This window comes from Caballeronia sp. KNU42 (assembly GCF_053760385.1).
In genome coordinates, this window is sequence record NZ_CM132388.1 from 3379220 (window position 1) to 3493551 (window position 114332).

101 protein-coding genes and 1 other RNA gene (2 of these 102 running past the window's edge) are annotated in these 114332 nt (G+C 60.3%); 52 read left to right on the forward strand and 50 right to left on the reverse strand.

The annotated features are described in order from the left end of the window. Nucleotides 1-1635 carry the 3' portion of an aspartate--tRNA ligase gene (aspS, locus tag ACSOSP_RS15280; protein WP_455307950.1) on the forward strand. 168 nt of this gene lie to the left of the window's left edge, so 1635 of the gene's 1803 nt are visible here — the last part of the coding sequence; its start codon lies beyond the left edge, outside the window; its stop codon occupies nucleotides 1633-1635. A 56-nt stretch (nucleotides 1636-1691) separates the two neighbouring features. Here aspS and ACSOSP_RS15285 read toward each other — a convergent pair whose 3' ends face one another. Continuing rightward, complete coding sequence (locus tag ACSOSP_RS15285; protein ID WP_455307952.1) at nucleotides 1692-1862, reverse strand: hypothetical protein; 171 nt, start codon at nucleotides 1860-1862, stop codon at nucleotides 1692-1694. Nucleotides 1863-2139: 277 nt separating this feature from the next. Between ACSOSP_RS15285 and nudB the strand changes: the two genes are divergently transcribed. From nudB to ACSOSP_RS15320, 7 genes are all read left to right on the forward strand, one after another. Further along, nucleotides 2140-2616: a dihydroneopterin triphosphate diphosphatase gene (gene nudB / locus ACSOSP_RS15290; protein ID WP_455307954.1), complete on the forward strand. Its 477-nt coding sequence runs from the start codon at nucleotides 2140-2142 to the stop codon at nucleotides 2614-2616. Next, nucleotides 2613-3893, forward strand: coding sequence for a cardiolipin synthase ClsB (clsB, locus tag ACSOSP_RS15295; RefSeq protein ID WP_455307956.1), 1281 nt, complete (start codon nucleotides 2613-2615; stop codon nucleotides 3891-3893). The genes nudB and clsB overlap by 4 nt, the downstream gene beginning before the upstream one ends. 204 nt (nucleotides 3894-4097) lie before the next feature. Further along, complete coding sequence (locus ACSOSP_RS15300; RefSeq protein WP_455307958.1) at nucleotides 4098-4697, forward strand: TetR/AcrR family transcriptional regulator; 600 nt, start codon at nucleotides 4098-4100, stop codon at nucleotides 4695-4697. An 87-nt stretch (nucleotides 4698-4784) separates the two neighbouring features. After that, nucleotides 4785-6572: an acyl-CoA dehydrogenase C-terminal domain-containing protein gene (locus ACSOSP_RS15305; protein WP_455307960.1), complete on the forward strand. Its 1788-nt coding sequence runs from the start codon at nucleotides 4785-4787 to the stop codon at nucleotides 6570-6572. 76 nt (nucleotides 6573-6648) lie between these two features. After that, on the forward strand, nucleotides 6649-9084 hold the full coding sequence (locus ACSOSP_RS15310) for a 3-hydroxyacyl-CoA dehydrogenase/enoyl-CoA hydratase family protein (protein ID WP_455307962.1): 2436 nt from the start codon (nucleotides 6649-6651) through the stop codon (nucleotides 9082-9084). Nucleotides 9085-9112: 28 nt separating this feature from the next. Beyond that, nucleotides 9113-10312 (forward strand): acetyl-CoA C-acyltransferase, encoded by a 1200-nt coding sequence (locus ACSOSP_RS15315; RefSeq protein WP_455307964.1) that lies wholly within the window; start codon nucleotides 9113-9115, stop codon nucleotides 10310-10312. 79 nt (nucleotides 10313-10391) lie between these two features. After that, nucleotides 10392-11156, forward strand: a complete 765-nt coding sequence (locus tag ACSOSP_RS15320) for an enoyl-CoA hydratase (protein WP_455307966.1) — start codon at nucleotides 10392-10394, stop codon at nucleotides 11154-11156. Nucleotides 11157-11207: 51 nt separating this feature from the next. Here ACSOSP_RS15320 and fdhD read toward each other — a convergent pair whose 3' ends face one another. Next, nucleotides 11208-12056, reverse strand: coding sequence for a formate dehydrogenase accessory sulfurtransferase FdhD (gene fdhD, locus ACSOSP_RS15325; protein ID WP_455307968.1), 849 nt, complete (start codon nucleotides 12054-12056; stop codon nucleotides 11208-11210). A gap of 194 nt (nucleotides 12057-12250) precedes the next feature. On the opposite strand from fdhD, the gene ACSOSP_RS15330 reads away from it, so the two are divergent. Both ACSOSP_RS15330 and ACSOSP_RS15335 read left to right on the forward strand, forming a co-directional pair. Beyond that, on the forward strand, nucleotides 12251-12727 hold the full coding sequence (locus ACSOSP_RS15330; protein WP_455307970.1) for a nitrate reductase associated protein: 477 nt from the start codon (nucleotides 12251-12253) through the stop codon (nucleotides 12725-12727). Between the two features lie 355 nt (nucleotides 12728-13082). Continuing rightward, nucleotides 13083-16274, forward strand: coding sequence for a sensor domain-containing protein (locus tag ACSOSP_RS15335; RefSeq protein ID WP_455307972.1), 3192 nt, complete (start codon nucleotides 13083-13085; stop codon nucleotides 16272-16274). Here ACSOSP_RS15335 and ACSOSP_RS15340 read toward each other — a convergent pair. Continuing rightward, on the reverse strand, nucleotides 16220-16630 hold the full coding sequence (locus tag ACSOSP_RS15340; RefSeq protein ID WP_455307974.1) for an acyl-CoA thioesterase: 411 nt from the start codon (nucleotides 16628-16630) through the stop codon (nucleotides 16220-16222). The genes ACSOSP_RS15335 and ACSOSP_RS15340 overlap by 55 nt on opposite strands. 282 nt (nucleotides 16631-16912) lie before the next feature. Between ACSOSP_RS15340 and ACSOSP_RS15345 the strand changes: the two genes are divergently transcribed. Beyond that, complete coding sequence (locus ACSOSP_RS15345) at nucleotides 16913-18808, forward strand: ABCB family ABC transporter ATP-binding protein/permease (protein ID WP_455307976.1); 1896 nt, start codon at nucleotides 16913-16915, stop codon at nucleotides 18806-18808. Between the two features lie 10 nt (nucleotides 18809-18818). On the opposite strand, the gene ACSOSP_RS15350 is transcribed toward ACSOSP_RS15345, so the two are convergent. The 3 genes from ACSOSP_RS15350 to ACSOSP_RS15360 all read right to left on the reverse strand — a co-directional run bounded on the left by ACSOSP_RS15350 (nucleotide 18819) and on the right by ACSOSP_RS15360 (nucleotide 21625). After that, complete coding sequence (locus tag ACSOSP_RS15350; RefSeq protein WP_455307978.1) at nucleotides 18819-19310, reverse strand: type II toxin-antitoxin system VapC family toxin; 492 nt, start codon at nucleotides 19308-19310, stop codon at nucleotides 18819-18821. After that, entirely contained in the window at nucleotides 19307-20044 is a 738-nt protein-coding gene (locus ACSOSP_RS15355; protein WP_455307980.1) for a hypothetical protein, read from the reverse strand. The genes ACSOSP_RS15350 and ACSOSP_RS15355 overlap by 4 nt, the downstream gene beginning before the upstream one ends. A gap of 189 nt (nucleotides 20045-20233) precedes the next feature. Further along, on the reverse strand, nucleotides 20234-21625 hold the full coding sequence (locus ACSOSP_RS15360) for an MFS transporter (RefSeq protein WP_455307982.1): 1392 nt from the start codon (nucleotides 21623-21625) through the stop codon (nucleotides 20234-20236). Between the two features lie 384 nt (nucleotides 21626-22009). On the opposite strand from ACSOSP_RS15360, the gene ACSOSP_RS15365 reads away from it, so the two are divergent. The 6 genes from ACSOSP_RS15365 to ACSOSP_RS15390 all read left to right on the forward strand — a co-directional run bounded on the left by ACSOSP_RS15365 (nucleotide 22010) and on the right by ACSOSP_RS15390 (nucleotide 27796). After that, nucleotides 22010-22978 carry a LysR family transcriptional regulator gene (locus ACSOSP_RS15365; RefSeq protein WP_455307984.1) on the forward strand — a complete coding sequence of 323 codons (969 nt, stop codon included), beginning with the start codon at nucleotides 22010-22012 and terminating at the stop codon, nucleotides 22976-22978. A 109-nt stretch (nucleotides 22979-23087) separates the two neighbouring features. Next, on the forward strand, nucleotides 23088-24410 hold the full coding sequence (locus ACSOSP_RS15370; protein ID WP_455307986.1) for a Glu/Leu/Phe/Val family dehydrogenase: 1323 nt from the start codon (nucleotides 23088-23090) through the stop codon (nucleotides 24408-24410). Nucleotides 24411-24693: 283 nt separating this feature from the next. After that, on the forward strand, nucleotides 24694-25587 hold the full coding sequence (locus ACSOSP_RS15375) for a glutamate/aspartate ABC transporter substrate-binding protein (RefSeq protein ID WP_455307988.1): 894 nt from the start codon (nucleotides 24694-24696) through the stop codon (nucleotides 25585-25587). 69 nt (nucleotides 25588-25656) lie between these two features. Then, the gene (locus tag ACSOSP_RS15380; RefSeq protein WP_455307990.1) at nucleotides 25657-26397 is read left to right on the forward strand and encodes an amino acid ABC transporter permease; all 741 of its coding nucleotides are present in this window, start codon (nucleotides 25657-25659) and stop codon (nucleotides 26395-26397) included. Next, nucleotides 26397-27074 (forward strand): glutamate/aspartate ABC transporter permease GltK, encoded by a 678-nt coding sequence (gltK, locus tag ACSOSP_RS15385; RefSeq protein ID WP_455307992.1) that lies wholly within the window; start codon nucleotides 26397-26399, stop codon nucleotides 27072-27074. Before ACSOSP_RS15380 ends, gltK begins: the two co-directional genes overlap by 1 nt. Next, nucleotides 27071-27796, forward strand: coding sequence for an amino acid ABC transporter ATP-binding protein (locus tag ACSOSP_RS15390; RefSeq protein ID WP_031357531.1), 726 nt, complete (start codon nucleotides 27071-27073; stop codon nucleotides 27794-27796). Before gltK ends, ACSOSP_RS15390 begins: the two co-directional genes overlap by 4 nt. Nucleotides 27797-27898: 102 nt before the next feature. Here the strand turns inward: ACSOSP_RS15390 and ACSOSP_RS15395 are convergent, their stop codons facing one another. Both ACSOSP_RS15395 and ACSOSP_RS15400 read right to left on the reverse strand, forming a co-directional pair. Further along, a complete protein-coding gene (locus ACSOSP_RS15395) occupies nucleotides 27899-28252 on the reverse strand; it encodes a YegP family protein (protein WP_455307994.1) in 354 nt (117 codons plus the stop codon). Nucleotides 28253-28323: 71 nt separating this feature from the next. Continuing rightward, entirely contained in the window at nucleotides 28324-29226 is a 903-nt protein-coding gene (locus tag ACSOSP_RS15400) for a class II glutamine amidotransferase (protein ID WP_455307996.1), read from the reverse strand. Between the two features lie 349 nt (nucleotides 29227-29575). Between ACSOSP_RS15400 and pyrC the strand changes: the two genes are divergently transcribed. The 3 genes from pyrC (at nucleotide 29576) to rnpB (ending at nucleotide 32082) form a co-directional block, all read left to right on the forward strand. Next, complete coding sequence (pyrC, locus tag ACSOSP_RS15405; RefSeq protein WP_455307998.1) at nucleotides 29576-30661, forward strand: dihydroorotase; 1086 nt, start codon at nucleotides 29576-29578, stop codon at nucleotides 30659-30661. A 150-nt stretch (nucleotides 30662-30811) separates the two neighbouring features. After that, the gene (locus ACSOSP_RS15410) at nucleotides 30812-31606 is read left to right on the forward strand and encodes a DUF3025 domain-containing protein (RefSeq protein ID WP_455310985.1); all 795 of its coding nucleotides are present in this window, start codon (nucleotides 30812-30814) and stop codon (nucleotides 31604-31606) included. Nucleotides 31607-31664: 58 nt separating this feature from the next. Then, nucleotides 31665-32082: RNase P RNA component class A (gene rnpB, locus ACSOSP_RS15415), an RNA gene on the forward strand. A gap of 75 nt (nucleotides 32083-32157) precedes the next feature. Here the strand turns inward: rnpB and ACSOSP_RS15420 are convergent. Beyond that, on the reverse strand, nucleotides 32158-32580 hold the full coding sequence (locus ACSOSP_RS15420) for an OsmC family protein (protein WP_031357526.1): 423 nt from the start codon (nucleotides 32578-32580) through the stop codon (nucleotides 32158-32160). 667 nt (nucleotides 32581-33247) lie between these two features. Between ACSOSP_RS15420 and rplM the strand changes: the two genes are divergently transcribed. From rplM to erpA, 3 genes are all read left to right on the forward strand, one after another. Beyond that, entirely contained in the window at nucleotides 33248-33676 is a 429-nt protein-coding gene (rplM, locus tag ACSOSP_RS15425) for a 50S ribosomal protein L13 (protein WP_031357525.1), read from the forward strand. A gap of 11 nt (nucleotides 33677-33687) precedes the next feature. Further along, nucleotides 33688-34080, forward strand: a complete 393-nt coding sequence (gene rpsI / locus ACSOSP_RS15430) for a 30S ribosomal protein S9 (RefSeq protein WP_031357524.1) — start codon at nucleotides 33688-33690, stop codon at nucleotides 34078-34080. A gap of 242 nt (nucleotides 34081-34322) precedes the next feature. Continuing rightward, nucleotides 34323-34688 carry an iron-sulfur cluster insertion protein ErpA gene (gene erpA / locus ACSOSP_RS15435; RefSeq protein WP_031357523.1) on the forward strand — a complete coding sequence of 122 codons (366 nt, stop codon included), beginning with the start codon at nucleotides 34323-34325 and terminating at the stop codon, nucleotides 34686-34688. Nucleotides 34689-34918: 230 nt separating this feature from the next. Here erpA and ACSOSP_RS15440 read toward each other — a convergent pair whose 3' ends face one another. Then, nucleotides 34919-36073 (reverse strand): anhydro-N-acetylmuramic acid kinase, encoded by a 1155-nt coding sequence (locus tag ACSOSP_RS15440; protein WP_455308001.1) that lies wholly within the window; start codon nucleotides 36071-36073, stop codon nucleotides 34919-34921. A gap of 396 nt (nucleotides 36074-36469) precedes the next feature. On the opposite strand from ACSOSP_RS15440, the gene tyrS reads away from it, so the two are divergent. From tyrS to ACSOSP_RS15455, 3 genes are all read left to right on the forward strand, one after another. Beyond that, nucleotides 36470-37726, forward strand: coding sequence for a tyrosine--tRNA ligase (gene tyrS, locus ACSOSP_RS15445; RefSeq protein WP_455308002.1), 1257 nt, complete (start codon nucleotides 36470-36472; stop codon nucleotides 37724-37726). Between the two features lie 4 nt (nucleotides 37727-37730). Continuing rightward, nucleotides 37731-38189, forward strand: a complete 459-nt coding sequence (gene dtd / locus ACSOSP_RS15450; RefSeq protein WP_455308004.1) for a D-aminoacyl-tRNA deacylase — start codon at nucleotides 37731-37733, stop codon at nucleotides 38187-38189. A gap of 65 nt (nucleotides 38190-38254) precedes the next feature. Beyond that, nucleotides 38255-38917, forward strand: coding sequence for a histidine phosphatase family protein (locus tag ACSOSP_RS15455; RefSeq protein ID WP_455308006.1), 663 nt, complete (start codon nucleotides 38255-38257; stop codon nucleotides 38915-38917). On the opposite strand, the gene ACSOSP_RS15460 is transcribed toward ACSOSP_RS15455, so the two are convergent. From ACSOSP_RS15460 to ACSOSP_RS15530, 15 genes are all read right to left on the reverse strand, one after another. Next, nucleotides 38914-39849 carry an oxygenase MpaB family protein gene (locus ACSOSP_RS15460; RefSeq protein WP_455308008.1) on the reverse strand — a complete coding sequence of 312 codons (936 nt, stop codon included), beginning with the start codon at nucleotides 39847-39849 and terminating at the stop codon, nucleotides 38914-38916. The genes ACSOSP_RS15455 and ACSOSP_RS15460 overlap by 4 nt on opposite strands. Before the next feature lie 31 nt (nucleotides 39850-39880). Further along, complete coding sequence (gene ruvB / locus ACSOSP_RS15465) at nucleotides 39881-40945, reverse strand: Holliday junction branch migration DNA helicase RuvB (RefSeq protein WP_455308010.1); 1065 nt, start codon at nucleotides 40943-40945, stop codon at nucleotides 39881-39883. An 88-nt stretch (nucleotides 40946-41033) separates the two neighbouring features. After that, nucleotides 41034-41615 carry a Holliday junction branch migration protein RuvA gene (gene ruvA / locus ACSOSP_RS15470; protein WP_455308012.1) on the reverse strand — a complete coding sequence of 194 codons (582 nt, stop codon included), beginning with the start codon at nucleotides 41613-41615 and terminating at the stop codon, nucleotides 41034-41036. A gap of 21 nt (nucleotides 41616-41636) precedes the next feature. Further along, nucleotides 41637-42179, reverse strand: coding sequence for a crossover junction endodeoxyribonuclease RuvC (gene ruvC / locus ACSOSP_RS15475; RefSeq protein WP_455308014.1), 543 nt, complete (start codon nucleotides 42177-42179; stop codon nucleotides 41637-41639). 105 nt (nucleotides 42180-42284) lie between these two features. After that, nucleotides 42285-43850 (reverse strand): bifunctional phosphoribosylaminoimidazolecarboxamide formyltransferase/IMP cyclohydrolase, encoded by a 1566-nt coding sequence (gene purH / locus ACSOSP_RS15480; RefSeq protein WP_455308016.1) that lies wholly within the window; start codon nucleotides 43848-43850, stop codon nucleotides 42285-42287. A gap of 96 nt (nucleotides 43851-43946) precedes the next feature. After that, nucleotides 43947-44180 (reverse strand): Fis family transcriptional regulator, encoded by a 234-nt coding sequence (locus tag ACSOSP_RS15485; RefSeq protein ID WP_031357513.1) that lies wholly within the window; start codon nucleotides 44178-44180, stop codon nucleotides 43947-43949. After that, complete coding sequence (gene dusB / locus ACSOSP_RS15490) at nucleotides 44177-45289, reverse strand: tRNA dihydrouridine synthase DusB (RefSeq protein WP_455308018.1); 1113 nt, start codon at nucleotides 45287-45289, stop codon at nucleotides 44177-44179. The genes ACSOSP_RS15485 and dusB overlap by 4 nt, the downstream gene beginning before the upstream one ends. Before the next feature lie 399 nt (nucleotides 45290-45688). Further along, entirely contained in the window at nucleotides 45689-46915 is a 1227-nt protein-coding gene (locus ACSOSP_RS15495; RefSeq protein ID WP_455308020.1) for a UbiH/UbiF/VisC/COQ6 family ubiquinone biosynthesis hydroxylase, read from the reverse strand. Further along, nucleotides 46905-48311 carry an aminopeptidase P N-terminal domain-containing protein gene (locus ACSOSP_RS15500; protein WP_455308022.1) on the reverse strand — a complete coding sequence of 469 codons (1407 nt, stop codon included), beginning with the start codon at nucleotides 48309-48311 and terminating at the stop codon, nucleotides 46905-46907. Before ACSOSP_RS15500 ends, ACSOSP_RS15495 begins: the two co-directional genes overlap by 11 nt. A 31-nt stretch (nucleotides 48312-48342) precedes the next feature. Continuing rightward, complete coding sequence (locus tag ACSOSP_RS15505) at nucleotides 48343-49671, reverse strand: THUMP domain-containing class I SAM-dependent RNA methyltransferase (RefSeq protein WP_455308024.1); 1329 nt, start codon at nucleotides 49669-49671, stop codon at nucleotides 48343-48345. Nucleotides 49672-49837: 166 nt separating this feature from the next. Beyond that, nucleotides 49838-50128, reverse strand: coding sequence for a type II toxin-antitoxin system RelE family toxin (locus ACSOSP_RS15510; protein WP_455308026.1), 291 nt, complete (start codon nucleotides 50126-50128; stop codon nucleotides 49838-49840). After that, complete coding sequence (locus ACSOSP_RS15515; RefSeq protein ID WP_455308028.1) at nucleotides 50128-50415, reverse strand: type II toxin-antitoxin system Phd/YefM family antitoxin; 288 nt, start codon at nucleotides 50413-50415, stop codon at nucleotides 50128-50130. Before ACSOSP_RS15515 ends, ACSOSP_RS15510 begins: the two co-directional genes overlap by 1 nt. A 129-nt stretch (nucleotides 50416-50544) precedes the next feature. After that, nucleotides 50545-51987, reverse strand: a complete 1443-nt coding sequence (locus ACSOSP_RS15520) for an NAD(P)(+) transhydrogenase (Re/Si-specific) subunit beta (RefSeq protein ID WP_455308030.1) — start codon at nucleotides 51985-51987, stop codon at nucleotides 50545-50547. Next, entirely contained in the window at nucleotides 51984-52313 is a 330-nt protein-coding gene (locus ACSOSP_RS15525) for an NAD(P) transhydrogenase subunit alpha (RefSeq protein ID WP_031357506.1), read from the reverse strand. Before ACSOSP_RS15525 ends, ACSOSP_RS15520 begins: the two co-directional genes overlap by 4 nt. Nucleotide 52314: 1 nt before the next feature. Further along, entirely contained in the window at nucleotides 52315-53466 is a 1152-nt protein-coding gene (locus ACSOSP_RS15530) for a Re/Si-specific NAD(P)(+) transhydrogenase subunit alpha (protein WP_455308032.1), read from the reverse strand. Between the two features lie 236 nt (nucleotides 53467-53702). Between ACSOSP_RS15530 and ACSOSP_RS15535 the strand changes: the two genes are divergently transcribed. From ACSOSP_RS15535 to ACSOSP_RS15550, 4 genes are all read left to right on the forward strand, one after another. Then, a complete protein-coding gene (locus tag ACSOSP_RS15535; RefSeq protein ID WP_455308034.1) occupies nucleotides 53703-54182 on the forward strand; it encodes an NUDIX hydrolase in 480 nt (159 codons plus the stop codon). 56 nt (nucleotides 54183-54238) lie between these two features. Then, on the forward strand, nucleotides 54239-55390 hold the full coding sequence (gene mnmA, locus ACSOSP_RS15540) for a tRNA 2-thiouridine(34) synthase MnmA (protein WP_455308036.1): 1152 nt from the start codon (nucleotides 54239-54241) through the stop codon (nucleotides 55388-55390). 435 nt (nucleotides 55391-55825) lie between these two features. Further along, nucleotides 55826-56401, forward strand: coding sequence for a TetR/AcrR family transcriptional regulator (locus tag ACSOSP_RS15545; RefSeq protein WP_455308038.1), 576 nt, complete (start codon nucleotides 55826-55828; stop codon nucleotides 56399-56401). A gap of 656 nt (nucleotides 56402-57057) precedes the next feature. Further along, nucleotides 57058-58083 carry an alpha/beta hydrolase fold domain-containing protein gene (locus tag ACSOSP_RS15550; RefSeq protein ID WP_455308040.1) on the forward strand — a complete coding sequence of 342 codons (1026 nt, stop codon included), beginning with the start codon at nucleotides 57058-57060 and terminating at the stop codon, nucleotides 58081-58083. Between the two features lie 86 nt (nucleotides 58084-58169). On the opposite strand, the gene ACSOSP_RS15555 is transcribed toward ACSOSP_RS15550, so the two are convergent. From ACSOSP_RS15555 to ACSOSP_RS15575, 5 genes are all read right to left on the reverse strand, one after another. Further along, the gene (locus ACSOSP_RS15555; RefSeq protein WP_455308041.1) at nucleotides 58170-58790 is read right to left on the reverse strand and encodes a glutathione S-transferase C-terminal domain-containing protein; all 621 of its coding nucleotides are present in this window, start codon (nucleotides 58788-58790) and stop codon (nucleotides 58170-58172) included. A 231-nt stretch (nucleotides 58791-59021) separates the two neighbouring features. Next, nucleotides 59022-59741, reverse strand: coding sequence for a PqiC family protein (locus tag ACSOSP_RS15560; protein ID WP_455308043.1), 720 nt, complete (start codon nucleotides 59739-59741; stop codon nucleotides 59022-59024). After that, a complete protein-coding gene (locus ACSOSP_RS15565; RefSeq protein ID WP_455308045.1) occupies nucleotides 59738-61411 on the reverse strand; it encodes a PqiB family protein in 1674 nt (557 codons plus the stop codon). The genes ACSOSP_RS15560 and ACSOSP_RS15565 overlap by 4 nt, the downstream gene beginning before the upstream one ends. After that, the gene (locus tag ACSOSP_RS15570) at nucleotides 61404-62093 is read right to left on the reverse strand and encodes a paraquat-inducible protein A (RefSeq protein ID WP_455308047.1); all 690 of its coding nucleotides are present in this window, start codon (nucleotides 62091-62093) and stop codon (nucleotides 61404-61406) included. The genes ACSOSP_RS15565 and ACSOSP_RS15570 overlap by 8 nt, the downstream gene beginning before the upstream one ends. Then, on the reverse strand, nucleotides 62090-62857 hold the full coding sequence (locus ACSOSP_RS15575) for a paraquat-inducible protein A (protein WP_455308049.1): 768 nt from the start codon (nucleotides 62855-62857) through the stop codon (nucleotides 62090-62092). The genes ACSOSP_RS15570 and ACSOSP_RS15575 overlap by 4 nt, the downstream gene beginning before the upstream one ends. Before the next feature lie 490 nt (nucleotides 62858-63347). Between ACSOSP_RS15575 and ACSOSP_RS15580 the strand changes: the two genes are divergently transcribed. The 4 genes from ACSOSP_RS15580 to ACSOSP_RS15595 all read left to right on the forward strand — a co-directional run bounded on the left by ACSOSP_RS15580 (nucleotide 63348) and on the right by ACSOSP_RS15595 (nucleotide 66718). Further along, entirely contained in the window at nucleotides 63348-63908 is a 561-nt protein-coding gene (locus tag ACSOSP_RS15580; protein ID WP_455308050.1) for a cytochrome b, read from the forward strand. Between the two features lie 157 nt (nucleotides 63909-64065). Beyond that, complete coding sequence (locus tag ACSOSP_RS15585) at nucleotides 64066-64638, forward strand: YceI family protein (protein ID WP_455308052.1); 573 nt, start codon at nucleotides 64066-64068, stop codon at nucleotides 64636-64638. Between the two features lie 60 nt (nucleotides 64639-64698). Then, nucleotides 64699-65283: a YceI family protein gene (locus tag ACSOSP_RS15590; RefSeq protein WP_455308054.1), complete on the forward strand. Its 585-nt coding sequence runs from the start codon at nucleotides 64699-64701 to the stop codon at nucleotides 65281-65283. A 160-nt stretch (nucleotides 65284-65443) separates the two neighbouring features. After that, entirely contained in the window at nucleotides 65444-66718 is a 1275-nt protein-coding gene (locus ACSOSP_RS15595; RefSeq protein WP_455308056.1) for an MFS transporter, read from the forward strand. 121 nt (nucleotides 66719-66839) lie between these two features. Here ACSOSP_RS15595 and secF read toward each other — a convergent pair whose 3' ends face one another. From secF to queA, 5 genes are all read right to left on the reverse strand, one after another. Next, nucleotides 66840-67790, reverse strand: a complete 951-nt coding sequence (gene secF, locus ACSOSP_RS15600) for a protein translocase subunit SecF (protein WP_455308058.1) — start codon at nucleotides 67788-67790, stop codon at nucleotides 66840-66842. Between the two features lie 17 nt (nucleotides 67791-67807). Then, nucleotides 67808-69877 carry a protein translocase subunit SecD gene (gene secD, locus ACSOSP_RS15605; protein WP_455308060.1) on the reverse strand — a complete coding sequence of 690 codons (2070 nt, stop codon included), beginning with the start codon at nucleotides 69875-69877 and terminating at the stop codon, nucleotides 67808-67810. Nucleotides 69878-69982: 105 nt separating this feature from the next. Beyond that, entirely contained in the window at nucleotides 69983-70306 is a 324-nt protein-coding gene (gene yajC, locus ACSOSP_RS15610) for a preprotein translocase subunit YajC (protein WP_062091715.1), read from the reverse strand. Between the two features lie 171 nt (nucleotides 70307-70477). Further along, nucleotides 70478-71665: a tRNA guanosine(34) transglycosylase Tgt gene (gene tgt / locus ACSOSP_RS15615; RefSeq protein WP_455308062.1), complete on the reverse strand. Its 1188-nt coding sequence runs from the start codon at nucleotides 71663-71665 to the stop codon at nucleotides 70478-70480. Nucleotides 71666-71907: 242 nt separating this feature from the next. Beyond that, nucleotides 71908-72960: a tRNA preQ1(34) S-adenosylmethionine ribosyltransferase-isomerase QueA gene (gene queA, locus ACSOSP_RS15620; protein ID WP_455308064.1), complete on the reverse strand. Its 1053-nt coding sequence runs from the start codon at nucleotides 72958-72960 to the stop codon at nucleotides 71908-71910. Nucleotides 72961-73306: 346 nt separating this feature from the next. On the opposite strand from queA, the gene recG reads away from it, so the two are divergent. The 7 genes from recG to ACSOSP_RS15655 all read left to right on the forward strand — a co-directional run bounded on the left by recG (nucleotide 73307) and on the right by ACSOSP_RS15655 (nucleotide 82859). Then, on the forward strand, nucleotides 73307-75547 hold the full coding sequence (gene recG / locus ACSOSP_RS15625) for an ATP-dependent DNA helicase RecG (protein ID WP_455308065.1): 2241 nt from the start codon (nucleotides 73307-73309) through the stop codon (nucleotides 75545-75547). A gap of 191 nt (nucleotides 75548-75738) precedes the next feature. Continuing rightward, nucleotides 75739-76698: a hydrogen peroxide-inducible genes activator gene (locus ACSOSP_RS15630; RefSeq protein WP_455308067.1), complete on the forward strand. Its 960-nt coding sequence runs from the start codon at nucleotides 75739-75741 to the stop codon at nucleotides 76696-76698. A gap of 359 nt (nucleotides 76699-77057) precedes the next feature. Beyond that, the gene (locus ACSOSP_RS15635) at nucleotides 77058-78542 is read left to right on the forward strand and encodes a catalase (RefSeq protein ID WP_455308069.1); all 1485 of its coding nucleotides are present in this window, start codon (nucleotides 77058-77060) and stop codon (nucleotides 78540-78542) included. A gap of 70 nt (nucleotides 78543-78612) precedes the next feature. Further along, complete coding sequence (locus tag ACSOSP_RS15640) at nucleotides 78613-78774, forward strand: hypothetical protein (protein ID WP_160172434.1); 162 nt, start codon at nucleotides 78613-78615, stop codon at nucleotides 78772-78774. A gap of 165 nt (nucleotides 78775-78939) precedes the next feature. Further along, nucleotides 78940-79431 (forward strand): Dps family protein, encoded by a 492-nt coding sequence (locus ACSOSP_RS15645; protein WP_455308071.1) that lies wholly within the window; start codon nucleotides 78940-78942, stop codon nucleotides 79429-79431. Between the two features lie 184 nt (nucleotides 79432-79615). Further along, nucleotides 79616-80476 (forward strand): 4-hydroxybenzoate octaprenyltransferase, encoded by an 861-nt coding sequence (ubiA, locus tag ACSOSP_RS15650; RefSeq protein ID WP_455308073.1) that lies wholly within the window; start codon nucleotides 79616-79618, stop codon nucleotides 80474-80476. Between the two features lie 187 nt (nucleotides 80477-80663). Then, nucleotides 80664-82859, forward strand: a complete 2196-nt coding sequence (locus ACSOSP_RS15655; RefSeq protein WP_455308075.1) for an Ig-like domain-containing protein — start codon at nucleotides 80664-80666, stop codon at nucleotides 82857-82859. A gap of 112 nt (nucleotides 82860-82971) precedes the next feature. Here the strand turns inward: ACSOSP_RS15655 and proC are convergent, their stop codons facing one another. The 6 genes from proC to ACSOSP_RS15685 form a co-directional block, all read right to left on the reverse strand. Beyond that, nucleotides 82972-83784 carry a pyrroline-5-carboxylate reductase gene (proC, locus tag ACSOSP_RS15660; protein WP_455308076.1) on the reverse strand — a complete coding sequence of 271 codons (813 nt, stop codon included), beginning with the start codon at nucleotides 83782-83784 and terminating at the stop codon, nucleotides 82972-82974. A gap of 20 nt (nucleotides 83785-83804) precedes the next feature. Further along, nucleotides 83805-84509, reverse strand: a complete 705-nt coding sequence (locus ACSOSP_RS15665) for a YggS family pyridoxal phosphate-dependent enzyme (protein ID WP_455308078.1) — start codon at nucleotides 84507-84509, stop codon at nucleotides 83805-83807. A gap of 81 nt (nucleotides 84510-84590) precedes the next feature. Beyond that, on the reverse strand, nucleotides 84591-85817 hold the full coding sequence (glcF, locus tag ACSOSP_RS15670) for a glycolate oxidase subunit GlcF (protein ID WP_455308080.1): 1227 nt from the start codon (nucleotides 85815-85817) through the stop codon (nucleotides 84591-84593). A 17-nt stretch (nucleotides 85818-85834) separates the two neighbouring features. Further along, complete coding sequence (glcE, locus tag ACSOSP_RS15675) at nucleotides 85835-86923, reverse strand: glycolate oxidase subunit GlcE (RefSeq protein WP_455308082.1); 1089 nt, start codon at nucleotides 86921-86923, stop codon at nucleotides 85835-85837. Nucleotides 86924-87127: 204 nt separating this feature from the next. Then, complete coding sequence (locus ACSOSP_RS15680; protein WP_455308083.1) at nucleotides 87128-88621, reverse strand: FAD-linked oxidase C-terminal domain-containing protein; 1494 nt, start codon at nucleotides 88619-88621, stop codon at nucleotides 87128-87130. Nucleotides 88622-88789: 168 nt separating this feature from the next. Further along, nucleotides 88790-90205 carry an FAD-binding oxidoreductase gene (locus ACSOSP_RS15685; protein WP_455308085.1) on the reverse strand — a complete coding sequence of 472 codons (1416 nt, stop codon included), beginning with the start codon at nucleotides 90203-90205 and terminating at the stop codon, nucleotides 88790-88792. A gap of 182 nt (nucleotides 90206-90387) precedes the next feature. On the opposite strand from ACSOSP_RS15685, the gene ACSOSP_RS15690 reads away from it, so the two are divergent. After that, nucleotides 90388-90939, forward strand: a complete 552-nt coding sequence (locus ACSOSP_RS15690; protein ID WP_455310986.1) for a cob(I)yrinic acid a,c-diamide adenosyltransferase — start codon at nucleotides 90388-90390, stop codon at nucleotides 90937-90939. 125 nt (nucleotides 90940-91064) lie between these two features. After that, on the forward strand, nucleotides 91065-92267 hold the full coding sequence (gene hmpA, locus ACSOSP_RS15695; RefSeq protein ID WP_455308087.1) for an NO-inducible flavohemoprotein: 1203 nt from the start codon (nucleotides 91065-91067) through the stop codon (nucleotides 92265-92267). 70 nt (nucleotides 92268-92337) lie between these two features. On the opposite strand, the gene aroG is transcribed toward hmpA, so the two are convergent. Next, nucleotides 92338-93411, reverse strand: a complete 1074-nt coding sequence (gene aroG, locus ACSOSP_RS15700; protein WP_455308089.1) for a 3-deoxy-7-phosphoheptulonate synthase AroG — start codon at nucleotides 93409-93411, stop codon at nucleotides 92338-92340. A gap of 47 nt (nucleotides 93412-93458) precedes the next feature. Between aroG and ACSOSP_RS15705 the strand changes: the two genes are divergently transcribed. Next, nucleotides 93459-93680 carry a hypothetical protein gene (locus ACSOSP_RS15705; protein ID WP_455308091.1) on the forward strand — a complete coding sequence of 74 codons (222 nt, stop codon included), beginning with the start codon at nucleotides 93459-93461 and terminating at the stop codon, nucleotides 93678-93680. Nucleotides 93681-93843: 163 nt separating this feature from the next. Here ACSOSP_RS15705 and tldD read toward each other — a convergent pair whose 3' ends face one another. From tldD to ACSOSP_RS15720, 3 genes are all read right to left on the reverse strand, one after another. Continuing rightward, entirely contained in the window at nucleotides 93844-95310 is a 1467-nt protein-coding gene (gene tldD / locus ACSOSP_RS15710) for a metalloprotease TldD (RefSeq protein WP_455308093.1), read from the reverse strand. Between the two features lie 103 nt (nucleotides 95311-95413). Beyond that, nucleotides 95414-96247, reverse strand: coding sequence for a carbon-nitrogen hydrolase family protein (locus tag ACSOSP_RS15715; protein ID WP_455308094.1), 834 nt, complete (start codon nucleotides 96245-96247; stop codon nucleotides 95414-95416). A gap of 98 nt (nucleotides 96248-96345) precedes the next feature. After that, nucleotides 96346-100539, reverse strand: coding sequence for a YhdP family phospholipid transporter (locus ACSOSP_RS15720; protein ID WP_455308096.1), 4194 nt, complete (start codon nucleotides 100537-100539; stop codon nucleotides 96346-96348). A 206-nt stretch (nucleotides 100540-100745) separates the two neighbouring features. Between ACSOSP_RS15720 and glnE the strand changes: the two genes are divergently transcribed. Further along, on the forward strand, nucleotides 100746-103541 hold the full coding sequence (gene glnE, locus ACSOSP_RS15725; protein WP_455308098.1) for a bifunctional [glutamate--ammonia ligase]-adenylyl-L-tyrosine phosphorylase/[glutamate--ammonia-ligase] adenylyltransferase: 2796 nt from the start codon (nucleotides 100746-100748) through the stop codon (nucleotides 103539-103541). A 92-nt stretch (nucleotides 103542-103633) separates the two neighbouring features. Here the strand turns inward: glnE and ACSOSP_RS15730 are convergent, their stop codons facing one another. The 4 genes from ACSOSP_RS15730 to ACSOSP_RS15745 all read right to left on the reverse strand — a co-directional run bounded on the left by ACSOSP_RS15730 (nucleotide 103634) and on the right by ACSOSP_RS15745 (nucleotide 107080). Then, a complete protein-coding gene (locus tag ACSOSP_RS15730) occupies nucleotides 103634-104044 on the reverse strand; it encodes a type II toxin-antitoxin system VapC family toxin (RefSeq protein WP_455308100.1) in 411 nt (136 codons plus the stop codon). Next, entirely contained in the window at nucleotides 104041-104298 is a 258-nt protein-coding gene (locus ACSOSP_RS15735; RefSeq protein WP_455308102.1) for a type II toxin-antitoxin system Phd/YefM family antitoxin, read from the reverse strand. Before ACSOSP_RS15735 ends, ACSOSP_RS15730 begins: the two co-directional genes overlap by 4 nt. Nucleotides 104299-104514: 216 nt before the next feature. Beyond that, entirely contained in the window at nucleotides 104515-106170 is a 1656-nt protein-coding gene (recN, locus tag ACSOSP_RS15740) for a DNA repair protein RecN (protein WP_455308104.1), read from the reverse strand. A gap of 7 nt (nucleotides 106171-106177) precedes the next feature. Beyond that, nucleotides 106178-107080: an NAD kinase gene (locus ACSOSP_RS15745; RefSeq protein ID WP_455308106.1), complete on the reverse strand. Its 903-nt coding sequence runs from the start codon at nucleotides 107078-107080 to the stop codon at nucleotides 106178-106180. 221 nt (nucleotides 107081-107301) lie between these two features. Between ACSOSP_RS15745 and hrcA the strand changes: the two genes are divergently transcribed. The 3 genes from hrcA (at nucleotide 107302) to ACSOSP_RS15760 (ending at nucleotide 109996) form a co-directional block, all read left to right on the forward strand. Beyond that, nucleotides 107302-108321, forward strand: a complete 1020-nt coding sequence (gene hrcA / locus ACSOSP_RS15750) for a heat-inducible transcriptional repressor HrcA (RefSeq protein ID WP_299713102.1) — start codon at nucleotides 107302-107304, stop codon at nucleotides 108319-108321. 190 nt (nucleotides 108322-108511) lie between these two features. Further along, entirely contained in the window at nucleotides 108512-109579 is a 1068-nt protein-coding gene (gene hemH, locus ACSOSP_RS15755) for a ferrochelatase (RefSeq protein ID WP_455308109.1), read from the forward strand. 9 nt (nucleotides 109580-109588) lie between these two features. Then, nucleotides 109589-109996, forward strand: a complete 408-nt coding sequence (locus ACSOSP_RS15760) for an RNA-binding S4 domain-containing protein (RefSeq protein ID WP_455308111.1) — start codon at nucleotides 109589-109591, stop codon at nucleotides 109994-109996. Here the strand turns inward: ACSOSP_RS15760 and ACSOSP_RS15765 are convergent. Then, nucleotides 109968-110129: a hypothetical protein gene (locus ACSOSP_RS15765; RefSeq protein WP_174254665.1), complete on the reverse strand. Its 162-nt coding sequence runs from the start codon at nucleotides 110127-110129 to the stop codon at nucleotides 109968-109970. The two genes, ACSOSP_RS15760 and ACSOSP_RS15765, sit on opposite strands and share 29 nt — an antisense overlap. A 468-nt stretch (nucleotides 110130-110597) precedes the next feature. Here ACSOSP_RS15765 and grpE point away from each other — a divergent pair, with 468 nt between their 5' ends. The 4 genes from grpE to dnaJ all read left to right on the forward strand — a co-directional run. Continuing rightward, nucleotides 110598-111179 carry a nucleotide exchange factor GrpE gene (gene grpE / locus ACSOSP_RS15770; RefSeq protein WP_455308113.1) on the forward strand — a complete coding sequence of 194 codons (582 nt, stop codon included), beginning with the start codon at nucleotides 110598-110600 and terminating at the stop codon, nucleotides 111177-111179. Nucleotides 111180-111250: 71 nt separating this feature from the next. Next, entirely contained in the window at nucleotides 111251-111601 is a 351-nt protein-coding gene (locus ACSOSP_RS15775) for a thioredoxin family protein (RefSeq protein ID WP_455310987.1), read from the forward strand. 199 nt (nucleotides 111602-111800) lie between these two features. Beyond that, complete coding sequence (gene dnaK, locus ACSOSP_RS15780) at nucleotides 111801-113768, forward strand: molecular chaperone DnaK (protein WP_455308115.1); 1968 nt, start codon at nucleotides 111801-111803, stop codon at nucleotides 113766-113768. A 338-nt stretch (nucleotides 113769-114106) separates the two neighbouring features. Continuing rightward, on the forward strand, nucleotides 114107-114332 hold the 5' portion of the coding sequence (dnaJ, locus tag ACSOSP_RS15785) for a molecular chaperone DnaJ (protein WP_031357458.1). The gene runs 917 nt beyond the window's last position; only the first 226 of its 1143 coding nucleotides appear in the window; its start codon is at nucleotides 114107-114109; its stop codon lies beyond the right edge, outside the window.

Consider the following 114332-nt stretch of genomic DNA (forward strand, 5'->3'; position numbering starts at 1 on the left):
GAAATGTTCAAGATCGCCGAAGGCGTGCGCGGCGAGTTTTGCGTACAGGTGAAGGGCCTGGTGCGTGGTCGCCCGGAAGGCACGGCGAACGCCGGGCTGACGAGCGGCAAGATTGAAGTGCTGTGCCATGAGATCAATGTGCTGAACCCGTCGGTGACGCCGCCGTTCCAGCTCGACGACGACAACCTCTCCGAAACCACGCGCCTCACGCATCGCGTGCTCGACCTGCGCCGTCCGCAGATGCAGCAGAACCTGCGGTTGCGTTACCGCGTGGCTATCGAAGTGCGCAAGTACCTGGACGCGCAGGGTTTTATCGATATTGAAACGCCGATGCTCACCAAGAGCACGCCGGAAGGTGCGCGCGATTACCTGGTGCCGTCGCGCACGAACCCGGGTCAGTTCTTCGCGCTGCCGCAGTCGCCGCAATTGTTCAAACAATTGCTGATGGTGGCGAACTTTGATCGCTACTACCAGATCGTGAAATGTTTCCGCGACGAAGACCTGCGCGCCGATCGTCAGCCGGAATTCACGCAGATCGACTGTGAAACGTCGTTTTTGACGGAACAGGAAATCCGCGATCTGTTCGAAGCGATGATTCGTCACGTCTTCAAGGAGACCATCAGCGTCTCGCTGGACGAGAAATTCCCGGTCATGCTGTATTCGGAAGCCATGCGCCGTTTCGGCTCGGACAAGCCGGATTTGCGCGTGAAGCTGGAATTCACGGACCTGACGGACGCGGTTCGCGACGTCGATTTCAAGGTCTTCAGCACGCCGGCCAATTCGAAGGACGGCCGCGTGGCGGCGATCCGCGTGCCGCGTGGCGGCGAGATGTCGCGTAGCGAGATCGACAGCTACACGGAATTCGTGCGCATCTACGGCGCGAAGGGCCTGGCCTGGATCAAGGTGAATGACATCGCGAAGGGCCGCGACGGCTTGCAAAGCCCGATCGTGAAGAACCTGCACGATGCATCGATCACCGCGATCATCGAGCGCACCGGCGCGCAGAACGGCGACATCATTTTCTTCGCGGCGGATCGTTCGAAAGTGGTGAACGACAGCCTGGGCGCGTTGCGTCTGAAGATCGGTCATTCGGAATTCGGCCGCGCGAATGGCTTGTTCGAAGCGGGCTGGAAGCCGCTGTGGGTGACTGACTTCCCCATGTTCGAATTCGATGAGGAAGACAACCGCTACGTGGCCGCGCATCACCCGTTCACGAGCCCGAAGGACGAGCATCTGGAATATCTGGAAACCGACCCGGGCCGCTGCCTCGCGAAGGCATACGACATGGTGCTGAACGGCTGGGAAATCGGTGGCGGATCGGTGCGGATTTATCAGGAAGAAGTGCAGAGCAAGGTGTTCCGCGCGCTCAAGATCGGCGCTGAGGAAGCGCGTATCAAGTTCGGCTTCCTGCTCGACGCACTGCAGTACGGCGCGCCGCCGCACGGTGGCATTGCGTTTGGGCTGGACCGGATCGTCACAATGATGGCGGGCGCCGATTCCATCCGCGACGTGATCGCGTTCCCGAAGACGCAGCGCGCGACGGATTTGCTGACGCAAGCGCCGAGCGAAGTGGACGAAAAGCAGTTGAAAGAACTGCATATTCGTTTGCGTGCGCCGGAACCGAAGCCGCAGTAAGCGTAACCAGTAACAACGTGTGAAACGAAAAAGGCGCCGCAGGCGCCTTTTTCGTTTTATGGGGTATCTGAGATGAACGCTTCGGTTTGAGCGCTGATCTCCTCGGCCGAAACACCCGCTACCGACAGAACGTCCGTCTCGACTTTGCGCACCGGTACCTCAGCTTCGCGCTGAACAACTAACCTGGTGACTCCTTCCATCAATTCCGCGAATAGATTGCGTTTCATTTCTCGTCCCTCAGTTCGGCTGGGAGTACCGAATAAAGCTCAAAACGATAACGCCGCGGCCTCGAAAAGCGGGCTTCGCGACAATTTTTGACGGAAGCAGCAATTTATCTAAAACGGCATCGAACCGATGGGCCGGTAGCGTCCTGATCAAGGCCACGCCCTCCGACCCGTGACCCATTTGCAACATCCGAAACGAAACCGCCGCCGAGTGCGCCTTTCGCCGTTTTTAGGTTACATTCTTCGGCCAGCCTCTTCGAAAGGCCGCAACGTTTCCACCATGTCCAAACCGCCGAAAATTCCCGAGTCTGTCCTGGTTGTCATCCATACGCCTGAAATGGAGGTGCTTGTCATCGAGCGCTTCGACCGGCCGGGTTTCTGGCAATCCGTGACGGGCTCGAAAGATCACATCGATGAACCGCTGGCCCTGACGGCGGCGCGCGAAGTTGCCGAGGAAACCGGCATCGTGGTCGGCAGTCCAGGCGTACCGGAACGCTCGCTGCTCGACTGGCATCACCAGATTGAATACGACATCTATCCCGAATGGCGGCATCGCTATGCAGAAGGCATCGTGCGCAACGTCGAGCATCAGTTCAGCCTGCTCGTTCCGCATTGCGCGGAGGTGAAGCTCGCGCCTCGCGAGCACACCGCGTTTCTCTGGCTGCCGCTCCGTGAGGCGGCGGCAAAGTGTTTTTCATCGTCGAATCGTGAGGCGATCCTGCAATTGCCCGAGCGTCTCGCGGAGCACAACCGGTGATCGGTTTCGGCACGCCCAAACGGCGGTTCGCCCGACTCAAGCTAGCCCTGTTTGCCGGACGTCGCCCGGTACGGCTGTGCTTCACCATCAACAACACGGTGCAGCTGTTCAAATCCGGCGTGGAATATTTCCCGGCGCTGATTGAACGCATCGACGCGGCGAAGCACGACGTCTCGCTCGAGACCTACATCTTCTGCGACGATGCCGCCGGCCGCGCCCTTTCCACCGCGCTGATGAACGCGGCCCGGCGCGGCGTGCACGTACGCGTGATCACGGACGGCATAGGCACCGCAAAACTGCCCCTCTTCGATGAATGGGCTCAGGCGAACGTCGAACATCGCGTGTACAACCCGCATCTGTTCGGACAGCTTGGATTTTCGCGGACGCATCGTAAGCTGGTGGTCATCGATCACCACATTGCGTTCTGCGGGGGCATCAATATTGTCGATGACTTCGAGCAGAACGGCGTCCATCTCGATCACCCGCGCTGGGACTTTGCGCTGGAAGCGCAAGGGCCGGTGGTCAAGGACGTGCGCGAAGCCTTCGATCTCCAGTGGCAACGGATTCGCCTCGGCGTGAAGCCGTTGCCGCCGCGGCCACAGGATCAGCAACCTGCGCCGGGTGCATCGGTGAGAACGAACCGGCGCGCATTGCGGGCACGCCTGCGAGCGCGGCGGGGCCTGATCCACGCTGTCGATCAGCCGTGCGTGGCGTTTGTCGCCCGTGACAACCTGCTTAACCGGCGAGCAATCGAGAAGGCGTATCTCGCCGCGATTTCGCACGCAGAAGAAGAGGTGATGCTGGCGAATCCGTATTTCATGCCGGGGCGCAAGCTGCGCCGCGCGCTGGCGCGCGCAGCGCAGCGTGGCGTGCGCGTCACACTGGTGATCGGGAGAAAGGAGTTTGTCGCGCTCGATTACGCCACGCCGTTCCTGTATCACAATCTTCTGAAGTACGGCGTGCGGATTGCGGAATACGAGAAAACCATCCTGCACGGCAAGGTGGCCGTGGTGGACGAGAATTGGGCTACGGTTGGATCGTCGAATCTGGACGCATTGAGCCTCGTGCTGAACAATGAGGCGAACATGGTGCTGGTGAATCACGAAAACGAGATCGTGAAGCTGCGGGACGCAATCCTGGCCGCCTTCCACGACGGCCGCCCGATTACCATCGAGCAATACGCGGCGCGTCCCGTTGGTGAGCGTCTGCTTAACTGGCTCGCGTACAACGCGTATCGCACGATGATGAAAATGCTCACCATCGGTCGCTACGATTGAGGTGGTGAAAACGCCGCGCGGTCAAACCCGGGCAGGCCCGACTGGCTGTCCGCCCACAAACCGGGACAAACTAGGACTCGGCCGATGGCTGTGGCCAGAAGTTAGACCCGGTTTTCTAAAAAAAAGCTTGTTTCATGAACGGCTAGCTATAACAATAGTACGGCCGTTCGATTTTATTTCGATTCAATGAAAACGGTAAAGATCATGCGAAAAGGCGAACAGACACGCGTCGCGATCCTCGATGCTGCGCTGGACCTGGCAAGCCGCGACGGACTTGAGGGTTTGACGATCGGCTTGCTGGCCGAACGAATGCAAATGAGCAAGAGCGGTGTGTTTGCGCATTTCGGCTCGCGCGAGGATCTGCAAGTGGAGGTGGTGAAGGAATACCACCGTCGCTTTGAAGATGAAGTGTTCTATCCGAGCCTGCGCGAAGCGCGCGGGTTGCCGCGCTTGCGCGCAATGCTGGCGCGCTGGATGGAAAAGCGCATCGAGGAAGTGACAACGGGCTGTATCTACATCAGCGGCGCGGTGGAGTACGACGATCGCGCCGACAGTGCGGTCCGCGAGCAACTTGTACATAGCGTGACCACCTGGCGAGCGGCGCTCACGCGTGCGATCAAACAGGCGCAAGACGAAGGGCATTTGCGGGCAGACACAGATCCCGCATTGATGCTGTTTGAACTCTACAGCTTCACGCTCGGCCTGCATCATGACGCGCGTTTCCTGCACTTGCCGGAGGCGGTGCAACTGACACGGGACGCGCTGGAAAAAACGATTGTTTCGTATCAAAGCAACGGCCAATAGGCGTCGGGCGGATCAGCGGAAGGCATGCTGTAAAGCAGATTCGGCGGCGACCAAGGCCCAAGCTTCCTGGACACTTGGAGAAGAAAAATGGGACAGTACACAGCGCCGCTGCGTGACATGCAATTTGTCTTGCACGAATTGCTCAATGTGGAAGCCGAGGTCAAGAACATGCCGAAGCATGCCGACCTCGACGCCGATACCATCAATCAGGTTCTCGAAGAAGCCGGCAAGTTTTGCGCCGAGGTGCTTTTTCCGCTGAACCAGATTGGCGACAGCGAAGGCTGCACGTATGAAGGCGATGGCGTCGTGCGCACGCCGGCAGGATTCAAGGAAGCCTACAAGCAATACGTGGAAGCGGGCTGGCCGGCATTGGGTTGCGATCCGGAATACGGCGGTCAGGGCTTGCCCGCGTTCGTGAACAACGCACTGTTCGAAATGCTGAATTCGGCGAACCAGGCCTGGACGATGTACCCCGGCTTGTCGCATGGCGCGTACGAATGCGTTCACGCGCATGGCGCGCCCGAGTTGCAGAAGACGTACTTGCCTAAACTCGTGGACGGCACCTGGACCGGCACCATGTGCCTGACCGAGCCGCATTGCGGCACGGACCTGGGAATGCTGCGCACGAAGGCCGAACCGAACAGCGATGGTTCGTACGCCATCAGCGGCACGAAGATCTTCATCTCCAGCGGCGAACATGACATGGCCGAGAACATCGTCCATCTCGTGTTGGCTCGTCTGCCAGGTGCGCCGATCGGCACGAAGGGCATCTCGCTCTTCATCGTGCCGAAGTTCATTCCGACTGACGCAGGCGCTCCTGGTGAACGCAATGGCGTGAAGTGCGGTTCCATCGAACACAAGATGGGCATTCACGGTAACTCCACGTGCGTGATCAATCTGGACTCGGCACAGGGCTGGCTTGTCGGTGAGCCGAACAAGGGCTTGAACGCCATGTTCGTGATGATGAACGCAGCGCGTCTGGGCGTTGGCATGCAAGGGCTGGGACTGACGGAAATCGCGTATCAGAACTCGCTCGTGTACGCGAAGGAACGCCTGCAAATGCGTTCGCTGACCGGGCCGAAAGCGCCGGAGAAAGCGGCTGATCCGATCATCGTGCATCCGGATGTTCGCCGCATGTTGCTCACGCAAAAGGCCTACGCGGAAGCGGGCCGCGCGTTCACGTACTGGGCTGCGCTGAACATCGATAAAGAACTGTCCCACGCCGATGAAGCCGCGCGCAAAGACGCCGCCGATCTCGTCGCGCTGCTCACACCGGTGATCAAGGCGTTCCTGACGGACAACGCGTTCGAAGGCACCAACATGGGTATGCAGATCTACGGCGGCCATGGTTTCATCGCCGAGTGGGGCATGGAGCAATACGTGCGCGATGCCCGCATCAACATGATCTATGAAGGCACGAATTCGATTCAGGCTCTGGACCTGCTCGGCCGCAAGATTCTCGGCGACATGGGCGCGAAGCTGAAGAAGTTCGGCAAGCTCGTGACCGACTTCGTGGAAGAAGAAGGCGTGAAGCCGGAGATGCAGGAGTTCGTCAACCCGCTCGCCGACATTGGCGACAAGGTGCAGAAGCTGACCATGGAAATCGGCATGAAGGCGATGCAGAATCCGGACGAAGTCGGCGCCGCTGCCGTGCCTTATATGCGTACTGTCGGGCATCTGGTGTTCTCGTACTTCTGGGCGCGCATGGCACGTATCGCGCTGGACAAGGAAGCCGCAGGCGATCCGTTCTACAAAGCGAAGCTCGCCACCGCGCGGTTCTACTTCGCCAAATTGCTGGCTGAAACGGCATCGACGATTCGCGCCGCGCGCGCCGGATCGAAGACACTGATGGACTACGACGAAGCCTTGTTCTAGGCCTCCTTTGCACTGCGCTACGTCTTTGAAAGACGTAGCGCATCGTCTTTTCGAATACCTCTCCCGGAGACACAACGTGAGCAATCTGAACATACGCAAGGTGGCCGTACTTGGCGCCGGCGTGATGGGCGCGCAGATCGCTGCGCACCTGATCAACGCCCAGGTGCCAGTCCTGCTGTTCGACCTGCCGGCTAAAGAAGGTCCGAAGAACGGCATCGCGTTGAAAGCGATCGAGAATTTGAAGAAGCTGTCGCCCGCGCCGTTCGGCGTGAAGGACGACGCGCAATACATCCAGCCCGCGAATTACGACGACGACATCGAGAAGCTAAAGGAATGCGATCTCGTGATCGAAGCGATTGCCGAGCGCATGGACTGGAAGCACGATCTTTATAAGAAGGTGTCGCCGTATATCGGTGAGAAGGCGATTTTCGCGACGAATACGTCGGGACTGTCGATCACGGAGTTGTCGAAGGGTTTTTCGGACGAACTCAAAGCGCGTTTCTGCGGCGTGCACTTTTTCAATCCGCCGCGCTACATGCATCTGGTCGAACTGATCCCGACCGATACCACGCAACCCCAAATCCTCGACCAGCTCGAAACGTTCCTGACGAGCGTGGTGGGCAAGGGCGTCGTGCGGGCAAAGGACACGCCGAATTTCATCGCGAATCGTGTGGGCGTGTTTTCGATTCTCGCGGTGATTGCCGAAGCCGAGAAGTTCGGACTGCGTTTCGATGAAGTCGATGACCTCACCGGCGCACGTCTGGGCCGCGCGAAATCAGCGACGTTCCGCACGGCCGATGTTGTCGGTCTCGACACCATGGCGCACGTCATCAAGACGATGCAGGACAACCTGCCTGACGATCCTTTCTTCGCGCTGTACGAAACGCCGGCTGTGCTCGCCGGCCTGGTGAAGAACGGTGCGTTGGGACAAAAGTCGGGCGCCGGCTTCTACAAGAAAGAAGGCAAGGCAATCAAGGTGCTGGACCCGAAGACGGGAACGTACGTCGATGGCGGCGGCAAGGCGGATGAACTCGTCGGCCGCATCCTGAAGCGTCCGCCGGCAGAACGCCTGAAGCTGCTGCGCGAATCGCAGCACCCGCAAGCGCAATTCCTGTGGTCGATTTTCCGCGATGTGTTCCATTACATCGGCGTGCATCTTGAGTCCGTTGCGGACAATGCGCGCGATATCGATCTCGCCATCCGTTGGGGTTTCGGCTGGAACGAAGGCCCGTTCGAAGGCTGGCAAGCGGCTGGCTGGACGCAAGTGGCGCAGTGGGTGAAGGAAGATATCGATGCAGGCAAGGCGTTGTCGAACGCGCCGCTGCCTTCGTGGGTCTTCGACGGTCCCGTGGCCGAGAAAGGCGGCGTGCATACGGCTGAAGGATCGTGGTCGGCTGCAGCGGCGAAGTTCAGCCCGCGTTCATCGCTCGACGTCTACAAGAAGCAGGTTTTCCGCGCACCGCTGATCGGTGAGGCGGGTGTCGATCCGAAAACTTACGGCAAGACGCTGTTCGAAACCGATGCCGTGCGCGCCTGGGTCGATGACCGCGCGGGCGAAGACGATGTCGTGATCGTGTCGTTCAAAAGCAAGATGAACACGATTGGACCGTCGGTGATCGAAGGCCTGACAAAAGCGATCGAACTCGCCGAAGCCGATTACAAGGGCGTCGTGATCTGGCAAACGTCCGCATTGAAACTCGGCAATCCGGGCGGCGCGTTCTCGGCCGGCGCGAACCTTGAAGAGGCGATGCCCGCGTTCATGATGGGCGGTGCTAAGGGTATCGAACCGTTCGTGAAGGGCTTCCAGCAAGGCATGTTGCGCGTGAAGTATGCAAGCGTACCGGTCGTTGCTGCTGTGTCCGGCATTGCGCTCGGCGGCGGTTGCGAACTCGCGCTGCATTCGGCCAAGCGTGTTGCCCATATCGAAAGCTATATGGGGCTGGTGGAAGTCGGCGTGGGTCTCGTGCCTGCGGGCGGTGGCTTGAAGGAAGCGGCGTTGCGCGCAGCGTCAGCGGCCAGCGCCGTGAACGCCAGCAGCGATCTGTTGAAATTCGTGCAGAAGTCGTTTGAAAACGCCGCGATGGCAAAGGTGTCCGCATCGGCGTTGGAAGCACGTTCGATGGGATATCTCAAACCGTCCGACACGATCGTTTTCAACGTGCACGAATTGCTCGATATCGCGAAGAAGGAAGCGCGGGCTCTCTCGGCGGCGGGTTATCGCCCACCGTTGCGTGCGACGCAAATTCCCGTTGCCGGACGCTCGGCGATCTCGACGATCAAGGCGTCGCTCGTGAATATGCGCGACGGCCGTTTCATCAGCGACCACGATTTCCTGATTGCGGGCCGTATCGCGGAAGCGGTGTGCGGCGGCGATGTGGAAGCAGGCAGTCTCGTCGATGAAGAATGGCTGCTGGCGCTCGAGCGTCGCGCGTTTGTTGATCTTCTCGGCACTGCAAAGACGCAGGAACGGATCATGGGCATGTTGCAGACCGGCAAGCCGGTTCGTAACTAAGGCGCGTACGGGACACAGGAGCTGCAAAATGAGCAAACAAGTGCAGGACGCATATATTGTCGCCGCGAGCCGGACGCCTATCGGCAAGGCGCCGCGTGGCATCTTCAAGAACACACGCCCGGATGAGCTGCTGGTTCACGCGATCCGTTCAGCGGTCGCGCAAGTGCCGGGTCTGGATACGAAGCTGATCGAAGACGCGATCATCGGTTGCGCGATTCCCGAAGGCGAGCAAGGCTTGAACGTGGCGCGTATCGGCGCGCTGCTGGCCGGCTTGCCGAACACCGTTGGTGGCGTGACCGTGAACCGGTTTTGCGCCTCGGGCGTGACTGCGTTGGCGATGGCTGCAGACCGGATTCGCGTCGGTGAATCGGATGTGATGATCGCAGGCGGATGCGAATCGATGAGCATGGTGCCCATGATGGGCAACAAGCCGTCGTTGTCGCCGCATATCTTCGATCGTGACGAGAACATCGGCATTGCTTACGGCATGGGCTTGACGGCCGAACGCGTGGCCGAGCGCTGGAAGATCAGCCGCGAAGCGCAGGACGCGTTCTCGGTGGAATCGCATCGACGCGCGTTGGAAGCGCAACGCACCGGCGAGTTCAACGATGAAATCGCCGCTTTCACGCTGAACGAACGTTTCCCGGATCTGGCTTCGGGTGAGATTCGCGTGAACTCACGCGAGATCGGCAACGACGAAGGCCCGCGCGAGGGCACGACCATGGAAGGGCTCGCAAAGTTGCGTCCCGTCTTCGCTGCAAAGGGTTCGGTCACGGCGGGCAACAGCTCGCAGACATCGGACGGCGCGGGCGCGTTGATCGTCGTCAGCGAGAAGATCCTCAAGCAATTCAACCTGACGCCGCTCGCGCGTTTCGTGAGCTTCGCAGTGCGTGGCGTGCCGCCGGAAATCATGGGTATCGGGCCGAAGGAAGCGATTCCCGCAGCGTTGAAAGCGGCGGGTTTGACCCAGGACGATATCGACTGGATCGAACTGAACGAAGCGTTCGCGGCGCAATCGCTGGCGGTGATCCAGGATCTGGGACTCGATCCGTCGAAGATCAATCCGCTTGGCGGCGCGATTGCGTTGGGTCATCCGCTTGGCGCAACCGGCGCCATTCGTGCCGCTACGGTCGTGCACGGTTTGCGTCGACGCAACCTGAAGTACGGCATGGTGACCATGTGCGTGGGAACAGGCATGGGCGCGGCGGGCATTATCGAACGGATGTGAACGCGACTCGATAAAACGTAAAACGACGGTTCGCGCGCCATCCGGTCCGCGAACCGTTTCTTCATTCAGGAGATCGAGAATGGACATCATCACCGAACACGTCGATGGCGTGCTTTGCATCACCATCAACCGTCCGGCCCGCAAGAACGCGCTGACGGCCGCGATGTACCAGGACATGGCCGACGCGTTCTTCGACGCCGAAAACGATCCGGCCGTGCGTGTGGTGCTGATTCGCGCGGTGGGCGATACGTTCAGCGCGGGCAATGATCTCGAGGACTTCATGAAGGCGCCGCCCGCGAACCAGGACGCGCCCGTGTTCCAGTTCCTGCGTCGCATCAGCACTGCGCAGAAACCGGTGGTGGCGGTGGTGACGGGCGGGGCCGTAGGGATCGGCACGACGATGCTGCTCCATTGCGACCTGGTCTACGCCGCGTCCACGGCGAAATTTGCGCTGCCGTTCGTGCAGCTCGGGTTGTGTCCGGAGGCGGCGTCGAGCTTGCTGCTGCCGCGCATTGCGGGTTATCAGCGGGCGGCGGAGAAGCTGCTGCTGGGCGAACCGTTCGATGCGAACGAAGCCGCGAATATGGGTATCGTGAACCGGGTTTTATCGACGGAAGAAGTGGGCGATTTCGCTTTGAAACAGGCGAAGAAACTCGCGGCGTTGCCGCCGGCATCGCTGAAGGCGACCAAGGGGTTGATGAAGGGCGCTCAGGCGACCGAGGTCAGCGCGCAGATGGCGGCGGAGGCGGAACACTTCGCCCACATGCTGACCGCGCCCGAAGCGAAGGAGGCGTTCACGGCGTTCTTCGAGAAGCGCAAGCCGGACTTCAGCCGGTTTAATTGAGGATCGGCGCGGGGCTTGTGGTCTGCTCCCGTGGACGGTGAAGCGCTTCGCTCAACGCGCCGCGCCGTCCATCCGCCCATACTCCACAAACCCATTCTCCCGTGCAAAACTCACCAGCCGCAGTCCGGCTTTTTCCGCGATGGAAATCGCCAGCGACGTAGGCGCGGAAATGGTGACGAGCATCGGCACGCCGACCCGCGCCGACTTGCGCACGAGTTCATAGCTTGCCCGGCTCGAAAGGAAGACGAAACCTTGCGTGGTATCCACGCGTTGCAGCACCAGATGCCCGATCAGTTTATCGAGCGCGTTATGGCGTCCCACGTCTTCGAACGCGTATTTGACCGCGCCGCTTTCGTCGCACCACGCAGCCGCGTGCAATCCCCCGGTCAGCTTCGATAACTGCTGATGCGCGGGCAATTCATGCGCGGCATGAGCAATGGCGTCATCCGCAAGCCGGCCGAGGAAGCCCGTATCGGGCACGCGCTCGGGTTGCAGATCCAGCAAGTCGATACTCTCTATCCCGCACACGCCGCAGCCGGTGCGCCCGGCCAGCGCCCGGCGCTTCTGCTTAAGCGCCACAAACGCCTGCTGCACCACCTGCAGATGCACCTCAGCGTGCGGCTGGGTATCGCCGGCGGGGGTATCGTGGAAAAATACCTCGATGTCGTGAATGTCGCTGCCGCGCTCGACAATGCCTTCCGTCAGCGAAAAGCCCACCGCAAACGCCTCCAGGTCGCGCGGCGTGCACATCATGACCGCGTGCGAAATGCCGTTGTACACGAGCGCGACCGGCCATTCCTGGCCGACGTCATCGGCGGCGTCGCGGATTTCGCCTAGCCTGTGGCGCCGCACTGGACGCTGTACGTAGCCGGGTTGATCATCGATGTCTGTGTCATTCATTGCATGGCTCACTTGCTGATTGCTTTCGATGTCGCGTTTTTGCCGCGTTCCAATAGCATCGAGGAGATGAATTCGGGCATAACGCTTGCTGCTTTATGGGGCAGCAGACACACTACAAGACGTTCAAGGCCCTACGATAACCTACCGCGGCATCACTCGCTTTCCTTGTCCATCACGCCTACGAGGCACTTGCCATGGCACTTTACGACGCTCCGCGCCTGTTCGGATTCGAACGGGAGTCGACGGAGAATCTGAGCTTCATTCCGCTCGTCGTGCGCTTTAACCTGGACCGCTTCGGCCAGATCATTTCGCTCGATCAGTGGAGAAGACTGCCGCACAGCGACCGCGAACTGCTCGCGCGCTTTCCAGTTGAAAACGACGCCGCGATCGAACCTAATTTCGACCGCGCGCTCGCCGAGATGCTTCGAACCCACGCCGACGCGGCGCCGGAGACATTCGCACCCGATACCGATCCAATCTGGGCGCACACCGACGTCGTGCCGGAAACCGTGATTCGCCAGAGCAGTTTGTGCGGGATCAGCTCGCCGAGTCTGGGCCGATGGTCGGAGCTTTCACCGTTCCAGCGTTATGCCCTGGCGAAGTTGTCGCGCAAGGCCGACGTCAACCACGACTTTGTTCCGGCGATGCGGGAGTTCGGTCTGGCCGATTAAGTCTGACTTGCGCCCTTCCGCGGGGCGGCTGGCGGGCACGGACGCAGGCAAGGGCGGGTGTCTGCGTGCACAACCCGGGCGGGAGCGAACCCGCGCTGGGTGGAAACCGTTAAGCGAGCTCAAATTCGCCGCCGGGAAACCGCAGTGCGCCAGTCGCACCCGCCCGATGCTGCGGCTTGCAGCAGACCGCTGCATGCCCTGCTTGCCCACGCACGAGCCCCCTCAAGGCGTCTTTTAAGCGCCTACCCTAAATTCCCCCGATCGCCTGCCGATAACTAGCTATCGATACACGAAAATCGATGCGAAGACGCTCGCCCAGTCTTCCCAGCCCCCGTCCCGGACGGCGATCGAACCCATGAACTCATTTTTTTCCCGCCGCCTGCTGGTGAACCTGGCTGTCGTATTGATCGCCATGGGGGCGAACGCGTTCGTCGCGTACCAGCAAATCGACCGTCAAGGCGATGCCGACGCGCGCACGCGGCGCTCTCTCAGCCTGATGCGCGACCTCGACGCGTATCGCAGCGCTCTGGGCGAAATCCTCCCGGAAATCAGCTGGTACGAGGCAAGCGGCATCCTTACGCCGCCCAAGGTTCGCGAGGCGCGTGCTGCGCATATCGACGCGCTGGAAAGCGGCCTGAGGGCTCAGTTCGATTACGAACCCGACATGAAAGGCGCGTTCTACCTGCTCGGCGAAAGCGCACGGATTGCGAAGCGCGACGCTCAATCTGCGTTCGAACGCGCCGACGCGGACGCACCGGGCGCGTCCCGTGACTGGACCCGGCACGCAGTTCGTCGACTCGCGGAAGACCAGCAATCTCTCGATATCGAACTGGCAGTGCTGCGCGCGAGGGAAGCCGATTCGCTCGGGGCCGCGCTCAATGAGTCCGCACTGGCGTCCAGCCGCGCTGTCATCCTGCTGATCCTCACGATGCTCGCCGGCGGCGGCGCACTGATCTACACCTTCGCGCGCCATGAGAAGTCCGCGCGCGACAAGCTGCGCATTGCGCGGGCAATGCAGCGCAGCAACGAGCGTTTCCGCGATCTGTTCGATGCGCATCCGGTACCCATGTGGATTGTCGATGCCAGGACGTATCGCTTCGTTGCGGTGAATCCGGCGGCGCTTACGCATTACGGCTACAACGAACTTGAATTCCTGTCGATGAGCGTAGGCGACCTGCACGCCGACAACGACTTCAACCTGTTTGCCACACTGCTCGCGCGCCACACGGGCAAGCAGCCGCGCCAGACGGGCGCGCAACAGCCGGCAGGCGTCTGGCGCCACAAGCGTCGCGACGGGGCGCTTGTGAGCGCTGACATCTCATCGCACGCGCTGACCTACTCGGGGCATCCTGGCATTTTCATGCTCGCCAACGATGTCACCGACCGCATCAATGCCGAGACCGAGGCGCGGCGCTCCAAGCAGATGCTGGAATCGCTTATCGACAATATTCCGCAGCGGATCTTCTGGAAGGACCGCGACTCGCGTTATCTGGGCTGCAATTCCGCCTTTGCCCGCGATGCCGGTCTCGCGAGTAAAGAAGAGGTGGTCGGCATGACCGATGCCGAGTTGCCCTGGTGGCGCACAGCCGTGCAACTTCGTGAGGATGACTGCCGGGTCATGGCGACTGGCGAGCCGCTGATGAACCTGGAGTGCGACGTCGAGCGCGATGATGGAGTGCGCGCGTCGATCACCAGCAAGATGCCGTTACTCGACGGGGCGGGGCGCATTATCGGCGTGCTGGGTTCGTACGATGACACGACCGAGCGCAAGCGCGCCGAACTGGCGCTGCGCCTGCAAAGCCGTGCGCTCGATGCGTGCGTGAACGCCGTGCTGATCACCGGCACGAGCGCCACGGGCAACGTGATCGAATACGCGAATCCCGCCTTCAAACGCATTACGGGTTATGACCCGGCCGATATCGTGGGCCGTGATTGCCGTTTCCTTCAGCGCGATGACCTCGACCAGGAAGGGCTCCAGACAATCCGTACGGGTCTCGCGGCGAACCGTGAAGCGAGCGCGGTGCTGCGCAATTATCGTAAGGATGGCGTGCTGTTCTGGAATCAACTGTTCATCGCGCCGGTGCCGGATGCGCAGGGCCGCACGACGCATCACGTCGGCGTGATCAACGATGTCACCGAAGTCGTCCGCTATCAGGAGCAGCTCGAATATCAGGCGAACTACGATACGCTGACGCGGCTGCCCAACCGCAACCTGCTGCGCAACCGGCTACAACACGCGATCGATCGGGCACGCGAAGAGGGCACTACGCTGGCCGTGGTTTTCGTCGATCTCGATGGCTTCAAGAACGTCAACGACAGCCTGGGCCATAGCGTCGGCGACCGCTTGCTCGCGGTGGTCGCCGAGCGGCTGGCGCGTTGCGGGCGCAGCGGCGATACGGTCGCGCGCCACGGCGGCGACGAGTTCGTGATCGTGCTCCCGGACCTGGCGGGTGAAAGCGCGCTGATTGCCTGGATGGAGCGCGTGCGGACCGCCATTTCGGACCCGGTATGGCTCGATGGCACGGAAATGTACGTGGGCTGCAGCATGGGCGCGAGCCTGTTCCCGCAGGACGGCGACGACGCCGAAACCGTGCTCAAGAAAGCCGATATCGCCATGTATCGCGCGAAGGACATGGGACGCAACACGTACCAGTTCTATCAGCCGGAAATGAATGCGAGCGTGGGCGCGCGGATGGACGTCGAGCGGCGTTTGCGGCGGGCGTTACGCGACAGGGAATTTCTGCTGCACTACCAGCCGCAAGTGGATCTGACGACGGGCGAGATCGTCGGCATGGAAGCGCTCGTGCGCTGGATGGACCCGGAGTTCGGACTGGTCTCGCCGGGCGCATTTATTCCGGTGGCCGAAGAATGCGGGCTGATTGGGCCATTGTCCGAATGGGTGCTGCGCGAGGCATGCCGGCAAAACAAGGCGTGGCAGGATGAGGGATTGCCGCCGGCGCGGATGTCGGTGAATCTGTCGGCGCGGCAATTCCAGCAGCGCGATATCCGGGTACTGGTGACGTCCGTGCTGGCGGAAACGGGGCTTGCGCCGCATCACCTGGAAATCGAGCTCACCGAGAGCGCGATCATGCGCAACGGGGAAGACACCGTCACCACGTTGACGGAGCTGGCGGCGCTCGGCATCAGCATTGCCATCGACGATTTCGGGACCGGGTATTCAAGCCTGAGTTATCTCAAGCGCTTTCCGGTGGACCGGTTGAAGATCGATCGCTCGTTCGTGGCGGATATCGGCGTATCGGGAGGCAATGAAACGATTACTTCAGCGATTATCGCGCTCGCTCACTCGCTCGAGTTGCAGGTGATTGCGGAGGGTGTTGAGACGGCGGCGCAACTCGACTTCCTCGTGGCCCGCAATTGCGACGAGATGCAGGGTTTTTTCTTCTCGCCGCCGCTGCCGGCCGGCGAGATTCCCGCGCTATTGCTGAACAGCCGGACCAGCCGGCGGCTCGGTGTGCGCCCAGGTCCGTCCGATCAGTCCAGCGCGGGCAATGCGCGCGGACGGCGGTCGCTGTCGGTGGCAACGTAGGTCAGCGTCGCTTCCGTCACCTTCACCACGTCTTGCGCCAGGCTCATGCGCTGGGCATAGACCTCGACAGAAACCGTCACCGACGTATTCCCCGTTTTCACAATGTCGGTATAAAAGCTCAGCAAATCGCCGACAAACACCGGCTGCTTGAACACGAACGAATTCACGGAGATGGTCGCCACGCGCCCATTCGCGCGCCGGCTGGCCGGGATCGATCCGGCGATGTCCACCTGCGCCATGATCCAGCCGCCGAAGACATCGCCGTGGACGTTGGCATCGGACGGTTGGGGCATCACGCGCAGCGCGACCGGCTTGTTCGGGAGTTGCAGGGAATCGGTCACGAGCTTGAGTTCCATGAAAGAGTGACGGGATGCCGGGCGGTCAGCGCGCCGTGGCGCCTTCTGCGACAATGCATGATTAAACGATGTTGCCTAACGCCCGAACGAGTCTGGTTTATTCGAACTCGTTTCAGCGTGTTTTTACGGCGTTTGGCTAATTGCTGCTCACGCGCAGCCCACGCCGGGAACATCGAATTGTACGGGAAAGCCCGCATTTTGAGATGGGCGCCCGCCCCGCGATACCTCGCTCGTCCGACGCCGTTTGTTCATGCGACGCGGACCTCTGCAGATCCCGAATCCATGCGCCGCAACTCTCCTTCCGAACCGGTTCCTGTCGCGAAAGGCCCGCGCAACGACTGGCAGACCATTCTCTCGCTGCTGCCGTACCTGGCCACGTACAAATGGCGTGTCGCGTTTGCGCTGACCTGCCTGATCGGCGCGAAAGTCGCGAATCTGGGTGTGCCGATCGTGATGAAAAAGGTCATCGACAGCCTCAGTTCCATCCAGCATCTGACCGCGCTCGGACGCGCGCAGGATTCAGCGGCGATCATCCTGGTGAGCGGCGTGGGCCTGCTGGTTGTGGCGTATGCGGTCGTGCGCCTGTCCACTTCGCTATTCACCGAATTGCGCGAAATGCTGTTTGCGAAGGTCACGGAAAGCGCCGTGCGGCAACTCGCGCTGAAAGTGTTCCGGCATTTGCATTCGCTGTCGCTGCGGTTTCATCTCGACCGGCAGACTGGCGGAATGTCGCGGGACATTGAACGCGGCACGCGCGGCATTCAGCAACTCGTTTCGTATTCGCTTTACAGCATCCTGCCGACGCTCGTGGAAGTCGGCCTCGTGCTCGGATTTTTTGTCGCGAAATACGAAGCGTATTACGCGATCGTCACGTTGATTGCGCTGGTGACGTACATCGTGTTCACGATCAAGCTCACCGAATGGCGTACGCACTTCCGGCGCACGATGAACGAACTCGATTCGAAGGCGAATTCGCGTGCCATCGATTCATTGCTGAACTACGAAACCGTAAAATATTTCGGCAACGAAGAGTGGGAAGCGCAGCGTTACGATGAAAACCTCAGGCGCTATCGCACGGCGGCAATTCGTTCGCAGCGTTCGCTTTCGGTGCTTAACTTCGGGCAGCAATTCATCATTGGCACGGGGCTCGTGTTCATCCTCTGGCGCGCGACGCGGGGCGTTATTGCTGGGCATCTGACGCTCGGCGATCTCGTGCTGATCAACACGTTCATGCTGCAGTTGTATATCCCGCTGAATTTCCTGGGCGTGGTGTATCGCGAGCTTAAGCAAAGTCTCACCGATATGGACCGCATGTTCACCCTGCTTGGCGCCGGGCGCGAAGTGCCGGATGTGCCGAACGCGCCGCCGCTCGCCGTGAAGGGTGCAGAGGTCCGGTTCCAGAACGTGAGTTTTTCGTATGAACGCGCGCGGCCGATCCTGCATGGCGTTGATTTCACGATTCCGGCCGGGACGACGACGGCGGTGGTCGGTCATAGTGGTTCGGGCAAATCGACGCTCGGCCGTTTGCTGTTCCGTTTCTATGATCTCGATCGTGAGCAAGGCGGGCAGATTCTGCTGGATGGCCAGGATATCCGCGACGTCGCGCAGGATTCGTTGCGCGCGGCGATTGGTATCGTGCCGCAGGATACGGTGCTGTTCAACGATTCGATCTACTACAACATTGCGTACGGCCGGCCATCGGCTTCACGCGATGAAGTGCTCGCGGCGGCGCGCGCAGCGCATATTCATGAGTTCATCGAAAGTTTGCCGGCGGGGTATGAGACGCCGGTGGGTGAGCGCGGCTTGAAGTTGTCGGGCGGCGAGAAACAGCGTGTGGCGATTGCGCGGACGCTGCTGAAGAATCCGCCTCTCCTCATCTTCGATGAAGCCACGTCCGCGCTCGATTCGAAATCGGAACGCGCTATCCAGCACGAGCTTGACCTGATCGCGCAGGAACGCACGACGCTGATCATTGCGCATCGGTTGTCGACGGTGGTTCACGCGCAGCAGATTATTGTGATGGATCACGGGCGGATTGTGGAGCGCGGCACGCATGCTGAACTGGTGCGCGCCGGGGGATTGTTTGCACAGATGTGGGCGCTGCAGCAGCAGAAGGCAGCAGAGCCGGAAGAGGGTGGGGGTGATGCGGTGGAAGTGGGGGAGTCGGCGCGGGCTTAGGGGCGCTGGCTTACCCCGGTTGAAGATCCAGGTCGTTCTGCTTAGGTTTGAGCGGAATATCGCCGGTCCGGCAGACGGGTATGCCAAGACGGCCTGCTTCGACAATCAGCCCTTCGTCTTCGCTATAGATCAAAGTGGCTGAATGGACTTTCGAGATCGCAAGGATCTGCCGGTCGATCTTGATCTTCTGCCACGAGTCTCGCGATGCCCCCTTCTTCGATCCCTTCGCCCGTGTGATCTGGTCGAACAACGCGAGTTCGGTTGCTGCCATTTCGTCGAACGGAAGAATCCGAATCGCGCTGCGTTTCTTCAGTAGACCGATCAAGGTGGCCGTTGCCAAGTCCGTGCCGCACAGATATTCCGCCCACGCGGGAGCCGGCACGCCGATCACCGTTTTGGCGGCCGTCAGATCCTGAATGAGGCCGGCGATACGTTCAGATAAATCAGCCGCTTGCTGAGGTGCCGACAACGAGATCAGCACGTTTGCGTCGAATACGATCATTCACGCCCTCTCAGGCGCTTCCACGCTTCAATGGGATTCTCCAGCTCACCCCAGCCGTTTTGCTCGACGCTTCGCAACTCGAACAAGACCTGATCGAGCGGGGCGCTGTCGATAACTTCGTAAGACTGAATAGAGAGCGCTTCAAGCAGCCATTCGCCGTTGCCCGTTCGGCTCCACCTGCCGTTGCCCGCTACACGCAGCACGCCATTCATGTAATGGCGCGACAGTTCCTTCGCTTGTGCGACGCCCCGGATTTCCCCGTTGATGATCTTGCCTTCCACGCTTCGAAGCGTGACAGGGATGGTTTCGTCACGGCCGCCGATCTTGATCAGTACGCCGTCTACGGTAGTTGGCTGATGGATCGTGATGGTGTCTGTAGCGGGTTGCGTCCTGCCCGGGAATTCGAGGATGTTCGTGTCTTTACCGCGAGTGATCGAGCCGATCGCGTTATCGGCGCGAAGCAGTTTGTCGATCGCGCGATATGCTTTCACTGCGTCCGGGTCCGGCTGTGTTGACGTCACGTTCCCGAGACGATGCAGCACGGCCGGTACAGCGATCGCATCCACCGAGACCTGCACGATCGCACTTCCCCGAATCAACTTGTCGAAATGAACGAGGTCGTCACTGCCGTACAGGCTTACGAGCTGCGCAAGGTATTGCACGAGCCGCGCCATAGGCAGCGTCTCGGGCGTGTAACTGTCGACCTTGAAGTTGAGCTTTTGCCGCGCGTCCATTTCATGCTCCGGCTGTGGGTCTTGCAAGGGTTCGCCGGAAAGCGGCGGACCAAAATGAAAGACTATCAGCAGGAGCGTCTTGGAATCACCGCAGCGACATTTTGTGACAAGTAAGCCACGCGCAATGTTCCTGACAAAAAGCGCCGATACCTTCGGGCATCGACGCTTTCTGTCTTAAGCCCCGCGACCTTACTCCGTCGCGTGAACCATCGCCGTTGCGCTGCCAGCCCCAAGCGCTACCACTCCCGGCGCGGCCCAGCTTAGCCATTGTGTACGCAGTGCCAGCAGGAAGCCAAAAGCAAACACGGCCAATACGCCGAACGTCGCAAAACCCATCTGATAGCTGCCGGTACTTTCCTTAGCTATCCCCATGATTACCGGCAGATAAAACCCGCCAATCCCGCCCGCCGCACCGACAATCCCCGACAACAACCCTGTCTTGCCCTTCCATCGCTGCGGCACGAGCTGGAATGTCGAACCGTTGCCCAGCCCAAAACACAGGTACAGGCAAACCAGCAGTGCGATACCTCCCGCCACCGGCGGCATCCAGATGGCAAACGCGAAGTCGGCAATAGCAATCACCGCCAGCAACACGAGCAACGCGCGTACGCCGGTCACGCGATCGGCGAGATAACCACCGAAGGGCCGCACGATCGCGCCGAGGAACGCCAGCATCGCCATGAAGAGACCGGCTTCGATCTTGGGCATCTGATAGAGATTGGTCAGCAGCAACGTCACATACGACGACATCCCGACGAACCCGCCGAACGTGATGCTGTAGATCAGCATCACGACCCAGGTATCGCGTTCAGCGAGCACCGCCCTATAGTGTTTCGGCAGCACGGCAATTGCGAGCAGCGCACCAAGCACCGGCAGCAGCAAGACGCCCGTACGCCCGCCGCCGAACACACCGCCATGCACCGCGAGCACCATCACGATCAGCCCGACGAGCGTGATCGCGAAACTCGCCATTGCGCGCGACGTGCTGCCGGTCTTCTGGCCGCCATCGGATGCCCACATGAACAGCGCGATCGCTGTGATCGCGAGCAAGGGCAATGCAGCGGCAGTGGCGAGTTTCCAGCCGAAGGCATCGGCGAGATGGGGGAACAGGAAGCCGTCCAGCACCGCGCCGATGTTGCCCGCCGCAGCGAGTCCGAGCACAAGCCCCTGCACCTTCGGAGGATAGTTGCTGCCGGCCATCGGCAAAGCGACGGCAAAGCTCGCGCCGCCCATGCCTAGGAACACGCCAAGCACCAGCAGTAGCGAATACGACGGCGTGCCGGACAACAGCGGCAGGACAATGGTCGGGACGGACGAAAGCACGACGCCCATCAATGCAACGCGGCGGCCATCGGTGGATTGGTACAGGTTGCCCAGTGTCACGCGCAGGATCGCGGCTGCCAGAACGGGCACCGCGACGAGAAAGCCCTGTTGCGCGGCGGTCATCGTGATGTCTTTGCTGATGAACGGAGCAAGCGGCCCGTACAGCACCCAAACGGTGAAACCGGTATCGAAATACAGGAAGCAGGCAACCAGCGAGCGCCAGTTGCCGCTCCTTAAAGAGGTCAGCAGGTTTTTCATCGAATCCTCGGCGTGGGGCGGCTTTGGCGAGGCGTCGATGAACGGGTCTCAACCCGGGTCGACGCTCGGCCGACCGCAATTTGCAAGTAACATGCCAATGCAATTCATCTTTAGTTCCGGTAGCCGCAGACCGAATCTCAACGCGGCTTCGCGCCGGATGAAGCGCCGCAGACGCTGGCGGTCGGTCAGCTCAGGCTCGATCGGCCGCAACACCTTACGCACTGCTATCGCTGCAACGCAGCACCGCGCGTGTGCGAGCCGCGTGAGAATGGTGCGCGGCGCCTCGCGCTGTTAATTGATGTGGTCGACATGAAGCCGCTGCGAGCGCAACGGTAAAATATGGACGCGTTCAGGGAGCATCCCCAACCAGGCCGAAGGAGCCGCATGGAACTGAAATGGCTCGAAGATTTCGTCTCGCTTGCGGAGACTCGCAGTTTCAGCCGTTCGGCCGAACTGCGGCATATCACTCAGCCGGCCTTTTCGCGGCGGATCCAGGCGCTCGAAGCGTGGCTGGGGACGGATCTCATCGATCGCTCCGTCTACCCAACGCGCCTCACGCAAGCCGGTCAGGTCTTCTACGAGCAGGCGCTCGCGATGCTTTCGCAATTCCACGAAGCCCGCACGCTATTGCGAGGGCAGACGGGTGTGCCTAATGCGACCATCGACTTCGCGGTTCCGCACACGCTCTCACTGACCTATTTCCCGCGCTGGTTACACCATATAGAAGCGCGGCTTGGGCGCATCAACACGCGTTTGCGCGCGCTGAACGTACACGATGCGGTGCTGTCGCTGGTGGAAGGCGGCTGCGACCTGGTGATGGGTTATCACCATCCGAGCCATCCGATGGCGCTTGATCCCGCCCGCTACGACATGCTGACGCTCGGCACCGAACCCATCAGCCCGTTCTCATCGGTGAACAAGGGCGGCCGTGCGCGCTACACGTTGCCCGCTACCGCCGATGCCCCCGCGCCGTATCTCTCGTACACGCCTAACGCTTATCTTGGCCGCATGACGGAGGTGATCATCGCGACATCGCCGGCACGTCTTTATCTCGACAAGGTCTATGAAACCGACATGGCCGAAGGACTCAAGGCGATGGCGCTGGCCGGTCATGGCGTGGCTTTCCTGCCGCACAGCGCAGTGGCCAACGAGGTCGAGGAAGGCCGCTTGATCCGCCTCGACCGGGGAACCCTCGGCACACCGGCGGGTCAGTTCACGCTCACGATGGAAATTCGTTTGTATCGCGACAAGATGGCATCGAAGGGCGACGATCCGCGGCAAGCCCTGATGCGTAATCTTTGGGAAGCAGTGGGCGAAGAAGTATCGAAGCCCGTGGAAACGCCAGCCATATAAGCCTCTAAGACGTTATGCAAGAAAAACATAACGCAATGATGAAACGGCATTGGATTTCAATATCCGAATTTTCGACAATGGCCCCATTCCACACAACGCTGGGGTTTCGATGTCATCGCCGCAACAAGACCGCACCGCTTCTGCTGTTCCCGCTGTTCAGCACGTCATTCCTTCCTATCTCGATTCCACTCATCTCGGCCCTTGGGGCAACTATCTCCAGCAGGTCGATCGTGTCGCGCCGTATCTCGGCTCGCTGTCGCGCTGGGTTGAAACCCTCAAGCGCCCGAAGCGCATCCTGATCGTCGATTGCCCTATCGAACTCGATAACGGCACGGTCACGCACTTCGAAGGCTATCGGGTGCAGCACAACATGTCGCGTGGTCCGGGCAAGGGCGGCGTGCGGTATCACCAGGACGTTACGCTTTCCGAAGTGATGGCGCTGTCGGCGTGGATGTCGGTGAAGAATGCGGCCGTGAACGTGCCGTACGGCGGCGCAAAGGGCGGTATTCGTGTCGATCCGCGCACGTTGTCGCGCGGTGAGCTCGAGCGTCTGACACGTCGTTATACGAGCGAAATCGGCATCATCATCGGACCGAACCAGGACATCCCCGCGCCCGACGTCAACACGAACGAGCAGATCATGGCGTGGATGATGGACACGTACTCCATGAACCAGGGGCAGACGGCAACGGGTGTTGTGACCGGCAAGCCGATCTCGCTGGGCGGTTCGCTCGGACGTAAGGAAGCAACGGGCCGAGGCGTGTTTGTCGTGGGCTCGGAAGCGGCACGCCGGATTGGTTTCGATATCGAAGGCGCACGCATCGCCGTGCAGGGTTTCGGTAACGTCGGCGGGATCGCGGCACGGCTGTTCCAGGAAGCCGGTGCGAGAGTGGTGGCGGTGCAGGATCACACCGGTTCGCTGTACAAATCGTCGGGTATCGATTCCGTCGCGTTGCTCGAACACGTGGCGAAGCATGGTGGCGTGGGTGGCTTCGAAGGTGCAGACCCGGTATCGAAGGACGAGTTCTGGACCATCGAAAGCGATATCCTGATTCCGGCCGCACTCGAAGGCCAGATCACGGAAGAAAACGCGCCGAAGATCAAGACGAAGATCGTGGTGGAAGGCGCCAACGGCCCGACCACAACGGCAGCCGACGACATCCTCCACGACAAGGGTATTCTCGTGATTCCCGACGTGGTCGCGAATGCGGGCGGCGTGACGGTGTCGTACTTCGAATGGGTGCAGGACTTCTCGAGCTTCTTCTGGACTGAAGACGAAATCAACCAGCGACTCGAACGCGTGATGCGCGAAGCGTTCGCGGCCGTGTGGCAAGTGGCGAGCGAGCATTCGGTATCGGTGCGCACGGCGGCGTTTATTGTCGCGTGTACGCGGATCCTGCAAGCACGTGAAATGCGTGGCCTGTATCCGTGATTTTGGATATCAAAAACGTTTGCGAGCGCATGTCTGCATGAAGCGCCGCTAACGCAAAAAGCATCAAAACGCCCGCCGGCGTCCTTTGGGACATCGACGGGCTTTTCGCGTATAAAAGACAAGAAAATTAGGGCAGAACCGAGGTCATTTGAAAGCGCGGAAACCCTGCACAGCCTTACATTAGAGCGGGTGTCTCAAAAATAACAACTGTGGACAACATTCATTCTTTCAAATTTATTACCCTGCTAAAATTGCGCCGTTTTCGCCAAGGAGATCACAGATTATGAAGATTAAAAAAGCCGCGCTGCTGCTCGCCGCGCTGGGTCTATTCGCATCGGGCGCGCAAGCGCAAAACAACGATACGCTCAAGAAGATCAAGGATTCAGGGAACATCTACCTGGGTTTTCGCGAGTCGTCGATTCCGTTCTCGTATTACGACGACAAGCAACAGGTCATTGGCTATTCGTATGAGTTTGCTTTGAAGGTGGTTGACGCCGTCAAGGCAAAGCTCAACATGCCGAATCTGAAGATTCAACAGAAGTCGGTGACGTCACAAAACCGCCTTTTGCTCGTGACGGGTAACCAGATCGATCTCGAGTGCGGTTCGACCACGAACAACCTGGAGCGTCAGCAACAAGTCGCGTTCTCCAACACCATCTTCGTGATCAGCACGCGCCTGATGACCAAGAAGGATTCGGGGGTCAAGGACTTCGACGACCTGAAGGGCAAGACCGTTGTGACGACCGCTGGAACGACGTCCGAGCGCCTGCTTCGCAAGATGAACCAGGACAAGAACATGGGCATGAACATCATCAGCGCAAAGGATCACGGCGATTCGTTTTTGACGTTGTCGACGGGACGCGCCGTTGCGTTCATGATGGACGACGCGTTGCTGGCCGGCGAACGCGCGAAGTCGAGCAATCCGGGCGATTTCGTGATTGTCGGCACGCCGCAATCGCGTGAAGCGTATGGCTGCATGCTGCGCAAGAACGATCCGGAGTTCAAGAAGGTAGTCGATGACGCCATCGCCAAGGTCGAAACTTCAGGCGAAGGCGACAAGATCTACAAGAAGTGGTTTGAAAGTCCGATTCCGCCGAAGGGTCTGAATCTGGCCTTCCCGGAAAGCGATGACATGAAGGCGCTTTTCAAGAACCCGAACGACAAGGCAATCGACTAATCTCGGTTCTGCTTGATTGATGGAAACGGAAGGAGCGCTGCTTCTTCCGTTTTCTTTTGGAGGGAGTCCATGTCCTACCACTGGAATTGGGGCGTTTTCCTAAGCCCTGTCTCGACCGGCGAGCCGACAACCTATCTGGGCTGGCTGATTTCCGGCTTCTGGGTGACGGTTACCGTGTCGCTCGCGTCATGGATCGTGGCGCTCGTGGTCGGCTCGTTGTTCGGCATTCTTCGCACCGTGCCGAACCGCAAGCTGGCCACCATCGGCACGGTGTATGTCGCCATCTTTCGTAATATCCCTTTGCTTGTGCAGTTCTTCATCTGGTATCTCGTGATACCGGAATTGCTGCCCGCTTCCGTTGGCAACTGGTTCAAGCAGCTGCCGCCGAACGCGCAGTTCTATTCGTCATCCATCATCTGCCTCGGGTTGTTCACCGGAGCACGCGTGTGCGAGCAAGTGCGCTCGGGCATTGCGGCCTTGCCGCGCGGACAGCGCGCCGCCGGTCTCGCCATGGGCTTCACCGAGTGGCAGACGTATCGCTACATCCTGATGCCGGTTGCGTACCGCATCATCGTGCCGCCGCTCACGTCGGAATTTTTGAACGTGTTCAAAAACTCGGCGGTGGCATCGACCATCGGGCTGCTCGAATTGTCGGCGCAGGCACGCCAACTGGTGGATTACACCGCGCAGTCGTATGAGTCGTTCATTGCCGTGACACTTGCCTACATGCTGATCAACCTGATCGTGATGCAACTGATGAAAGTGGTCGAAGCCAAGACCCGGTTGCCCGGCTACATTGGAGGCAAGTGATGCATCATTTCAATTGGAGCAGTGTGCTGAGTTCGCTGCCTACGTTGTGGACCGGCGCCATCATCACCTTCAAGATCACGCTGCTCGCGCTCGTGTTCGGAATCTTGTGGGGCACCGTGCTCGCGCTGTTGCGCCTCTCAGGCATCAAGCCGCTCGAATGGTTCGCGAAGGGGTACGTCACGCTGTTTCGTTCGATCCCGCTCGTGATGGTGCTGCTGTGGTTCTTTTTGATCGTGCCGCAATTCCTGCAAAATGTGCTGGGGTTATCGGCGGAAGTCGATATCCGCCTGGCGTCCGCCATGGTCGCGTTCTCGCTGTTTGAGGCCGCGTATTATTCGGAAATCATCCGCGCCGGCATTCAGGCGGTGTCGCGCGGGCAGGTGAACGCGGCGTTCGCGCTGGGCATGACCTACACGCAGGCAATGAAGCTGATCATCCTGCCGCAGGCGTTCCGGGCAATGGTGCCGCTGCTGCTTACGCAGGCTATCGTGTTGTTCCAGGATACGTCGCTGGTGTATGTGATCAGCCTCGCGGACTTTTTCCGCACGGCAACGAACGTGGGCGATCGCGACGGCACGACCGTCGAAATGGTGCTGTTCGCCGGCGCCTGTTATTTCGTGGTGTGCCTGGTCGCATCCGGTCTCGTCAAAAGTCTTCAGAAAAAGGTCGCTCGATGATCTCACTCAAGAATGTTTCGAAATGGTATGGCCCGTTTCAAGTGCTCACCGATTGCACGACGGAAGTCAAAAAGGGCGAAGTAGTCGTGGTGTGCGGTCCTTCGGGCTCGGGCAAGTCGACGCTGATTAAAACCGTGAACGGACTCGAGCCGTTCCAGAAGGGCGAGATCACGATCAACGGGCAATCGCTTGGCGACAAGAAAACCAACTTGTCGAAGCTGCGCGCGAAAGTCGGCATGGTGTTCCAGCACTTCGAACTGTTTCCGCATCTGACGATCGTGCAGAACCTGACGCTGGCGCAGATCAAGGTGCTGGGACGCTCGAAGGATGAAGCAACGGCGAAGGGGTTGAAGCTGCTGGAGCGCGTAGGCTTGAGCACTCACGCCGATAAATTCCCCGGCCAGCTTTCCGGCGGGCAGCAGCAGCGGGTGGCGATTGCGCGGGCGTTATCGATGGATCCAATCGCCATGCTCTTCGATGAACCCACGTCCGCGCTCGACCCGGAAATGATTAACGAAGTGCTCGACGTGATGGTCGAACTCGCGCAGGAAGGCATGACCATGATGTGCGTGACGCACGAAATGGGCTTTGCGAAGAAGGTCGCGCATCGCGTGATCTTCATGGACAAGGGCTTGATCGTGGAAGACGACAAGAAGGACGCGTTCTTTGAAAACCCGAAGTCGGATCGCGCGAAGGACTTCCTGGCGAAGATCCTGCATTGATGGTCTGATGCAAGCTGCTTTTATTAGCGTCGAGCAGCTTTGAACGAAAATATGGCCGTTCCGGCGTGAGCTGGAACGGCCATATTTTTTGGTGATTCAGCGTTAGTGGCTGGTCGACGTGGTTTTCGTGTTGTCCTGCGTCACGGCATCGGGCGCATTTTTCTTTAGCGACTCGATCCCGGCATCCCTGGCCGCCGCGCTGCTATAAGCCTCGCTCACGCCGATGATCTCGTGATTCCCAGCCTTCAGGTTGAAATAGGGCGCGCCGCTTTTATCCGTCTTGCGCTCGTAGCGGTCGTCGATCAACGCATTCGCCTTGACTGACGCAATGCCATGTTCCGCCGATGCTCGCGTCACATACGTCTCGCTCTTGAGGATCGGTTCGCCGTTGGCTGCCCGCAGGTTGAAATAGAACTGGCCGTTGCGAGCACGGTCGACGACGAATTTTCCTGACATTGCATAAGCTCCCTGGAAGGTGGAACAAGCGTGAGTTCAGGTGATCCTTCAGCAGCGAAACTATTCTCCAACTACTCGATCCCGAGTTCGGTCTCCACATCGGCCGTCGTCTCGATGGTCTCAGCGCGCAGGACCGATTCAACGCAAACCTTGCACAACGGCTCGCGCGCTTTCTCCGCGACGTCAGCCGGTACCGGAACGTTGACCGTCTTGAGCAACGCACCGTGCTGGAACAAAGCCAGATCGCCGGGTTCGAAACGCGACCAGATTTCGTCGTCGGTGAGGGGCGATGTGGCGATCACCGCAACGCGATCTTCCGGCGTGGTGTACTTCGCGAAATCGATCGACATGTCCGCATCGATCAAATGCGCGGTGGAGAACGGCCAGCTCCGCACGAGGTAATACAGATGCGTGGAGCAATGCGTGAACAGCGCCTGGCCGTTCGACATCAGGAAATTGAAAACGCCGAATTGCGTGATCTCGCGCGTGAGCTTTTCAAGCGCTGCGAACAGTTCGTCCAGCGGCGGCTGGCAGCCCGGGAATTCGCGCCGCAGACCTTGCAGCAACGCGCAGAACGCCAACTCGCTGTCGGTCGTGCCGACCGGCTGATATTGTCCGTTCAGACAGGGCTTGTAATCCTTCAGGTCACCGTTGTGCGCGAAAATCCAGTGGCGTCCCCACAACTCGCGCATGAACGGATGGCAGTTCTCGAGCAGGATGTGACCTTGTGTAGCCTTGCGAATATGCGCGATCGTGTTCTTCGACTTGATCGGATAACGCTTCACCATTTCAGCGAGCGGTGAACTGGCCGACGACTGGTGATCGATGAAAAGACGACAGGCTTTATCTTCGAAGAACGCAATGCCCCAGCCGTCCGCGTGATGGTCGGTAACGCCGCCACGCGCCGCGAAACCGGTGAACGAGAAAGTGACGTCCGTTGGTTCCGCGCAGTTCATTCCGAGAAGTTGGCACATTGCTGAGGCTGCAGACAGACTGGGTGAATGGAGCTAACCGTTACAATACGGTTAGCCAAAGCATAGCACCGACGAAACCGCCAAAAAATCGCGGCTTTAGAGTGCAGGCGGCATCGTTGTGGAATTTCCACGGTATGGGCCCGATAGCGGGAGAAAAACTGACCGATTGGGTAGGCCGCTTCCGTTTGTAGCTTGATCGAGCACGCGGTTTGGGAACACGATTCACTGATCCGTCCGATATCCATGGCGAAGCTGCTCAAGTTTCCCCTTTGTTTATGCTTTTTGGTTTCGCGGCCGCCACAGTCCCCTGCGTCTTCGTCATCCGATTATTTTCATCGCTATCACGCCAATGTCCGCTTCCACATCTTCCGTTGCCTCCGCCATTGACTCCGCTGTCGACTCGATCAAGCTCGCGCGTCCTGACGACTGGCATTTGCACGTACGTGACGGCGCCGTGCTCGCCGCTGTCTTGCCGCACACGGCGCGGCAGTTCGGCCGGGCGATCATCATGCCGAACCTGCGGCCACCGGTGACGACGACTGAGATGGCGGCCGCTTATCGCGGGCGCATTCTGGCGGCGTTGCCGAAGGACGGCCCCGGCGCGCGTTTCGAGCCGCTTATGACGCTTTATCTCACCGACAACACGCCGCCCGAGGAAATCCGTCTCGCCCGGGAAAGCGGTTTCGTCCACGGCGTGAAGCTTTATCCGGCAGGCGCGACGACCAATTCGGACGCTGGTGTCACGAGCATCGCGAAGTGCGCGAAGACGCTGGAAGCGATGCAAAAGCATGACCTGCCGCTGCTCGTGCATGGCGAAGTAACAGATCCGGCCATCGATATGTTCGATCGGGAGAAGGTGTTTATCGATCGCGTGATGACACCGCTGCGCCGCGATTTTCCCGCGCTGAAGGTCGTGTTCGAGCACATCACGACGAAGGACGCCGCCGATTATGTCCGCGACGCCGACGGTCCGACCGGCGCTACGCTGACCGCGCATCATCTGCTGTACAACCGCAATGCGTTGTTTGTGGGCGGAATTCGGCCGCATTACTACTGTTTGCCAGTGCTCAAGCGCGAGACGCATCGTGTGGCGCTGGTTTCGGCAGCCACGTCGGGCAATCCGCGGTTTTTCCTCGGCACGGACAGCGCGCCGCATGCGAAGGGGTTGAAGGAGCACGCGTGCGGCTGTGCGGGTTGTTATACGGCGCTGCACGCGCTGGAGCTCTACACGCAAGCATTCGATCAGGCCGGCGCGCTGGACCGGCTCGAGGGTTTCGCGAGTTTCCACGGTGCGGACTTCTATGGTTTGCCGCGCTCGACAGAGAGCGTGACGCTGCGCCGCGAACCCTGGACGCTGCCGGCGGAATTCATGGCCGGTGATGACGAGATCGTGCCGCTGGGCGGGGGCGAGTCCATCGGTTGGCGGATGGAGTGATGGTTGCCGGGACGCGCTCAGGATGGTTTGAGCGCGGAACCCGGCGCCTCTCGAACTACGCCTATGTCTGACCGGGAAGATGCATCGAAGCCTGAAAATGCGGCAACGGCACGGTCGCAGCTTACTGACACCCGCGCGGCGCAAGGCTTCATGGATATCGACTGGTCAAGCCCGTGGCTGGCGCCACTTGCTGAGCGCGGCGAACGCTGGCGGCAGGCGGCACTAAATAGCTACCCAGCCTATCTTTCCACTCTTAACGCCGACGCACACAGCGATCCGCGTGTAACCGGGCGGGGCAAGCGGCTATCGTTCATCGCGCAGGATCAGTTGCCGGCGGGGGCATCGTATGAAGGGCATATCGCCGGGACCGGGCGCGTGCCCACGCGCTACAACCTGCACGATTTCTTCAATAGTTCGATGTGGTTCCAGTACCCGCGCATCAAGGCTGCGCTGAACGCAGGCCAAGCTGCGGAAATCGATGTACTTGGCATTGGCCCGACTCGTGGCGCGGCGCGCGACGCGCTGACCCTCTTCGATGAAAACGCAATCCTCTTTGCCTGCGCAGACCCGTCGCTTGGCGCATCGCTTCGCGCCTTCGACTGGCGCATGTTGCTTGTCGAACAACGCGCAGCCTGGGGCGTTCGATGCGAGGCGCGCATCTTCGGCCACGCGCTGCTTGAAAAGTTAGTTGCTCCGTACAAGGCGTGCACGGGGCATGCGTGGATCGTTGAAGTCGAGCCGGCCTATTTCTCCGCCGCCGATGCCGAGCGCCGCGCGATCCTCGACCACGCTGTGTCCGAACGCCTGAAGAACGAAGCCATTTCCAGCCAATATTTCACGCCGCTGCCCGTGCTTGGCGTACCTGGCTGGTGGCCTGAAAACGAAAATCCATCGTTCTACGATGACCCCCAGGTCTTTCGATCCGGCCGCCGATCGCGGACTTAGCCGCTGCAATGAGTTGACGGTGAGGCTGCTGAACCCCCCATGCTAAAATCATCGGCGCAAAGTAGGCCAGGCAGTCGCGGCTGATCCGGTTTCGGCTGGAGAGGGCGAGGAAAGTCCGGACTCCAACAGGCAGGGTGATGGCTAACGGCCATCCGTGGCGACACGCGGAACAGGGCAACAGAAAGCAAACCGCCGATGGCCCCGGGCGCAAGTCCGGGGATCAGGTAAGGGTGAAACGGTGCGGTAAGAGCGCACCGCGGCTGCTGCAAGGCAGACCGGCAAGGTAACCTCCACCCGGAGCAATTCCAAGTAGGCAGGCGCGCATCTTCGCGATGCAGGACGGTGCCTCCGTCTCGTCTGCGGGTAGGAAGCTTGAGCGCGTCAGTAATGGCGCGACTAGAGGAATGGCTGCCACGCGCGTTACGCTTTCGGGCGTGAGGCGTGCACAGAATCCGGCTTATCGGCCTGCTTTGTGAGATTCAAAAAGAAAGCCGGCGTCAGTGATGACGCCGGCTTTTTTTCGTCCTGCTTTTTTCTTCGATGCCCTTGAATCAGCTCGCGACGATATCGAAGGAATGCGTCAGTTCAGCCGTCTTCGCGAGCATGATCGACGCCGAGCAGTATTTGTCGTGCGAGAGCGTGATCGCGCGTTCGACAGTCGCGGGATTCAGGTTCTTGCCTGTCACCGTGAAGTGGAAGTGGATCTTCGTGAACACCTTCGGGTCTTCGCTTGCGCGTTCCGCCTTGAGCGTCACCGAGCACCCCACGACTTCCTGACGGCTTTTCTTCAGGATCATCACGACGTCGTACGCGGTGCAACCGCCCGTGCCGAGCAAGACCATTTCCATTGGCCGCGGCGAGAGATTACGGCCGCCACCTTCCGGCGCGCCGTCCATTGTGACCAGATGGCCGCTGCCCGTTTCCGCTGCAAACGCCATTCCGTCCTGTCCCATCCAGCTAACTTTGCATTCCATGAGAAAACTCCGGTGCCATATGACACTTGTTCAATCGTCTCGATTGTAGCGTTTTAGCTGATTGTATGAATCCGCACAGCGTCTTCGATAACAGGGTCCGGGGATCATTGTTGCGACGCGATACATCGGACAAATCCGCGATTTCCCTACTGTAAATAAGGGGTTTGTAACGCAACTTGCGCATGAGCGGCTTTTTTATATACGATAAGTATTTGATTTTAAACATTAAATTCTTAATTTTTGTTGTTTCGTAATATTTTGCATTATGAAATTCTATCTCATAATGCAAATTTACTTGCTTTGCACAAAAGCCCTTCATATACTTGGTCCTGTCTCCTCCACCTCCTCCTAGGTGGATTCAGCCCGAGCCCAAGGCTCGGGCTTTTTTTCGTCTGCTTTAGCGTCGACTCCTGACTTGGCGGGAGATGTGCGGGCTAATTGCCCTTCGCAAAATCTCTCCGCAATGGCTCCGTCAGCGTTGGCCCAAAGGTCATTTAGCTTGCCAAACAGGCAAGTTTTGACTTCACACCGAAATTTCCCTTATAATTCAAAGTTCTCTATCCGCACCATGCCCGTGGACGAGAACCAGGGAGAGCCCGCACGCGCCTCGATGCGCACGAACATACAAGCGGGACAAAGCAGGGCAGATTTATTTTTTGGATCGATCATGAAGACGTTTTCCGCAAAAGCCCATGAGGTGACGCGTGAATGGTACGTGATTGACGCGACGGATAAGGTTCTCGGACGTGTCGCCAGTGAAGTGGCCGCCCGACTTCGCGGCAAGCACAAACCCGAGTTCACCCCGCACGTCGACACTGGCGATTTTATCGTCATCATCAACGCCAGCAAGTTGCGCGTCACGGGCAACAAGGGTACTGACAAGAAGTACTACCGTCACTCGGGCTATCCGGGCGGCATCTACGAAACGACGTTCAACAAGATGCAAGAACGCTTCCCGGGCCGCGCGTTCGAGAAAGCCGTTAAGGGCATGTTGCCGAAAGGTCCGCTCGGCTACGCTATGATCAAGAAGCTCAAGGTCTACGCTGGCGCAACGCATCCGCATACGGCTCAACAGCCTAAAGCGCTCGAGATCTAAAGGGAGCCCATATGATCGGTAATTGGAATTACGGTACGGGCCGCCGCAAGAGCGCCACTGCCCGCGTGTTCATCAAGTCCGGTACGGGCGTGATCATCGTCAATGGCAAGCCCATTGCTGATTATTTCTCGCGCGAAACGTCGCTGATGATCGTGCGTCAGCCGCTCGAACTGACGAGCCACGCCACCACGTTCGACATCAAGGTCAACGTGAACGGCGGCGGTGAAACGGGTCAGGCGGGTGCAGTTCGCCACGGCATCACCCGCGCGCTGATGGACTACGACGCAACGCTGAAGCCCACGCTGTCACAAGCCGGCTTTGTTACCCGCGATGCTCGTGAAGTTGAACGTAAGAAGGTTGGTTTCCACAAGGCACGTCGCCGGAAACAATTCTCGAAGCGTTAAGCTGTTTGGCGGTTTCGTCGTTGTTACGGCGAAATGGCTCGAAAAGCCGCCTGCGTGTATGCGCCGGCGGCTTTTTTCGTGGCGGATGCTCGACGATCGCGGCCGTCTTTCTGTGACGTCTCGGGCAGCCACGGCAATTTCAGGATAGTCTCGGAGCGATAGCCTATTGATTACATGGGCTTCCAGCACGATATTGAGATCAGCCCTACAATACGCACTAGAAGCTTTTTTGGAGAATTCGAATGAACGCTGTCACAGACACCCCCACGACCGAAATGCCGTTGCCGTTCGTTTTCACCGACGCAGCAGCTGACAAGGTCAAGCAACTGATCGACGAAGAAGGCAATCCGGAATTGAAGCTGCGCGTGTTTGTGCAGGGTGGCGGCTGTTCGGGTTTCCAGTACGGTTTCACGTTTGACGAAGCCATCAATGAAGACGACACCGTGATGGATAAAGCTGGCGTCCAGCTCCTGATCGATTCGATGAGCTACCAGTACCTGGTTGGCGCTGAGATCGACTACAAAGACGACTTGAACGGCGCGCAGTTCGTGATCAAGAATCCGAATGCGACCAGCACGTGCGGTTGCGGATCGTCATTCTCGGCGTGATTCTGGTTGGTTGATCGGATTGCGCGACATCATGCGGTTTTAAAACGGAGCCTTCGCGCTCCGTTTTTGTTTTTCGGGCCTGCGTTGACCCGGGTTTGTGTTTCGAGAAACAAACGGCGTTATGACTAACGGGCACAGGGTTTCAGGCAGCGCACCGGACCAAACCTTCGGTTTCTTCTTTGCGCCGATGGCCGTTTCACGATGCACGGACGGTTAGCAAAAGGCCAGGCTCAACGGGGATAAATCGCCCCTAACACCCGTTCCCCCGCAGCCCCTGTCACTGCCGAAACATTGCCCGGCTTGCGGGCCACGCAGCGCATCGCAAGCCAGGCGAACGCCAAAGCTTCCACCTGCTGCGGCGGCACGCCGAGCGCTTCCGTGGTCATCACGGGGACCCCCGCGGCGCCGCTCTCTCCAAGCGCTTGCTGGATCGCCTGCATCAGCACCGGATTGCGGGCGCCGCCGCCACACACATAGACTGCGCGGCAATCAGAAGCGTGCCGCTCGATCTCTCTTGCAACAGTGATGGCGGTCAGCGCAACAAGCGTGGCCTGCACATCTTCTGGCGCCATCTGTTCAAAACTGACGAGTTTGGCATCGAGCCACTCAGGATTGAATAGATCCCGGCCGGTGCTTTTAGGCGGTTGCTGTTCGAAAAACGGTTCGTTGAGCAGCGCGTTCAACAGCGGGCGATGCACTTGGCCCTGTGCCGCGAAATGTCCGCCTTCGTCGAAGGGCCGTTTCAAATGCCGATGCGCCCATTCGTCCAGCAGGGCGTTCGCCGGTCCGCAATCGAAACCGTGGACGCTGCCGTTGGCTGAAAGAATGGTGATGTTACTGATGCCACCCAGATTGCAGACAACGCGGGTCTCGTCCTTGCTGCCGAAAATGGTCGCGTGAAATGCTGGGACAAGCGGTGCGCCCTGACCGCCGGCGGCGACATCCCGGCTACGGAAGTCGGCGACGATGTCGATGTTGGTCATTTCTGCGAGCAGCGCGGGATTGTTGATTTGCCGCGTGTAGCCCTTTTCGGGCCTGTGCCGTACCGTCTGCCCGTGTACGCCGATCGCGCGGACTTTAGCGGATGAGTAGCCGCTCATGCTGGCCAGTTCGTGACAACACACGGCGTAGCGCGTGGCCAGCGCGTTCGCTGCGAGGGCTTCGCGTTCCAGTTCGTTGTCGCCGGGCGCCTGAAGGGCGAAGAGTGCGTCGCGCAGACCTTGCGAGAACCCGACATGAGCCTCGCCGAGCACAACGGACGGCTTGCCGGCGGTGAACTGGACGGCAATTCCGTCCACGCCGTCCATGCTCGTACCCGACATCAGCCCAAAGTACACGCCGTCCGCCATGTCGCCTGTATCCGTTGCCTCGGTCCGTCGCGCCACGTTGCTCTCCTGTTCGATGCGGGTTCACCGATGACTCCGTTCGAGCAGTCATTGATGCAATTATTCATGCAATTCCCACGGCCAAAGCGGCCGCGATGGACCGATTATCCACGCATCGATGCCACTCGTTAAGCCGTTAGCCATTCGGTCGAGTTTTGCGCGCCGTATCCGGAGTCGGGGCGTTCAAAACATGACCGAATGGCTAACGCGCGGCCAACAAGCGGGGAAAACGGGGCGAAGGCGGTCGACATCACGTAAAATCCGTTGCCTGAACAAGCGAATGCCGCACGATTTTCCATGTCCGAACGTGACTGTGGACGAATCGGGAAACAGCGGCTGTTGCCCGATCGGCGCCTGTTAGCGCCCCGAACAAATCACCCGAAAAAAGTTGCAAGCATGACCACTGAACCGAACGACTCTCCGGCTTCGGCTGCGAAAACCTTACCTCTCACCGACGAAGTGCAGGCAGCGCTTGCCATCGCTAAACGGGGCTGCGACGAACTGCTGATCGAAGCCGAGTTCGCGCAGAAGCTTGCTCGTAGCGCCGCGAGCGGCAAGCCACTGCGAATCAAGCTTGGCCTGGATCCGACCGCACCCGATATCCATATTGGCCACACGGTTGTCCTGAACAAGATGCGTCAGTTGCAGGACCTCGGCCATACGGTGATCTTCCTGATCGGCGACTTCACTTCGCTGATCGGCGATCCGTCAGGGCGTAACGCCACGCGCCCGCCGTTGACGCGCGAGCAGATCGAGTCGAACGCGAAGACCTATTTCGAGCAGGCTGCGCTCGTGCTGGATCGTGAGAAGACCGAGATTCGCTACAACAGCGAATGGTCCATGCCGCTCGGCGCCGACGGCATGATCAAGCTCGCGTCGCGCTACACGGTCGCGCGGATTCTCGAGCGCGAGGATTTCACGAAGCGTTACCAGGGCGGCATGCCCATCTCGATTCATGAATTGCTGTATCCGCTGATGCAGGGTTACGACTCGGTTGCGCTGAACGCCGATCTTGAACTCGGCGGGACGGACCAGAAGTTCAATCTGCTGGTTGGCCGCGAATTGCAAAAGCAGTACGGCCAGGAGCAGCAATGCATCTTGACCATGCCGCTGCTGGAAGGCCTGGACGGTGTCGAGAAGATGTCGAAGTCGAAGCACAATTACATCGGCATCAGCGAGAAACCTACCGACATGTTCGGCAAGCTGATGAGCATCTCGGACACGCTCATGTGGCGCTACTTCGAGCTGCTGTCGTTTAGAAGTATCGAAGAGATTGCGCGGTTCAAAAGCGAAGCCGAGGGTGGTCGTAACCCGCGCGATTTCAAGGTACTGCTGGGGCAGGAAGTCGTCGCGCGTTTCCATTCGCCGGCGGACGCCGAGCGTGCGCTGGAAGACTTCAACCATCGAGCGAAGGGCGGCGTGCCGGACGAGATTCCGTCGGTGACGCTAAGCGGTGCGCCGCTCGCCATCGGGCAACTGTTGAAGCAAGCCGGGCTGGTGCCTTCAACCAGCGAGGCGCTGCGCAATATCGAGCAAAGTGGCGTGAAGATCGACGGCGCGACGGTGTCGGACAAGGGCTTGAAGATCGAAGCCGGCGAGTTTGTCGTGCAGGTCGGCAAACGCCGCTTCGCGCGCGTCACGCTGACAGCGTAAGCACGTGATCGCACTCATTCAACGCGTCTTGCGGGCCGACGTGCGCGTGGGCGAGCGCGTGACGGGTGCGATCGATGCCGGCTTGCTGGCGCTCGTGTGCGCGGAGCGTGGCGATACCGAGGCCGTTGCGGACAAACTGCTGGCGAAGATGCTGGCGTATCGTGTTTTCAGCGATGCCGCCGGGAAGATGAATCTCCCTGTGCGGGATATAGACGGTGCAGGGCGTGCGGGCGGCGTGCTGTTGGTGTCGCAGTTCACCCTCGCCGCCGATACATCCAGCGGGCTGCGCCCAAGCTTCACACCGGCTGCGCCGCCAGAGGAAGGCCGCCGGCTGTTCGATTACTTTGTTGCGCAGGCGCGCGCCATGCATCCCATTGTTGAGACGGGCGAGTTCGGTGCGGACATGCAGGTGTCGCTGGTCAACGACGGGCCGGTCACTTTCTGGCTGGAAGTCCGTCCCTGAGACGTCCCCCGAGTCTTGTCACTGCCCCCTTTGTTTAGCGGCACCTTCCGGAATTCACGCATCTCATGACCACGCAAGTCCTCTTCATCAGGCACGGCGAAACCGACTGGAATCGCATCAAGCGTATTCAGGGGCATATTGATATCCCGCTGGCTGCAACCGGCATTGCGCAAGCGGAGCAACTCGCGCAGCGTCTGTTGCAGGAGTCGAAGATGGGCGCCCGACTCGACGCGGTGTATTGCAGCGACCTGCTGCGTGCCCAGCAAACTGCGAAACCATTTGCGGACGCGCTCGGCTTGACGTTGAGGTTGAACGAAGGTTTGCGCGAGCGTTTATACGGCGACTTTCAAGCGCACAGCGGCGAAGAGATCCGCGCGAAGTATCCGTCCGAATATGCGGACTGGCAGAGCCATAATCCGGACTTCGCACCGCCTGACGGTGAGTCGCAACGGGCATTCTCGCAACGTGTGCTGGGCGCTGTCGAGCCGATCGTGGCCGCGCATCCAGACGGGCGTATTGCGGTTGTCGCTCACGGTGGCGTGCTCGACTGCGTTTATCGGTTCGTGCGTGGATTGCCGCTCGACGTGCCGCGCGACTGGCCGCTGCTGAACTCCAGTATCAACGTGGTGGACTTTGAGAACGGTCAAACGAAGGTCGTGACGTGGGGCGATGTCGCGCATCTATCTTCCCCCGGAAGCGACGACGACCTCAAGGAAGTCCCGCGCTAATCGGGCTTCATCGCAGCGCGGCGCCGGGCTCGCTTGGACACACTGTTGATCAGCGCCCAGCGTATCAATGGCGCGATCATCCTGACGCCCGGCCGGGTCCACGCGCGGCGCAGCGGCGCAAGAGCGCCGAATCCGAGCATCGATTGCGCCCAGTCAGGCAGCAGGTCCACACCGGCGTTCATGATCAGCGCGCCGGCGGGTTTCATCGCTAAGCTGGGCGCCGGCGCGTTCATCAGCACCCTCAGCACTTCCCGCGTACGGTCGCCGGCTTCCAGCTGTGGCTGCATTGACGCCAGATACCTGTCGATCTCCGCACAACTCTTCGGCACATTGGTCGCACCGAGCATCTCCGCTATGGTCGACGTCTCCGTGTAATAGCGATCCTGTGCCTCAAGGGGAAGCAGCGGGTTCACGTATCGCAGATGCGCCTTCAGGAAACTCGATACTTCCGCGACGTGAACCCACGTCAGCAACTCGGGATCGCTTGCGCGATACGGCCGGCCGTCGGGAGCAATGCCGGTAACGGAGAGATGAATTCGCTTCACACGTTCGATGAGCGCAAGCGCGTCATGCTTATTTCCGTATGTCGTACCCGCGATAAAAGTGGCCGTGCGGCGCAGGCGTCCGAGAATATCGGTGCGAAAGGTGGAGTGGTCCCAGACGCCCGCGAGCGCCATTGGATGCAGGGCCTGAAGCAGGAGGGCGCTGACGCCGCCGGTCATCATCGACGTGAAGTCGGCGTGGACTTTCCAGCAAATGGCGTCGGGTCCGAAGAGTCCCGGGTCACCCGGCGGCGACGAATAATCAAGCGATGGTCCACTGCCCGTAGTCAGGCTCGTGACACCGTTGGCGAGTCTGGAGCGCACTCGCCTGACCAATTGGCTGGCGATACCGGATGAGTCGTCGGGGTGCGGACTTGCTTGATCAGACATCGATTCGTTTATTTGCTCTGAGGCTGTTCGCCTAACTGTCAGTGTTCGCGTCCCACAGTTCGCGGACCGGGCCAGCATCAGGCGCGGCGAGGCCAAAGTGACGATACGTGAGCAACGTGGCAACGCGTCCGCGCGGCGTGCGCTGTAAATACCCCTGCTGAATCAAATAAGGTTCAAGCACGTCTTCAATCGTGTCGCGCTCTTCGCCAATAGCCGCCGCCAGATTGTCGACGCCGACCGGACCGCCATCGAATTTGTGCAGGATGGCTTCCAGCAGTTTCCGGTCCATCAGGTCGAAGCCGACCGGATCGACGTCGAGCATTTTCAACGCGGCATCGGCGACTTTGGCCGTGATGTTGCCGTCCGCTCTCACCTCGGCGTAATCGCGTACACGCCGAAGCAGGCGGTTCGCGATTCGCGGTGTCCCACGCGCGCGTTTTGCAATTTCCAACGCGCCTTCAGGGACGATATCCGCCTTGAGCAGCGACGCCGAGCGCGTAACGATTCGCGCCAGTTCGCTCGCGGTGTAGAACTCCAGCCGCGACACAATACCGAAGCGATCGCGTAGCGGATTGGTCAGCATGCCCGCGCGCGTAGTCGCGCCAACCAGCGTGAACGGCTGCAAATCCAGCTTGACGCTACGTGCGGCCGGGCCTTCGCCAATCATGATATCGATCTGATAATCCTCGAGCGCCGGATACAAGATTTCCTCGACGACCGGCGACAGCCGATGAATTTCGTCGATAAAAAGCACGTCGTTCTTTTCAAGGTTGGTGAGCAGCGCGGCCAGATCGCCGGCGCGTTCCAGTACCGGACCCGACGTCTGCCGCAGATTAACGCCCATCTCCCGCGCGATGATATGCGCCAGCGTGGTCTTGCCGAGACCCGGTGGACCGAACAACAGAACGTGATCGAGCGCCTCGGAGCGACGTCGCGCCGCCTCGATAAAAATCTGCAGTTGATCCCGGATCTTCTCCTGCCCGACGTATTCCTCGAGATCGCGCGGCCGCAGCGCGCGCTCGAACACTTCCTCGTTCGGCGAGACGGGAGTAGCCGAGATGATGCGTTCGGCAGCGAGTTTGTCGGTTTCTATCATGCGTCGATTGTACCGCGTGGCTCGAACTCGAAAAGCTGGCCGATCGGCCGACTGTTGGGCGGATCAGTTGCGTGGGAGACTGGCCTGACTAGCTCTTGGACAGCGCTTTCAGGGCCAGCTTGATGCCTTCCGAGACGCCCGTGCCGGCCGGAACATTCTTGACCGACATCAGCGCTTCTTTTTCGGAGTAACCCAATGACAGCAATGCATTCAGGATATCGCTGGCGTGGTCTGGACCGCTCACCGTGCCTGCTGCCGTTCCCAAATCCGCGCCAAGCTTGCCCTTCAGTTCGAGCAAAAGGCGCTCGGCCGTCTTCTTGCCGATGCCGGGCGTGCGTGTCAGGCGCGCAGCGTCCTGCATTGTCACAGCCTGGGCGAGTTCGTGGACGCTCATGCCGGACAGCACGGCCAGCGCCATGCGCGCCCCGATCCCACTGATCTTGAGCAACTCGCGGAAAGTCGTGCGCTCTTGTTGCGTACCGAAGCCGTAGAGCAAATGCGCGTCTTCACGAACGATCAACTGGGTCAGCAATGCAACCTTTTCGCCGGTGTTCGGCAGGTTGTAGAAGGTGCTCATGGGTACGGCGATTTCGTAGCCTACGCCGCCGCAATCAACGAGCAAGTACGGCGGATTTTTTTCCAGCAAAACGCCTGCAATGCGACCAATCATGGTGAGGAACTTGTAGTGGAGTTAGCCGATAAGACGGCCGCGCCGAACGCGCAGGCCCTTTTTAGCCAGCGATGGCGCGATCTCGCCGAGTGCCGTCATCGCTCCGCCGGCGTGCGCGTGGCAGATGGCCATGCCGAGCGCATCGGCGGCGTCGGTGCCCGGCACTCCCGTAAGCGCGAGCAAGCGCACGACCATCTGCTGCATTTGTTCTTTCGTTGCGCGGCCGTAGCCCACCACGGCCTGCTTCAACTGCAACGCCGTGTATTCGGCGACCGGCACGCCGCTCGCGACCAGGCCGCAAATTGCCGCGCCGCGCGCCTGGCCGAGCAGCAGCGTGGATTGCGGATTGACGTTGACGAACACTTTTTCGATCGCGGACTGGTCGGGCGCGTGTTGCCTCACAAGCGTCGAGATACCTTCGAAAATCGTGTGGAGACGCGACGGCAAATCTGCGTCGGCGGTCTTGATGACGCCACTGGTCACATAGGTCAGCGTTTGACCGGTCTTGTCGATAACGCCGAACCCCGTCACGCGCAGGCCCGGGTCAATACCGAGAATTCTCATGGAGTGCCGTTGGAACGTAGTGCTTGCGATACTAACAGCGCGGCGCAAAAAGTAAAAAGCCCGGTGCGCCTGCCGGCCACCGGGCTTTTCGAAGGCGAAATAGGCTCAATGACGGAAGTGCCGCGTTCCGGTCAACACCATCGCAATGTTGTGCTCGTCCGCAGCGGCGATCACTTCGTCATCGCGCATGGAACCGCCCGGCTGAATGACGCAGGTCGCGCCGGCGTTCACCACAACGTCGAGGCCATCGCGGAACGGGAAAAACGCGTCCGACGCCACCGCCGATCCCGTCAGCGACAAGCCCGCGTTCTGCGCCTTGATGCTGGCAATGCGCGCCGAGTCCACGCGGCTCATCTGGCCCGCGCCTACTCCGATCGTCATGCCGCCGCCGCAGAACACAATGGCGTTCGACTTCACGTACTTCGCGACACGCCACGCGAACAGCAGGTCGTCCATTTCCTTCGGCGTCGGATGACGCTTCGTGACCACACGCAATTCATGCGGCTGCACGTTCTTCGAATCCAGCGATTGCACGAGCAAGCCACCGCCCACGCGCTTCAGGTCGAACGCGTTATGACCGTCGCCGAGATTCACCTTCAGCAGACGCACGTTCTGTTTCGCCGCAAAAATCTGCTTGGCTGCATCGCTGAAAGAAGGCGCCATCAGCACTTCCACGAACTGCTTCGACACTGCCTGCGCCGTCGCTTCATCCACTTCGCGATTGAACGCGATGATGCCGCCAAACGCAGAAGTGGGATCGGTCTTGAGCGCCTTCGAATACGCTTCGTGCGCGTCAGCGCCAATCGCCACGCCGCACGGATTCGCGTGCTTGATGATCACGCAGGTTGGTGCGTCGAAAGTCTTCACGCATTCCCACGCAGCGTCGGAGTCCGCAATGTTGTTGTACGAGAGTTCCTTGCCCTGCAATTGCTCGTAGTTCGCGAGTGCGCCGGCGGGCGTGGTGAGATCGCGATAAAACGCGGCGCTTTGATGCGGGTTCTCGCCGTAGCGCAGATCCTGAACTTTGGTGAACGCGAGGTTGAAAGTCGACGGATACGTGTTGCGGCTCTTGTGCTGCAACTCGTCGGTCAGGCTCGTCAGGTAATTCGTGATCGCGCCGTCGTATTGCGCTGTATGCGCGAACACTTTGGTAGCGAGCTTGAAATTCGTCGCATAACTGACGGTGTTTTTAGCCGCGCGCATTTCCTCAAGGACCGTCGCGTAATCCGAGGGATCGACGATCACCGTCACGTCACGATGATTCTTCGCCGCCGAACGCAGCATGGTCGGACCGCCAATATCGATATTTTCGATCGCGTCTTCCAGCGAGCATTCTTCCTTCGATACCGTCTGCACAAACGGATACAGGTTCACCACGAGCAGGTCGATGGTCGGAATGTCGTGTTGTTCGAGCGCTGCCATGTGTTCCGGCAGGTCGCGGCGCGCCAGAATGCCGCCGTGAACCTTCGGATGCAGCGTTTTCACGCGGCCGTCGAGCATCTCCGGGAAACCGGTGTAGTCGGCGACTTCGGTGACAGGCAGACCTGCATCGGCCAAAAGCTTGGCGGTGCCGCCAGTCGAGAGCAGGCTAACGCCTAGCTCCGACAGCGATTTCGCAAATTCGACGATGCCTGACTTGTCGGAAACGGAAAGGAGCGCTTGCTTGATCATGATGGGAACGGCGGAAGCCGGTAGGGGAGTCGAGGGGAATCAGGAAATTCGAGTCGACCGCCGTACGCCGCGACGGTCCGGATTAAAACAACTGCTTTAGATCAGTCCGTGCTGTTGCAGCTTCTTGCGCAGCGTGTTGCGGTTGATGCCGAGAAACTCGGCCGCGAGCGACTGGTTGCCCTCGGCTTGCTTCAGCACAACTTCGAGCATTGGCTTTTCGACGCACGAAATCACCATCTCGTAGACGTCGTGCGGCTTGGAACCGTCCAGGTCCTGGAAATAATTGTCCAGGCTCTGGCGGACGCATTGTTCTATGTGATGTCTACTCATGCGGCTAGTCGGTCTATGTGGTTCTGCATGCCGCACGATTCTTCGGCTTCGTCGTTGCCGCCGCGGTCGCCGTCTGCGTCGAGTTCTTCGACATAGACGAGACGATCGGACAACGCCTTTTGGGCGTCGAAGAATTCGTTCACGGCGAGCAATTGTTCTCGTGTGGAATCCAGCGTGTTCATCCGATGTCTGAACGTGTTGGCGCCGGAAAGGCCGCGAGTGTACCAGCCGATGTGTTTGCGCGCTGTACGAACGCCCGTGAATTCGCCATAGAAATCATAGTGATCTTCGAGATGCTCATTCATCAGTTGCTGGATCTCGTCGATACGCGGCGCCGGCAAATGTTCGCCCGTCAGCAGAAAGTGTTCGATCTCGCGAAAGAGCCACGGACGCCCCTGCGCGGCACGGCCAATCATGATCGCGTCCGCGCCGGTGATGGCCAGCACGTGACGCGCCTTTTCGGGTGTGGCGATGTCGCCGTTCGCCACCACCGGAATGCGCACGGAAGCCTTGACGGCGGCAATGGTCTCGTATTCCGCATCGCCCTTGTAGAGATCGGCGCGGGTGCGGCCATGCACTGTCAGCATGGAAATGCCCGCGTCCTGCGCAATGCGCGCAATGTTGAGCGCATTCTTGTTCTCGCGATTCCAGCCCGTGCGGATCTTCAGCGTGACCGGCACTGCATCCGGGCCAACGCCGACTGCGTTCACCACGGCCTGCACGATCTGCGCGACGAGCGTTTCGTTTTGCAGCAATGCTGACCCAGCCGCCACATTGCAGACTTTCTTGGCTGGGCAGCCCATGTTGATGTCGATGATCTGCGCGCCGTTCGCGACGTTGTGACGCGCGGCTTCGGCGAGCATTTTCGGATCAGCGCCGGCGATTTGCACGGAAATAGGTTCCACTTCGCCGGTGTGATTTGCACGACGGAGCGTTTTCTCGCTTTTCCACAACTGCGCATTCGACGCGACCATTTCGGACACCGCGTAACCTGCGCCCATGCGTTTGCACAACTGCCGGAACGGGCGGTCCGTCACCCCGGCCATGGGGGCGACAAACAAGTTGTTGCGCAAAATGTGGGGGCCGATGGCCGGTGTGGAAATAGGCATGAAACTCGCAATGTTCCCAAATGAAGGGACGCAAAAGCGCTTAAGGAAACGCCTATTTTAACGCGAACGCGCTGAGTCAATTAAGTCCAATCGACGCGCAAGTTGTTAAATCTTCTATGGATGTCGCGAAGGTCATAGAGGAAAAGCTCCAACTCTGGGCAGATGAATGGAGTGCGCGAAAGACATGTTTGATCCGATCCATGCATCGAGACTGAGATGGGCGTCATGCGAGGCTCGCGAAAGGCGCGCAGAGACTTCGTCACAGGAATCGCAGTGCGCACCGTACCTGATGCGTGCTTTGCGTGATGAGTTCAGTAGAAGTCTTGCGCAACAGATCTGACTACAGCCATCCCGCCGCTCGCCCTGCTAGCTCGAAGCGGCTGCAAGTATTCGGCCAGGTCAGCGCCGTTGCCCGAACATCATCTGTCGTGCCAGCACGGTTTTGACCGGCGGGACGAGTTCCAGCGCGCTTAACGCGAGCCCGCGCATCGCGGCGAGTGGCGCGAAATCGACCGTGAAAAGACGCGCAAGCGTATCGGTTGCGCCAATCGTCATGCGCCGGTCCAACGCGCGCCGTTGAGCAAAAAGACTCAACGCGACCGAAGTCGGGCCGTTCGTCGATAACGCGTCGCACAGCGCGTGGGCATCGCGTAAGCCCAGGTTGAGCCCTTGTCCTGCAACGGGATGCAGCGTTTGCGCTGCGTTGCCAATAGCAACCGTGCGCCGGTCGACCAGCGCATTCAGCGCATTCAGCCCGAGCGGGAACATCGCCCGTCCGGTGATGCGCGTAAATCGGCCCAAGCGCTCACCGAAGGCCGAGCCGAGTTCCGCGAGGAATTCGGCGTCCGGGAGTTGCGAGCGGCGGGCCGCTTCTTCAGGGTCGCAGCACCAGACGAGCGCGTAGTCGGCCTGACGCGCGCCGCCGGACGGCAACAATGCAATCGGCCCCTCGGGCGTGAAGCGTTCCCACGCGACGCCAGGTTGTGGCGACGATACGCTCACCGTCCCGACAATAGCCGTCTGGCCATAATCGCGCGTGTTCTTGCTGTCGGCGGAAAGAGCGGAGGAAGCGTCCGCTTCCTTGTACAAGCCGCCTTCGGCATTCACGAGAATGCGCGCGCGAATAGTCCGGTCGCCGCTAGCTGAATGGATCGAGAGTGTGACGCCCTCGTGATCATGCAGCGGTGTTGATGCCGTGGTTTCCGTGAACCAATGCACACTGGTTTTGCTGACCGCTTGCGCGAGCGTTGAAACAAGCGAGCCATAACGCACGACGTAACCGAGCGCAGGCAACCCGTGTTCATCGTGGTCGATCAGCGTGCGGCCAAACTGGCCGCGTTGCGATACGTGAATGCGCTTGATTGGCGTGGCATCGGCGGGAAAACCAAGCGACGATTCCAGCATCGCGCGGCTGCCATGCGAAACCGCGATCGCACGTGGATCAGCCGACGCCGCCCCAGGCTCGCGTGCATCAATCAACGCCACCGACAAGCGCGACGTCGCGCTGCGTTTGGCCAGCCAGCCGGCGAGCGCGAGCCCAACCGGACCCGCACCGACGATGGCGATATCGAAGTGATAATCGGCGGGCGGTGCGTGGCCGACAGTTTCCGCAGTTTCAATTTGCATCTGAGGTTTGCGCGTCGCGCATCAAGGCTTCGATTTCGTCGGCATCAACCGGCACTTCCCGCGTCATCAATTCGCAGCCATCGGCTGTGACGATGGCGTCGTCTTCAATCCGGATGCCGATGTTTGCGTACCGCTCGGGCACATCTTCGGCTGCACGAATGTACAAACCCGGCTCGATGGTCAGCGTCATGCCCGCCTTCAACGTGCGCCACGCGCGTGCGCCCTGGTCGTCGAGTTGCGCATGGGCGTCGCGATAATCGCCGGCATCGTGCACGTCCATGCCGAGCCAGTGGCTTGTCCGATGCATATAAAAACGCTGATACGCCCGCTCGGCGATGACATCGTCCACGGTCGCAAACTTGTTGCGGTCGATGATTCCCGTATCCAGCAGACCCTGCGCCAACACACGCACCGCGGCTTCGTGCGGCGCGTCGAAACTGACGCCCGCGCGGGTCGCGTCGACGGCGGCGTATTGCGCGGCCAGCACGATATCGTAGATTTCCCTTTGCGCCGATGTGAACCGCCCGCTCGCCGGAAACGTGCGCGTGATGTCGGACGCGTAGCCGTCGAGCTCGCACGCGGCGTCGATCAGGATCAGGTCGCCCTCGCGCACGATCGTGTTGCCCGCCGGGTAATGCAGCGTGCAGGCATTCGCGCCGGCCGCGACGATCGTGCCGTACGCAGGCGCTTGCGCGCCGCGTCGGCGGAACGTGTAGAGCAGTTCGGCTTCGATTTCGTATTCGTGCATGCCGGGGCGGCAGGTTTGCATCGCGCGCCGGTGCGCTTCGGCCGAGATGGTGCCTGCGCGCCGCATGATCCCGAGCTCGTGCGCGTCCTTGATGAGGCGCATTTCGTCGAGCACCGGCAGCAAATCGATTGCTTTCGTGGGTGCTTTCACGCCGATCCGGCTCTGTGCCCGAACTGCCGCGAGCCAGCCGCGAACCTGCTCATCGAGTTCGGCGGAACTGCCGAGCGCGTAGTGCAGCGCGGGGTTATCGGCGAGCAGGCGGGGCATTTCCGTGTCGAGTTGATCGATGGGGAACGCTGCGTCGAAGCCGAATGCGAAGCGTGCGCCTTCCGGGCCGTAGCGGAAACCTTCCCAGGTTTCGCGTTCGGCGTTTTTCTCGCGGCAGAACAGGATGGCGGCGGGGTCGTCTGCGTCGGTGCCGGCATTGAGGACCAAGGTCGCTTCCGGTTCCGTGAAGCCCGTCAGGTAATAGAAGTAGCTGTCGTGGCGGAATGGGTAATCCGCGTCGCGGTTGCGCATGACTTCACGCGCAGTCGGAATGATTGCCACGCCGCCGCCCGATTCGCGCAGCGCCGCGAGGACGCGGTCACGGCGGCTGCGATAAATGTCGACGGCTAATAAGGATTGGGCTTCAGTCGATGAGTTCATTCAGCGATTGTAGCGCCGCCTCCGCGATGCTTCACTCCTTCGCTTCGGGCGCTTGATCGGCTGCAGGTTCCGCTGCGGCCGGACGATTGCGCACGCTGCCAGCGATCAGGTCGAAGCGGAACAGGCGGCATTCGAGCGCGCCGTTGAAGAGCGGCGTTTTTGTGGATTCACGCAGCCGCAGCATGCCCGGAAGCTTTCGATCCGATGTCAGCACGTACGCGCGCCAACCCGGAAAACGCTGTTTGAGCGCGTTGCCGAATGAGATGAAAAATTCCTGATCGGCGGGATCGGGTTGAGCGCGGTGGAACGCTTCTTCATCTTCGTCGCGGCCACGATTTTTCGGTTCGCGCAACTCTCCACGCGGACCGCGTCCGCGTACTTCAATACGTTCACCATACGGCGGATTCGCGACCAGAATGCCGGGAGTGTCCGACGGCGGCGTCATGTGGCGGGCATCGACTTGTTTCAACGATAGTTCCGGCAAACCCGCGCGTTCCAGGTTTGCGTAGGCCTTGTCGAGCATATCGCCCGAAATGTCACTGCCGTAGATTTGAATATCTGCACGCGATGACTGCGCGGCCCGTTTGGCATCGACGGCTGCGCCTTTCAGCTTTTGCCACGCGTTCACGTCGTATTGCTTCAGCTTTTCGAAGCCGAAACCGCGGTCCACGCCCGGCGCAATGTTCAGCGCGACTTGCGCGGCTTCGGCGAGGAAGGTGCCGCTGCCGCACATCGGATCGAACAATGGTGTGCCGGGCGTCCAGCCGGTCAGCCGCAGGATTCCGGCGGCAAGGTTTTCACGCAAGGGCGCTGCGCCCTTGTCGAGTCGCCAGCCGCGTTTGAAGAGCGGATCGCCGGAGGTGTCGAGATACAAGGTGCACTCGTTCAGCGTCAGGAACGCGAAGACGCGGACGTCGGGTTGCGCGGTGTCGACGCTTGGGCGGTTGCCCGTCAATTCGCGCAAGCGGTCGCACACGGCATCTTTCACGCGCAGGGTCGCGAATTCGAGGCTGCGCAGAGGGGATTTGATCGCGGTGATATCGACGCGAATGGTTTCGTTCGGCGAGAACCATTTTTCCCATTGCTGCTGATACGCGAGTTCGTAGATGTCGTGTTCGCTGCGATACGGGCCTTGGGCCAGTTTCAGCAACACGCGGCTCGCGATGCGCGAATGCAGGTTGGCAGCCATGCCGGCGGCCCAGGAGCCACGGAAATGCACGCCGCCGGGGACTTCCTTGCCGGTTCTGAATTGCGAGCCATCTACGTGCTTTGCTCCGATTTCGCCGAGTTCGGCCGCAAGCGGGGCCTCGAGACCGCGCGGGCAGGGGACAAACCAGTCGAAAAGGAAAGTAGTGGCCATGGGGCGGTGCTTTTTTGGGAATCGAAGGGGGATATTGTACGCGGGGGAGGGGGCGCAAATACTTGAACAACATGGATGCCGCAGGTTCTAGCGAATCGGTAAGCCTAATCTCAGTCACTAAACTTCCAACAAGAAAAGGCTGGAGGCGCTGGCCGGTGATGCTCAGTCAATCAACGCGGCTAGTCGCTGCGTCGTAAATTTCGTTGTCCCGACGCATTCCGACCGCGATGATAAGAACCTCGACCCGATCCCCATTCACGCGATAAACGATGCGGGTCTGTCCGGTTCTCATGCGGCGGCATCCTGCAAGTTGCCCACTCAGTGCTTTGCCCGCTTTGTCCGGCTCACCGTGAACGATGCGCTCTTCGATTACTTTAAGGATTGCGGCGGCTTCGACGCGCCCGAGGCCGATTAAATCGCGTTTCACGGCCGGGTGATATTGAACCGTCCATGCCATCAGTCAGCTTTTCCAAAGTAAGCCAGCATCTCGGCGTGCGAGAGATTGGTTGACTTGTCTAGCGTAGAAAGCCGGTCCCTCGCCAAAGCTTCGACCCTCAAATCCTCGAGTTCATTCATGATCGCCTCGTAACGTTCAGTAGGCATCAAAACGGCGGCCGGCCGGTTGTCGCGAATCACAACGTACCGGTCCTGCTCGCCCGAGGTGATACGGTCCAAAAGGGCCTTGGTGTTCTTCTGCAAGTCGGTAGACGAGATCGCTTGGTCTGCTCGATCGAGTAGCATCATGCGATTCCAATAGAATTAAAATCGTATTGTAGTTGGATTGTCGTTGATAATCCAGGCAAAACCTGTCGAGAAAAAACGCCGGCGACCCTCACGAGCGCGCCGGCGTTTCATCTCTTGCGACAGCGAATATCACTCCACCGCCTTCACCATATCCTCGATCACCTTCTTCGCGTCCCCGAAAACCATCATCGTCTTGTCCATATAGAACAGTTCGTTATCCAGTCCGGCATAACCCGCCGCCATGGACCGTTTATTCACGATAATCGTCTTCGCCCGATACGCTTCCAGAATCGGCATGCCCGCAATCACCGATTTCGGATCGGTCTTCGCCGCCGGGTTCACCACATCATTTGCCCCCAGCACCAGCACCACGTCCGTCTGCTGAAACTCGCCGTTGATGTCCTCCATCTCGTGGACCAGTTCATAGTCCACTTCGGCCTCAGCCAGCAACACGTTCATATGCCCCGGCATCCGCCCGGCCACCGGGTGGATCGCGTATTTCACGTCGATGCCTTTCTCGATCAGCTTATCGGTGAGTTCCTTCAACGCGTGCTGAGCGCGCGCCACGGCCAGTCCATAACCCGGCACGATCACCACCGTTTCCGCGTTGCCGAGCATGAACGCGGCATCATCGGCGGAACCGGATTTCACCGGACGTTGCTCTTGCGCACCGCCCGTTGCCGCCGCACCGCCTTCGTTTCCGAACCCGCCCAACAACACGTTGAAGAACGAGCGGTTCATCGCGCGGCACATGATGTACGACAGAATCGCACCCGACGAACCCACCAATGACCCGGCGATGATCAGCATCGGATTGTTCAGCGAGAAGCCGATACCCGCCGCCGCCCAGCCCGAATACGAATTGAGCATGGAGACAACCACCGGCATATCCGCGCCACCGATCGGGATGATGATCAGCACGCCGAGCGCGAACGCGATCAACGTCATGATCACGAACGGCAGCCACGATTGCGTCAGCATGAAGATAATGCCGAACCCAAGCATCGCGATGGCGAGCAGCAGGTTGATCATGTGCTGGCCGGGATACACGACCGGCGCGCCCTTGAACAAGCGGAACTGATACTTGCCGGACAGCTTCCCGAACGCAATCACCGAACCGGAAAACGTGATCGCACCCACGAACGTGCCGATAAACAATTCCACGCGATTGCCCACGGGAATCGGTTCACCCAACGGAGCAAGACCGAACGCCGAGGGTTCCGAAACAACGGCGTAAGCAATACACACCGCAGCCAGGCCGATCAGCGAGTGCATCGCGGCGACCAGTTCCGGCATCTTCGTCATCTCGACTTTCGCCGCGACATACGCGCCAACCGCTCCGCCGACCACGAGCGCCGCGAACAGCAGCCCAAGCCCCAGCGACAGATCCGATCCCAGCGCCGAAGCCTGCTTCACGATCAACGCGATGGTCGTCAGAATCGCGATCGCCATCCCGGCCATGCCGAACGTATTGCCGATGCGCGCCGTCTTCGGATTCGACAGCCCTTTGAGCGCCTGGATGAAACACACCGAGGCGATGAGATACAGGAGAGTGACAACGCTCATGCTCATTGCGCGGCCCCCTTCGAAGCGTGGGTGATTTGCTTGGGCGCTTTCTTCTTGAACATCTCGAGCATTCGCCGCGTGACCAGGAAGCCGCCGAACACATTGACCGCAGCCAACAACACCGCGAGCGTGCCGAAGAACTTGCCGGCGTCCCCAATCGTCAGGCCGGCTGCAAGCATCGCGCCGACAATCACAATCGCGGAAATCGCGTTCGTCACCGCCATCAAAGGCGTGTGCAGCGCGGGCGTGACGTTCCACACCACGTGATAGCCGACGTAGATCGCCAGCACGAAGATGATCAGGTTGATGACCGTGTGATTTACCAGTTCCATGTCAGTCTCCTTTTATCCCGCGCGTGACCTGGCCGTCACGGCACAGGAGCGTCGCGGCGACGATATCGTCGGCCATATCGATGTTCAGCGTCCCTTCCTTCGTCACGATCAGCTTGATGAAATCAAGCAGGTTGCGGGCGTAGAGGGCGGAGGCATCGGCGGCGACCATCGAAGCGAGATTGGTGTAGCCGACCAGATGCACACCATGTTTTGTCACGACCTGATCGACTTCGGTCAGCGGACAATTGCCGCCGCGCCGGCCTTCGAATTCAGGACCGCGTCCCGCCGCCAGATCGATGATGACCGAGCCCGGCTTCATCTGCTGGACGGTTTCTGCTGCAATCAAGGTAGGCGCGGGGCGGCCGGGAATCAGCGCGGTCGCGATGACGATATCGGCTTGCTTTGCCCGTTCGGCGACCAGCACGGATTGCCGGGCGAGCCAGCTTGGCGGCATCGGCCGAGCGTAACCGCCAACGCCGACCGCGGCTTCGCGCTCTTCATCGGTTTCGTAGGGGACTTCGAGGAACTTCGCACCCAGCGATTCGATTTGCTCCTTCACGGCCGGACGCACATCGGACGCTTCGATCACCGCGCCAAGCCGCTTGGCCGTGGCGATAGCCTGCAAGCCTGCCACGCCCGCACCCAGCACGAGCACGCGCGCGGCTTTCACGGTGCCGGCGGCGGTCATCAGCATCGGCATGAAGCGCTGATAGATATTGCTCGCGACCAGCACGGCCTTATACCCGGCGATATTCGCCTGCGACGACAACACGTCCAGGCTCTGTGCCCGTGTAGTACGCGGCGCGGCTTCCAACGCAAAAGCGGTGATGCCGGACGCGGCCAGGCGCGCGTTGTTCTCGGCGTTGAACGGATCGAGCATGCCGGCAATCACCGCGCCGGACTTCAGCAGCAGCAATTCGGCTTCGTTGGGCGAATGAACCTTGAGGACGAGATCAGCGGCGAACGCGGTGTTGGCATCGACGAGTTCGGCGCCGGCAGTGGCGTAGGCATCGTCGATATAACTCGCTGGCACGCCCGCACCGCCCTGCACCGTGACCCGGTGACCTTGCGACACGAGCTTCTTGACCGTCTCCGGCGTGGCGGCGACGCGCGCCTCGTTCGCCCGCGTTTCGGCAGGCACTCCGATATGCATCTTCAATCCTCCTCACGTTCTAGTTTTTGATCTGGCCGTGTGCAGTCGCTCGTGTCTTGCAAGCGGAGACGCCTGTGCACGTGATTAAGCGGATATTTAAGCGAACTTTTAAGCTGCTATTTGCGACTGATCGTCACTGTAACCGAAACATTCGCGAAAAATGACACGATCGGGCAAGAACGTGCGCTCACCCCGCGGGCGACGTAAAAACGCGCAAAACGGTAAAATACCGTCCCATGAAACCAGAACGATGGACTCCGCGAGTCACGGTCGCGGCAATTGTGGAACGGGACGGGCGCTTTCTCGTGATCGAGGAGCACACGTCGGACGGCCTCAAGATTAATCAGCCCGCCGGACATCTGGAAGCCGGAGAAACACTCGTCGACGCCGTGAAGCGCGAGACGCTCGAGGAAACCGCGCACCATTTCGAGCCGCAGGCGCTTGTCGGCACGTATCTCACGCACTTCGAGCGGCCGGGAAGGTCGGTGACGTATTTGCGATTTACGTTTTGCGGTACGACGTCGGGCGAAGTGCCGGGCATGACGCTGGACTCGGGCATCGTGCGGACGCTGTGGCTCACCGCCGACGAATTGCGCGCGTGCGCCGACCGGCACAGGTCGCCGGCCGTGCTGGAATGCCTCGATCATTACCTCGCCGGGCGGCGCGTGCCGCTCGACTTCATTCATACGCACTCGGTCGCACCGAGTGCAGGTTAGCGGTTTGGGCTTGGGCTGGAACTCATCAGCTTCAGGCCAGTAACGCAGAGATCAACATGAGCAAGGCCGGAAAACAGAAAGTCGTGGTGGGCATGTCGGGTGGCGTGGATTCGTCGGTCACCGCATGGCTGCTCAAGGAGCAGGGCTACGACGTGATCGGCCTGTTCATGAAGAACTGGGAAGATGACGACGACAGCGAATACTGTTCGACGCGGCAGGACTGGATCGACGTGGTGTCGGTGGCGGACCTGATCGGCATCGACGTGGAAGCGGTCAACTTCGCCGCCGAATACAAGGATCGCGTGTTCGCGGAGTTCTTGCGGGAGTATTCGGCCGGCCGTACGCCGAATCCGGACGTGTTGTGCAACGCCGAAATCAAGTTCAAGGCTTTCCTCGACCACGCCATGTCGCTGGGCGGGGAGACGATTGCGACGGGGCACTACGCCCGTGTACGCGAGCGTGACGGGCTCTTCGAACTGCTCAAAGCCACCGATTCGACCAAGGATCAGTCGTACTTTTTGCATCGGCTGAATCAGGCGCAGTTGTCGAAGACGCTGTTTCCTCTCGGCGAGATGCCGAAGACAAAGGTGCGCGAAATCGCGGCGCAGATCGGTTTGCCGAACGCGGCGAAGAAGGATTCCACGGGTATTTGTTTTATCGGCGAACGGCCGTTTCGCGAGTTCCTGAACCGTTATCTGCCGACGCAACCCGGTCCGATGAAAACACCCGACGGCAAGGTAATCGGCGAGCATGTCGGGCTGGCGTTCTATACGTTCGGTCAGCGTAAAGGTATCGGTCTCGGCGGCAGCAAGGACGGCAGCGGCGACCCGTGGTTCGTCGCGGGCAAGGACATGGCCTCGAACACGTTGTACGTGGTGCAGGGACATGACCATCCGTGGCTGCTGTCGCACTCGCTCGTGGCCGGCAATACCAGTTGGGTCGCGGGCGCCGCGCCGGTCGAAGGCACCGTTTGCGCGGCCAAGACGCGGTATCGGCAATCGGACGCGCCTTGCGTGGTGGGAGCGTCGGGTCCGGCGGATGGCAGCTTCGAACTCCGTTTCGACGATGCCCAATGGGCCGTCACGCCAGGACAATCGGCTGTGCTCTATCAGGGCGATGTGTGTCTGGGCGGAGGGATTATTGAATCTGCCGCGACTGCGCAGCCTGCGCGACGCGACGCGGGAGCCGCGCTGCTCACGGCGCGATAGGCTTCTTCTTTCTGTACCTCACGCTGGTTGGAAGCGGGCTGCGGCCCGCTGCGTTATTGCGCCGACCTGGGCAGGACACACGCACAAAACACGTACAAATCAGTAATTCACAAAAAATCGGTACATACCCGGTGAATTTTGGATGCCTTCTGAACAGCCCAGAGGGAAAAAATCGGTGCTACCCGGTGAAAAGCTGGTGAAAAACGGGTGAAAGAACAATGCAAAAACGTACAAAGATCTTGACTATCTATCTTCTAGTAGATAAATTACTGCCATGGAAGGTGCTGGGCACGATGAAACGATGACGCGCAAGACGAAACAACACGGCGTACCTGAGATTGGCGCTGCGAGACCGAGTGCGTTGATCGGATCATCACGCGGCGCAGCGAGGCTACGAGCGCAACAACCCTACGGAAGCAGCAAGCCAAATCCAAAATGATCACTGACAAAACCCCCGACAAGAATACCGTGCGCGAGCAATTGCTTGATCACGCGCAGGTTTTGCTGATGACCCGCGGCTACAACGGTTTCAGTTATCGGGATTTGTCGACGCTGGTCGGCGTGAAGACGTCGAGCATTCATTATTACTTCCCGTCGAAGGAAGATCTGGTGCTCGAAGCGGTGAATACGTACAGCGCGGATGTCATGTCGTCTATTTACGCCATCGACAGCTCCGCCTCCGCCGAGAAAAAACTCGACCGGTACGTAAAGCTGTTTGGGAAAATCGTGGGCGAGGGCGATCAGGTTTGTCTTTGCGGGATGCTTGCCGCCGATATTGAATCACTTCCCGAAGGTATCCGTCATGCGGTTCAGGCTTTCTTTAAAGCTAACGAAACCTGGTTGGCCAAGGTGCTGGCCGAAGGGGAGAAGCAAGAAACGCTGAGGCTGAACGGAAAGCCTGATGCGACGGCGCGCGCATTGTTTGCGGCTTATCAGGGCAGTCTCCTAGCCTGTCGTCTGTTCCACACGAAGGTACGTCTGGATGAGGTCACTCAAACAGTGAAACGCTAATTCACGATGTGAGTGGAAACGCAGTGCTTAGCTTGGAAATCGATGTATTCGCCGTTGCCCTGCCGGCATCGTTGGGAATATTGTTAATAATGATTAAGCGTGTTCCAAATTTCGCATTTATAGGGTTATCTATCTTCAGGTAGGTAGATTTTGATTGCCGATTTTAAATGAAGCCAAGTTATTTAGAAGTTATTTTTACCGTCATCAAAGAGTCGCCGAAAGGGCAGTCCGTCAAGTTGCGACGTCGCACGTAAATGGTGAATCGATATCGACGATTTTGCTTTTTAGCCGATCGGTTGGACTAGCGGTGCACTGCGACCGGCGTCGTTAATTGTTTGGACGCTTGTCGAGCGCCGGCAAGTGGTCGCTCGCATGGATTTTGGGCTGGCTTTTGCGCTGGAAAACAAAAGGGTTTGTTTAGTTATGTGCTGAGCTACGTACTGAGTTATATCGTTATCTATCTATGAGTAGATAAAATTTGGGTGTTTCGTCCGCGTTTCCAAATGATTTGTCCGTGTTTTACCGCGTCGTTTTCAGTATTCCGTGTTTCAGCCGTCTTGCGTCCCAAGTCGCAGGCAGCCGCAGGCATTACCCGTCTCACCCACCCGCAACAACCGGCCTCTCACCCGGCATCCATTCACTAACAGGAGTGAACCATGTACAAGCTCAAGTCCTTCGCCATCGCCTCCGTGGTTGCTGCATTGTTCGGAGCAAGCGCCGTAGCGCACGCCGCGCCGGTGCTCGAACCCGTGACGCAGCAGTTTATCGACGCGCTCACGGCGCAAAAAGGACCGCCAATCTACACCCTGTCCCCCGCCGATGCTCGTAACGTTCTCGCTGGCGCTCAGTCGCAACCGGTATCGAAGGAAGCCGCGCAGATCGAGGACCGCGTGATCGATGCAGGCCCGACGGGCAAGATCGCGATCCGTATCGTGCGTCCCGCCCACGCCAAGGGCGTGCTGCCCGTGATCATGTATTTCCATGGCGGTGGTTGGGTGCTGGGCGACAAGAATACGCACGATCGCCTGATCCGCGAGATCGCGAACGGCGCGCAGGCCGCGGTGATCTTCGTGGATTACGATCGCTCGCCGGAGACGAAATTTCCCGTGCCGACGCAAGAGGCCTACGCCGCCACGCGTTACGTAGCTGAGCATGCAAAGCAGTTCAACGTCGATGCAACCCGTATGGCCGTGGCGGGCGATAGCGTCGGCGGTAACATGGCAGCCGCTGTCACGTTGATGGCGAAAGAGCAGGGCGGCCCGGCGCTGCGTTACCAAGTATTGTTCTACCCGGTCACCGATGCGAATTTCGACGACGGCTCGTACAACGAATTCGCCGATGGTCCGTGGCTCACCAAAAACGCGATGAAATGGTTCTGGGACGCCTACGCGCCGAACGCCGCCGATCGGGACAAAATCACCGCGTCGCCGTTGCGCGCATCGCTTGATCAGTTGAAGGGCTTGCCGCCCGCGCTCGTCATCACTGATGAAAACGACGTGCTGCGCGACGAAGGCGAGGCGTATGCGCGCAAGCTGTCACAGGCTGGCGTCCGGGTGACGGCGGTGCGCTATGCCGGCACGATCCACGACTTTGTCATGCTCAACGCGCTGGCCAACACCCCGGCCACGCGCGCGGCGATCGACCAGGCGAATACCGTGCTGAGGAAGGCGCTGGCGAAATAAGCGGTACGCGGCAGCTATTCGCCGCGACAAGCAAAAGCCCCACGCGTGGGGCTTTTCAAATCATGCTCACGGGCGCGAAAAAAACCTCAGCTACCGTCGGTCAGCAATGTATCGATGAAAGACTGGCGCTGCGACAAACGCTGAAGGTGCTTATCCAGATTGGGATATTCCTCGCGCCAGTTCAGCTCGGGCGTCCGAAAATCGAGATATCCGAGCGCGCAACCGCAGGCGATATCGGCGAGGGTGAAGTGATTCGCCGAACACCAATGCTTGGCGGCGAGCCCTTTTGACATGGCCTTGAGGCCGTCGTCAATCTTGCGCTGTTGGCGCACCACCCATGCCTCGTTGCGCTGCCCTTCCTCGCGCTGGGTAGTCTCCAGGCGAATCAGGACGGCGGCGTCGAGCATGCCGTCGGCGAGTGCTTCCCAGCATCGCACTTCCGTGCGTTCGCGGCGTTCCTGCGGCAGCAGTTTGCCGACCGGGGTGAGCGTGTCGACGTATTCGCAGATCACGCGAGAATCGAAAACGGCTTCGCCATCGTCCAGGATCAGGCACGGCACTTTGCCGAGCGGATTGAAACTATGGATTTTCGAATCGGATGCCCAGACGTTTTCGAGCACCAGTTCGCAGTCGATTTTCTTTTCTGCCATCACAATCCGCGTCTTTCGGACGTACGGGCTGGTGAGCGAACCGATCAGTTTCATCATCTGTGTTGTCGTTTCTGCAATAAGTAGTCACGGAGATGGATCTTAACCGCCCGGACGCGCGCCGACTGAAATTTCAAGATGGCGGCGTTGTGGTCGGGCGACAAAAAACCCGGCGCACCTTTCGGTGCAACCGGGTTGCTGTCCCGGAGCCCGGAGTCGCGCTCCTGACAGGGGCTTCGGCTTCTACGCCGCGTCCTGTCAAGACCTAGCGCGCAACCATGTCAGCCATATTTATTGTGCTGGCGCAGCCGCGTTTGCCGACATGGCGGCGGCAGGACAGGGAAGCACCGCCGGCACGCGAGCCGCGACTTTTCCGGACTTGCCGGCCGTGGCGGAAGAAGACACGGGCACAGGCACCGCGCTCACCGTCCGAACCCCGGCGGAAATCTCGCTGGCGAGTTGATCGACCGCTCGCCGATGCCCTGCCACCAGCGCGTCATATCCTGCATCGACAGTTTGTTGGGCCACCGTCCGGCACGTCAGGACAGCCTCGTTATTCACGCCGCGCACGCTCCAGACGGCATCGATCAACGCGCGCCGGCCCGGCGACGACTCGAAGCGCTGGACATTCACCTTGACGCGATACACCGCCACGCCCTCCGGATGCGGCGTGCCGTAAACGTCGATGGCGCCCGTTTGCTGCGACAAGTCCGCCGACAGCGCGCGCCGGACTTCATCGGCGGGAAGGGACGCCCAGCGCTCGTCCTCGAGCACGCGGACTTGCGCCGAACCGTCCTGCACGACCATCTGGTTCTTCGCGACTTGCGGCGGCATGTCCACCGGCGACACTTCCAAATAGAACGAAGCGGGCGCGGCCGTTTTCGTCGTGGCGTCGCTGCCACCGAGCGTGTAGAAGCGGCTGACCGGCGAACTGCTGCACGCTGCGAGCGCGGCGACCAGGCCTATTGCCGACACCCCGCCGACGGCCCTCAATACTTTGGCCAAGCTCATGGCTTATCTCCTGGTTTTCCACGCACGAGCGATTCCGGATGACGTTCCAGATAATCGGAGAGCGCGTTGAGCGATTGCAGCGTCCGCGTGAGTTCCTGCAGCGCCTGATGAACATCCGATTGCAGCGGCGAATCCTGCTGCAGCGTGCTTTGCGCCTCGCCGAACGTTTTCCGCGCGGCGGTGAGCGTGTCGCGCGCTTCGGGCACAACTTCCGTACCGAGCTGGTTAAAGAGGTTGTTCGCGTTCTTCAGCGCGCTGTTCAGGTTGTTGCCAATATCGTCGAAGGGAATCTTGTCCAGCTTCTTCGCGATATCCGCCACCTGCAGTTGCAGTTCGTCGAGCGTATTGGGCACGGTCGGCAACTCGAGCGGATTGGCCGTCGGGTCTACCGTGACTTTGGCCGCTTTCGGGAAGACATCGAGTGCGACATACAGCTGCCCGGTCAGCAGGTTGCCGGTACGCAACTGTCCGCGCAAACCGTTCGACACCAGTTTCTGCAGCAATTCCTGTCCGGCAACGGTGTTCTGACGCGGCACCGAGTCCCGGAAACGCTTACCCAGCCGGTCCGGATAGATATTCATGGTCACCGGCATCTGGAAGCTGCGCGTCTTCGGGTCGTATTCGATTCCGATACCCGTCACGCTGCCGAGCAGGATGCCGCGGAAATCGATGGGTGCGCCCACCGCCAGACCACGCAGCGACTGGTTGAAATTCATGACGACGCGAATCGGCTGGCCGTCCGGATCGCGCATGGCGTCCTGTTCGTCGGAACCGAGCCGGAAGGTCATGTTGTCAGGCGCCTGCTCCCCGGGCTCCTGGTTCGGCGGCGTCTGGAACGCAATTCCGCCCAGCACGACGGTCGCCAGAGACTGCGTGTTCAGCTTGAAGCCGCTTGCATCCAGCCGCAGGTCGACGCCGCTTGCGTGCCACCAGCGCGAATTCGTCCCGACATACTGATCGTACGGCGCGTTCACGAACACTTGCATGGTGACGCCCGTGCCGTCCTTGTCGAGTGAAAATCCGACTACCTGACCGACCTGCACGCGCCGGTAATAGATAGGTGAGCCGATATCGATGGACCCCAGCGACTCACCGCGCAGGGTGAACTGCCGTCCTTTTTGATCGCCGGTCACGGCGGGCGGGGTTTCGAGCCCGACAAAATGGGTCTCGTCCTCTTTGGACTTCCCTGCATCCACGCCGATATACGCACCGGACAACAACGTGCCGAGCCCTGTCACGCCGCTTGCCGCCACGCGTGGACGCACGACCCAGAAGCGTGAGTCTTTCACCGCGAAGTCCTCGGCGACCTTGGTCAACTGGACATCGACGAGCACGCGCGAGTGGTCTTTCGACAGCGTGATCTCCTTGACCGTGCCGACATCGACGTCCTTGTACTTAACCTTGGTCTTGCCCGTCTCCAGGCCTTCGGCGCTCACGAAGCTGATGGTGATCGTCGGTCCACGTCCCGATACCGACTTCACCACCAGCGCAATGCCGATCAGCGCGGCGATGAGCGGAATCACCCAGACGAGCGACGGTATCCAGCGGCTGCGCGGCTCGATCACCGGTTCCGGGAGATTGGGCGGCAAGCCACCGCCGCCGCCCGCGTTTCGCGACGGCTCGTTCGGGCCTTTGACGGCGTTGTTCGAAGGACCTTGCGGGCTAGTCATGTTTCTTTCCTGAAGGTTCGATGTGATCCCACATCAGTCGCGGGTCGAATTGCATGGAGGCCAGCATGGTGAGCACCACCACGCAGCCGAACGCAAGCGCGCCCGGCCCTGGCGTGATGACGGCGAGTGAACCGAAGCGCACGAGCGCCACGGTCAGTGTCACGACAAAGACATCAAGCATTGACCATCGGCCGATTTTTTCGACGATTCTGTACAACGTCGTGCGCTGGCGAGGTCGCCACTTGGAGCCCGTTTGCGTAGCCCAGGTGAGAAACGCCAGCGTGCCGAGCTTGAGCATCGGCACGAGAATGCTGGCGATAAATATGATGGCGGAGAGCGGATAGTCGCCATCGTTCCAGAACATCGCCACGCCGCTCATGATCGTGTCGTCTTCGGAACCGACAATCGACGAGGTATGCAGCACCGGATACAAATTCGCCGGAATGTACAGGATCGCGGCGGACAACAGCAACGCCCAGGTGCGCGCGACCGCGTCCGGATTTCGGCGATGCAGCGGCGAGCCGCAGCGTACGCAAAGCTGGTGCTCGACCGTGAACACGCGCTTTTGCACGCGGCTGCACGCGTGGCAGGCGATCAGCCCTGCCTCCTTGGCCGTCGTGAATAACGGTTCGGGCGCGTCGGCGCCTTCGGGAGCGCTTAAGGTCTCGGGCGTGTCGGTCATGGCTTAGTCCCTGGAGCGGCTGCATCGGGCGGCGCGGCTTGCTCTGGCGCGTACGGATGCAGCGGATCGGATGACGGCGTGGCAAGGTTATCGGTCGAATAAGCCGATACCGGGCCGGACCGCAGGCCGCCGAAAGGCGTATAGCGCAACGGTCCGTGACCACCGACGCGCTCGGCGATGTCCCACAGCGCGCGGGGGTCGAAAGTGAGAATCACCGCGAACAGCAAGGTCAGCGCGCCGAATGCGAATAGCGCCGCCTCCGGAATCACGCGGGCGATGCTCACCATTTTCACGAGCGTGACCAGGATTCCAAGCATGAACACTTCGATCATTCCCCACGGCCGCACGAACTGAATCGCGCGCAGCACCTGGCTGAAGCCGGCCGGGATGAAACCCGCGCGCAAGGGCACGAGCAGATACAGCATTGCAACCAGTTCGGTGAGCGGAAAGAGGATGGTCGCGCAAAAAACCATGGTGGCGATCACTTCCATGTTCTCGCCCCACAACGCGACGATTGCACCAATCAGGGTCGTTTGCGACGTAATACCGTTCGTTTCCAGTTCCACGATAGGAAAAGCCTGCGCGATCAAAAACGTGATCAGCGCGGCGAGCGTGATGGAGCAAAGCTTGTCCAGATTCGACGACACGCTCTGGTAGAGCGTGGCGCCGCAGCGCGTGCATTTCGCGGAACTGCGGGAAGGCAGTGCGCGCTTATGAAACAGCGTGTCGCATTCGTGGCACGCGATCAGATCGTCTTCTTCCATAGGCGGAATACTGGACTCGTATTGGCGTGTTGTTTTAGTGTCTTGAACGTCACGGTTCCGGAGCGGCTGCATAACAGAGCAAGGGCCGGGCCACCGGGCATGGTAACAAACGGCGGGCTGCCACGCGGAAGAAGCGCGGAGACCCGATTCACCGTCCTGTCACAGAAGGCGCTGAGGCATGGGCCCATGCCGGTTGGCGGACTCCGGTTGACTCCTCGCACGGATGTAATCCCGAATGGAATTGTCGGCGTGCGTGGCTCGTTAACCTGAGTGCCGGTCTGCAAACGAGCCTGGATAACAAGCCACCGATACCAGATTTGTAACGCGGGCGCGGACGAATCGGCAACTATTTCTTTAGCGAAAAGCCGGTTTTTACTTGTTCGGGTAGGATGGCGGCCTTGAGACCTTATCGTCGGGTTAGTGCGGATACCGCGCGATACATCGCTTGGGGTCAAGTCATCAATTGCGCATTTTTTCTGGTGGACCACGTATGGAACGCAGCCCGAACTTCGCCAACTCCGACAGCTACAGCCGGACCGCGATCGGCCTTCACTGGCTGATCGCGCTGCTGATTGTATGCGGCTTCTATCTTGGCTGGATCATGACCGATATTCCCGGTTTCACGCCAACCAAGCTCAAATACTTCTCCTGGCACAAGTGGATCGGCGTGACGGTGTTCGCGCTCGCCGTCGTGCGCGTGCTCTGGCGCGCCACGCATGCGGCGCCGGCCATGCCGCGGCGCATTCCCGCGTGGCAAAAAGGTGTCGCCCACCTCACGCACTTTCTGCTGTACGCGCTGATGCTGGTGATTCCGGCGTCCGGCTATCTCTATAGCTCGGCGGCCGGCATTCAGGTCGTGTATCTCGGGCTGGTGCCACTGCCGACGATCATCGGACCGGATACCGCGTTGAAAGCCACGCTGAAGATGGTTCATATCTACCTGAATTACACGCTGCTCGTGCTTGTTGCCATGCACGTATTGGCGGCGTTGAAGCATCATTTCGTCGATCGTGACGGTTTGCTCGCCCGCATGATTCCGTTCCTTCGGTAAGCGTCCGGTAAGTACTGCCCGGTTCGCACTCATCGGAAATCAGGTGCAATTGATTCCTTGTTGTTGATAGCCAGTTTCCTCCGCACAGGTTGCGCCGGATTGCGTTTGACTCTTCAATAGCGGCTTGGCCGGTTTTCCCGGTGGCCTCAGGACATACATGAAACACGCGAAATTTTCCCGTTGGTTGCTTGCAGGCATTTGCTCCGCATCGCTGGTCGCGGCGGTTTCCGCGTTTGCCCAAGCCCAGGTCGACACGACCAAAAGCACGGTGACGGCGACATCGAAGCAAATGAACGTGCCTGTCGAAGGCAAGTTCAAGAAGTTCACCGCGCAACTCGACTTCGATCCGGCCAAGCCGGCGGCCGGCAGCGCGAATCTGACCATCGATACGAGCAGCTACGACCTCGGCGATGACAGCTACAACAAGCAGGCGACCGACAAGGACTGGTTCGATACGGCCCATTTCCCGACGGCTACGTTTGTTTCAACGGCCATCGCGCCGGCCGGCGGCACGAAGTTCAACGTCAGCGGCAAGCTGACCATCAAGGGTAAATCGCAGAACGTCACCGTGCCGGTCACCGTCACGAGCCAGGGCGCGACGCAAACCTTCGATGGCGCGTTGCCCATCAAACGTACGCAGTTCGATGTCGGCTCGGGCGAATGGAAGGACACATCGGTTGTCGCCGACGAAGTCGTCATCAAGTTCCACCTCGTCGCGGCCAAGAAATAAGCCACGCGGTAAGCCAAGAAATAATCGTTCATCGATCATCACATTCATCCAGGAAAACTCATGAAAAAGACCCTTTTGTTTGCAGCCGCCGGCGCGCTTTTCGCGGCCCTTTCGTTCAACGCGATGGCTGAAGAAGCCACGTATCAGCTCGATCCGAGCCACACGTCCCCGAGCTTCGAAGCTGACCACTTTGGCGGCCTCTCGGTTTGGCGCGGCAAGTTCACGAAGAGCAGCGGCACCGTGACGCTCGATCGCGCTGCGAAGACGGGTACGCTGGAAGCGACCATCGACATGACGTCGGTCGATATCGGCAATGAAAAGCTGAATGGTGAACTGAAGAGCGCGCAATTCTTCGACACCGACAAGTTCCCGACGGCGACCTACAAGGGCACGTCGATGAAGTTCAAGGGCGATGTGCCGGTTGAAGTGATCGGCGAGCTGACGCTGCATGGCGTGACGAAGCCGGTGAACCTGAAGATCGAATCGTTCAAATGCATCATGCATCCGATGCTGAAGAAGGAAGTGTGCGGCACGGAATCGACGGGTACGTTCGATCGCGGCGACTTCGGCGTGGACTACGGAAAGGCATATGGCTTCAAGATGAAGACGACGCTGCATATTCAAGCCGAAGGCGTGAAGCAGTAAGCCGGACGTTTTTCCCGCTGGATAAGAAAACCGCTTCAGACTGAAGCGGTTTTTTTTCGCACCCGGTATTGCGAGGATATCGATCCGGTTTTCGGTGTGGCACAGTCGGTGGCGTTTACATACTTGCCGGCAGCCCGTTACATCGACAGAGGAGAGATGCATGAGCAGTACGTCATCAGCAGTACCGATCAGTCGCCCCGCCGCGTGGCGCGCGGTGGTCGCCGCGTCCATAGGCAACGCGCTCGAATGGTTCGACCTCGTGGTCTACGGGTTCTTCGCGGTCGTTATCTCGAAGCTGTTTTTTCCGTCGGGCAACGACTCGGTGTCCATCCTGTTGACACTCGGAACGTTTGGCGTATCGTTTTTCATGCGGCCGCTCGGCGCCATCGTGCTGGGCGCGTATGCCGACAGGGCAGGGCGCAAGGCCGCGCTCACGCTGTCCATCCTGTTGATGATGATGGGCACGTTCATCATTGCGGTGTTGCCCACTTACTCGTCCATCGGGGTTGCCGCGCCGCTGATCCTGGTGCTCGCGCGCCTGATGCAGGGCTTTTCTGCCGGCGGTGAGTTTGGCAGCGCGACGGCGTTCCTGGCCGAGCACGTTCCCGGCCGGCGTGGTTTCTTCGCGAGCTGGCAAGTCGCAAGCCAGGGCTTGACCACGCTCCTTGCGGCGATATTCGGCGTAGTGCTGACCGGCAACCTCTCGCCGGAACAGATGAGTACATGGGGCTGGCGTGTGCCGTTCATCTTTGGTTTGCTCATCGGGCCGGTGGCGTACTACATCCGCACTCGCCTCGACGAAACGCCGGAATTCCTTGCAGCCGTTCCTACCACGACGCCTTTGCGCGACACCTTCGCGTCGAACAAGGAACGCTTGCTGATCGCCATTGGAACGGTGGTCCTGGGCACGGTGGCGACTTATCTCGTGCTCTTCATGCCGACGTATGCGATCCGCCAGTTGGGGCTTGCGCCATCGGTGGCTTTCTCCGCGATCCTGCTCACGGGCGCGATCCAGATGGTGCTTTCACCCTTCGTAGGTCATCTCTCCGATACCCACGGCCGCACGCGCATCATGCTGATCTCGGCGGTGCTATTGCTCGTGTTGATCTTTCCTCTCTTCACCTGGCTCGTCGGCCATCCGACTTTCGGCACGCTGCTGGTCGTTCAAGCGGTGCTCGGCGTCTTGATGACCGGGTACTTCGCGGCGCTGCCGGGGTTGTTATCGGAGATGTTTCCGGTTGCCACGCGCACGACCGGAATGTCGCTGGCTTATAACATTGCGGTCACGGTGTTCGGCGGATTTGGGCCGTTCATCATCACGTGGCTGATTGCATCGACGGGGTCGAAAGCCGCGCCGAGCTTCTATCTCATTTTTGCCGCTGTGGTGAGCCTCGTCGCATTGATGGCGGCGCGCAAGCGGCTGGGATTCAAGTGACGGTTTCGGGTGGGCTTGTTGGCACGTAGACGTTCGAATTGCCGGCTCAAAAGCAAAAAAGGCCGATTCGCAAGAATCGGCCTTTTTTTAAATCTCGAAGCTCACATCCTGGAGCCTGCGATCAAACCTCAGCGCCTGCGTTCGGATCGCCCGGATCGTATTTCGGCTTCTTGTCTTTCACCAGGTCTTCGCGTTTCACGCCCAGCCACATGGCCAGCGCGGCCGCGACGAACACCGACGAATAGATACCGAACAAGATCCCGACCGTCAGCGCCAGCGCGAAGTAATGCAACGTTGCGCCGCCGAACAGGAACATGGACAACACCATCATTTCCGTACAGCCGTGGGTAATGATGGTTCGCGACATAGTGCTGGTGATGGCGTGGTTGATCACCTCGATCACCGTCATCTTGCGTTGCTTGCGGAAGGTCTCACGAATCCGGTCGAAGATAACGACCGACTCGTTCACCGAATACCCGAGCACCGCGAGAATAGCCGCCAGCACGGAGAGCGAGAACTCCCACTGGAAGAACGCGAAGAAGCCAAGAATGATCACCACGTCGTGCAAGTTGGCGATCACGCCGGCTACCGCGTATTTCCACTCGAAGCGGAACGACAGGTAGATCACGATACCGATCACCACGCACGCCAGCGCAAGCAAGCCGTTGGTCACGAGTTCTTTACCGACCTGCGGACCGACGAACTCCACGCGTTGCAACTGCACTTGCGCGTCCTGGTTCTTCAACGCGGTCATCACCTGATCGCTCTGCTGCGCCGACGTCAAACCCTGCTTCAACGGCAGGCGAATCAGTACGTCACGTGACGTGCCGAAGTTCTGCACCTGGGCATCGGGATAACCGAGCGCGCCCAATGTGCCGCGCACCGGTTCAAGCGGCACCGCTTGCGGATACTGCACTTCCACCACCGTCCCGCCGGTGAACTCCACCGACAGATGTAGTCCACGATGCACGAGGAAAAACACAGCCGCGAGGAACGTGATGAGCGAGATTGCGTTGAAGATCAACGCGCGCTGCATCAGCGGTAAGTCGCGGCGAATACGAAAGAATTCCATGATTTATTCTCCGGGACTCAGTTGGACGAGCCGGGTTTTTTCGGTTCAATACCAGGCCCCGAGCGACGCCGCGCGACCGGCTTGCCGGTACGGACAGGCGGCGCGGCCTGCTTTTGGGAGCGGGCCGGAGCCGGTGCTTTGGCGCGCGTAGCAGGCAGGACGACTTGATCGACGTCGGAGTCGTCGCCACGCTCGTTTGCCAGGTAAGCAGCAGTGGCCGCAGCCGTGTCGCTGCCGGCGGGACGCCAGACTTGGCCGATTGCGAGCGACTGCAACTTCTTCTTGCCGCCGTACCAGAGGTTCACGAGGCCGCGCGAGAAGAACACGGCCGAGAACATCGACGTCAGGATGCCGATACAGTGCACGACCGCAAAGCCGCGCACCGGACCGGAACCGAACGCCAGCAGCGCCAGACCGGCGATAAGCGTCGTCACGTTCGAGTCGACAATTGTTGCCCATGCATGCGCAAAACCGTTCTGGATAGCAAGTTGCGGCGGCGCGCCGTTACGCAGCTCCTCGCGGATCCGCTCGTTGATCAGCACGTTCGCGTCGATTGCCATACCGAGTGCCAGTGCAATAGCCGCAATACCCGGCAGCGTCAGCGTGGCCTGCAGCATCGAGAGAATGGCGATCAGCAGCAACAGATTCACCGACAGCGACAACATGGAGATCAAGCCGAACAGCATGTAGTACGCGATCATGAAGACGGCGATCGCGGCGAAACCGTACTGCACGGAATCGAAGCCCTTCTTGATGTTGTCGGCGCCAAGGCTCGGGCCGATCGTGCGTTCTTCGATGATGTCCATAGGCGCTGCGAGCGATCCCGCGCGCAGCAACAGCGCGAGGTCGGCGGCAGCTTGCGGTGAAGGCTGGCCCGTGATCTGGAAGCGGTCGCCGAGCTCGGACTGGATGGTCGCAACCGTCAGCACTTCGCCTTTGCCCTTTTCGAACAGGATCATGGCCATCGGCTTACCGATGTTGTCGCGCGACACGCTGCTCACTGCACGGCCGCCGGCGGCGTCCAGGCGAATGTTCACTGACGGACGCTGATGTTCGTCGAAACCCGCCGACGCATCGATGATCCGGTCACCCGTGAAGATCACCTGCTTTCTCACGAGCGTCGGGCCGTTATTGCCCTGCGTGAAGAGTTCGTCGCCGGGAGGAACCGGGTCGTTCGGACCGGGATGGGTATTGGTCGGATCGGCGAGACGGGCTTCAAGCGTCGCCGTCCGGCCGATGATGTCCTTCGCCTTCGCCGTGTCCTGCACACCGGGCAATTCGACCACGATCCGGTCCGAGCCTTGCTGCTGGATCACCGGCTCGGCCACGCCGAGTTCGTTCACACGGTTGTGCAGTGTGACGATGTTCTGTTTCAGCGCGCTGTCTTCCGCCAGCTTTTGCGCGGCCGGCGTGAACGTGCCGACCACCTGGTAACCGTCACCGCCCTGACGCGTCGCCCATTGCAGTTCGCTCAGGCCACCCGTCAGCAGAGTGCGCGCGGCGTCGGCTGCAGATTGATCGGCGAAATTCACCACGACCGATTGATTCACGCGATTCACACCGCCATCGCGGATGTTTTTATCGCGTAACAGCGCGCGGGCATCCGCGGCGTTCGAGTCGAGTTTCTTGTTCAGCGCACCCGCCATGTCCACTTGCAACAGGAAGTGGACACCGCCGCGCAAGTCCAGGCCGAGGTACATGGGCAGCGCGTGCAACGCGCTCAACCAGCGCGGGGAGGCTGCCTGCAAATTCAGCGCGACGATATATTGAGGATCGCTCGGGTCGCTGTTGAGCGTTTTCTGCAACAGATCCTTCACGCGCAACTGCGTGTCGGTGTCTTTCAGGCGCACGCGGATGTTGGAGTTCAACGACGAATTGTCGAACGTCACTTCATCGGGCGTAACCTTGTCGGCGGCCAGCGCGTTTTCGATGTTGGCAAGCGTGGTTGAATCCAGCTTGACCGTTGCCTTGCCGCTCGATACCTGCACCGCCGGCGCTTCGCCGAAAAAATTGGGCAGTGTATAGACGAGGCCGATGACTAGCGCCACCAGCATCACGGCATATTTCCAAAGTGGGTAGCGATTCATGGGGATGGCCGAACAGGAGAGTTGGCGAGGAGGGGTAAGCGACGCGTCCGGCGATGAGCGGGCAACTGGCCGCGGAGGCCGCGCCGGACGCGAGAAAAGTTGACCTTAGAGCGACTTGATCGTGCCTTTCGGGAGGATCGTCGTGACAGCAGCCTTCTGGATGGTAATTTCCGTACCTTCCGAAATCTCGACGCCAACGTACGCATCCGTCACCTTCGTGACCTTACCGACAATACCGCCGTTCGTGACCACTTCGTCGCCCTTCGCCATGGCGGACAGCATATTGCGATGTTCCTTCTGGCGCTTCATTTGCGGACGAATCATGATGAAATACAGTACTGCAAACATCAAAATGAGCGGCAAGAAGCTCATGATGCTCGACTGGGCGCCATCTGCGCCGCCGCCGAAGGCCTTCGAAATAAAATCCACGTCCGTCTCTCCGTTGTAACGATCAGAAAATTAGCCCGCTATTCTACCACCGGGCCACGCCACGCAAGCGCGGAATGCGCTTTGTGATCAAGCTGTTAAAGCGTGACGTAAAGCGATTGTAATGTTTATCAAGCCGATTGCAGATTCAATGGCCTGACGTTAGCCATCCGGTCAGTCAATTCCACGTGCGCGATCCTCTTTAAACTGCTTCACGAATGCGTCAAACGCGTGATTTTCGATTGAATCGCGGATTTCCTGCATGAGCTGCAGGTAGTAGTGCAGGTTGTGAATCGTGTTCAGTTGCGAGCCGAGGATTTCACCCACGCGATGCAAATGGTGCAGATAACCGCGCGTGAAGTTACGGCAGGTGTAGCAACCGCAGGTTTCATCGAGTGGCTTGAGCGAGTTTTTATGCGCCGCGTTGCGGATCTTGACGTCGCCGAAACGGGTGAACAGCCAGCCGTTACGTGCGTTGCGGGTCGGCATCACGCAGTCGAACATGTCGACGCCCGACGCCACGCCTGCCACCAGGTCCTCCGGCGTGCCGACGCCCATCAGGTAATGCGGTTTGTCGGCGGGAAGCTTCGGGCCGATGTGCTCCAGCACGCGCATCATGTCTTCCTTCGGCTCGCCAACGGACAAACCGCCGATCGCGAAGCCGTGGAAACCGATATCGGCGAGACCCGCCAGCGATTCGTCGCGCAAATCTTCGAACATGCCGCCCTGGACAATGCCGAACAGCGCGTTCGGATTTTCACCCTTGGCGAATTCGTCCACTGAACGCTTGGCCCAGCGCATCGACATGCGCATGGAGTCGGCTGCGTCCTGATGCGGCGTGGGCACGTCGTTGGTGGCGTACGGCGTGCATTCGTCGAACTGCATCACGATGTCGGAGTTCAGCACCTTCTGGATCTGCATCGAGATTTCCGGCGATAAAAACAGCTTGTCGCCATTGATGGGTGACGCGAACGTGACGCCATCCTCGGTGATCTTGCGCAGATCGCCGAGGGAAAAGACCTGGAAACCGCCGGAATCGGTGAGGATGGGACGATGCCAGTTCATGAACCGATGCAGACCGCCGTGCGCCGCGATCGTTTCGAGCCCGGGGCGCAGCCAGAGGTGGAACGTGTTGCCGAGGATGATCTGCGCGTTCATTTCCTCAAGCTCGCGCGGCGCGACGGCCTTCACCGTTCCGTACGTTCCGACAGGCATGAAGATCGGTGTTTCGACCACGCCGTGGTTCAAGGTCACGCGGCCGCGACGGGCCTGGCCGTCCGTGGTAATCAGCTCGAACTTGAGGCCGTTTTCCGGGCGTTGGGTTGTATCAAGGGTATCGGTCGTGCTGCTTGCTTCGGTCATACAAAAGCTCCTGTGCCACCGGAAGCAGCTTTGCATGGGGCCGGAGTAAGGCACTGAAGTGCCAACTCCGGACCGGCAAGTCCGGCGCAGATGGGTAGGGTTTTCGGGCGCCTCGGATCTTACGTGACCCGCTCAATTGGTCTTGAGGGAAGGCGAAATTGGGTGAGGTGATTGCGACCGGCACCATGGTACGCGGCACATTCAATCGTTCTTTCGTTGCGGCTGCGTCACAGACGGCGTTCTCAAGCCGCCGTTTGCCGCGTGAGCAGCATCGCATCGCCGTAACTGAAGAACCGATACCGCTCTTCAATCGCATGCGCATACGCCGCGCGAATCGGGTCCATGCCGGCGAACGCCGACACCAGCATCATCAGCGTGGATTTCGGCAAATGGAAGTTCGTTACGAGCCGGTCGACCACTCGAAACCGATATCCCGGCGTGATGAAAATGTCCGTCTCGGCGCTGGTTTCCGCGAGCGGCCGGCCAGCTTCGGCGGCATCACGCGCAGCCGCCTCAAGCGCCCGCAGCGACGTCGTGCCGACTGCAATCACCCGGTTTCCCCGCGCTTTCGTCGCCGTGATCTTGTCCGCGAGTTGCTGCGGCAGCCGATACCATTCGCTATGCATCTTGTGCTCCGCGAGGTTCTCCACCCGCACAGGCTGGAACGTGCCCGCGCCCACGTGCAGCGTCAGCGTTGCACGCTCCACGCCGCGCGCGTCGAGCGCGGCAAACAGCGCCGTGTCGAAATGCAGACCGGCCGTGGGCGCCGCGACCGCGCCGGGGTTCGCCGCGTAGACGGTCTGGTAGCGGGTTTCATCGAAGGAATCGGGATCGTGCTCTATATACGGCGGTAACGGCAGGCGGCCATATTGCTCGATCAGCGTGAGGCAATCGGCCGGGAAATGCAGCGTGTAGAACGGTTCCACGCGCTCGCCGACAGTGACCTCGAATGCATCGGCGAGAACGAGTTTCGTGCCCGGCAACGGACTTTTGCTGGCGCGGACCTGCGCCAGCGCAGTGGTTGCGCCGGTCAGGCGCTCGACCAGCACCTCGATACGGCCACCGCTGGCCTTTTGGCCGAGGAACCGAGCCTTCAGGACTTTGGTATCGTTGAAGACAAGCAGGTCGCCGGGTTCGAGCAGGTTCGGCAGTTCGGTGAAATGGCGATCGGTGAAGGCGGCGGTCGCGGCGTGGTTATCCACGTCGAGCAAACGGCTCGCGCTGCGCTCGGTGAGCGCCGTTTGCGCGATCAGCTCGGGCGGCAGATTAAAATCGAAGTCGGAAAGCGTGAACATGGGGAAAGCGAGTCGATGCGCGATCAAACGCGCGTTAGTTTGGCAAGGGGACGCGGGTGGGCATGGGCCCGGTGCGGTTTTTCAGGTTTCATGGCCCGGCTGCCTGATCGACCGTTGCGACGGTTTCATATAACGTCGCGGCCTTTCGAAATCACAGCGCGGCTTGCCAGTTTCACTCCGGAAAGCCTTTGATTTCGCGGCTGCGGTCCATATAACCAAGGGGCAAAAAGCCATTGCCGGATAGCTATTCAGGCGCTTTAACGAACCCGCAAATACCGCCCGGCGCGCCAATAATGACCGTCTCGCCGTGCCGAACGAAGCCGATATTGTACTTTGAAGAGATTAGATGCCCTTGTCCGACCGCCGTTTGCTCGTTGCGCCTGACGCTGAAGATGCTCCCGATGCAGCCGGTGAACCCGACGCGCCCGTAGAAAAGCGCAAGCGGGGGCGAGCGGCGGGTGCGAAAACGCTAGCGAATCTGGAGATCGCCGCGGACAAGATCCAGCCGCTGAAACCCGCCGCCGCGCCCCCCAAACCCGTCGATAAGCTCGCCAAGCTCGGCCTCAAATCCGATATCGATCTCGTGCTGCATCTGCCGATGCGCTACGAGGACGAAACCAGCATCACGCCGATCGGCCACCTGATCCCCGGCGACAACACCCAAACCGAAGGCGTGGTATTCGACAACGAGATCGCGTACCGCCCGCGTCGACAGTTGCTCGTCAAGATCCACGACGACGCCGGCGACGAACTCACCCTGCGTTTCCTCAATTTCTACGGTTCTCAAGTCAAGCAGATGGCAATCGGCGTGCGCCTGCGCGTGCGTGGCGATGTGCGCGGCGGTTTTTTCGGCATGGAGATGGTGCATCCGTCGGTGCGTCCGGTGGATGAGGACACGCCGCTGCCGCAAGCGTTGACGCCGGTGTATCCGAGCACGGCGGGGGTGTCGCAGGCGTATTTGCGCAAGGCCATCGACAGCGCATTGTCGCGGGTTCATCTGCCCGAGTTGCTGCCGGAAAAAATCTCCCGCGCGCATCTGGATCCGCTGAATGTGCCCGCGTTGCTCGATGCCGTCAAAACGCTGCATCACCCGCACGCTGATTCCGATGAAAACGCGTTGATCGACGGCACGCATCCGGCGTGGACGCGCATCAAGTTCGAGGAGTTGCTCGCGCAGCAGTTGTCGCTCAAACGTGCGCACGAGGAACGCCGCACGCGTGCGGCTCCGGTGATGCCGCGCTTGCAGCATGTGCCGGAATCGCTGGTCGCGCGCTTCCTAAATACTTTGCCGTTCAAGCTGACCGGCGCGCAGGAACGCGTGTGCGCCGAGATATCGGGCGAACTCATGTTGCCGCACCCCATGCAGCGCCTGTTGCAAGGCGACGTAGGCAGCGGCAAGACGATCGTGGCGGCGCTTGCTGCCGCGCAAGCCATCGACGCTGGTTATCAAGCTGCGTTGATGGCGCCAACCGAAATCCTTGCTGAACAACACGCCCGCAAACTTCGCGCGTGGCTCGAGCCGCTCGGCGTGACGGTGGCATGGCTCGCCGGCAGCCTGAAGGCGAAGGAAAAACGAGCGGCGCTAGAAGCGGCCGCATCGGGCGCAGCGCAATTGGTGATCGGCACGCACGCAATCATTCAGGACGCGGTGGAGTTTGCGCGTCTTGGTTTTGTGATCGTCGATGAGCAGCATCGGTTTGGCGTCGCTCAGCGGCTTGCGTTGCGAGCCAAGGCGCACAACGCCGCCGATGGCGTCAACAACTTCCAGCCGCATCAACTGATGATGTCGGCCACGCCGATTCCGCGCACGCTCGCCATGACGTATTACGCGGATCTGGATGTATCGACGATCGATGAATTGCCGCCGGGGCGCACGCCGATCCTGACCAAACTCGTCGCCGATAACCGCCGCGAAGAAGTGATTGCCCGCGTGCGCGAAGCGGCGTTGACCGGGCGGCAAGTGTATTGGGTGTGTCCGCTGATCGAAGAAAGCGAGACGCTGCAATTGCAGACGGCGGTAGAGACGTACGAGACGCTGGTTGCCGCGTTGCCGGAATTGCGCATCGGGCTTGTACACGGGCGTTTGCCGCCCGCCGAGAAAGCCGCCGTCATGGATGCGTTCACGCGCGCCGAGGTCCAGTTGCTGGTCGCGACGACGGTGATCGAAGTCGGTGTGGACGTGCCGAACGCGTCGCTGATGGTGATTGAACACGCCGAGCGCTTTGGCCTGGCGCAGCTTCACCAGTTACGTGGCCGCGTGGGGCGGGGCAGCGCGGCATCCGTGTGCGTGCTGATGTACGCCGGGCCGTTGTCGCAGACAGCGCGCGCCCGTTTGCAGACGATGCGTGAAACCACCGATGGCTTCGAAATCGCCCGTCGCGACCTGGAGATCCGCGGTCCCGGCGAGTTCCTTGGCGCACGTCAGTCGGGTGCGGCGATGCTGCGTTTTGCGAGCCTGGAAAACGATGGCTGGCTGATCGAACCGGCGCGCGCGGCGGCGGACCAGATGCTCGCCCAGTTCCCCGAGGCCGTCACAAATCACCTGGCGCGATGGCTTGGTGCGCGCGAGCAATATCTGAAAGCTTGAACGCAGCGCGATTTCGCGGGTCTTAAGCGACTGCATGCAAGCACGGTCTGCCGCGATTGCATGCCGAGACCGATGGCGCGCGGGAGATTTCCTCCGCGGAGTCCAAGGCTTCGCATGGTCGCAGTTGGCGAATCCCCCTGACGGGTGTATAAGTCAAATCCTATCGATTCAATGACTCTGATTGGCCCCTAATGACCCTTACCGAATTGAAGTACATCGTTGCGGTGGCGCGCGAGCGGCATTTTGGCCGTGCGGCCGAGGCGTGTTTCGTGAGTCAGCCGACCTTGTCGGTAGCAATCAAGAAGCTGGAAGATGAACTGAACGTGCAGATTTTCGAGCGCGGCACCAGCGAAGTCAGCGTTACGCCGATCGGCGAACAGATCGTCACGCAGGCACAGCGCGTTCTGGAACAGACGCTCGCCATCAAGGAAATCGCAAAACTCGGCAAGGACCCGCTGGTCGGGCCGCTGCGTCTTGGCGTGATCTACACCATTGGGCCGTACCTGCTGCCCACGCTCGTCAAGCAGATGATCAAGCGCGTCCCGCAGATGCCGCTGATGCTGCAGGAAAATTACACGCTCAAGCTGATCGAACTGCTGAAACAGGGCGAAATCGATGTCGCCATCATGGCGCTGCCGTTTCCGGAAACGGGCTTGATGGTGCGCCCGCTATTTGATGAACCCTTTGTCGTCGCCATGCCGGCGGGTCATCCGTGGGAAAACCGCCCCAAGATCAATGCCGACGACCTGAAGCTGGAAACCATGCTGCTGCTGGGCAGCGGCCATTGTTTCCGCGATCACGTGCTCGGCGTGTGCCCTGAACTCATGCGTTTTTCGCAGAACGCGGACGGAATCCAGAAGACCTTCGAAGGGTCATCGCTGGAAACCATCAGGCATATGGTGGCCAGCGGCGTTGGCATTACCGTGCTGCCGCGGATGTCGGTGATGGAAGTGAAACCGCACGCGGGCGGCGTGGATGCGGGTCTCCTGAGCTACGTCCCCTTCGATGACCCGATCCCGGACCGGCGCGTCGTGCTGGCGTGGCGCAAGAGCTTCACGCGGATGCCGGCTATCGAAGCCATTTGCGACGCAATCGCTGCCTGCAATCTCCCGGGTGTCACGCGGCTAGAGTTGCCTGCCGCCGTCAACTAATCCTGTCTTAGCTGGATTTAGCTCGTACCGCGTCCAGACTGGGCGCGGCTTCCGGCACCATTTCCCCGCTTCTTTCAATCCTCGTGCGCCCAGGATTCATTCGACCTATCGCATAGATTAAGTTAATTGAATTCGATAAACAGATAGTCTTTGCTATTCTCACCTCCATGGATCGGCCCCGATCCACCAGAACAAACCGGAGGAAGCCATGACGCTGATCGCCCGCCAGGCCACGCAACTCGCCGCCGCTTATCGCGAAGCCAAAGGCGTTGTGGTGGACGTGCTAGCCAATTTCGCCTGCACGTGCTGAACACCCCCGAAATAACGTTTCGTCCCAGACAAACTTCACGGAGTAATCGATGACCAATCGCATCCTCACCACTGCAGCAGGCGCGCCAGTCGGCGACAACCAGAATTCGGTCACCGCCGGTCCACGCGGTCCGATCGCGCTGCAGGATTTCTGGCTGATCGAAAAGCTCGCCCATTTCGACCGCGAAGTGATTCCCGAGCGTCGTGTGCATGCCAAAGGATCGGGCGCGTTCGGCACGCTCAAGATCACGCACGATATTTCCCGCTTCACGAAAGCCAAGGTGTTCGCGGAAGTCGGCAAGCAAACACCGTTGTTCATGCGTTTTTCAACCGTTGCCGGTGAGCGGGGCGCGGCTGATGCCGAGCGCGACGTGCGCGGTTTCTCGATCAAGTTCTACACGGAAGAAGGTAACTGGGACGTGGTCGGCAACAACACGCCGGTGTTTTTCATCCGCGATCCGCTGAAATTTCCTGACTTCATCCATACGCAAAAGCGCGATCCGTACACCAACATGCGCAGCAACGTGGCGGCGTGGGACTTCTGGGCGCGGCATCCGGAATCGTTGCATCAGGTCACCATCCTGATGAGCGATCGTGGGATTCCGAAGAGCTACAGGCAGATGCATGGTTTCGGCTCGCACACGTATTCGTTCATCAACGCGAACAACGAGCGTTTTTATGTGAAGTTCCACTTCAAGTCGCAGCAGCCGCTCGAGAATTACACCGATGCCGAAGCGTCGGCCGTGGTCGGCGGTGATCGGGAAAGCGCGCAGCGTGACCTGGTGGATAACATCGATCGGGGTAATTTCCCGAAGTGGAATTTCCGCATCCAGGTGATGACGGAAGCAGAAGCCGCGACGTACCGCATGAATCCGTTCGATGTCACCAAGGTCTGGCCGCACAAGGATTTCCCGCTGATCGATGTGGGCACGATCGAGTTGAATCGCAACGCAGGCAATTATTTTGCGGATGTCGAGCAGGCCGCTTTCACGCCGGCGAACGTGGTGCCGGGTATTGGCTTCTCCCCGGATCGCTTGTTGCAAGGGCGCTTGTTCTCGTATGGCGATGCGCATCGGTATCGTCTTGGCATCAATCACCATCAGATTCCGGTGAACGCGCCGAAGACCGCCGTGCAGAACTCGTTTCATCGCGATGGCGGTATGCGCGTCGATGGCAACAGCGGCGGTCGCGTGAACTACGAGCCGAATCGCTTTGGCGACTTTGCGCAGGATCCGAGCGTGAACGAGCCGGCGCTGGCGGCGGGCGCGGTGGAGCGTTACGACCATCGTGAAGACGAGGACTACTACAGCCAGGCAGGCGCGCTGTTCCGCCTCTTCGATGACGCGCAAAAGCAGCGCTTCTTCGGCAACATCGCGCGGCATATTCACGGCGTGCCGAACGAGATCGTCAAGGTGCAGATCGAGCACTTCCGGCGTGCCGATCCGGCGTATGCGGCGGGTGTTGTCGCAGCGCTCGCGGCATTGGGCCAGAAGGTTGAAACGGCTGACGCAGACGTGGAAGCCGCGGTGAAATAAGCAGGGCGGGACGCGTTTTCAGACGACACGTTCCGCTCCGATCGACACGCAAGACTCAAGGAGAACGACGATGACACAAGCGATCATGACACTCGAACGGGCGGTAAGCGGTATCGAGGCAAAGAGCCTTAATGCGTCGCGCGGCGTACGGCTTGCGATCGGCTTTGGCATCGTCGCGGCGAGTTACGCAGCGGTGATTATCGAAGGATTGCATGGTGCGGGCCTGATCTGATTGCCCTGGCTGCGCGTCGTCCTGACGCATCCCGATAACCCTTGTGGCCCGCCTCCATGGCGGGTCGCACTGCGTTTCTAAGATAAACTCACGAACGTTCGGCGCGCCCGGCAGCAGCATCGGCCGGGTCGCTCGCACTGTTCGTATCACTCTCACGGAGTCACTATGGCGAAGAAAATCGCATCACCGGCTGTGAACATCGGTATCAGCGACAAAGACCGCAAGAAGATCGCCGATGGTTTGTCGCATCTATTGGCCGATACCTACACGCTGTATCTGAAGACCCATAATTTTCACTGGAACGTCACGGGGCCGATGTTCAACACGCTCCATTTGATGTTCGAAGGGCAATATACGGAACTGGCGCTGGCTGTCGATGCAATCGCCGAACGCATTCGCGCATTGGGCGTGTATGCGCCGGGTAGCTATCGCGAATTCGCGAAGCTGTCGTCCATTCCTGAAGCCGATGGCATTCCGGTCGCCGAAGAGATGATTCGCCAGTTGGTGGAAGGTCAGGAAGCGGTCGTGCGCACGGCGCGCGCCATTTTCCCGCTGACCGACAGCGCCAATGACGAGCCGACGGCAGACTTGCTCACACAGCGCATGCAGATTCACGAAAAGACCGCGTGGATGTTGCGCGCGATGCTCGGGCAGTAAGCGTTGGTTTAGCCGTCATGCATTGAGCGTGGCGAATGGAATGGAAGAAGCCCCGCGGTTGGCAGAACGCGGGGCTTTTGGTTTTTGAGGGTTTATTCGCCGCGTCAAACCAGAAGCGAAAAGCAACCGCAAATCGCCGCTGCCTTAAAATGCGGTTACCGCCATTTGCCGCCGTTCATTCGCCATGCTCGCTCGCCTCCCGCTGTATCTTCGCCTCGTCCGCATGGACAAGCCCATCGGCAGCTTGCTGTTGCTGTGGCCGACGCTCAACGCGTTGTGGATTGCATCGAACGGTCATCCGTCGCCCATGCTTTTGCTGATCTTCGTGCTTGGCACGTTGCTCATGCGCTCGGCGGGTTGCGCGATCAACGACTACGCCGACCGCGACTTCGATAAACACGTAAAGCGCACTGAAAATCGTCCGATCACATCCGGCAAGATTGCGGCATGGGAAGCCGTGGCGCTGGCGGCGGCGTTATCGCTGATTGCGTTCTTGCTGATCCTGCCGCTCAACACACTGACCAAAGAACTCTCGGTGTTCGCGCTGTTTGTCGCTGGGAGTTATCCGTTCACGAAGCGGTTTTTCGCAATACCTCAGGCGTATCTCGGCATCGCGTTTGGCTTCGGCATCCCCATGGCTTTTGCCGCTGTGCAGGACCACGTCCCCGCGCTCGCGTGGATCATGCTCGCCGCCAACGTGTTCTGGTCAGTCGCCTACGATACCGAATACGCCATGGTCGATCGCGACGATGACATCAAGATCGGCATCCGCACTTCGGCGCTGACATTCGGACGCTTCGATGTCCTCGCGATCATGCTTTGCTATGCCACAACGCTCGGGATCTACGTATGGATCGGCTTCACGCTGGCGTTCGGCGCGTTGTACTGGATCGGCTGGGCGGCGGCGGTCGCGTGCGCGATCTATCACTACACGCTGATCAAGAACCGCGAACGCATGCCGTGCTTCGCAGCGTTCAAACACAACAACTGGCTGGGCGGCGTGCTGTTCGCGGGCATCGCGGCGAGCTACCTAATCGCGCGATAGAGGCGCCTGATTCACCTTACTTCAGCCTTTCGGTGCATTGTATTTAGGATTTTGCCGATATTTGTAAGTCTCTCCGGCCTCGAAGATAGCGAGCCGTTCGACTGCCCGCGTGGCACCGAACGGTGAATCCCTTGAACGGACGTTTCCGAGTGGGGGCGTCCGTTTCATTTCGCTTAGAGGCTAATAAATGTCGCAGACGCAAGATAAAAACGCATTATTCACCGACGCCGCAGCCGCACCGGCTGAGCCGCTCATTACTACTATCGTTGATGCGGCGGGCCCGCTGGCGGGGTACATCCCGCCGACCGGACTGGCTTCGGACGCACAGCCAACCGTTTTGGGCACTGGCGTCGCCGGCAACATCATCAATCTCTACGACAACAACGTCCTGCTCGGCACCGCGCTCGTCAATTCCACGGGTCGCTGGAGTTTCCAGCCGCAAACGCCGTTGTCCAGCGGTAAGCATGAAATCACCGCCACGCAGTCGGACGGCGTGCATACCAGCGCGGTGGCGGAGTCCTATCCGTTCAGCGTCGCGCAGATCATGGTGACGGGCGTGACAGAGAGTGACGGCACGGCAGTCGCAAATGGCGGCACGGCGCATGGCACGATCACGGTGACCGGCTGGATCGCGGACGCAAATATCGACGGGAGCCACATCGCGCTGTTCGTGTCGGGCGGCAATATGGGCACCGGCACGGTTTTGTTCAGCCAGGTCACCGTAAGCGGCAACACGTTCTCTGCAGTGATATCGCAGGACAGCGCGGTGAACGCGATATTCCATACCAGCTTGGCTGACGGCACTTATCACATTGATGCCGCCGCTAACACGCCCTCGGGCAAGATCCTCACCGTGTCCGACCCGCGCATGGGCTTCAATGTCACCGAAATCTGGGCACCCGCGCCCACGGTCCTCGGCTTGACGGAACACACGCTCAATGGTCTCTATGACCTGGGCAACGGTGACACGACGCATGACGCGTCTCCCACCTTCGCACTGGTGACTGTTGCTGGCGATACTTATTCGCTCTACGACAACGGCACGCTCGTCGCCTCCGTGGTGGCAACGAGCTCTCAGATGGGTTGGACTGTGCCGGCACTATCGAATGGCGTGCACAATCTCTCGATCACGCACACCAACGCGGGCGGCACAAGCGCGCCGACGAGCTGGACCGTCACCGTTGATGCAACCCCGCCCGCAGTGCCGGTGATCACGACGATCCACGATGCGACGGGCCCGCTGACCGGTTATATCCCGCCGGACGGACTGGCTTCCGATGCACAGCCGAAGATCATGGGCACCGGCCACGCCGGCGACACGATCAACGTGTTCGATCACACCACGCTGCTCGGCACGGCGCTCGTCGATTCGACCGGACGCTGGAACTTCACGCCGCAAACCCCGCTGGCGGCCGGCGCACATGAGTTGTTCGCCACGCAGTCGGACGGCGTGCATACCAGCGCGGTAGCGGAGTCGTATCCGTTCACTCTCGCGCAGATCATGGTGACGGGCGTGACGGCGAGCGACGGCACGGCAATCGCCAACGGCGGAGCGGCGCACGGCACGATCACGGTGACCGGCTGGATCGCGGACGCAAATATCGACGGGAGCCACATCGCGCTGTACGTGTCGGGCGGCAATATGGGCACGGGCTCGGTTTTGTTCAGCCATGTCACCGTGAGCGGAAACACGTTCTCGGCAGTGGTATCGCAGGACAGCGCGATTAGCGCGATATCCCATCTCAGCATGGCCGACGGCACTTATCACATCGATGCCGCCGCAAACACGTCCTCGGGCAAGGTCCTCACCGTGTCCGACCCGCGCATGGGCTTCAACGTCACGGAAACGTGGTCGGACGCATCAGTTCAGGCGGTCAGCGCCGTTCATACCGATGCAGCTACCGCTGCCGCTACCAGCCACACTGTCGACCTGAGCGCCGATCCGGCATCGTTCTTCAAGTCGGCTTCAGCGCATATTGCAGGCAGCGCGGACGGTGTCCACACGCTGCATCTGACGAGCGATCATGGCGTGCTGGACCTGACGTCGTTGTCGGGCAAGACGGCGGCGGCGAAGGTATCGGGTATCGATACAGTCGATCTCGGCGGCGCGCACAACGCGCTGAAGCTGTCGTTGACCGATGTCCTGAATCTCGGCCAGCCGGACCTGTTCCAGCACGACGGCAAGCAGCAGATGGTCGTGCAGGGCTCGAATGGCGACAGCGTCGATTTGTCGAATGCGCATATCGCCGGCGTGGCCGACGGTCAATGGCAGCAACACGGTGCGACGCAAGTCGGCGGCGTGACCTACAACGTGTACGAGCATTCCGGTGCGCACGCCGAATTGCTGGTCCAGCAAGGCGTGCAGATCGCGCTGCACGGCTAAAGCGTTGAGCGATTGACTGCGCGGTTCGACCAACGGTTGAGCCGCGGAAGATGAGAAAACGCCGCTGCGGGAGCGCTCCCGCAGCGGCGTTTTTCTTGCGGCTGTGAAAAGCTCAAGCCTTCCCCAACTCCTCGCCCATCTCCTTCGCCCGCGCGTCGGCGGCCAACGCGCCACGGACAATAGCGTCCTTCACGCCCTGGGCATCGAAGGAAGCTAAAGCGGCGGCAGTCGTCCCGCCCTTCGATGTCACGCGTTCCCGCAACACGCTCGCCGGTTCACTGGATTGCGCCGCCAACTGCGCCGCACCCGTGAAGGTAGCCACCGCGAGCGCGCGGCCTTGTTCCTCGTCCATGCCAAGTTGTCGCGCGGCTTCCTGCATCGCTTCGATGAAATAGAACACGTACGCCGGGCCGCTCCCCGAAATGGCGGTGACGGCATCGATCTTCGCTTCGTCGCCGAACCATACGATTTCGCCGACCGCCTCAAGTACCTTCGATGCCAGCGCCTTCGCTGCACTATCAACACCGGGCAGCGCGGCCAGACCCGTCACGCCCATGCCGATCAACGCCGGTGTGTTCGGCATCGTGCGTACGATCTGCGTATAACCACCGAGCCAGCGCGACAGGTCAACGGCACGAATCCCGGCCGCGATGCTGATCACCAGTTGCGTCGACAACACCGGCTGCAGCGCGGCGGCCACGTCCTTCAAGACCTGCGGTTTCACGGCGAGGAGGATGGCGTCGTAGTCAGCGAGTGTTGAATCGATGGACTCGGCAGTAGCCACACCGAAATCCTTTCCGGCACGAGCGCGCGCCTCTTCGCCCGGATCGACAACATACAAATCCGCCGCCGCCACGCCGCGCTTGATCAGACCGCCGATAAGCGCGGACGCCATGTTGCCGCCACCGATAAACGCAATTTTCATAGTGAGTTCAGGTCAAGGATTCAGTTGGAATAATCGCGTGCGCCGAAGATAGCCGTGCCGATACGAACCATGGTCGCGCCTTCAAGAATGGCCGCTTCAATATCCGCCGACATCCCCATGGAAAGCGTGTCGAGCTCAAGGCCTTCAGCGCGCAGTGTGTCCATGATTTCGCGCAGCCGCCGATGCGGCGCGCGTTGTTCATCGAGTGTGGCGGCCGGTTCGGGAATCGCCATCAAGCCGCGTAACCGTAGATGAGGAAGCGCGGCAACGGTGCGCGCGAGCGCCAGCGTTTCGTCCGGCGTTACACCGCTTTTCGATGCCTCTCCGCTCACATTCACTTGCAGACAGACATTAAGCGCGGCCTGATTGTCACCGCGTTGGTCAGACAGACGCTCGGCAATTTTGAGCCGATCGACCGAATGCACCCAATCGAAATTCTCGGCGACCACTTTGGTCTTGTTCGATTGCAACGGTCCGATGAAATGCCACTCGATCTGGCTGCGCAAATCGGCCAGTTCAGCAATCTTGGCCACCGCTTCCTGCACGTAATTCTCGCCGAACGCGCGTTGTCCGGCGTCGAACGCAGCGCGAACGTCTGCTGCGGGAAAGGTCTTCGATACCGCAAGCAACGTGACCGAGGACGCGTCGCGAGAAGCGTCCGCCGCCGCTTTCGCGATGCGTTGACGGACTTCGTCGAGGTGACGGGCTACATGAGAGGAGGACATGGAATCGGACGCCGCATATCGGGTAAGCAGAGGTCCGATTATACGGATGCGGCGCGCCCAACCAGCAGGCGCGCGGCAGCGTTAGCCATACAGCAGATGTTCGACGAGCTGAATCCAATGAACGACGGGGGTGGACGTGCCGCTCTGCAAATGCGCGATACAGCCCACGTTCGCCGATACGATCATCTGCGGCTCGAGCTTCTCGAGCGCATCGAGTTTCTGGTCGCGCAATGCGTACGAGAGTTTCGGCTGCAGCACCGAGTACGTTCCGGCCGATCCGCAGCACAAATGGCTATCGGCGGAAAGATGCACTTCTATGCCCAGCGCGGTGAGCAAGTTTTCGACGTGACCGCGGATCTGCTGGCCGTGTTGCAGCGTGCACGGCGGATGGAACGCGACGGTATGCACGGCGCGCCGCCTGGTCATCGAGGTCAGTTCGTCCTCGTATTGCGGCAGGATCTCCGACAGGTCCCGCGTCAGGGCCACAATCCGTGCGGCCTTCTCCGCGTAGGCCGGATCATTGCGCAGCAAGTGTGCGTATTCCTTGACCGTCGCGCCGCAACCGGAGGCGTTCATCACGATCGCCTCCACGCCGTTTTCGACATACGGCCACCATGCGTCGATGTTGTTGCGCACGTCGTCCAGCGCCTCATCGTTGTAGCCGAGATGCAGGCGGATCGCGCCACAGCAACCGGCGTCCGGCGCAGTGAGGATCTGGATGCCCAACGCATCGAACACCCGTGCAGTCGCTATGTTGACGTTCGGCATCATGGCGGGCTGGACGCAACCGGCGAGCATCAGCATCGTGCGTTCATGCGTGCCCGTTGGCGGTTCGAGCGGCCGTTGCGCCACCGGAATCTTGGTCCGCAAGGTCTTGGGCAAGAGCGGCCGGAACTGCTGGCCGATCTTCATCGCAGGCGTGAAAAGCTTGCTGTTCGGCAGGAAGTTGGCGAGCAGTTTGCGTTGGACTCGCTGCCCAAACGGCCGCTCCACTTTCTCTTCCACCACCTTGCGGCCAATCTCCACCAGCCGCCCATATTGCACGCCCGATGGGCACGTGGTCTCGCAATTGCGGCACGTGAGGCAGCGGTCCAGATGCAGCTGCGTGCTGCGCGTCACGGGCGCGCCTTCCAGCATCTGCTTGATCAGATAGATCCGGCCACGCGGGCCGTCGAGCTCATCGCCTAATATCTGATAGGTCGGGCACGTCGCCGTGCAGAATCCGCAATGCACGCACTTGCGCAGGATAGCCTCGGCTTCTTCGCCATCGGCGGTGTCGCGCATGAAGTCGGCGAGGTTGGTTTGCATCGCGTGGGTCTTTCAGCTCAGAAGTCAGGGTAGAGGCGGCCGCGATTGAAAATGCTCGCGGGATCGAATGCGGCTTTCAGGCCACGATGAATCTTCATCAGCGGAGCGGGCAAGGGCGTGAAGACGCCAGCGTTACGGTCATACGATGCGCTCGACCGGAAGATGGTCGCGTGACCACCGGCCTGCTTGGCGCTGATGCGCACGGTTTGCGGATCGGCGTCGGTGATCCACCAGCGTTGCGCGCCGCCCCATTCCATGAGGTGTGGGCCGGGGAGATGCATCGGCTCGGCAATCGATGGCAACGACAGCCGCCACAAAGCCGATTTCGGCGGTATCACCGCGAAGAACGGGTCCAACTGCTCGCGCAAACCGCACCAGAAACGCTCGGCTTCAACGGCGTCGACTACCTCGCCGCCCAGCGATGTCCGAGCCGCTTTCACCGCCGCTTCCGCGCCGCCGAGGCGCAACGCGAGCGTGTGGTCGCGCCACGCGCTGCCGGTCAGCGGCAACGGATGGCCGCTCCATTCGTTGAGTTTGCGCACGGCGTCGGTGTCGTTCATTTCGAACTTGAGCGTGGCTTCGGCAACAGGTTTCGGCAGCACCTTCACCGATACCTCCAGGATCAACCCCAGCGTGCCGAGCGAGCCGGCAAGCAACCGCGAGACGTCGTAGCCCGCGACGTTCTTCACTACCTGACCGCCGAAATGCAGCACGTGGCCATGACCGTTCATCACCACGGCGCCGAGCACGAAGTCGCGCGGGGCGCCGGCCGCGGCGCGCCGCGGGCCGGCAAGTCCGGCGGCAATACAGCCGCCGAGCGTGGCGTTTGGGCCGAAGTGCGGCGGTTCGAACGGCAGCATCTGGCCGCATTCGTCCAGCCGCGCTTCGATCTCGCTAAGCAGCGTTCCGGCTTTGGCGGTGATCACGAGCTCGGCCGGGTCATATTCGATAATCCCGCGATGCGCCCGCGTATCGACTATCTCGCCTTGCAGCGTCTGCCCGTACCAATCCTTCGTGCCGCCGCCGCGAATCCGTAGCGGGGTGTTGCTCGCCGTCGCGGCGCGAATACGCTCGGACCAGCTCGCGACAATGTCGTCCTCTGTCATGGTGTCCCGCGTTTTTATGGCTCTTGGGTCAGTGTATCGGCGTGTTCCCGCACGGCCACTCGTATAAACGTGGATATGTGTGCGCTTGAACGCCTGGGAACCACCGCCGATGCTTCAAAGGGACATTGATGGGATGTCGTATAAACGCAGCGTTTAGAAGCGCGGCCTAAACAAGCCGCTGCGCACGCCACCTACGCATGTCGCTCAAAAGCGTGGAATCTCGGGATGCGGCAGCAAGCCGCCGCGGATATGCATTTTCCCGTACTCGGCGCAACGCGCTCGCGTCGGGATGCCTTTGTCGGGATTGAGCAGGCCGGGGGGATCGAAGGCGCGCTTAATTGCGTGAAATGTATCGCGTTCCTCGGGCGAAAACTGCACGCACATGGAGTTGATCTTTTCGATACCCACGCCATGTTCGCCCGTCACCGTTCCGCCCAGTTCCACGCAGGTTTCGAGGATGTCCGAACCAAATGCCTCCGCACGATGCCATTCGTCCAGGTCGTTGCCGTTGAACAGGATAAGCGGGTGCATGTTGCCGTCGCCGGCGTGGAAAACGTTCATGCAACGCAGTGCGTACTTTTTTTCCATCTCTTCAATACGCGCCAGCAACGGCCCGATCTGGCGGCGCGGCACGGTGCCGTCCATGCAGTAATAATCAGGCGAGATACGGCCAGCAGCCGGAAACGCGTTTTTGCGGCCCGACCAGAATTTCAGCCGCTCGGCTTCCGAACGCGAAATCTGGATGCGATTCGCGCCGAATTCGCGCAGCACAGACGTCATCCGTACGATTTCTTCCATGACTTCATCGTGCGTGCCGTCCGATTCGCACAGCAAGATAGCCTTCGCATCGAGGTCGTAACCCGCTTTCACGAACTCTTCCACGGCGCGTGTCGCGGGTTTATCCATCATTTCGAGCCCGGCGGGGATGATGCCGGCCGCTATGATCGCCGCGACTGCATTGCCGCCTTTGACGACGTCATCGAAGCTCGCCATGATCACTTGAGCCGTTTGTGGCTTCGGGATCAGCTTGACGGTGATCTCGGTGACGATGGCGAACATGCCTTCGCTGCCGATCAGCACCGCCAGCAGGTCGAGCCCCGGCGCATCCAGACCGAGCGAGCCGAACTCGAGGATGTCGCCTTCCATCGATACCGCGCGCACCCGCAGCACGTTGTGACACGTGAGGCCGTACTTGAGGCAGTGGACGCCGCCGGAATTCTCGCTGACGTTACCGCCGATCGTGCAGGCAATCTGCGACGACGGATCGGGCGCGTAGTAGAGCCCAAAGGGCGCTGCGGCTTCTGAAATGGCGAGATTGCGCACGCCCGGCTGGACCGTGGCGGTACGCGCGTACGGGTCGACCTCCACGATCTTGCGAAAGCGAGCAAGCGACACCACGATCCCGTGCCGGATCGGCATGGCGCCGCCCGACAGGCCCGTGCCTGCGCCACGCGGGACGATAGGCACGTCAAGCCGCGCGCAGATCTGCACGACGCGCTGAACCTGCGCTTCGGTTTCCGGCAGCGCGACTGCAAGCGGTAGCCGCCTGTACGCCGCGAGCCCATCGCACTCGTAAGCGGCCGTGTCTTCCTCGCGATACAGCAGGCAATGCGTCGGCAGCACGGCCATCAATGCCTGGACCACTTCGCGCTGACGTTGCGCCAACACTTCAGGCGAAAGTTCGGCGGGTGCGTTCATGTCTCCTCCGGGCAGTGTTTGTGCTCTGGAGTATTTCCAAAAAGCAGAGGGTTGATCTTGCACCCGCGCGTGGCTGCCGTCGATTGGGCTAATTACGGGGACGGAGCATGTTTTTGCTCCGGCGCGTTGATCGCGCCGGATCCTGCAGCACGGTCGATCCGTGTTCGATCAAGCGTCGTAAGTGAAAATCTTGCCCGGGTTCATCAGGTTTTTTGGGTCGAGCGCGTGTTTGATCGAGCGCATCACGCTGATTGCGTCCTCGCCGTGTTCCTCGATCATGAAACCCATCTTGTGCAGCCCGACTCCATGTTCGCCGGTACACGTTCCGCCCATGCGCAGCGCGCGCTCCACAATGCGGTGATTGATCCGCTCGGCTTCTTCGAGTTCTTCAGGCTTGGCCGGATCGAGCAGCATCGCGACGTGGAAATTGCCATCGCCTACATGGCCGACGATCGGGCAGGGCAGCGTGCTGACCTTCAGGTCCTGCTCAGTTTCGATCACGCACTCGGCCAGCCGCGAGATCGGCACGCAGACGTCCGTGGTCACGGCGCGGCAACCGGGTTTGAGTTGCAGCATCGCGAAATAGGCGTTGTGACGCGCGTTCCACAGGCGGCTGCGATCTTCCGGCCGCGTTGCCCATTCGAAGTCCGTGCCGTTGTTTTGCGCAACGATTTCCTGAACCGTCTCCGCCTGTTCCTTCACGCTGCTTTCGGTGCCGTGGAATTCGAAGAACAGCATCGGCGATTCGCGGAACGTGAGGTTCGAATGGCGATTGATCGCCCGCACGGCCAGCGAATCCAGGAACTCGACGCGCGCCACGGGCACGCCCATCTGGATCGTTTCGATGGTGGCGCGCACGGCGTCGCCCATCGACGGAAATGCGCACACCGCCGCCGATACCGCTTCCGGCTGCGGATAAAGCCGCACGGTGATTTCCACGATCACGCCGAGCGTGCCTTCCGAGCCGACAAACAAGCGCGTGAGGTCATACCCTGCCGATGATTTACGCGCCCGGGTGCCAGTCTTGATGACGCGGCCATCGGCTAACACGACGGTGAGGCCGAGCACGTTCTCGCGCATCGTGCCGTAGCGCACGGCGTTGGTGCCCGACGCGCGCGTCGCCGACATCCCGCCAATGCTCGCGTCCGCGCCGGGATCGATGGGGAAAAAGAGGCCGGTGTCTTTCAGCGCTTCGTTCAACTGCTTGCGCGAAATGCCCGGCTGCACGGTGACGGTCAGGTCTTCGGCGTCGATCGACAGCACCTTGTTCAAGCCGGACATATCGATAGATACACCACCTTGGACCGCCAGCAAATGCCCTTCCAGCGACGAACCGTTGCCGTATGGAATGACCGGCACGTTGTGTTCGGCGCAGAGCCGGACCACGGTTTGTACCTCTTCCGTGCTGGTCACGAAAACGACGGCGTCGGGCAGTTGCGGATCGAACGGCGATTCGTCGCGGCCGTGATGCTCACGCACTGCAGTGGTGGTCGACACGCGTTCGGTGAACGCGGTTTTCAGCGCGTCGAGCAGGGCGGGGGGAAAGGTGCGGCGGACGGCGAGCGGCGGGACGGGGTGGTTCACGGCATGTCTCCGGACATCGGTATGACGGGATGTTGGGATGCACGAAATTTCGCATCACAATGCGCGAATCGTGCGTTTTATGTACTCATTTTACGCCGATAGCCTGGATCGAGCCGAGGCCAGCACCTTGCCTATAATGAGCGCGAATGCTGACCGGCATTCCGCGCCAACTGGAGAACACCATGGGCAATCGCCTGAGCAAGATATCGACGCGTACCGGCGACGACGGCACGACCGGCCTCGGCGACGGCAGCCGCGTGCAAAAGGACGACGCGCGGATCGCGGCGATTGGCGATGTCGACGAACTGAATTCGCAGCTTGGCGTGCTGCTCGGCGAACCGCTTCCAGACGATATTCGCGCCGCGTTGTCGGCCATCCAGCACGATCTCTTCGATCTCGGCGGAGAGCTTTGCATTCCCGGCCATTCGATGATCGAGAAGGCGCACCTTGCTCGTATCGATGAATGGATCGCGGAGTACAACGCGACCTTGCCGCCGCTCAAGGAATTCATCCTGCCGGGCGGATCGCGCGCGGCCTCGCTTGCGCATGTCGGCCGGACGGTGTGCAGGCGGGCTGAGCGGTCCATTGTGACGCTCGGCCGGGTGGACAAGATTAACGCGGCGCCGCGGCAGTACGTGAACCGCTTATCCGATCTGTTGTTCGTGCTCGCGCGCGTGTTGAATCGGGCCGATGGTGGAACGGACGTGTTGTGGAGTCACGAACGGAAGATCTAGGCTAGGGCAGCGATTACGCTGCCGATCACCACAATCAGCATCGTCCTATATCCCTGCGACAAAACGCCCAAATGTGCAGCTCCTTTAAAGATGTATTATAAATGCATCTTTAAAGGAGCCCGTTCATGACAGCATTGACCGCCGACCAGATCGCCCGCGTAAAAGCCACCGCCCCCGTGCTCGCGGAGCACGGCGTGACCATCACCGCACACTTCTACAAGCGGATGTTCACCCACCATCCAGAGCTGAAAAACGTCTTCAATCAGGCGCATCAGCAAAGTTCCAGTCAGCCGCAAGCGTTGGCGCGAGCCGTGTACGCGTATGCGGCGAACATCGATAACCTCGGTGCGCTCGGTTCGGCCGTTACACACATCACGCACAAGCACGCGAGCCTGAATATCCGGCCGGAGCAATATCCGATCGTCGGTGAAAATTTGCTGGCGGCCATATCCGAAGTGCTGGGCGATGCCGTCGATGAACCCACGCTCGACGCTTGGCGAGCCGCTTATGCGCAGCTCTCGGAAATCTTGATCGGGGCGGAAAAGGCGCTGTATGCCCAGGCCGCGTGGAGCGGTTTCCGGCCGTTTGTAGTATTCCGGCGAGAACAGGAAAGCGAAGAGATCACGTCGTTTTATCTGAAGCCGTCCGATGGCGGTCCGGTCTGCCATTTCGAACCGGGCCAGTACGTCAGCGTGAAGCGATTCGTGAAGGAGATTGGCGTTGACCAGCCGCGCCAATACACGCTCTCCGACGCCCCGAACGGGGAGTGGTTACGCATATCGGTTAAGCGCGAGCGGCCGCAGGATGCGCCCCCGGGCTTTGTGTCCAATCTGATTCACGAGGGCATCGAAGTCGGCGGGATTGTTGAAGTCAGCGCGCCGATGGGCGAGTTCACGCTCGACGTAGCCAAGACGACGCCCGTTGTATTGATCAGCGGCGGCGTGGGCATTACGCCGATGGTGTCGATGCTCACGTCGCTGACCGCTCAGAACAGCAAGCGCAAGATATCGTTTGTGCACGCTTGCCGGAATGGCCGCACGCATGCATTTGGCCGATGGCTCGACGCGATTGTGGCGAAACATCCGAACGTGTCGCGTACGGTCTTCTATGAAAAGACCCACGCCGATGACCGCCCCGGAACGGATTTCGACTTCGCGGGGCGGCTGGATTTTGCCCGTATCGCCGATAAAACCCTGCTCCCCGACGCCGATTATTATTTGTGCGGCCCCGTGGCGTTCATGCGCGCGCAACAGGATGCGTTGATGGCGGCGGGGGTTCCAAAGGCGCGAGTGCGTACCGAGATTTACGGTTCCGGTGAGCTGGCGTAACGCCATGGCGTTTTAAAGCGAGGGCCACCGGACACGGCGGCCCTGCCTTGCAACCAAAAACCTGAGCCAATCAGTTTCCACTCCCCCGCGCCACGCGCCGTTGCTTCACGGCTTCGGCCAACCCTTCGAGCACGTTCAAGCTGTCTTCCCAGCCGATACACGCATCAGTCACGCTCTGCCCGTACGTCAGCTCGCAGCCTTCCTTCAGATCCTGCCGCCCAGCGACCAGATTCGATTCCACCATCACGCCGATGATCCGCTCATCGCCGCCTGCAACCTGACGGCCGATATCGGCGCAAACCGGGATCTGGTTTTCATGCTTCTTCGAACTGTTCGCATGGCTCGCATCGACCATCAGGCGCGCGGCCAGCCCGGCCTTGCTGATGTCGTTGCATGCGGCGTTTACGCTTTCCGCGTCGTAGTTCGGCGTTTTGCCGCCGCGCAGGATGATGTGGCAGTCCTCATTGCCGGCCGTCGATACGATCGCCGAATGGCCGCCCTTTGTCACCGAGAGGAAATGGTGCGGCTGCGATGCTGCCTTGATCGCGTCCACCGCAATCTTCACGTTACCGTCCGTGCCGTTCTTGAAGCCGACCGGGCACGACAATCCCGACGCCAGCTCGCGATGCACTTGCGATTCCGTCGTCCGCGCACCGATCGCACCCCATGAAATCAGGTCGGCGATGTACTGCGGGCTGATCATATCGAGGTATTCGGTGCCAGCGGGCAGCCCCAGTTCGTTGATTCGCAGCAGCAATTCGCGCGCGGTCCGCAGGCCGTCGTTGATCTTGAAGCTGTTGTCCATGTACGGGTCGTTGATCAGGCCTTTCCAGCCGACCGTCGTACGCGGCTTCTCGAAATAGACCCGCATCACAATTTCCAGTTCACCCGCAAAGCGCTTGCGCTCTTCCACAAGACGGCCCGCGTATTCCAGCGCTGCTTTGGTGTCGTGAATCGAGCACGGCCCGACGATCACGATCAGGCGATCTTCCATGCCGTGGAGGATGCGATGCATCGACTGGCGCGAGTTGTAGATCAACTCCGAAACCTTTTCGGCGCAGGAGAACTCACGAATCAGGTGAGCGGGGGGCGTCAGTTCTTTCAATTCGCGGATTCGGACATCGTCGGTGTTGTGCGGGGGCATGCTGGTTCTCCAGGAACTCGTTTTGGTGCTGTGTTCGTCTTGTCGAAATGTCCGACAGATCAGGGGCAACGCAAAAAGTCGTCAAACAAAGTGGGCATAAAAAAACCGCCAGGCTGCGCTGGCGGTTTTTCGGGAAACTTGGGTTCTACACAAACGACTCACCCCTCTCGATCCGCCAGCGGCTTGAGATGCCAAAAAAAGTAAAAATAAAACTTGGCGGACATGATGGTTTTGGTCGTTGGGTAAAAAATGAACGTCTGGCTTTATAACCTTAAATGCGCGCGGCTGGCAAGTTGTCAGCCGCTAAAATGCGGATATCCCGCACCATGAAACCAATTTTCGCAACAAACGTGAGCATTCTATGCGGATTTCCCGCGCTGCGCGCTTGAAAGCTTCATGAGGCGCGGCGCGGGAAAATAGGAAACTACCCGCTCAAACCGTACCGCCCACGGTCATCTTTTCGATGCGCAAGGTCGGCTGACCCACGCCCACCGGCACGCTCTGGCCTTCCTTGCCGCACACGCCCACACCGCCGTCGAGCGCCATGTCGTTGCCGATCATGGTCACGTACTTGAGCGATTCCGGCCCGCTGCCGATCAGCGTTGCACCCTTCACCGGATACGTGACCTTGCCGTTCTCGATCATGTACGCCTCGGACGCGGAGAACACGAACTTGCCGTTGGTGATGTCGACCTGGCCGCCGCCGAAATTCACCGCATACAAGCCGTTTTTCACCGATGCCAGGATTTCACCCGGGTCCTTGTCGCCGTTGAGCATGTACGTGTTGGTCATGCGCGGCATGGGCAGGGCGGCGTAGGACTCGCGCCGTGCGTTGCCCGTTACCGGCATTTTCATCAGTCGCGCATTCAGCGAATCCTGGATGTAACCCTTGAGAATGCCGTCCTCGATCAAGGTCGTGCATTGCGTAGGATTGCCTTCGTCGTCGATATTCAGCGAACCGCGCCGGTTCGGCAACGTGCCGTCGTCGACAACCGTCACGCCCTTTGCCGCCACTCGCTCACCAATACGTCCCGCAAACGCCGACGAGCCCTTGCGGTTGAAGTCGCCTTCCAGCCCGTGGCCGATCGCTTCGTGAAGCAGCACGCCGGGCCAGCCCGGCCCGAGCACGACGGTCATTGCACCGGCGGGCGCCGGGCGCGCATCGAGATTAACGAGAGCCGCGTGCACCGCTTGATCGACGTAATGGGAGAGGATTTCGTCAGTGAAATACGCGTAGTCGTAGCGTCCGCCGCCGCCGCCGCTGCCCATTTCGCGACGTCCGTCCTTTTCGGCAATCACGGTAACGGAGACCCGCACGAGCGGCCTGATGTCCGCGGCCAGCGCGCCGTCGCTGCGCGCGACCAGCACGACGTCGTATTCACCCGCCAGACCGGCCATGACCTGGACAATGCGCGGGTCCCGCCCACGCGCCATTTTCTCGACGCGTTCGAGCAACTTCACCTTTGCGGTGGCGTCGAGCGACGTGAGCGGATCGGACGGCAGGTACAGGTCGCGGCCGAACACGCCGGTCAGCGTGCTGGCCGATTTGATCTTGTGCTTGCCGCCGCCGGCCTTTGCAATGGCGCGCGTGGCGATAGCTGCCTGACGGATGGATTCGGGGGACAAGTCGTCCGAATAGGCAAACGCCGTCCGGTCACCGGACACGGCGCGCACGCCTACACCTTGATCGATGCTGAAGCTGCCCGATTTGACGATGCCTTCTTCCAGGCTCCACGCTTCGCTGCGCGTGGACTGGAAATAGAGATCCGCGTAGTCCACGCGGTGCGTGAAGATCTCAGCCAGCGTGCGCGTAATCGTGGATTCGTCGAGGCCGTAGGGCGTCAGCAGGATCTCTTTCGCGGTGGCGAGATTTCGGATGCCGGGTTCGATGATGTTCATTCGTTGCCTGTGGCGAAGAAGTCTGTGGGGATTAAACGCATTCTAACGTTGGAGTATTTATGCCACACCCTGACCAAATGGAGGGGGGCTCCGAAAAAACAAGCTAACCCAGCACGCGATGCCGCAGGGCCGGAAGGCTTTGGCGGACGGACGCAATCCGCGCAGCATCAATGGTTCCAGCCGCCACGCCCGCACCTTCTTCCACCACGGCGACGATCTCGCCCCACGGGTCGATCAGCATGCTGTGGCCCCAGGTGCGGCGACCGTTTTCGTGTTTGCCGCCTTGCGCGGCGGCCAGCACGTAGCATTGGTTTTCGACCGCGCGCGCTTTCAGCAGCGTTTCCCAGTGCGCCTCGCCGGTCGTGTAGGTGAACGCGGACGGCACGACCATCAACGCGCAATCGCCCATTTTTCTGTAAAGCTCGGGAAACCGCAGGTCGTAGCACACCGACAACCCGACGCGTCCGAATGGCGCTTCAAACGTACGCACTTCGCTTCCCGGGCAGATCGTGCGGGCTTCGTCGAAGGATTCCGTGCCTTTTTCGAAATTGAACAGATGAATCTTGTCGTAGCGCGCAACCTGCTTGCCGGACGGATCGAAGACGAGGGTGGTATTGAGCACGCGCGCGGCTTCAGGCGATTCCATTGGCAAGGTTCCGCCGATCACCCATACGCGATGCTCGCGCGCCGCGTCCGACAGGAACTGCTGGATCGGACCGTGGCCGGGCGTCTCGCGGATCGCGAGCTTGTCCGTGTCCTTGAAACCCATGTAGCAGAAGTATTCCGGCAGCAGCACAAGCTGCGCCCCATCGCGTGCGGCCTCAGCAATCAGCCGTCCCGCTTCCGCGATATTGCGCTCACGATCCGGCGCACTCACCATTTGCAGCGCGGCTACGCGGAACGTGCCGGGGATGCCTTCGCTTGATTTTTCGCTCATGTCAGCCTGCTAAAAAGGGGCGCAACCATGGGCAAATTCGTGCTCGAACTTGCCTGCCGCCAGCCTTTGAGATCTTCACCTGATCGCGATCAAAACGCTCAGTTGGGCACGGTGGCAGCGGGAGTTTCGATCTTACCCTGATCGCCTTTCACCCGCTGAATGACGGGTTTCGACCACGAGCCCGTAATGGAATAGTCGATCGTGAACGCCTTTCCAATCGATTTCGACAGCAGCAGATCGGCCGCCAGCGTGCCGAGCCCGAGCAAAGGGTTGATCACGGCTGCGCCCAGCGCCACGGCGCCCGCGCTGATGGTCGGGATGACCTTGGCGTGAAGGTCTTGCGTTTCCTTCGGCAGATCGACCAGTCCTTTTAGTTCGACACGGGCCGGCGCCGTGATCATCGTGAAATCATTGGTGCGGCCGATGCCATTCTGAACCGTGCCCGTGCCCGTGATCTTCTCGAACGGCAGCCCCTTGCCGACGATGTCCTGATAATTCAGCGTGAGGAAGTGCGCGAGGCTTTGCAGGCTGAGCACGCCCAGCAGCTTGGCCGCGCCCGGATTGACCTTGAGAATCTGACCGTGCTCCAAGTCCACATTCACTCGGCCATTGAGCGTGGGCAGGTCGAGCGCGGCCGGACTGCCGTCCCAGCCGAACTGGCCCGTCACGGTGCCTTTACCGTTCTTCACCGTACGCGGCAGGCCCAGCCGTTCGACCAGCGCACCGGCATCCATGATGTCCAGCTTGAAATCGAGCGCGGTGCGGCGTGGGGCGTTATCGTCGGCGTCGGCCGGAAAACCGACGGGACCGCTGATCGTGCGCCAGTTGGCCGTGGCCGACAGTGTCGCGTCCGGGTTGCTCAGGTCCAGCTTGTCCAGATGCCAGACCGGTACGTTGTCTTCCACGTCGTTGCGTGCGTCCACCTCGAGGCGTCCGAGCGTGCGCCCGCGCACCACGAGTTCGTTCACGATCAAATCGATGGACGGCATGTTGGCCGGCGGCTTGCGGATCATCTGTGTGACGAGGTCGGTTTCCTGTTTCCCCGGAATCACGACCTTCGTGAATCGCGCCTGCAACGCGCCCGGACTGCCTTTCGTCGCGCCCGGCATCCATTCGGCATTGCCGGTGACCTGATCCGACGCAATGTTCGCCTGCCACTTGCGGTCATCGCCGAGATTGGCGCCGATTGCCACATCTTCCCAGCGCCGGTTGAGCAGTTTCACCGTCGCGAAATGCAGCGTGAAGCGCTTCGGGAGGAACTGCTTCACCACCTGCGATTGCGCCTTCGGATCCGGTTGCGGCATCGGTCCCAATTCGGTGATGAGCTTGCGCCACGCATCGGCATCGAGTTCATCGATATCCACCGCGGCCGTCACGCCCTGCGCCGGCAGATCGGCCGGTTTGTTCACGCCGATAGCACCCCGTTCCACGATCGGCGCTTCCTTGCCGGTCTGCTTGAGCAGGTAATGCGCTTTGAGCGGCCCGAGCGTGAGTTTCGCGTCGTGTTCCTGCATTGATCCCGCAACCGGCGTGAACGCGAACGCGAAGGGCATGGGCGTGCCCTCACTCTTGTTGAAGGGCGCAGGGAAGTCCAGGCCGAGGCCGGTCAAGTCGGAGTTGGCCTCGACTTGCGGCAACGCGTTTTTCACACCGCGCACCCGCAGGTCGTACGGTGCGGTGCCGCTGATGTGCTTGAGAATCTGCGCAGCCTGGGCCTGATCGTGCGCGTTCAGGCTCTGGGCGGCATCGCCGCCAATGCGGCCGTTTACATCGAAGGCGTAACTGCCGTCAGGTTTCACGCCACCCGTGCCGCGCACGTCGCCGCCGAGAAATTTCGCCGTGAGGCCATCGAGCGATGCGGTTTTCTCACCGAAGCGCGCCCGACCCTTGAGATTCGACAGCGGCGGCAACGCAGCGTACTGAAGATCGTTGCCATTGAACGTGAGCGCGCCTTTGTAACCCACGTGCGGTTTTACGCCGGGCGGCGGTGCGACCCGCGGGATTTCCAGTTGCAACGCGAGCGCGGCGTTGCCGGTCGCGTGGATCTTCGTCGACACATGGTGCGAGAGCGCGCCGAGCGAGCTGTCTTCCACGTAATGAAGCATGTCGGTGATCGGGCCGTGCGCGTCGGCGTCGATCAGCAGCTTGGATTCGCGATTACCCAGGTCCTCGATACGTCCCGTCGTCTTGACCACGCTCACGCCGAGATAGTGGCCGCGCGACACATCGAAGCCCAGCTTGTTATTGGCGAGATGAAACGTTCCGTCAATACCCTCGAACGCCGGCCACACATTCGGCGTGCCGTTTGCCATGGTCCTGGGCGGATAGGGTGTTGGCTCGAACTTGCCGCCGGAGAAGGGCGCGACGATGCGGAACAGGCCTGCGTCGGGGAAACGCGAATAGGGGAATTTCGTCAGGTCGCCGTGAATCTCGATGGTGCCGTTGCGCGAGATACCGGCTTGCAACGCGTGGCCCAGGTACAGGCGCACTTTTTCGCTGAGGCTCGTCGGCAGATAGTGCACGAGGCTCGTCACATTCAGGCGCGCGGCGTGCGCCGTGAGATCGAGCGAACCGCGGCCTTCGCCTTCGTTCTTGTAATCCGCCGTCGCACTGGCTTCCGCGTCCGCGTTCTTGACATGCAGCGTCTCTACATGCGCGGTGATCGCCTTGTGCTGCTTGCCGGGCGCTTCAGCGAGGGTCCAGGTCACGCGTCCATCGATCCGGTCCAGCACGAGACGCGGGTTATCGAAGACGCCTGGCAGGGTGATCGCGGTATTTTTCGTATCGATGACCGCGCTGCCATGATCCTGATCGGCATCAATACTGCCCCACAGGTTTTCGACGCCCGGAATCCCCGCCCGCGGATGGTTGTTGATCGTGAGTCCCGGCGGCGGTTCCTGGGCCTGCACGCTCACGCCGAGCAAGTCGCCCTTGACCGTGTAGCGCATTGGCGGCTCGGCGCCCGTCTGGCGCTGAGCCATCACTTGAGCGTCGGTCGTCGGCCTGGGCCGCTCGGTTTGCAGCGTGTAGTTGGCAATCTGGCCGCGCGGGTTGAAGCGGAGCAGATCGTTTTGCGCCTTCGCCGGCAACGGCAGCGCGCGCGCAAATTCGCCGAGAACGCCGAGATCGACGACATCGCCCGATACCCCGAACAATTGCCCGCGTTGCAGGGTTGCCGCGCGGTAACGGCCGGTCAGCGTATGGAAGGCCAGCAGGCGCGACACGGGCGTGCCGTCCGCGAGCGGCGGCTGGCCGAGTTCCGCGTGCAGGTTCGCGAGGCGCAGCGTGTATTCGTCGTCCTGCTGTCCAAGATCCCAGTGGAAGTTCGCGATCGGCACGTCCAGACGCGGCTGCGTTGGGCGCACGCGCAACGCGATATTGGAGCCGGTCAGGTCGCCACCCGCAATTTGCAGCTTGCCGCTCGCGAAGTCGATCCAGATGCGGTTGTCGAAACGCCCGCCGTAGGTCGCGAACGGCATTGCCACGTACTGCGAGAGTTTGGGCAGATCGACAGGGCCGGTCGACAAATACGCCTGGCCCGTCCAGTTCGCCGGCCGGCCGAAGACACTGAAGCGCGGCGTGCTGAAGTCCGCGCGAAAATCGAGCGGGCCGTGCAGCAGGTCGCCATCGGGCTGCGCCTGCAACGCCAGCCGATGATGCGGGCCGTCGTTGAGAATGGCGAGCTTGATGCGCTTGAGTGCGAGTTCCGGCGCGCTGCGCTCGCCGTCGTGCCAGCGCAGCGTGCCGTCTCGCAGCACGATGGCTTGCTGTCTGAGCAGCCAGGTCATGAACGCGTCGTTGCCCGTGTGTTTCGCCTGGATCGGCACGCCGGCCACGCTGAAGGCACCGTCGGCGGCGCGCGAGATGACGACATCGGGGCCATCGACGGTGAGATTCGCAAGCACCGGAACAGGACCGAACAGCGTGCGCCACGCGATGGTCGCGCTGGCATGCGGCACGGCGAGACCTGGTGTGCCGTCAGCGGCGTCGATCCGGAGATTGTCGATATCGAATGAGGGCTGGAGGCCTGCCCACTTCGCCGTGATGCGCCCGATGCGCAACTGCGCGTGGATCTTCGACGAGACCATTTGCTCGATGCGCGGCCTGAACTCATCAATCTGCGGAAGCACGGCGTAACGCAGCGCGAGGTAGATCCCGGCGACGCCGAAATAGACCACGACAGCCAGTACCAGAAGGACTTTGAGCGCCCACGACAAGGCGAGCTCGGCGCGTCCACCTAGCTTCACGGGTACAGCTACGGGTGGGTCGGCTAGTTCCTTTCGGTCGGACATGCTGCGGCGGGTCGGCGATATGGTAGGTTTTCGAGATTTGACGTTGAAATGTAACACAGCGTGCAGTGCAAAAAACTGCGGGAACACGCTACGATGCCGCCGCGAAGCCACGCCGGACGGCGTTCGGCACACCCCGCGCCAATTTGCGCAAAAGCCCCGGCGCACTGCCGGACTTGTTTGTGAGCAATGACTGAGCCCGACCTTTCATGACCGACGCCGTTTTGCTGAGTGCCAGCACTTCCCACTATGCCGCGCGCGTGTACGCCGCGCGCTCCGAATTGCCGGCGCTGGTGGCCGAATGGTCGAAGGCGCCGATTCGCCGCGCGTGGATCGAAGCACGGCTGGACGCGCTGTGCGACGCGTGTTCGGCACACTCGGCCGGCGGCCGGCTCGATGAAGCTGCGCTCAAGACTGCGCTGCGGCGCTTGCGCATCGAGGTCTTCTGCACGGTGATGGAACGCGATCTCGCCGGCCTCGCGCAGGTTGCCGAAGTCACGGGCGCCATGACCGATCTTGCCGAGCTGACCATCCAGCGCGCGCTCGCGGTGTTATCGGCAGATCTGGAAGCGACGTTCGGCGAGCCGCGTGGGCCTGACGGACAGCGCTTGACGCTGGGTGTGGTGGGAATGGGAAAGCTCGGTGGACGTGAGTTGAATGTGTCGTCGGATATCGACCTGATCTTCGTCTATGAAGAAGACGGTGAGACGACAGGCGGCGAACGCGCGGCGTTATCGACGCAGGAATATTTTACGCGGCTCGGCCGCAAGCTCATAGGCGCTTTGGCCGAGGTGACGGAAGACGGTTATGTCTTTAGAGTCGATATGCGCTTGCGGCCGAACGGCGATGCCGGTCCAATCGCTTGCGGGCTCGGCATGCTCGAAGAATATTTCTACGTGCAGGGGCGCGAGTGGGAACGGTACGCGTGGATCAAGGGGCGGCTGGTTTCCGAGGGGGAGAGCGACGCGGCGCAACGGCTTGCGAAGCAGCTCGACGCGCTGGCCATGCCGTTTATTTATCGGCGGTATCTCGACTACGGCGTGATCAGCGCAATTCGCGCGCTGCATGTGCAGATCCGGCAGGAAGCGCAGAGACGTGCGTCGATGCGTCCCGACAAAGCCGACGACATCAAGCTCGGGCGCGGCGGCATTCGGGAGATTGAGTTCAGCGCGCAGGTTTTTCAACTGATCCGCGGCGGCCAGATTGCCGATCTGCGAATTCGTCCCACCTTGTCCGTGTTGAATCGCGCGGCGGCGCACGGGTTGATATCGGCGAATATATGTGGCGAACTCACCGAGGCGTACCTGTTCCTGCGCAAGCTCGAGCACCGCTTGCAGTATCGGAACGATGCGCAGACGCACGCCATGCCGGTCGCGCCCGAAGACCGCGCGGTGTTGGCCAACGTAATGGGTTTCGCCGATTACCCCGCGCTGACCGACGCGCTGGAAGCGCACCGGGCGCGCGTGGAGCATCAGTTCGACCAGATATTCGCCGACAAGGTGAAGGGCGACGGCGGTTGTGCGGTCGCGGAGGATTCGGCGGCGTCGTGGGTCTGGAGCAGCGCGCTCGCCGACGACAGCGCCGAAGAACAGCTGGTCGAACGCATGACCGAGCTGGGTTTCACCGATGCCACCGCCGTGCTCACGCGTTTGCGCAACGTATGGAAATCGACGCGATACGAAGGTTTGCCTGAGCGCAGCCGGGAACGATTCGACATCGTCGCGCAACGTGCGCTCGAAGCCGCGAAGGCCGTCGAGCCGCCCGAGCGACGCGGCGACACCATTGCGCGGCTATTCGATTTGCTCGAAGCGGTTAGCCGCCGCGGCTCTTATCTCGCGATGCTGACCGAATATCCGGCAGCGCTCGAACGGGTGTTGTCGGTGCTTGGCGCGTCGCGTTGGGCGGCGGGATATCTGATCCGCCATCCACAGCTTCTTGACGAATTGCTCGACGATGAAGTGATCGCGAGCCCCTTCGACTGGGGGCAATTTCGCGAATCCTTGCGCGCGCAAATCGCCGCCGCCGATGGCGCCGAGCAGCAGATGAACTTGCTGCGCCACGCGCACCAGGCTGAAGTGTTTCGCATTCTCCTGATCGATCTGGCCGGCAAGCTCACGGTTGAACATGTGAGCGACTTGTTGTCGGCGCTGGCTGATGCGGTGCTCGATGTCACTATCGAAACGGTGTGGTCGCAGTTTCCCAAGCGTCACCGCGAGGTGCCGCGCTTTTCTGTGATTGCTTATGGGAAGCTGGGCGGGAAGGAACTGGGTTACGCGTCGGATCTCGACCTGATCTTCCTGCACGACGACCCCGACGAATCTGCTGCCGATATCTACGCCACGTTTGCGCGCCGGCTGATCACGTGGCTCACGACGGCAACGGGAGCGGGCACCTTGTTCGATGTCGATTTGCGGCTGCGTCCAAATGGCGAATCGGGTTTGCTGGTGACGAGCCTGGAATCGTTCCGGCGTTATCAGATTCGTGAGGGCGATGCCGCAAATACGGCGTGGGTCTGGGAACACCAGGCGTTATCGCGTGCGCGTTATTGCGCCGGCGATGCGGAGATTGGCGAGCGCTTCGAGGAGATTCGCGCCAAGGTTCTGACAATGCCCCGAGATGCCGCTGCGCTGGCCCAGGAAATTGTCGTGATGCGCGAGCGGGTGGATGCCGGGCATCCGAACCGGAGCAAGTTGTTCGACTTGAAGCACGACCGCGGCGGGATGGTGGATATCGAGTTCATCGTGCAGTATTGTGTGCTGCTGCACGCGCGTGAAGACGCTGAATTCGTGCGGAACATGGGCAATATTTCGCTGTTGCGGCTGGCCGCGGGGTTCGGGCTGTTCAGTGCCGAGGAGGCTGAAACGGTGGCGGCTGCGTACCGGCGTTATCGGAAATTGCAGCACACGCTGCGGCTTGATGGAATGGAGAAGGCGCGGGTTGAGCCGGATGTTGTGGTGCCGGAGAGGGAGGCTGTGACAGGGCTTTGGAAGCGGGTATTTGGATAGGCGCCGGCCGCTTTGTTGGACCCTTTGACAGGGCTTGACTTTAGAACATTATCCCGGCCTCGGCCGGGATTTTTGATTCACACGGGCACTCGCTACTTCACCAAACGAATCGGGCTCGCTTTGTATTCAGCGACCGTTTCGTCATTTGTCAGCAAGGTGATGCCTTCGACTGTCGCTTGCGAGATCAGCAGCCGATCGAAAGGGTCTTTGTGATGATCCGGCAGGTTGCCAACACCTGCCGTATGCGCGCTGCTGATGGCCAGTTCGATATAACCATTGTCCAGCAGCGCCCGGCGGAACAAATGTGCGTCGACTTTGAAGTCGGGTCTGCCGAGTCCGTTCTTGATTGCCACTTCCCAAACGCTGGCCGCACTGAACAGAAGTTCGTTTTCCTCATCTTCGATTAGCGCACGCGCTTCCTTGGAAAGCGAGCCGCTCGAGCGAACGTCCGCGCTTGCAACGGACGTCCACAACAGTAAATGCGTGTCGAGCAACAGCTTCATTCGTCGCCGCCAAACATCGCGGCGATTTCGTCCTTGCCCAACTCGTTGAACACCTGCGCATCAGGCACGGTGACCTGACCGGCAAGAAACCCGATTCGCTTTTTCTTGGCCGGCGCCGGGGTGTCGACGGCAATGATCCGCACCATCGGCTTGCCGGCTTTGGCGATTACAACGGATTCGCCCTGCACCGCCTTCTCGACCAGCCGCGAAAGGTTGGTTTTAGCCTCGTGCATGTTGACTGTGATGGTGGGCATAGCGGTCTCTTTGGTATGGCTTAGCTAAGTAGGCTTAGTCTATCATGAGGCCACGCCGAAAGGGATATGGCGAGCGTAGTGGGGGGCAATCAGTAGCGGGCCAAGATCAGCAAGACGACACTTGAATCACATGAAGGAGTGTTCCCAGCGTCGCGTGCGCGTGCGTGACAACGGACGACTGCCGCAAAACAGCCGCGCTCCGCATTAATCCACCGCTCACGCAGCGAGCATTTCCTTCGCGTGCTTGCGGGTCGTGGCCGTGATTTCGAGCCCACCCAGCATGCGCGCGACTTCCTCCACCCGCTTCGACTTATCCAGCGGCGTAACCGTGCTGACCGTTCCGCCCGCAGAATCACCTGCTTTCGCCACCTGGAAGTGGTGATCGCCACGTGCCGCAACCTGCGGCAAATGCGTGACGCATAACACTTGCCGATCGCGGCCCAATTGATGCAGCAAGCGCCCGACCACTTCCGCGACACCGCCGCCAATTCCCGTATCCACTTCATCGAAAATCAAAGTGGGCGTCGGGCTCGCCGTGCTTGCAATCACCGCCAACGCCAGACTGATCCGCGCGAGTTCGCCGCCGGACGCAACCTTCGCCAGGGGCCGCAAGGTCACGCCTGCATGTCCGGCCACCCGGAACTCGATCTGCTCGAGCCCATTCGCGCCGCCTTCCGCCAGCGGCACGAGCGCGACTTCGAAGCTGCCGCCTACCATCGATAATTCCTGCATACCCTTTGTCACCGCCTTGCCAAGCGACTTCGCAGCTTTCCCGCGTGCCTTCGACAACACCGTCGCTTCCGCCAGATAAACCTCTTTCGCCTTGGCAACCGCCGCGCGCAGCGCGTCGAGATCGGCGGCGGCATCGAGCGCTGCCAGCTGCCTGCGCCGCTCGGCATGCTCCTCGGGCAACGCTTCGGGTTGCATGCGGAACTTGCGCGCAGCCGAATGCAGTTGCTCCATCCGATGCTCAACCTGCGCGAGGCGGTTCGGATCGAGTTCGAGCCGCTGCGCATAATGCGAGAGCGAATACGACGCTTCCTGCAATTGAATCTCGGCAGGTTCGAGCGAAGCCAGCACGTCGGCAAGGGCAGGGTCGATATCGACCAGACCGCGCAGCTTCGAGACGATGGAAGAGAGTTGCGTGATCATGGCTTCGTCCGACTCGGACAGCGCGTTCAGCGCACCTTGCACACCGTCGATCAAACTCGCCGAATGCGATAGCCGATGATGCTCGGCGCTCACTTCTTCCCACTCGCCTGGCTGCGGCGCGAGTTTGTCGAGTTCGCTCAACTGCCATGCAAGACGCTCGCGCTCCAGTTGCAACTCGCGATCGCGGTTTTGCGCCAGTTCGACTGCCTGCGTGGCGTCGCGCCAGACCCTATGCGTCCGCGCCACTTTTTGCGCTGAATCGAGAAGGCCCGCGTGGGTATCGAAGAGTTCGCGCTGAGCGTCGGGACGCATCAGCAATTGATGCGCGTGCTGGCCGTGGATGTCGACGAGCATTTCGCTCAGTTCACGCAACTGCACGAGCGTCGCCGGCGTACCGTTGATAAACGCCCGCGAACGCCCGCTCGAATCGACCACACGGCGCAGCATGACGGTGTCGGCATCGCCAACTGCCAGCGCGTGCTCGTCCAGCCAGCGCGAGACTTGCGCGTGGGTCGAAAACTCGGCGGTGATGTCCGCCCGCGCTTCTCCGGTGCGCACAATGCTGGCGTCGGCCCGCGCGCCGAGCGTGAGCGCGAGGGCGTCGATGAGAATCGACTTGCCGGCGCCGGTTTCGCCTGAAAATACGGTGAAGCCGCGCTCGAACTCGAGGTCTAGCGCGGCGACAATGACGAAGTCGCGAATCGAGAGATGACGGAGCATGGGCGTCTTAGAGTTTCGTGGCGTCTTCGTGCGAGGGATATTCGTTCCAGTGCAGCTTCTTGCGCAGCGTGGCGTAGTGGCTATAGCCAATCGGGTGCAACACCGGCACGGTATGGCGCGAACGCCGCACTTCAATGGTGTCGTTCAATTCGACAGCGGTAAACGACTGCATGTCGAAATTCACGTTCACGTCGCGCCCGCCAATAATCTGGATATCCACCTGAGAGTCGTCGGGTAGCACGATCGGACGGTTGGACAGTGAATGCGGCGCAATGGGCACCAGTACGAACCCCTGCAATTGCGGATGCAGGATCGGTCCGGACGAGGACAGCGCGTACGCGGTCGACCCCGTGGGTGTGGCGACAATCAGCCCGTCCGAGCGCTGGTTGTACATGAAGCGTCCATCCACCGACACGCGCAGTTCCGCCATGCCTGAGAAACCGCTCCGATTCACCACGACGTCATTGAACGCCAGCGCGTGATAGATCGGCTGGCCGTCCCGGACAATGCGCGCTTCCAGCAAGGTCCGCTCTTCGCGCTCGAAACTGCCGGCGAGCATCTGCGGCACGAGCTCGTGCATTTCGGCCAGCGTGATGTCCGTGATGAAACCGAGCCGCCCGTGGTTGACGCCGATCAGCGGCGTGCGATATGGCGCGAGCTGCCGCCCAATGCCTAGCATGGTGCCGTCGCCGCCGAGCACGACCGCCACGTCCGCGCGCGCGCCAATTTCCTGTGCGCTCAAGGCCGGGTAGTCGGTCACGCCGACGTCATCCGCCGTTTCGGTTTCGAACACGACGTCGAAGCCGCGTTTCACGATGCAAGCGGCGAGCGCCGTCAGCGGCTCCCTGATGCCGGGCGTATTGTTGCGCCCCACGAGCGCGACAGTCTTGAATTGGGTCCCAATTTCCATGCCGGCATTACACCATAGGTGAGTGTCGAAAAGAACCGTGCGCCTGCCCGCGGCGCTTAGGAGTTGTGTGTATACGCCAAGCCCCGGGCGCGACGGGGAATTGTCGCTAGAATGGTGTGGATCATGAATTGATGACGGGTGAATGACAAACCAGCCTCAACCGTCGTCGCCCTTTTTTGCTGTGCTCGCTGTTTCCTTACACGTTGAGCTAAAATTTCCCCATGCTAGACCCCCGTGCCCAGACCCTCCTCAAGACGCTGATCGAGCGCTATATAGCCGAAGGTCAGCCGGTCGGTTCCCGCACGCTGTCGCGCTACTCCGGCCTCGAGCTCAGCCCTGCCACCATCCGCAACGTCATGTCGGACCTGGAAGACCTTGGCTTGGTGGTGAGTCCGCATACGTCGGCGGGGCGGATTCCCACGCCGCGCGGTTACCGGCTCTTCGTGGACACCATGCTCACCGTCGAAACCACCGACGACGAAGCCATGACCTCCGCCGTCAAGATCAAGCTGCAGGGCGGCGAGCCGGCGAAGATCGTGGCTGCCGCGGCGAGCGTGCTCTCGAACCTGTCCACGTTCGCTGGCGTCATTCTCACGCCGCGCCGCAGCCACATGTTCAAGCAGATCGAGTTCATGCGCCTGTCCGACAAGCGCATCCTGCTGATCATAGTGACGCCTGAAGGCGACGTGCAGAACCGCATCATGGCCACTCAACGCGACTACTCGCCGTCGCAGCTCACCGAGGCGTCGAACTATATCAACGCGAATTTCGCCGGGCTGTCCTTCGACGAAGTACGCCGCCGACTGCGCGAGGAAATCGACGCGTTGCGCGGCGACATGACCTCGCTCATGCAGGCAGCGGTGGCCGCGAGCGTCGACGAAACGGATCAAGGCGACACCCTGCTGATTTCTGGCGAGCGCAACCTGCTGGAAGTGGCGGATCTTTCCTCCGACATGGCGCGGCTGCGCAAGCTCTTCGACGTGTTCGACCAAAAGACGAGTCTCCTTCAATTACTCGACGTATCGAGCCACGCGCAAGGCGTGCAGATTTTTATCGGCGGAGAGTCGAATCTCGTACCGATCGAGGAAATGAGCGTTGTGACAGCGCCCTATGAGGTGAACGGGAAGATCGTAGGTACGCTGGGGGTGATCGGACCCACGCGGATGGCATACAACCGCGTGATTCCAATCGTCGATATCACCGCGCGCCTGTTGTCCCTCTCGCTCAGTAGCCAGCAATAGTGCGATAAGTCTGCAATAAGCCGTCTGCCGGTCCGGTCCGCAAAATGCTGCGAAGCCCTCCGGCAGACAACCCATCTTGCCTTGCCCCAGCCTCGTTCACCACTCGGCCGTTCGGTCGATGTTGCGTTCCGAAACCCGCCGCTATAATGGGTTTCACTTACTTCCACGGGCTTCACAGCCTCTTTCCTTTATGCGCTACGACCTCGAGTTGCCTTCGCAGCCTTCCGCTTCGCATCGCGTTGCGGTGCTGCTGATCAACCTCGGCACGCCGGATGCGCCCACGCCCAAGGCGGTGCGCAAATACCTCGCGCAGTTCTTGTCGGACCCGCGCGTGGTGGAAATTCCTGCGCTCGCGTGGCAAGTCATCCTGCGGTTGGCCATCCTGCCGTTCCGGGGCCGGGCGTCGGCGAAAAAATATGCCCAGGTCTGGCTGCCCGAAGGCTCGCCGTTGCGTGTGTATACGGAAAAGCAGGTTGAGGCGTTGCGGCGGTTATTCATGGTGAACGACTATCACGTGATCGTGGACTACGCCATGCGCTACGGCACGCCCGGCATTCCGGCCATGATGAATCAACTCAAGCTGGAAGGCGCTGAGCGCGTACTGCTCGTACCCATGTATCCGCAATATTCGTCGTCGACCACGGCCACCGCGTTCGACGACGCGTTTAATGCCTTGCGGCGCGTGCGCAATCAGCCGGAGCTGCGCACCATCCGCCAATATGCGGACCATCCGGCCTATATTGGTGCGCTGGCCGAGCAGGTGCGGGACTATTGGCGGCATCACGGCCAGCCGGACTTCGCGGCCGGGGACCGGCTGGTGCTGAGTTTCCACGGCGTGCCAAAGCGCACCATGGATCTTGGCGATCCATACCATGATCAGTGTCAACAGACCGGCTCGTTGCTGATGGCGGCGCTTGGGTTGTCACCGGTGGAATGCCGGGTGACATTCCAGTCGCGTTTTGGCCGGGCAGAATGGCTGCAGCCCTATACAGCGCCGTCGCTCGCCGAACTCGGAGCCGCAGGCGTGAAGCGGGTAGACGTCTTCTGCCCTGGGTTTACGTCGGATTGCCTGGAAACAATCGAGGAAATCGGCATTGAAGTGCGCGATGAATTCCTGCACGCTGGCGGCAAGGAGTTTCACCGGATTCCCTGCCTGAATGCATCGCCGGCCTGGATCAAGGCGCTGGGCGAAATTGTCGCGCAACACCTGCAGGGCTGGCCCGTGCAAGCGCCGCAAACGCTTAGCGCCGCCGCATAGACCGAGCAAATGAACTACCAGATCTCAACCGATTCCAGCGCCCGCCTTCGTATCGACAAATGGCTGTGGGCGGCGCGCTTTTTCAAAACGCGCTCACTGGCCAGCGACGCAGTCGAAAAGGGCCGCGTGCGAATTGGCGGTGCGAATGTGAAGCCGTCCAAGGACGTGCGTGTTGGCGATCTCGTGGAGATCGAGATTGAACACGTGCTTTGGCAAGTGAACGTGCTGGGAATTTGTGAAGTGCGCGGCCCCGCGCCGATTGCGCAGACGCTCTATGCTGAAACGGAAGCTGGACGGGAAAAACGCGTGGCAGAGAATGAGCGAAAGAAGACGTACCGAGAGCCGGCAGCCGCATTACAGGGTCGCCCGACCAAGCGCGACCGCCGCATTATCGACAAACTTTCAGGCTCGGACTGAAAAAATGTTCCATGGTGGCCGAGACGCCGCCGTACTCCGTGGTGTGGTCGTTGACCGCACCGGACATGCAAATAGTCGTGGTGCCGCCAACAAGTACCAAAGCGACGATCGCAATAGCAAAGGTCAGTTTCATGGGCACCCCCTGTAACAATCAACAGCTCTGAAAAACCGGCGCTAGAGCTGACTTGAAACAAGCCTTAGCGACAAAAAAAGCGGCAAATAAACTTGGATTCGGACATTCGTAAGATTAGGGTTAACTAGGGCTTCCGAAGACATGTTCGAAGTGTAGGCGAGCAAATCAACCGGCTCAATCTGAATCTGATGACAGGCTCAAAATGGTTGTAACCGGTCATTTCCGCGGCCTAGAAATAGCCCCGGAAAGCACCCGCAACCCCTTGAAAACGCTCATCTGAGCCTCAAATGGGGGTCTTGGGACGAACACAGGAAGTACCTCGCTTTACTCGCACTGTCCGCTGTTCGGGCCCGTTGTGTTTTTGCAACGTTGAGTTGGCGGTTATCATCGGCAGCTTTTTGATGGGTCGAAACCGCAACGTTGCGTTCGATTTCATCCGTTTTCACCCATAGCAAAATCTCAAGCGACATGGAAAACACGCAAGATAATTCCGCGAGCCAGAACCCCACGCCCGCCGACAACACCGCGGCGGCCCAAACTATCCAGCAACCCGGCGGCCCGGACGGAATTTCCACCCCGGAAACCGTCGACGTGAACGAAACCGAGGCACTGCTCGCTGAAGCGCAAGCCCGGGCAACGTCGCTGCAAGAAGAGTTCCTGCGCGCGAAAGCCGAGACCGAGAATGTTCGGCGCCGGGCGTCGGAAGATGTGCAGAAGGCGCATAAATTCGCGATCGAGAATTTCGCGGAGAATCTGCTGCCGGTGCTCGACAGCCTGGAAGCCGCGCTGACGCATTCATCCACCGACCTGGCAAAAGTCCGTGAAGGTGTCGAGCTGACGCTGCGCCAACTGACCGCCGCGCTTGAAAAGGGCCGTGTGGTCGAGGTCAATCCGGTAGGCGAGAAGTTCGATCCGCATCGTCATCAGGCTATTTCGATGGTGCCGGCCGAGCAGGACGCAAACACGGTGGTCTCGGTGCTGCAAAAGGGCTATGTGATCGCGGACCGCGTTTTGCGTCCGGCGCTTGTCACGGTCGCCGCGCCGAAATAAGCGTTTCAGCCAAAGACGCTGCTGTGACGGCCAATATTCCTGTCGACGCCACCGCGTTTGCCGCTTTCGACATGCGGGAATTGAGCGCCGAGACGTTCGATGCCGGCCTCGAGTCGGCAGCGGACCAGTTGGCCGTCGTCTTTTTCTGGGGTTTCGAGTGTTTCAACTGCGAAATCGCGAAAAAGGCAATGCTGGCAAAACCGGACGAGATCCGGGCGCTCGGGCTGACATGGTTTCACAGCAACGTCTATGAGCATCGGGATCTTGGCCGCCGTTTCATGCTGCATGGCGTCCCAACGTGGTTTTTCTTCTACCGGGGCAAGCGCCTCGGACGAGCAACCGGCTGGCATGGGCTTGGGCAGTTCGAAGCCGCTGTCGCCGCAGCTCGCGAGAAGATTCGGGCGCTCGAAGCGAAAGCTTGAGCGGTGAGCTCCAGGAAAAGTTTCAGATCGGCTGAAAAAAAGCGGAAAAACGTCGGTTTTTGGTCTTGAAAACGATGCGAACGCTCTTATTTGGCGTACAGGGTTAAATTTTGGGCATCCGGCTAGCGGATTCGAGCGTCAATCACGTCGAAAACGCAAAAACGGACCTGCTGCAATCAAAGTCAGGAGAGTGATAAAAATGGGCAGAATCATTGGTATCGATCTGGGCACGACGAACTCGTGCGTCGCGATCATGGAAGGCAACACGGTCAAAGTGATCGAGAACGCGGAAGGCACGCGCACCACGCCGTCGATCATTGCTTATGTGGACGACAACGAAATTCTCGTCGGCGCGCCGGCGAAGCGTCAGTCGGTCACGAACCCGAAGAACACGCTGTACGCAGTCAAGCGGTTGATTGGTCGCCGTTTCGACGAAAAAGAAGTGCAAAAGGACATCGCGCTGATGCCCTACAAGATCGTGCGCGCCGATAACGGCGACGCCTGGGTCGAAGCCCGCGATCAAAAACTGGCACCGCCGCAAATCTCGGCTGAAGTGCTGCGCAAGATGAAGAAGACCGCTGAAGACTATCTCGGCGAAGAAGTGACGGAAGCCGTCATTACGGTTCCGGCCTATTTCAACGACAGCCAGCGTCAGGCGACGAAAGACGCGGGCCGTATCGCCGGTCTGGAAGTGAAGCGGATCATCAACGAGCCGACCGCGGCCGCGCTGGCTTTCGGCCTGGACAAGAACGAAAAGGGCGATCGCAAGATTGCCGTGTACGACTTGGGCGGCGGTACGTTCGACGTGTCGATCATCGAAATCGCGGACGTTGACGGCGAGAAGCAGTTCGAAGTGCTCTCCACGAACGGCGACACGTTCCTCGGTGGCGAAGATTTTGACCAGCGCATCATTGACTACATCATCTCCGAGTTCAAGAAGGACCAGGGCGTTGATCTGTCGAAGGACGTGCTCGCGCTGCAGCGCCTGAAAGAAGCCGCTGAAAAGGCGAAGATCGAGTTGTCGTCGACCGCTCAGACCGAAATCAACCTGCCGTACATCACGGCCGACGCGTCGGGTCCGAAGCACTTGAACCTGAAAATTACGCGTGCGAAGCTGGAGTCGCTGGTTGAAGACCTGATCGAACGCACGATGGAACCGTGCCGTATCGCTATTAAAGATGCAGGCGTGAAGGTCGGCGAAATCGACGACATCATTCTGGTCGGCGGTATGACGCGTATGCCGAAGGTGCAGGAAAAGGTTAAGGAATTCTTCGGCAAGGATCCGCGTCGTGACGTGAACCCGGACGAAGCCGTGGCGGTTGGCGCCGCGATTCAAGGCCAGGTTCTGTCGGGTGACCGCAAGGACGTGTTGCTGCTGGACGTGACGCCGTTGTCGCTGGGTATTGAAACCCTCGGCGGCGTGATGACGAAGATGATCAACAAGAACACGACCATCCCGACCAAGCACGCACAAGTCTATTCGACCGCTGACGACAACCAGAGCGCCGTGACGATCAAGGTGTTCCAGGGTGAGCGCGAGATGGCGGCAGGCAACAAGCTGCTGGGCGAGTTCAACCTCGAAGGCATTCCGCCGGCATCGCGCGGCACGCCGCAGATCGAAGTGAGCTTCGACATCGACGCGAACGGCATTTTGCACGTCGGCGCGAAGGACAAGGCGACGGGCAAGGAAAACCGCATCGTCATCAAGGCGAACTCGGGCCTGTCGGACGCTGAAATCGACAAGATGGTGAAGGACGCTGAAGCGAACGCCGACGAAGATCATCGTCTGCGTGAACTGGCCGACTCGCGTAACCAGGGCGACGCGCTGGTGCACAGCACGAAGAAGGCCGTGGCTGAATACGGCGACAAGGTCGAAGCGGGCGAGAAAGAGCAGATCGAAGCGGCGTTGAAGGATCTTGAAGAAGCGCTGAAGAGCACGGCCAGCGACAAGGCAAGCATTGACGCGAAGATTGAAACGCTGTCAACGGCGTCGCAGAAACTTGGCGAAAAGATGTACGCCGACATGGCTGCAGCGCAAGGTGCGGCGGGCGCGGCAGCGGGTGGGGCGAATTCGGCGGGCGCAGCAGGCGGCCCCGGTGCGCAAGCGGCGCCGGAGCAGCACGATGATGTCGTCGACGCTGACTTCAAGGAAGTGAAGAAGGACTAAGTCGATTGAACCGCTTCAGCAGTTCGTCGGTGAAGGTTGAACCGGTCCCGTGCAGCTTCGGTGTTGCGCGGGACCGCGACGAAAAATGTCTTGCGAGAAGGTGTTGAGCGCATGGACGAAGAACGCGCCTGGCGAGCCGAATGGCTTTCCGGGCACGTTGTTTTTTTAGAGGGCGCTGTGCTTTGTGCGGGTTGATTTGCGTGCTGGTCACTTATTGGCCGCGCGAATCATGCGTGTAGGCGAGGCGTCGACGAACCACATGAGTCGCGAGACTCCAGGCATCCAAGAGGGAGCTGCCGGACCTGATCTTCGATCAGGCGCGGTGGCGCTGAACCGATATGGCGAAACGGGATTACTACGAGGTTATGGGCGTCGCGAAGAATGCGAGCGACGACGAAATCAAGAAGGCTTATCGCAAGCTTGCGATGAAGCATCACCCCGACCGCAATCCGGATAACAAGGATTCGGAAGCGCGTTTCAAGGAGGCCAAAGAGGCCTACGAAATGCTCTCGGATCCGCAGAAGCGCGCGGCCTACGACCAATACGGCCACGCGGGCGTTGATC

Excerpts from the sequence above, each read along its gene's own strand:
- ACSOSP_RS15300 (WP_455307958.1), top strand. The coding sequence starts at position 4,098 with ATGCGAAAAGGCGAACAGACACGCGTCGCGATCCTCGATGCTGCGCTG.
- ACSOSP_RS15320 (WP_455307966.1), top strand. The coding sequence starts at position 10,392 with ATGGACATCATCACCGAACACGTCGATGGCGTGCTTTGCATCACCATC.
- secD (WP_455308060.1), bottom strand. The coding sequence starts at position 69,877 with ATGAATCGCTACCCACTTTGGAAATATGCCGTGATGCTGGTGGCGCTA.
- ACSOSP_RS15525 (WP_031357506.1), bottom strand. The coding sequence starts at position 52,313 with ATGGAACTGGTAAATCACACGGTCATCAACCTGATCATCTTCGTGCTG.
- ACSOSP_RS15350 (WP_455307978.1), bottom strand. The coding sequence starts at position 19,310 with ATGATCGTATTCGACGCAAACGTGCTGATCTCGTTGTCGGCACCTCAG.
- ACSOSP_RS15395 (WP_455307994.1), bottom strand. The coding sequence starts at position 28,252 with ATGTCAGGAAAATTCGTCGTCGACCGTGCTCGCAACGGCCAGTTCTAT.
- ACSOSP_RS15485 (WP_031357513.1), bottom strand. The coding sequence starts at position 44,180 with ATGAGTAGACATCACATAGAACAATGCGTCCGCCAGAGCCTGGACAAT.
- ACSOSP_RS15765 (WP_174254665.1), bottom strand. The coding sequence starts at position 110,129 with ATGAAACTGACCTTTGCTATTGCGATCGTCGCTTTGGTACTTGTTGGC.
- ACSOSP_RS15420 (WP_031357526.1), bottom strand. The coding sequence starts at position 32,580 with ATGGAATGCAAAGTTAGCTGGATGGGACAGGACGGAATGGCGTTTGCA.
- ACSOSP_RS15550 (WP_455308040.1), top strand. The coding sequence starts at position 57,058 with ATGTACAAGCTCAAGTCCTTCGCCATCGCCTCCGTGGTTGCTGCATTG.
- hmpA (WP_455308087.1), top strand. The coding sequence starts at position 91,065 with ATGACAGCATTGACCGCCGACCAGATCGCCCGCGTAAAAGCCACCGCC.
- dnaK (WP_455308115.1), top strand. The coding sequence starts at position 111,801 with ATGGGCAGAATCATTGGTATCGATCTGGGCACGACGAACTCGTGCGTC.
- ACSOSP_RS15655 (WP_455308075.1), top strand. The coding sequence starts at position 80,664 with ATGTCGCAGACGCAAGATAAAAACGCATTATTCACCGACGCCGCAGCC.
- fdhD (WP_455307968.1), bottom strand. The coding sequence starts at position 12,056 with ATGAATGACACAGACATCGATGATCAACCCGGCTACGTACAGCGTCCA.
- ACSOSP_RS15400 (WP_455307996.1), bottom strand. The coding sequence starts at position 29,226 with ATGTGCCAACTTCTCGGAATGAACTGCGCGGAACCAACGGACGTCACT.
- dusB (WP_455308018.1), bottom strand. The coding sequence starts at position 45,289 with ATGCCTATTTCCACACCGGCCATCGGCCCCCACATTTTGCGCAACAAC.
- ACSOSP_RS15640 (WP_160172434.1), top strand. The coding sequence starts at position 78,613 with ATGACACAAGCGATCATGACACTCGAACGGGCGGTAAGCGGTATCGAG.
- ACSOSP_RS15530 (WP_455308032.1), bottom strand. The coding sequence starts at position 53,466 with ATGCATATCGGAGTGCCTGCCGAAACGCGGGCGAACGAGGCGCGCGTC.
- ACSOSP_RS15705 (WP_455308091.1), top strand. The coding sequence starts at position 93,459 with ATGTCCGACAGATCAGGGGCAACGCAAAAAGTCGTCAAACAAAGTGGG.
- ACSOSP_RS15365 (WP_455307984.1), top strand. The coding sequence starts at position 22,010 with ATGGAACTGAAATGGCTCGAAGATTTCGTCTCGCTTGCGGAGACTCGC.
- ACSOSP_RS15455 (WP_455308006.1), top strand. The coding sequence starts at position 38,255 with ATGACCACGCAAGTCCTCTTCATCAGGCACGGCGAAACCGACTGGAAT.
- ACSOSP_RS15370 (WP_455307986.1), top strand. The coding sequence starts at position 23,088 with ATGTCATCGCCGCAACAAGACCGCACCGCTTCTGCTGTTCCCGCTGTT.
- hemH (WP_455308109.1), top strand. The coding sequence starts at position 108,512 with ATGCGCTACGACCTCGAGTTGCCTTCGCAGCCTTCCGCTTCGCATCGC.
- ACSOSP_RS15390 (WP_031357531.1), top strand. The coding sequence starts at position 27,071 with ATGATCTCACTCAAGAATGTTTCGAAATGGTATGGCCCGTTTCAAGTG.
- ACSOSP_RS15545 (WP_455308038.1), top strand. The coding sequence starts at position 55,826 with ATGATCACTGACAAAACCCCCGACAAGAATACCGTGCGCGAGCAATTG.
- ACSOSP_RS15580 (WP_455308050.1), top strand. The coding sequence starts at position 63,348 with ATGGAACGCAGCCCGAACTTCGCCAACTCCGACAGCTACAGCCGGACC.
- ACSOSP_RS15555 (WP_455308041.1), bottom strand. The coding sequence starts at position 58,790 with ATGATGAAACTGATCGGTTCGCTCACCAGCCCGTACGTCCGAAAGACG.
- nudB (WP_455307954.1), top strand. The coding sequence starts at position 2,140 with ATGTCCAAACCGCCGAAAATTCCCGAGTCTGTCCTGGTTGTCATCCAT.
- tldD (WP_455308093.1), bottom strand. The coding sequence starts at position 95,310 with ATGAACATCATCGAACCCGGCATCCGAAATCTCGCCACCGCGAAAGAG.
- ACSOSP_RS15630 (WP_455308067.1), top strand. The coding sequence starts at position 75,739 with ATGACCCTTACCGAATTGAAGTACATCGTTGCGGTGGCGCGCGAGCGG.
- ACSOSP_RS15595 (WP_455308056.1), top strand. The coding sequence starts at position 65,444 with ATGAGCAGTACGTCATCAGCAGTACCGATCAGTCGCCCCGCCGCGTGG.
- ACSOSP_RS15340 (WP_455307974.1), bottom strand. The coding sequence starts at position 16,630 with ATGGAACTCAAGCTCGTGACCGATTCCCTGCAACTCCCGAACAAGCCG.
- rpsI (WP_031357524.1), top strand. The coding sequence starts at position 33,688 with ATGATCGGTAATTGGAATTACGGTACGGGCCGCCGCAAGAGCGCCACT.
- proC (WP_455308076.1), bottom strand. The coding sequence starts at position 83,784 with ATGAAAATTGCGTTTATCGGTGGCGGCAACATGGCGTCCGCGCTTATC.
- hrcA (WP_299713102.1), top strand. The coding sequence starts at position 107,302 with ATGCTAGACCCCCGTGCCCAGACCCTCCTCAAGACGCTGATCGAGCGC.
- ACSOSP_RS15575 (WP_455308049.1), bottom strand. The coding sequence starts at position 62,857 with ATGGAAGAAGACGATCTGATCGCGTGCCACGAATGCGACACGCTGTTT.
- ACSOSP_RS15715 (WP_455308094.1), bottom strand. The coding sequence starts at position 96,247 with ATGAGCGAAAAATCAAGCGAAGGCATCCCCGGCACGTTCCGCGTAGCC.
- ACSOSP_RS15355 (WP_455307980.1), bottom strand. The coding sequence starts at position 20,044 with ATGGACGCGCGGCAAAAGCTCAACTTCAAGGTCGACAGTTACACGCCC.
- ruvA (WP_455308012.1), bottom strand. The coding sequence starts at position 41,615 with ATGATTGGTCGCATTGCAGGCGTTTTGCTGGAAAAAAATCCGCCGTAC.
- ACSOSP_RS15690 (WP_455310986.1), top strand. The coding sequence starts at position 90,388 with ATGGGCAATCGCCTGAGCAAGATATCGACGCGTACCGGCGACGACGGC.
- ACSOSP_RS15665 (WP_455308078.1), bottom strand. The coding sequence starts at position 84,509 with ATGTCCTCCTCTCATGTAGCCCGTCACCTCGACGAAGTCCGTCAACGC.
- grpE (WP_455308113.1), top strand. The coding sequence starts at position 110,598 with ATGGAAAACACGCAAGATAATTCCGCGAGCCAGAACCCCACGCCCGCC.
- ACSOSP_RS15535 (WP_455308034.1), top strand. The coding sequence starts at position 53,703 with ATGAAACCAGAACGATGGACTCCGCGAGTCACGGTCGCGGCAATTGTG.
- ACSOSP_RS15565 (WP_455308045.1), bottom strand. The coding sequence starts at position 61,411 with ATGACTAGCCCGCAAGGTCCTTCGAACAACGCCGTCAAAGGCCCGAAC.
- ACSOSP_RS15745 (WP_455308106.1), bottom strand. The coding sequence starts at position 107,080 with ATGGAAATTGGGACCCAATTCAAGACTGTCGCGCTCGTGGGGCGCAAC.
- ACSOSP_RS15335 (WP_455307972.1), top strand. The coding sequence starts at position 13,083 with ATGAACTCATTTTTTTCCCGCCGCCTGCTGGTGAACCTGGCTGTCGTA.
- ACSOSP_RS15680 (WP_455308083.1), bottom strand. The coding sequence starts at position 88,621 with ATGAACGCACCCGCCGAACTTTCGCCTGAAGTGTTGGCGCAACGTCAG.
- ACSOSP_RS15285 (WP_455307952.1), bottom strand. The coding sequence starts at position 1,862 with ATGAAACGCAATCTATTCGCGGAATTGATGGAAGGAGTCACCAGGTTA.
- ACSOSP_RS15510 (WP_455308026.1), bottom strand. The coding sequence starts at position 50,128 with ATGGCATGGACGGTTCAATATCACCCGGCCGTGAAACGCGATTTAATC.
- ACSOSP_RS15720 (WP_455308096.1), bottom strand. The coding sequence starts at position 100,539 with ATGTCCGACCGAAAGGAACTAGCCGACCCACCCGTAGCTGTACCCGTG.
- ACSOSP_RS15410 (WP_455310985.1), top strand. The coding sequence starts at position 30,812 with ATGGATATCGACTGGTCAAGCCCGTGGCTGGCGCCACTTGCTGAGCGC.
- ACSOSP_RS15520 (WP_455308030.1), bottom strand. The coding sequence starts at position 51,987 with ATGAGCATGAGCGTTGTCACTCTCCTGTATCTCATCGCCTCGGTGTGT.
- ACSOSP_RS15560 (WP_455308043.1), bottom strand. The coding sequence starts at position 59,741 with ATGAGCTTGGCCAAAGTATTGAGGGCCGTCGGCGGGGTGTCGGCAATA.
- ACSOSP_RS15730 (WP_455308100.1), bottom strand. The coding sequence starts at position 104,044 with ATGAAGCTGTTGCTCGACACGCATTTACTGTTGTGGACGTCCGTTGCA.
- ACSOSP_RS15360 (WP_455307982.1), bottom strand. The coding sequence starts at position 21,625 with ATGAAAAACCTGCTGACCTCTTTAAGGAGCGGCAACTGGCGCTCGCTG.
- ACSOSP_RS15330 (WP_455307970.1), top strand. The coding sequence starts at position 12,251 with ATGGCACTTTACGACGCTCCGCGCCTGTTCGGATTCGAACGGGAGTCG.
- ACSOSP_RS15380 (WP_455307990.1), top strand. The coding sequence starts at position 25,657 with ATGTCCTACCACTGGAATTGGGGCGTTTTCCTAAGCCCTGTCTCGACC.
- purH (WP_455308016.1), bottom strand. The coding sequence starts at position 43,850 with ATGATCAAGCAAGCGCTCCTTTCCGTTTCCGACAAGTCAGGCATCGTC.
- ACSOSP_RS15775 (WP_455310987.1), top strand. The coding sequence starts at position 111,251 with ATGCGGGAATTGAGCGCCGAGACGTTCGATGCCGGCCTCGAGTCGGCA.
- ACSOSP_RS15590 (WP_455308054.1), top strand. The coding sequence starts at position 64,699 with ATGAAAAAGACCCTTTTGTTTGCAGCCGCCGGCGCGCTTTTCGCGGCC.
- ACSOSP_RS15515 (WP_455308028.1), bottom strand. The coding sequence starts at position 50,415 with ATGATGCTACTCGATCGAGCAGACCAAGCGATCTCGTCTACCGACTTG.
- mnmA (WP_455308036.1), top strand. The coding sequence starts at position 54,239 with ATGAGCAAGGCCGGAAAACAGAAAGTCGTGGTGGGCATGTCGGGTGGC.
- ACSOSP_RS15735 (WP_455308102.1), bottom strand. The coding sequence starts at position 104,298 with ATGCCCACCATCACAGTCAACATGCACGAGGCTAAAACCAACCTTTCG.
- rplM (WP_031357525.1), top strand. The coding sequence starts at position 33,248 with ATGAAGACGTTTTCCGCAAAAGCCCATGAGGTGACGCGTGAATGGTAC.
- ACSOSP_RS15585 (WP_455308052.1), top strand. The coding sequence starts at position 64,066 with ATGAAACACGCGAAATTTTCCCGTTGGTTGCTTGCAGGCATTTGCTCC.
- ACSOSP_RS15570 (WP_455308047.1), bottom strand. The coding sequence starts at position 62,093 with ATGACCGACACGCCCGAGACCTTAAGCGCTCCCGAAGGCGCCGACGCG.
- gltK (WP_455307992.1), top strand. The coding sequence starts at position 26,397 with ATGCATCATTTCAATTGGAGCAGTGTGCTGAGTTCGCTGCCTACGTTG.
- ACSOSP_RS15635 (WP_455308069.1), top strand. The coding sequence starts at position 77,058 with ATGACCAATCGCATCCTCACCACTGCAGCAGGCGCGCCAGTCGGCGAC.
- tyrS (WP_455308002.1), top strand. The coding sequence starts at position 36,470 with ATGACCACTGAACCGAACGACTCTCCGGCTTCGGCTGCGAAAACCTTA.
- ACSOSP_RS15315 (WP_455307964.1), top strand. The coding sequence starts at position 9,113 with ATGAGCAAACAAGTGCAGGACGCATATATTGTCGCCGCGAGCCGGACG.
- ACSOSP_RS15495 (WP_455308020.1), bottom strand. The coding sequence starts at position 46,915 with ATGCAAATTGAAACTGCGGAAACTGTCGGCCACGCACCGCCCGCCGAT.
- aroG (WP_455308089.1), bottom strand. The coding sequence starts at position 93,411 with ATGCCCCCGCACAACACCGACGATGTCCGAATCCGCGAATTGAAAGAA.
- queA (WP_455308064.1), bottom strand. The coding sequence starts at position 72,960 with ATGTTCACGCTTTCCGACTTCGATTTTAATCTGCCGCCCGAGCTGATC.
- ACSOSP_RS15375 (WP_455307988.1), top strand. The coding sequence starts at position 24,694 with ATGAAGATTAAAAAAGCCGCGCTGCTGCTCGCCGCGCTGGGTCTATTC.
- ACSOSP_RS15305 (WP_455307960.1), top strand. The coding sequence starts at position 4,785 with ATGGGACAGTACACAGCGCCGCTGCGTGACATGCAATTTGTCTTGCAC.
- ACSOSP_RS15345 (WP_455307976.1), top strand. The coding sequence starts at position 16,913 with ATGCGCCGCAACTCTCCTTCCGAACCGGTTCCTGTCGCGAAAGGCCCG.
- ACSOSP_RS15760 (WP_455308111.1), top strand. The coding sequence starts at position 109,589 with ATGAACTACCAGATCTCAACCGATTCCAGCGCCCGCCTTCGTATCGAC.
- glnE (WP_455308098.1), top strand. The coding sequence starts at position 100,746 with ATGACCGACGCCGTTTTGCTGAGTGCCAGCACTTCCCACTATGCCGCG.
- pyrC (WP_455307998.1), top strand. The coding sequence starts at position 29,576 with ATGTCCGCTTCCACATCTTCCGTTGCCTCCGCCATTGACTCCGCTGTC.
- secF (WP_455308058.1), bottom strand. The coding sequence starts at position 67,790 with ATGGAATTCTTTCGTATTCGCCGCGACTTACCGCTGATGCAGCGCGCG.
- ubiA (WP_455308073.1), top strand. The coding sequence starts at position 79,616 with ATGCTCGCTCGCCTCCCGCTGTATCTTCGCCTCGTCCGCATGGACAAG.
- ACSOSP_RS15500 (WP_455308022.1), bottom strand. The coding sequence starts at position 48,311 with ATGAACTCATCGACTGAAGCCCAATCCTTATTAGCCGTCGACATTTAT.
- tgt (WP_455308062.1), bottom strand. The coding sequence starts at position 71,665 with ATGACCGAAGCAAGCAGCACGACCGATACCCTTGATACAACCCAACGC.
- glcE (WP_455308082.1), bottom strand. The coding sequence starts at position 86,923 with ATGACAGAGGACGACATTGTCGCGAGCTGGTCCGAGCGTATTCGCGCC.
- ACSOSP_RS15505 (WP_455308024.1), bottom strand. The coding sequence starts at position 49,671 with ATGGCCACTACTTTCCTTTTCGACTGGTTTGTCCCCTGCCCGCGCGGT.
- ruvC (WP_455308014.1), bottom strand. The coding sequence starts at position 42,179 with ATGAGAATTCTCGGTATTGACCCGGGCCTGCGCGTGACGGGGTTCGGC.
- ruvB (WP_455308010.1), bottom strand. The coding sequence starts at position 40,945 with ATGATAGAAACCGACAAACTCGCTGCCGAACGCATCATCTCGGCTACT.
- glcF (WP_455308080.1), bottom strand. The coding sequence starts at position 85,817 with ATGCAAACCAACCTCGCCGACTTCATGCGCGACACCGCCGATGGCGAA.
- ACSOSP_RS15460 (WP_455308008.1), bottom strand. The coding sequence starts at position 39,849 with ATGTCTGATCAAGCAAGTCCGCACCCCGACGACTCATCCGGTATCGCC.
- recG (WP_455308065.1), top strand. The coding sequence starts at position 73,307 with ATGCCCTTGTCCGACCGCCGTTTGCTCGTTGCGCCTGACGCTGAAGAT.
- recN (WP_455308104.1), bottom strand. The coding sequence starts at position 106,170 with ATGCTCCGTCATCTCTCGATTCGCGACTTCGTCATTGTCGCCGCGCTA.
- erpA (WP_031357523.1), top strand. The coding sequence starts at position 34,323 with ATGAACGCTGTCACAGACACCCCCACGACCGAAATGCCGTTGCCGTTC.
- ACSOSP_RS15645 (WP_455308071.1), top strand. The coding sequence starts at position 78,940 with ATGGCGAAGAAAATCGCATCACCGGCTGTGAACATCGGTATCAGCGAC.